A 115,343-nucleotide genomic window follows, 5' to 3' on the forward strand; every position below is an offset into this window, starting at 1 on the left:
TGAAGACATTAACTTGTCGTTAGTAATAGTGAGAGATACCAAAAACTATCAGTCACCACTCTATTTATTAACCTCATTGCCTGTAGAATCAGCTAAGGATGCTTGGGAAATATGTCATAGCTACATGCACCGATGGAATATCGAACAGGCGTTTAGATTCGCCAAAACTGAGCTAGCTATTGAATCTCCTAGGTTATGGTTCTTCGAAAATACCCTCAAACTATTAGCCATCGTCTCACTTATTTACGACTTCTTGATGAAACTCATCAGGAATTGGCCATCTATTATCAAGATAATCATCAATCAATTTGCTCATAGAACAGGAAATCGGTGCCAAAATGCTTTGACACCGATTTATCGATTGAGAACGGCCATCCAAAACATGCTATGGTGCTACTTCGCACAACAAAATTCGGGATGACTCATGTTTCTTTCTTCTATGGCTATAGACAAGTTAAGAATTAATGCAAAACTAATTTTAGATATTTATGAAAATGAAATATTGATAACTAAAATTTACATTCACAACTCATTAATTCAGCATTAAGCTATATCAAAGCTCTATCCAAATGAACATATCCTCCATCCACGTGGATGAGTTGTCCAGTCGTATGACTTGAGCGTTTTGATAATAAAAATGCTACCATGTCCGCAATTTCTTGCGAACTTGTCATTCTTTTTCCTAATGGAATTTTATCAGTAATTTTTGATAAAGTTTCTTCTGGATTTGGCAATGATTTGATCCATCTGTCATACAATGGCGTATAACACTCTGCCACCACCAAAGCATTGACACGGATACCAAATGGCAATAACTCTACCGCCCATTCACGAGTCAAAGCATTACGCCCACCGTTAGAAGCTGCATAAGCTGAAGTTCCTCCCTGACCAGTTTCGGCAGTTTTTGAAGTGACATTAACGATAGACCCTTTTGATTCCTTCAAATATGGCAACGCATGATGTGCCATCAAGTAATAGTGAATCAAGTTGGAATGTAATGACTTGATAAAGCGCTCATAATTACCACTTTCCAAGCCAACACCATCATTTACACCAGCATTATTTACTAATCCGTCGATACGACCAAAAGTAGTAGCAATTTCCTTAATCGCTTTCTCACACTCGGTAGGCTCGCTCAATTCGGCTACAAATGACCATGCCTGACCACCAGCAGCTTGAATCGCCTCTACTGTACGGAGGTTATCTTGCTCGTTGCGACCTACAATCGCTACAAAAGCTCCCTCAGCAGCCAAAGACGTTGAGATGCCTTCGCCTATACCTTTTGCACCACCAGTTACAATGATGACTTTTTCTTTAAGTCCTAAGTTCATTTGGAAATTTAGAGATTATAGAATTTTTGAGCCGTACCACCCATAATTTTCTTCTGCTCTAATGGAGTCAAATTACCAATAAAATCTGTTACAATGCCCAATACTTCTTCGTATTGACCTGCAACTAAACATACTGGCCAATCCGAGCCGAACATAAGGCGTTCGGGTCCAAAAGCTTTGAGTACGGTTTCTAAATACACTTTAAAATCAGCAGGTTTCCAACTCTCCCATTCACCTTCGGTAATGATTCCTGAAAGTTTACAGTACACATTTTGGTGTAAAGCCAACTTTTTGATTTCGGTTTGCCATGTTCCATACTCACCACTTTTAATATCTGGTTTGGCGATATGGTCCAGTACAAATTTTTGTTCAGGAAATAACTTTACAAAACGAATAGCTTGATCGAGTTGGTAATGATAAATCAGAATATCGTAGGTAAAATCATACGCACCAAGCTCGGTGATTCCTGCCTTAAATTTAGGGCGAAGCATAAATTCAGGATCAGTCTCACCTTGAACCACATGACGAAAACCTTTTACGATTTTAAATTCTGAATAATATTCCAAGCGGTCGTACACATCATCGGCCATCAAATCTACCCAACCGACTACACCTTTGATAAAATCATTTTTTGAAGCAAGCTCAATCAAAAAATCGGTTTCAGCCTCAGATTGGTCAGCTTGCACAGCCACACAGCCATCGATACCGTTTTGTTGAAGGATTGGAGCTAAATCTTCTGGAAGAAAATCCTTACGAATCTTCTTCATTTCATCATTTATCCATTCGTGTTTAGAAGGGTCGTATTGCCAAAAATGTTGATGCGAATCAATTTTCATAATGTTGTTAGCTAATTGAAGGATGATTATAGTTCATTTTCACTAAAAGATTTCCTAGTTATTCTAAGAGACCATATTTTGTTTTGAAATGTTTCGAGAAGTAAGCTGAAGTTATTTGTTAATAGTATATCTGTTACTGGAATAACCTCACAATCAGAGGTGTATTATCATTTTTTATTACAGATATACTATTAATTTTGTTTGCAATTGGCATTAGGCTGAAAATATCTATTGCCTAATACCTAAGGCTAATAGCCTAAAGCCTTTTCTAAAGAAACATTTCAAAACTCAATATACAAGCGTATGTGAATTTGGACAAACCTTTTAGCGAAATACCATCGCCTACTCGGTCAAAGCCTTCAATTATACTCTAAGCAGATTAATTTCTAGACCAGTTTTTAGCAACTTGTTTTGAAGAACCTAAGTTTTCGATACCTAGTTCTACCACGTCGCCTTCTTTCAAGTAAATTGGTGGGTTGAAGCCCAAACCAACACCTGGAGGTGTTCCTGTTGAAATAATATCACCTGGCAATAAGGTCATAAATTGACTTAAATAAGAAACTAAAGTTGGGATTTTGAAAATCAATTGGTCGGTGTTACTGTTTTGGAAAGTCTTTCCATTCACCGTCAACCACATTTTCAAATTATTGATATCCTCAATTTCGTCTTGCGTTGCAAGGAATGGTCCCATTGGTGCGAAAGTATCACATCCTTTACCTTTAGACCAGTTACCTCCTCTTTCGATTTGAAATTCTCTTTCAGAAACATCGTTGTGTAAGCAATATCCTGCTACATAATCTAATGCCTCTGATTCGTCAACATATTGTGCTTTTTTACCAATGACAAAGGCCAATTCAACTTCCCAGTCAGTCTTTACTGAATTGCGAGGAATAATAATATCGTCGTTCGGACCAGAAAGCGCTGTCGTTGATTTGAAGAAAATAATTGGTTCTTGAGGAATGGCAGCACCAGTTTCACGAGCATGATCCGCAAAGTTCAAACCAATACAAACGATTTTTGAAGGACGAGCCACACATGAACCCAAACGTACATCTTCAGCAACTTCTGCCAAAGTACCTTGATTAGACTCTAACCAAGCTGCCAAGCGAGTTAGACCATCATTTTCAAAAAACTGTTCGTTATAATCTTCTCCAAAACCAGAAGCATCATAACGTTTTCCTTCGATAATTACGCCTGGTTTTTCTTTACCAAATTCACCAAATCTTATTAGTTTCATGATTTTACTTTTTCAACTAATCATTAGTTGAAATATTTAATTAAAAGTTTTGATTACAATTTTAACAATTCAGCTAGCATAAGTTCAGCTACTGTATTGTTGCCAAGATCGTTCAAGTGAACTCTATCAGTAGTTAGAATTCCTGAATCCTTGTTAGTAGCGTTATTGGCCAAGTCATAGGCTAAAAATGCTTTTCTTAAGTCAACCAAGGGTAAGCTATTTTTTTCAGCCAGTTTGCGAATAAGGTTTGAATAATGATTCATATCGCCATCTTGTGGGTTACTAAAATCATTTTTCTCTCCAATAACCGCAGGTGTACACAATACCACTTTAGCACCGCTTGCCTTAATCTTGTCGATAAGTGCTTGATAAAATCTTACGAATTTATCTGGATCCGTACCAGTCCCTGAGGTGGTTTTATGCCAAACATCGTTTACTCCAACATAGATAAAAACGGCATCGGGCTTTTTTTCTAAAACGTCGGATTCGAGTCTCAGATATAAATCGTATACTTTGTTTCCTCCAATCCCTGCTCCAATTAATTCATATTTTGAACCAAGGTTTTTACCAGTTAATAATTCACCAATACGAGTGATGTAACCGTTGGGTTTCACACCAGCTTGTGTGATAGAGTCGCCAAAGAAAATAACTTTTTTAGGTTTGTCAGCAACAAAAGAGGCTAAAGCTAATACCGTAAGAAGGGCAAAAATTGTTTTACGCATCTGTTTTGAGATAATTAATGAATAATTGATTTATAGTGTTGGGTGAAAATACTCACGCCATTTAATTACTCTTATCCTTTCTTGACAGGAAAACAAACTCTTAGTTGTTCAAACGGATAAATCCACCATCAATTGGGTAGTCTGTACCAGTGATAAATGATGCTTCATCAGAGCATAAATACAAGGCAAGCGCAGCTACTTCCTCAGGTTTTGCCATACGACCAATAGGCTGAGTGGCAGAAAGTTTCTCGAACATTTCCTCCTCACGACCCGGATAATTTTTTGCAATAAAACCATCCACAAATGGCGTATGTACACGCGCTGGCGAAATACAGTTACAACGAATATTATTTTTGATATAATCTTTCGCCACCGAAAGTGTCATGGTTAATACCGCACCTTTTGACATAGAATAAGCAAAACGATCTGGTAAACCAATAGATGATGCGATAGAAGCCATGTTTAAAATTACACCGCCTCCATTAGCTTTCATAACTGGAACAACCGCATAAAGTGTATTGTAAACACCCTTTACATTTACGTTGTAAACTCTTTCAAAGGCATCAGCATCGCAGTTTTCCAACGAACCCACGTGAGCAATACCAGCGTTGTTGACCAATACATCTACTTTTCCGATGCTGTTAATCACTTCGCTAACTTGAGCTTGATTACTTACGTCACACGCATGAACTTGCGCTTGTCCGCCAGCCTCAATTATTTCAGACACTGACGATTCTCCAGCAGAAGCATTCAGTTCTAAGATATGAACTGTGGCACCTTGCTTTCCAAATAATACTGAGATAGCCTTACCAATACCGCTACCTCCACCTGTGACTACTGCTACTTTTCCTGATAAACTAAACATAAGATGTATATTTATTTGGCTGTTTGAAATCGCCAATGGATTGTTTTATTTTTAAAGATTGCTTTAGGCAATAAGCTATATGCATTAGGCAAATAAGCTTCCTTAAGTTTATGTTTTTTTGCCAAAAGCCATAGCCCAAACTTGAATTTCATTTTGCCCACCTACTTATTCTGAGATATTTCCGAAATCCAAAATCTGAAATAATTAATCAATAAGACTTAAAGGCTTACCCCTCTTCTCCAGAACATAAAATCATCTTGTCCTAGCTCCATTGCTTTGGTTTGGTACTCACCAGAAGCCAAGCCGATAATATATTCTAAAACCATCTCGCCCATTTCTTCTACTGATTTTTCTCCTTCGATAATTGGTCCGCAGTCAATATCTATGATTTCTGGTAATTTTTGAGCCAATTTTGTATTCGTCGAAAGCTTTACCATAGGACAAATTGGGTTACCTGTTGGCGTACCCAAACCTGTAGTAAACAATTGAATCGTAGCACCAGCACCAGCCATTCCTGAGGTCGCCAATACATCGTTACCCGGTGTACAAACCAAATTCAAGCCTGCTTTTTTCGAGTATTGACCATATCCCAAAGCATCTACTACAGGTGATGAACCCGCTTTCTTGGCAGCCCCCGCCGACTTGATTGCATCGGTAATCAAGCCATCTTTAATATTTCCAGGGGAAGGGTTCATATCAAAACCTGCACCAACGGCCTCGGCACGACGGGCATATTCCTTCATCAAATACCCAAAATTATCGGCCACTTCCGCAGTTACCGCACGGTTTTGCAATTCTTGTTCAACTCCACACAATTCAGGAAACTCCGCAATCATCACATTGGCTCCAAGGGCTACCAACAAATCTGCAGTATGACCAATAGCAGGATTGGCAGAAATACCTGAAAAACCATCCGAACCACCACATTTTACACCAACTCTCAACTTGCTCAAAGGGGCGGGCTTTCTTTCGATTTCATTGATTTGAATCATGCCTACAAATGTTTGACGAATAGCCTCCGCCAACATTTGTGACTCACCCGAACCTAAATCTTGTTGTTGTTCGAGGATATATAGTGGTTTTTCGAAATTTGGAGAAATTTTATGGATAGCCTCTTGTAAAATACTCACTTGAGAGTGTTGGCATCCTAAGCTTAGCACGGTAATACCCGCTACATTGGGATTGACACAATAGCCCGCAAGAAGGTTACAAAGGTTTTCTGAATCTTCACGATTTTCGCCACAACCACTTTCATGCGTTAAGAACTTAATACCATCAACGTTCTTGAATACACGATTCTGACGATAGTCGGATTTCTTTTGTTGGAAAGTAAAAGTTTTCAATGAATCGATGTCGGCACCAGACTGATACGCATCTAATAAGGTACTAACTTGATCGAGGTACAAATCTGGTTGTGCATATCCTAAAGCCTTCAAAAACGCTTGCTTCATGATATTTACATTACGATTTTCACAAAAAACTAAAGGAATCACTAACCAATAATTTTGCGTACCTACCTGACCATCAGCACGATGATACCCCATAAAAGTACGATTTTGCCATGCAGAAACATCAGGTGCTTGCCAAGTGTAGTCCTTCAATTTTCCTTGAAAAGGCTCTGAAGCATGTTTTAAGTTAAAAGTATGAATCAGCCCTCCAGCAGGAATAGGCATTTGTGCTTTTCCCACTAAAACACCATACATGGTAACCTCTTCACCTTGTTTTAAATCATCGATAGTAAACTTATGTTTGGCAGCGATATCATCTTGTAAAATGATTGTTTTTCCTTTAAAAACAACCTCTTCGCCCTTTTTCAAATCACATAGAGCCACCAACACATTGTCAGTTGGATTTATTTGTAAAAATGTTCTTTTCACAGTGTATCTTTCTTTTGTTATCTGCTAGAAGAAGGGACAAGTTTGAAAAAATACTCTTTCAGCTTTTCAAAATTTGCAAAAAAATCCTCCGAAAATTCCTGTATTAATAAAAAAGAGGAACTCTGATGAATTCCTCTTAAAAATTGCTTTATCCGAATGTGTTTGTGGAATTTATTATATTTTAGTACATACCACCGCCGATGGTAATGGCAGCTTTTAGACCTAGGTATGACATATTTTTAGGGGCTAAATTGTATTCGGCAGCCAAACGGAAATGGCTCAATTGAACCCCCACGCGAGGAACTAATCCAAAGCCTGAACCACCTGCTGCCTCAACAGGAGTCGTCCCAGTGTTATATATCGCGGCTGTAGCTCCAGAAAAAAGACCTACCCCAAGACCGCCGAAAAATCTACTTTTGCCTTCACCAAGGTAATAATCGCCCGTCAAGATATAAGAGCCAACTGCACCGATAGAAGAAGATGTTTCTGTTCCAGCTCCGAATAGGGCTGCCTCTAATTTTAATCCTGCAACAAAGTTATCGTTTATGGCATAGGCTGGTTCAATGGAAATACCTGCACCTGCACCGTAACCTTTAGTATAATTTGGAATCACATAGGTGAATGGAGAAATATGAACTCTGAATGGTACATAAGATTCTGATTGTGCATTTGAAGAAAATGCGAAGCTAATAGCAATAGCTAGTGTTAATAAAATTTTGTTCATGAACTTTTGTAGATGATTAATAAATTTTGATAAAGCAATTATTCAATAATCTACAAATTTAGCTTATTTACACTAATAATCTTCGATAAAATACAATTTTATATACTTATTAGCATAAAAGTAAATATTTTTAGAATCAACTTAATATAGAATAATATTGATTATATGAGACTGTAAAATAAGATTTAAGTTATATGCTTAGGCACTAGGTGGCAGGCATTAGGCAAAGAGTTTTAATGTGTTTTTTAGTAACTACAGCCATGCTTTTTTCCAAAACCCACAGCCGAAGGCCGTTACCTGAAAGCCCCAAACATAAACTTGAATTTTATTTTGCCCACTAACTTCGAATGCATTAAAAAACTAGTAACGACCTCTTGGAATAGTTAAACCCAGAGAAGTTGTAGAACTCTGGGTGTTTTCTTTCCTGAAAATAACACTAGTACTTTTGTACTTTAAGCATAACTTTCTTCGTGGATGATTCCACCGAAAAGAAATAAATACCAGACGCCTGTCCGCCCATATCAATTAAATTATCTCCTTGGCTTAAGACTTTTTCTAGCACTACTTTTCCCATTGCATCATAAACATTTAGTCTTGCATCTTGTACAACATTCATCAAAGTGAGCACTCCATCAGTTGGGTTTGGTGCTACTCGTATTCCCCAATCTGATAACTCTTCAATTCCTGTGACAATCAATAATTGAGCTTGAGATTTTGAGCCAACTTTTCCAGCACATAGATTATTACTCACTGAACTGATAAGAAATTTTGTTCCCATCGTGGCAATTACAGGAATACTGAATTGGGAAGTTGTGGTGGTATAATTATAAAAAACAGCATTATCGTCTTTAAGCAATAATTTGATGGGTAATGCTCCTGTAGTTGAAATGCTCAAAGCGGGAGTTTGTCCTGACATTACATAAATATTTGTGGAGTCAAACTGCGCCGTTGGAATTTTATGAATCGTTATTGGATATGGACTTGTTGTACTCGTACTGTTGGAGGTATTTGCGATAGCCTTAAACCGATAACCGAAACCAGTTGAAGCTACTTCTGGCAAGGTCGCCGATAGCGTATTTGAACTTTGTGCAATAACGGGAATTTTCACAAAGTTATTCCCAACACTATCAGACATATATAAGTCATACGTAGTGCCTGTATCGTAGGTTCCCGTAAGTTTGAAATTGACTTTTATGGTCTGGTTTCCACAAGCGTAGTTGTAGTATTGAATAGTTTCTTGATTCTCAAGGGATGTAATCTCAACAGATTTTGCCGAAACTGGATTAACAGTAATTTGAGCCGCACCCGTAACAGTACCTGCACCACACAAGTTGGAGACAGAAGAAAGAGTAAAAGACGTTGAAGCCTTTGGACTTACTGGGAGAAATACATAATTATTATTACCTCCCAAAGTCAACGTGTTTGACGAACCATCGCTCAGGGTATAGTTTACCAAGTCTGAACTAAAATCTCTACCAAAATACTTTCCCAGTGAATTTGAAACAATCTTCAGATAAGTGGTTTGTCCAGCGTTGATTGTTGCACTACCTACCACAGAAATAAGTGGTTTTTCCTTCAAACTTAAAAACTGCGTACTGGCGTCTGCCTCCCTTGAGGCTGATCTCAACTCAATATAGTGGTCGCCAGTGGTGAGGTCTTTTGGAATAGTAAACGAGTACTGTCCGTTATCAGTAACTGAAAGTACATTGTACTCTTTTGCAGTATATCCATCCTTGATGACAAGGTTAAATCCTTTATTGGCAAATACTCCTTGAGTATTGATATTGACGGACACCTTCTCATCACGGCAATAGGTAGACCCTTTCAGGTAATTCCATCCAAGAATAGGCTTTACTACTACACTCAAATTAACTGGAATTTCTGTGAGCCCACATTGGTTAACCGCCTTTACCGAGGTAAAAGTTGCCGACTGTGAGGGATACAAATCATAGCTGGAAGTTCCCGTGTATAAAAAACCATTATAGACCGTATTTCCTCCATTTAGCTGTAAATTTAGGCTTTCGCCTGTCGTATTGGTGTAAATAAATGTTACTCTCTCTCCTACTTTTATGGGAGAAGTATTCGATATAGAAAGCTTTAGGTTAGAAGGTGATGGCGCCTCAACATAATTAAAATAAATCTTCAGACTCTCATTAGCTGGATTTTCAACATCTGACAATTCAATGGCATAAGAACCTAATGGTAAGTCGGTTGGAATAGAAAAGTTGATAATGTCGGTACTGATATTGTCCAATAAATTTCGTCTAATTGATTCACTTCCATAGATTGAAATAACATCTAATTTCAATTTAAAATGTGTCTCATAAGGGTTTAAGAGATTCAATACCTGAATCGGTAATTTGATGGTACTACCTTTACAAAAGGTTTGAGTTTGATAATAACTAATCGAACTCAAGGTTTTATCCTTTACATAAACGGTATAGTCCTGCTCAGATATACTCGATGCTCCACATTGATTACTAATCTCAGTCAAAGAAATTGTATTCGATTTTGTCAGATAGGCTGGAAGTGTAGAATAACCTTCCGTAGAAACGAAATACTGAGCACCTTCCTTAGATTTGATCAGATAGGGTGCGCCACCCGTTGCATAAAAATTGATAGGGTTTTCGTATGAGCCTTGTGATAGTACAACTCCTCCTTTCTTGCTAGAATTGAAGGTGGGCATAGCCTTTACTGTAATCGGAATAAGATTACTGTTAATCGTTGAACTTGAATTGCGCACTCTCAAGTACCCACCTCTTATATCAGATAAATCTGGAACTTTCCAAGTTGCTTTTCCATCAACGAGTTCTGCAAGATTTTCTTTAAATATGGTTGAATTGTCGTAATTAACTAAGTCGACCATAAATTTAGTTCCTGGCTCAAAGTTGCCACTTTTCTGCAAAGTCATATTGACAGTTGTACCAGCACAAATCACTTGATCGTCTGGAACGTCAAGCTTAAGTATGATAGATTTTTCTTCATTTTGTACCGTAAAATCAATTTTAGTATCCAAATTGGCATTTAGTCCACAGGAGTTTTCTGCTGAAAGTATTGACAAGGTTTGTGATTTAGCCACATAATATTGCTTGGTATAATATCCTCCAGGCAACGATGAAAGTACATCTCCGTTACTGAGTTTTAGGGTCATCGGGTCTCCACCATTAAGCAAAAACCCTAAATTCACATTTTGTGGTAGTGCGGATATTGGAGTGCCAGAAAACAAGATTTTGGGGCTCGGCATTCTTTTAAATTTTATCATATTTGGGCTCATGTTATTACTACTGGGAGTACTCTCTGTCCAGAGTTGTAGATAATAACTTGAATACTCAAGCATGGTAAAATTCGAGGGTAAAACAAATCTTGCTCTGTTGTTTGCCAAAACAACGCCTTCGATACTAAAATTGTCGCTTCCGCTATAGCCATCTTTTCTACCCGCATAAATCTTTTCTCCAATCTTGAGATTGATATTTGACTTGAATTTTACTTCAAAACTACCCCCAGCACAAACCTCCGAAACAGATATTGAATCGGTGATAATTGATGGAGCTATAGTTATTTTGATAGAATCTAAACCTGCTTTATGATTACCACAAACCGTGGTAAATGAGTCTATTTTGCAATACCCACCAGATTTTGGTTTGAAATAAATCCAATTAGTGTTATTGTAAAAACTAAAATTGAAGGATTCGCCCGTGTTGAGTTTAAGCTTGCTTGGCAGTGCTCCATTACTAGCATACTCCAAACTTACATCGTTGCCATAGAGAATAGTTGGGTCTTTGGACTTGAACGTCAGCATTGGACTAGGATAAAGTTTCAAAATCTCAGAATAGACATTGGATACAACCGCAGGACTCGTTGTGACAATTTGGACACTGTATGATTTTGCAGGAATATTTGTTGGTAAAACAGCCTCTAAATAACCGTCCTTTTCAATAGCCAAAACATCATAGGATTTAGGGTTAATGGAGGGATATATCTGTTCGACAAGTCGGATATAGAATTGATTACCAGCATTCCACGTACCACTTTTTTGGATTTTAATTCTAAAAGTATGATTCGTACACGCCACATTCAAGGCGCTCAATATCCTTACATACTGATCTGAGACATTCAAGTAGAATTTTCCTGTAGAGCTTCCGACTCCGCATCCACTATAGACTTGTTTGATATAAATTGAGTCTGATTTTAAGGCATTTATGGTAATTTTTTTGGGCGTATTCTCAAAAATATACGAGCCATTGATATTAAAGATTTGACCGTTATTTAACGTTAGGTTCAAATTATTGTATCCAAAATGATTCAAATCCAAGGAGATAGGTTCGGTAGGATAAGCTTGATTTTTGGAAATACCCGATAGTTCCACCTTCGCGTCGCCAGCCAACACAGCATAAGTTTGATTGGAGATGGAGGAAGGACTTGTGCTCTTTATTCTAAAATTGATACTTGACGACTCTCCAAGAATTTTTAAGCTCTCATAATTTGGTAAGTCAGCCAACATGATATTCGAGGAATCTTTAAAAGCAATAACTTTCCAGTTCAAATCAGAATTCCCTACCCTGTATTCAAGTTGGAATTTGTTATCCGCATTAAAGTTACCAGCGGTTTCGTACCTCAAATAAAGCCTCTTCCCACTACAAAGAAAGGAATTATCGTCGATGCCTTGCGAGCGAACATTTGTGATTCGGATACTTTGTGAAAAAAGTGAAAAACAAGAAAAGAGTAGCAAGATTGATAAGTAGATTGTTTTCATAGCTAGAAATTTTAGATGCAATTGTATTTTTTGAGGATACAAACTGACAGCAAAACTTCGAGTTGAATAGAGGTAAAATTCAATGATATTTTAATTCTATAGTTCAAAAAGAGAATCGCAAGAAAGGTGTATCCTATTCAGTATTGATTCTTAAAATTACTATAATTTATAATCGCTAAAAATATGACATGAAAAATTTTCAACTTTTTATTGGTTTATTCTAAAAAGATAAATAATTACAACAAATCACCCATAGTTGAAAAATTTCGATTAAATATAATTTCCATCAATCATATACACATTTCAACTTTTATTCAAATTTTTAATAATAATCTATAAAGTTTATAGGATATATAGTTTATAGTATATACCTTTGTAATATCAAACAAGCAAGAATAACTCATCACGCTTTAAAGACCTAGATAGAATATGTTAGCTACGCAAAATAGATATGGATTGAATTGGGATGCTACGCTTCCTGTATATGTAGGCAAAAGAACTCCTAGACCTACCGCTAAAATTGAATTGGGAAAAAGAATCAATCAAATAGAGTTTGATTATAAGAATTTAGTCGCTCAAAATTTACCCTATACCTTCATCCATCAAAACCCTGTACAACTTAAAAAGTTGGTGGGTCGTAAGCCATTGGTAATAAGCTTTTTGTCGGCTGGTTGGAATGAATATGGTAGTAACCATTTGGAAAAACTACAACAAGTATATCAGGAGATTTTGGCAATTGGCGGTAATCTATTAGTGATTATAAATGCCGAAGCGGAAGAAGTTAGAGATTTTCAAAGACATTTTAATATTGGATTCAATCTTCTAGCAGATCCTGAACAAAAAATAGCCAAAAGCCTAGGACTATTCCAAGAAGAGTATCCTGTGTGGGATTATGTTTCAGGTATTTCAGAAGATGTTCCTGTGCCTGCCACGATTGTCATCAATACCCAAGAAAAGGTGGTTTATTCATCTGTTGATGATAATTTTGATAAACCTTTTCAACCTACTGAAATGTTGGCAGCCGTTTTTGGCGCGAATAAAAATATTCCTGTTGTGATTCGCCAAGAATTAGCGGCATAAGCCTTTTTATTCTATTGATTGAAGGTTTTTTTAGTCAACACTTTTGAGTCAATAATATTCAAAAGGTATGATTGAGAACAACTAATTATTAACAAACTAAAATTCATTTTTTTGATCTATTAGTATATAAAATCTATAGATTATAATGAATAAATCAACAGAATCCATAACTGATGATTTTTTAGACAAATCTGAATTAGGCGTACGATTCTTATTATCTGTAGTGGTAATCATCATTATTGTATTAATTGGATTTAGCGTATATTATGGGGGGTTACCTGATTGTTAGATAGTATTATTAAGTGAAAAAATTGGTTGGTGATCCAAGACATTCAACATGTTTAAAGAATTGCTGGTGGCATTTCAAGCAAAGAATGGGTGGTTTCATACTTCTTGAGTGCCACCACCTAACAATAGTGAAATCATTGAGATTGTTTTTGGAGAATTGTACTCGGCATTGGGCATTGCCCTCGTCGGCAGCCCAATGGAAGAGTCTTTTCAGCCAATATTCATAATGATTTTTAATTATATAGTACCTCACTGTTGAGAAAGATACCTCTATTTCAACAAAATTAATTATCACTCCAAACTCAAAACTCATTTATAAAATCCTATGCACACTAAATATTTGGCATTTGCTATTCCACTGTTTTTAGTTTTCATGGGGCTTGAATATTTTCTTTCTAAAGTACAAGGAAAGAAATTTTATAAATTCAAGGATACCATAGCAAACTTAAATGTAGGTATTGCCGAACGTCTGATTGACTGCTTTAGCATCGGTATATTCTACTTTTACTATGACTACTTGCAAAAGAATCTTGGTTTTTTTGATATCAAATCAGGCGTCTTTTCTTGGATTGCCCTACTCCTGCTTACTGATTTACTGTGGTATTGGTATCACAGATTGGGTCATGAAGTAAATATTTTGTGGAGTGTGCACATCGTACATCATCAAAGTGAAGAATTCAATTTTACGGTTTCGGCTCGTATTACAATTTTTCAAGCTATTGCTAGAACCTTTTTCTGGTCGATATTACCAATTATTGGTTTCAATGCCGATATGATTAGCATTGTGCTTTTGATTCATGGCATATATCCATTCTTTACGCACACACGCACTGTTGGAAAGTTAGGTTTTTTGGAATACATTTTCGTAACGCCTTCACACCATCGCGTGCATCATGCTAGTAATGAGCAATATTTAGATAAAAACTATAGCGATATGTTTATCTTTTGGGATAAGCTATTTGGGACTTTTGCTGAAGAAATAGAAGAGCCTGTTTATGGCTTGACAAAACCTATTAAAAGTTATAGTTTTCTTTGGCAACATTTTCATTACATGATTGAATTGGCCTATGCATTTAAGCATGCCCAAACTATCAAAGAGCGATTCAGGATTTTATTCGGCAAACCTGAGTCACTTGACCCAAGGATTCGGGAAGAGTTAGAAAAGAGATTTATCATTCAGTTTAACGAAGATCAGAACAGCAAACGTGTTTATACTTATGTGGTCGTTCAAATGATTTCGTTGCTCATTGGGCTGTTTGTCATCATTTATTTTTTAGATAGTATTAGTCTTACCTCACAAATACTCTGGGCTTTTTCATCTTAATATCGTTAATTAACTGCGGGGCACTATTAGAGCAAAAACGTTGGATTATCTATTTGGAAGCTATTCGTCTTTTCATTGTTGGATTGCTTATTCAATTGAACTATCCGAGTACCGAGATATTCTATGCTATAGCTATCATTGGATTGGTTATCATTGCTTTTGCCAAAACCCTTAAAAACCAATACTTCAAGCTTATCTTCGGGTAAGCTTGAGTGACAAATCTATTTTTCTCACATTATAAACTTCATTATTGTCATGGAATATATTTTATCATTACGCAAAGAATTCTCTTTTGGCAAAACACTTCGTTTTTTGGAATCTTCATTAATGTGGGCAATTGTCACTGTCGTATATGCAGGTTTGATCATTATCCTTGGAAATCATTATTTTGGTGGGTAGTAATTGAGTAAATGAGTGATTTTTACGCTAGGTCTTATCAATGGAAACGCATTGTCTTACCTTTAAAGATATATTATGTTTGAATTTGTCATCAAGAAATGCGGTCGAAATTAGCTTTCGACCGCATTTCTTGATTTTAATATACTGGATGACACATATTTAGATGCAAAGCATTGCATCTCTACAAGTAAAATTCATATTAAAAAATCACTCATTCTCTCAATCACAATTCACTCAATCTAGTTCTTACAACCCTTACAAACTAGCTGTAGTCAGTTGTCCAGAAATGGTCACCGAACCTCTCGAAATCCCTCCATTGAAAGTTCCACCATTGTAAAAGCCTCCAATATTAGTACCTCCATTTTCGCCACCAGAGAAAACATTATAAGTTGTTCCATTTTTGAGGGTTGGAGAAGAATACACAAAATAGTAGGCCGCACGAGTTGGAATAAAGGTAAACAATGGGTTGCCAGCTACATCAATTAACGAAAATGGATTTCCACCAGCGTAACCGACTGTAAATTTCAAAAATACGGTTGGTTGTGTCGAACCAGCAGATGTTGCTTTGGCTACCGAAGTATTATTAGGCCCACCTGCAATAAACACCCCACCTGTAATATTAAACGTACCATTGTAATCAAAAGCAACCGTCGTAGACAAAGTTGTACCATGCACGATAACCGTACCGCCTGATTGAGCGATGCTACCATTACTATCAATACACTCTCCTCCCGATGAACTAACTATGACTGTTCCGCCAGTAATGGTTAACAAACTACCGTCATTGGTTGTACCATCGGTTGTCGTACTTGTATAGATACTGTCGTCCGAAGAAATTACCGAAATGTATCCAGCATTAATAGTTATTTTTGGCGCAGAAAGACCATCAATAGAAGTGGTAACATAAACAGAACCACCATTTACAGTAATCGAAGCTCCAGATTTAATGGCATCATTGGTAGAAGAAATGGTTAAATAACCCCCATTGATTGCAATAGAACCCGTCCCAACAAATGTACTAGCTTCTGAGGTCTCGGTCGTGCTGTACGTGTAGGTACCTCCAGAAGTTGTAAGAGTAATTGTTCCTCCTGTAACGGTCGACACACCATCAACGATAATTCCTTTACCACCTACTCCTGTATTGCTAATTGAAATTGTTCCATCCTGAATGGCCAAATTACCTCCACAACTAATACCCGAAGACTGAACAGTAACCTTATCTGTAGTGTTGTAATAAGATGCCCCACCTGTCAAAATAGTAAGTTTACCAGCTGTTAGCTTCACGTCGCCACTGGTTTTTATACCTTTACAACCATTTCCAGAAGTATACAAAGCGACCGTTGCGTCGGATGAATTGAGACTTAGATAGCTATTACTATTGATAGCTTTTACCTTTTCGCCAGAGGCATTAATCGTAAGTGTTCCTCCAGTGATTTGAACGTACGGAAGTATTGTTGTATCTGTTCCTGTATAACTCGTGGTAATCCCGTCGCTACTAGCGGTGATACCCATTGCGCCTCCCGAAATAGAAACAAATCCAGCTTCGGATTCAACGCCACTTTCGGTAGCTACAAGAGTAAAATTCCCTCCTGACATTTGGAAATTATGATAAGCATGAATCGCATCCGCTGCCGCTTGTGTAACAGAAATTGTTCCACCTAGCATATTGATGTTGTCGTCACTAACGATGGCATGTTTGTTACTGGCATAAATCAAAAGACTACCTGCACCAGTAAAATCTAATGTTCCTTCACTAAAAAATGTTCCCTTTTGTTCTTCGGTAGTTGTAGCATAATTAGCACCATCAATCAGGCGGTTTACAGTACCTCCAACCAAGGTAACAATGGCTTTTTTACTAGACTGAATATTGATAGCTGGGCCATCGGTATTGACCAAACTTGTACCATTGAGAACCAAATTAAAGTCGGCATCGCTGTAAATCTTTAAACTCGCATTTGTACTTTGCCCAGAAATTACATAGCTAATGGGGGTACTATTATTTGTTGATTTTACTACTACATCACCATTTGTTACAGTGACCGCTACCCCACTCGAAATATTGTTAGTAATAGTTGGTGTAGTACCATCGTAATCAATCAAAACCGCATTGGCGATGGTAGTATCCTTGGTATTGGTAGTGATATCTGCTACATCGACGGTAGCATCTGTAACATCGTCAGTAGTATTACAAGCTACCAATGAAAGGCTAAGAAATAAGGCAGAAAATAGTCTTACTGCAATTTTTAAGTGTTTGTTATTCATAATCTCCTCGTATTGGTGTTTCGTTTCGGACAGTGATTTGTTTAGATTTGATAATTTTCAGACCGATTTTTAAAAATAAAAACCTCTACACCCTCAGAGACCCTTTTCTTTAACTGAACGTTACTTCATTTTTTCATTTTTTTAGAATCAGTCTAAGAAAAGGCATTTTTTGTCGACTAAACCCCTAATTATTTCAATTTCCCCCCATAATTGGCGAATCTCTCCCCTGTCTCTAGAAATTGTACTTTTTACTTTTGTTATTGTAAAACCTTTAATAAATATGAAAAAAACGATTTGTTTAGTTGGGGCACTTGTAGCAATTGGTTTGCAGGCTTGTAAAAGTGTTCAACAAAAAAACATAGACCTTACTGTTAAGCCTGGCGCTATTTGGCAAGACACCAATCAAGAAGTAATAAACGCGCATGGTGGTGGGCTTTTGAAAAGAGGTAAAAACTACTACTGGTACGGCGAAATTCGTGGAAAATCAGCCTCAGAAGGCGTGTCAGTTTATAGCTCTAAAGACTTGGTTCATTGGGAAAATAAGGGAATCGCTTTATCCAAATCCAAAGATTCGACCAGTGAGATTGCCATAGGTGGCTTGATGGAAAGACCCAAAGTAATTTTTAATGAAAAGACGAAAAAGTATGTGATGTGGTTTCATTTGGAATTGCCCCGACAGGGATACAAAGCAGCTCGCGCGGGTATCGCGGTGAGCGACAATCCTTTGGGTCCATTTACATATCTGAAAAGCTTTAGACCCAACGGCAATATGTCGAGAGATATGACGCTATTTGTCGACGACGATGGCTCGGCGTATCATATTTACTCTTCTCGTGAAAATTATGATTTAAGAGTCGTAAAGCTGACGGCAGACTATTTAAACGTTACCAAAGAAGATACCTTGTTATTTAGCAAACACCGTGAAGCGCCTGCGATATTCAAAAAAGAAGGGAAATATTTCCTTATCACGAGTGGCTGTACAGGTTGGGAACCCAATGCGGCAACACTTCACTCGGCCAGTTCTATTTTTGGTCCATGGAAATTAGAAGGCGACCCGATGCGTGGTCCAATGGCCGAAAAAACATTTGATGGGCAATCAACTTATATTTTGACAGTGGATTCAAAGAAAAATCAGTATATCTTTATGGCCGATCGCTGGAAACCCAAAGACTTGAAAGACAGTCGCTATTTATGGCTTCCTATTTCTTTCGAAAATGGGATTCCTGTCGTTCAATGGCAAAACGAATGGAAAATAGAGTAAGGTAGTTTATGGACAAAATTAAATTATTGAGCTTTCGGCTGTCAGCTATGGGCGCTCGGCAAAATGTTTCTATGGTTTCCTAAGAATCATAATCAAGCTTTTAGCCTCAAGCCAAATAATGCAATTTTATTTTGCATTATTACTTAAGAACCGGTTTTCACTGAAATCATATATAAAACGTGTTAAAATGTCATTTTTAAAAAAATCATTCTTCTGCTTACTACTTACAAACTTTCTGATTGTTGGTAGTTTACAAGCTCAAAAAGTAAAAACAATTCCCGTTGGAAAAGCTTGGGCCAACAATTCGGTTAACGCAGTTATTTTTCGTAAAAACTCTTTGGTCAGTTACAAAGACTACCAATTCATTGCCTATTACAACGAAACAGGCAATGTGGTTTTGGGAAAAAGAAAATTAACCAGTAAAAATTGGGAACTCAAAACGACCGACCTAAAAGGGAATGTATCAGATGCACACAACTGTATCAGTATTATGGTCGATGGCAAGGGCTATTTGCATATAGCTTGGGACCATCATAATCACCCTTTGCACTATGCAAAAAGTAAAAATCCTTTATCCTTAGAATTGGACGCACCAACCTCAATGACTGGTGAAACCGAAAAGAGTGTGAGCTATCCTGAATTTTACAGAATGCCCAACGGAAATCTGCTTTTCTTCTACAGAAATGGCGCTTCTGGAAAAGGAAATTTAGTGGTCAAAAGTTATGATATTGCCACCAGCAAATGGTCGATGGTACATGAAAACCTAATTGATGGCGAAGGTAAAAGAAGTGCTTATTGGCAGGCTTTTGTCGATGCCAAAAGCAATATTCATATCTCTTGGGTATGGCGTGAAAGTGCCGACGTAGCCAGTAATCACGATATGGCTTATGCTTGTTCAAAAGATGGCGGGAAAACTTGGCAAAAGACTTCAGGTGAAAAATACCAACTTCCTATCAATGCCTCTAATGCTGAATATGCCTGCAAAATCCCGCAAAATAGCGAGCTCATCAATCAGACTTCGATGGTCGCTGACCAAGCGGGTAATCCCTACATCGCAACTTACTTCAGACCAGAAGGAAGTAAAGTACCACAATATCATCTTATTCATTTTGATGGAAAATGGCATACACAATCGCTCGGATTCAGAACACAGGCCTTTAGTTTGAGCGGTATGGGTACCAAAAAAATTCCGATTGCGCGTCCACAATTGATAGCATGGTCAAACAACGGAAAATTATCGGCAATGGTGGTTTTCAGAGATGAAGAAAGAGGAAGTAAGGCTTCTGTAGCATTAAACACAGATTTGAATCATACCAAATGGCAAGTGAAAGATTTGACTGATACTTATGTTGGTTCGTGGGAACCGTCTTTTGATACTGAGCTTTGGAAGAGTAAACAACAATTACACTTGTTTGTCCAGCCTGTAGAACAAGCCGACGGAGAGGGCAAAACCAATACGCCTCCACAATTGGTACAAGTATTTGAGGTGAAGTTGTAAAATAAAAATCGGTTGTTTTCTCTGAAAGAAAGCAACCGATTTGATTATTACCACAAAATCTCTAAAAAACACCTTGTTTACCTACCTTTCTTTGGTAATTTTGTAGAATAACAAAAATACTTTTATGAAGTACTTGGGAATTAATATCGACAAAATAACCCCACTACAGGCTCGTTACGCTCGTAACGCAGTGCTCGTGGCGATTGTCTGTATTATGGCAGCCCAAGGGTTGGTAATTCATTTATTGGCTTTCTCCTTATCTGCCAATGAAGAATTTAATCAAGGGGTAATTCATACCGAAAGTACGATTGCTAAGACTCAACAAACTTGGAAACAAGAGCTTCAATTGATACTAGATTATAGCAATGAAAAATCCAATTCAGAGCAAAAATCTTCCAGACCTACCAGCATTACGATTGCATTTAATCTTTTTGTAGAAAAAGTTGGGATAGAACTTCCTAAGCCTAAATATCAATATTTATCTATCGAAAACCACTTTTCCTATAATAATCTCTACCATCACCTTCATCATCAGCGGATTATCCATCCTCCGTGTTTTGTCTAATTTTTTATCTTTGGGGTTTCTTTCAGCTTCACAAACCATCAACATGGCTTGTTGAATAGTTGTATTCTTTTTTTCAAAAATATACGCTAGAAACCTCCTCCATTTATTGGCTAATTCTAAGGCTTGTGCCTGCAATCTTGCAAAACTACTGCTTCATTAACGCCATGAAGCGATAGAATAGCACGTCCCTAGAGAGCCTATCTATTCATTTAAAAAAGACAAACAGATGGATTTTCCCATATTTCATTTAGACTTCATGGGCGACAGGCTACTTATTGCCATTATCGCCGTATTGCACGTATTAATCAATCATGGACTTGCCGTTGGATTTATTCCATTGGTGACTTGGATAGAATATCTTGGTTTTAAAAAAGGAGGACAAAACGACATTGTAAGCAACGAATGGGATCGATTGGCATATCGTCTCATGACGGTTGCTTTTATCATTACCACTACCATTGGTGCCATGACAGGCGTTGGTATCTGGTTTGCCTCTTCGTTGGTCAATCCTGCCTCTATTGGCTCACTCATTAGGGTTTTCTATGGTGCATGGTTTGTAGAATGGATTGTATTCGTAACTGAGGTAGTCTTGATTTTGTTGTATTACCTTTCTTGGAAACGTTCATTAGTGAGTATTGAGGCCAAAGCCAAGCATATCAAATTGGGCGTAGCACTTAGTATATTCTCATGGATTACCATGTCTATTATTGTATCTATATTAGGGTTTATGATGGACACTGGAAGCTGGGTCGAAAATAAAACCTTTATTGCTGGTTTTACTAATCCGATTTATATTCCACAGCTATCATTTAGAACACCACTTGCCGCTTTAATGGCAGGAGCATTGGGATTATTTTTAACAAAGTTATTCACTAAAAATGGTTCAGATTTCCAAAAAGCATCTACTAAAAAAATTGCACAGTGGATGTTGCTAACGCTACCATTTATGCTGATAGGTGCATTGGCCTATTACTTCAAAATTCCAGAACTGATGATTGGCAACTTGCCAGTAGCTGTAGGGACAATGGATTTTCAATCATGGTATGATTTATTGGTAAAATTCATTATTGGTGCGCTAACCACTGTCCTATTGGTCGCAGGAGTAATCTTTTTCAAACCAAATTTCAAAATCCCAACAGCAGTTTATATCCTACCAGTCATTGGAATGCTCGGTTTCGCAGGGATTTTTGAACGTATTCGTGAGTTTATTCGCAAACCTTATGTGATAGGCAACTATATGTACTCTAATACTTTGCGAAAAGACGAGTACCCGCTTTTCAAAAGGGACGGTGTATTAGCTCATGCTACTTATTCACCTGTCAAAGAAGTTACTGATGAAAATAAACTGGTGGCAGGCGAACAGGTATTTATGATTTCATGTAGCCGTTGTCATACCACACACGGTATCAACTCGGTGGTGGACAAATTTGAAAACATGTATAGTTTGAAAGCAGGTGAAAAATTGAATGGAGATTTGATGAAAAACTATATCAAGCATATCGAGAATGCGAGATATTTTATGCCTCCTTTTCCTGGCAACGAGGCGGAGCTTGGCGCTTTGGTCGAGTATATCAAACATCTTCAGGAAGACGGGACGCCTATCGACAATCAGGCAACGTCGATGAGATAATTCGCTCATTCATAAAACTTATTCATTTTTTCATTCACTTAGCTTTTAACAATCATGTTTAATCATATTTTGCTTCAAACCCCAGTTCCTCGTGATTTACCTTTGGATTTACCCCTTCCCAAAGAAGTCTTGATTGTACTTTTGGTATTCTCGTTTTTGTTACATATTCTCTTTGTCAATCTGATGGTGGGTGGCAGTATTCTTACTCTATGGAGTCAGATAAAAGGCTTAAAAGACAAAGAATATGATACATTGGCGCATGAAATTGCTGAGACTATTACCGTAAATAAAAGCTTGGCAGTAGTCTTAGGCGTAGCGCCATTGCTGAGTATCAACACTTTATATACCGTCTATTTTTACTCAGCCAATGCGCTGACAGGCATCTTTTGGATTTCAATAATTCCATTAGTAACTGTAGCTTTCTTGTTGACTTACGCACACAAATACAGTTGGAAAATCTTAGAAAATAACAAAGCCCTGCATATCTCGATGATGGGATTATCAGTAGCCATTTTTCTTTTTATTCCGCTTATCTTTTTGGTAAATATCAATTTGATGCTTTTCCCAGAAAAATGGAATACCATTGAAGGCTTTGCTCATGCCTTGACATTACCCAATGTATTCCCAAGATATTTTCACTTCTTGTTGGCTTCTTTGGGTACTACTGGTCTCTTTATTTTCTGGTATTTTGGTCGAAAAAGCTATGATTTCGAAAGTAACTTTACGACACTTACTCGCTATGAGATTCGTAAGAAAGCTTACTCACTTACCTTTGGCGCTTCGGCAGCACAGTTTATTATTGGTCCTGTGGTCTTGTTGACCTTGCCGACCAAAGGGTTTAGTTGGCATCTAATTTTCACGATTGGGACAGGCGTCATCTTTGCTATGCCTGCTATGTATTGGATTTGGAAAGGTATTACTGGAAAAGCCGAAGATATTGCCAACAATTTCTGGAAAGTAGCCCTTACACTTGGTTTGACGATTACGTTCATGGGCTCAGGACGCCATATTTACCGTGCAACGGCTTTAGCACCGCATCAAAAATTAGTGGAGGCAAAAACTATTGCTTATCAGAAAGAGGTAAAAAAAGCGACGGAAGAAATGAAAAATGCTCCTGCCGAAAAACCCTCTTCTGACAATGCTGGAGAAGCCATTTTCCAAGCAAAATGTAGCGCTTGTCATGCCATGGATGTCAAAGTGGTAGGTCCACCTATTAAGGAGATGGTGAGTATTTACAAAAACGATGCGAAAGGATTACACGATTGGATTTTAAAGCCTGGCAAAAAACGCCCTGATTATCCGCAAATGCCAGCTTTGGGATTAAGTGAGCAGGAAATCAACGATGTTTCTAAATACATTTTGGAACAAAAGTAGTCTGTTTTCTTAGAGAAATTTCCCTAAAAATGCGGGCAAATATCTGATAAGTTTTGCCCGCACACTTACTCAAAATCATTTTTCACATAATCATTTTACCCATATGATACTCGTATTATCTATAGGAATAGCGGTGGTAACACTTGCCATTTTATATACCATGTTTGAGATACAAATCAATATTACTTCTCTCGAAAAAATGGATCATATTATTTCGAAAAAGTTAAAGGCTTTTGCGCATGAAAAAGAAAAAGCCTAATTCAAAGCATCTTAAAAGGTCATTCGGAGCATTGGTTTTATTATTGATACTACTAGCGTCAATGATTTTCGTCCTTATTGTCGCTTTGAAAGCTACATAAAAGTGCTCTTCCTGATAGGGTGCGACTTAAGTCGCACTCTATCAGGAAAAAAGGGGTTCGAAAATAGTTTTTCGAACCCCTTTCTTGATACTATATTTCAGCATGACAACTCTTTAGACGCAAAGCATTGCGTCTCTACTAGTAAAATACCTATTAAAAATAATCACCCAATCACCTCACCATTCAATCAACTAAACCTATATTTAAAATCCATAAGTCACTAACAATGAAGGCGTTTGTGTTTTTTAATGAAATCCTACTGTTTGAGCCGCAGGCGAGGTGGGTCGCCACTCCGATTAGGATTTCTTGACTTTCTTTTGCGGCCGCCGCGCGGTTACTTTTCTTGTGTTAGACGGGCACGCCTAGTGAAGAAAAGTAAGCAGTGGCAAATGGAAATTTTATTTTTCTACAAATACCAAATAATTTTTTTAAATATCTTCTAAAATAAAGAAAGCCTCTACTCTAAAATCAATTTCTGTGAAATTCGGTCTTTACTGGATTGAAACCAGACCAAATATACCCCTCGATTCAAATCAGCCGTTGAGACTTTGGTTGACTCCTTAAATGAACTTTCAAAAACAATATTGCCTAGCATATCTACCAGCTTCACCTCTACTTCACCTTGCAATGTGCTTTTTAAGGTAACAAAATCTTTAGCTGGGTTCGGAAAGGCTGACAAACTTTGACTTATTCCTCCATCAAAACCTAAAGGCATGGCTAAGGCAACTTTTAGCTGGGCATAATTGGTACAGCTATTGCTCCCCCAAGCTCGAACGGTATATGTGCCATTGTAGGCGGCAGTCACATTCTCAATGATGGGTTTTGCATTGGTTGAGATAAATTGATTGGGACCTTGCCAGAGATAATTTACCCCGCCCGAAGCCGTTAATGTCAGGGTATGATTGACAAGATCTTCATTAAAATTCGCTTCAATTTTTGGTGCAGGTTTTACTAATAAAACTGTTTTGGCAGTATTGGTACAGCCATTATCATCAGTTACCTTGATAACGTAAGTTCCCGAATTTTCAGTTTGGGATTTACTAAATACAATCGAGCTATTGGAAGAAGAAAAACCGTTTGGTCCTGACCACTGGTAAGTACTTCCGCCACGAACACTTATCTGAGCAGGCTCACCAGCACAGGTGGTATCACCCATGGCAGATACCGCTGGCAGAGTAGCAATTTTCCCTGTCAGGGTATCTTTTGACAACAAGCCCGTGTTTATTCCTCGTAAACTTACTTGAAAAACACCTGTCCCAAATCTCTGTGATAAATCTGTGATACGATAGGTTTGAGTACCGATTAACTCCTGTTTTAGCGGTTTGATGGTTTGGGAAGCGCCATTTGCTAATTTTACCTGCATCACAAAACTTTCTGAATTGGCAATTTCCCCAAAAACTTTAGCTTCCAATTTAATCGAGTCGCTTGCGCATACCGTCTGAATACCTGTAGATTGGAATTTTACAATAGGTATTACATTGACGGTAGTATTTGAAGGCAAACTCGAACAACCGCTATTTTCACAAATAGCAACATAAGTCGTCGTCACCGTTGGATTTACCATCAAAGTAGCAGAACTAGACGTTTTTTGTTGAGAACCTTCTACCTTGTTTGACCAACTCCAAGTGACCTGCGAACAACCTTGAGCGGTTAGCTGTACTTGCTGACCATATTCAATAGAAGGACTTTGAGCGGTTAATTTGGGTTGATTTGGTGCACCAGAACAAGCATTATATCTTATCAAAAAATTAGGATATTGAAACCAAATATTACCTTTTACATCAGCCAACATCTTACTTAGCCCTGTGGTACTCAAAACAATATTGCCTGTTTTCGACCATGTTTGATCAGCATATTTAAAGATATTGCCACTATCATAAACATAAATATTGTTTTGAGCATCTTCGGCGATATAGCTCGGTTTCAGAAAAGAAGCATAATTCTGTACTTCCCAAGCACCTTCCGAATATCGGAGGACTCTCCCATTTTGTAATAGCCACAAAACACCTTTGCTATCCATAAAGGTCTGATTGATAGCACTTGAAAGTTGTGGTACATCTGACTTCGTAAAGGTTTTTACTTGCTTGGTAGTCATATCATATTGCCAAAGCTCTCTACTTTGCGAGTTGTATTTATAAACCTCTACCCACATCGTATTCTGATTCCAAACTGGTGTTTGAAAATAGACATTTGACTCGGTGCTTTTGTAGGTAAAAAGCGTTTTTAAACTATCTTTTTCTATTTTACCAAAAACTACAGCACCTTTCACATCCGAATATCCATAAAACAACTGATTAGCATAGTCGAACTTCGATGGGGAAATATTGTCGGGATTTGACAACTCTACAGACGAAAGCATTTTTCCCGTAACAGGATCTAACTTTCTAAGCGCATACACCAACGAACTACTTGGTAAAAGTCTTTTTCCTAATAGTTGAATCGTTTTGATGGTTGGGTCACCTCCTGAAAGTGACAAACCGTAATTTTGATTCCCAATGGCACCTGTTGTATTGGCATGATCAAAGGTTTTGACCTGAAGATTATTGACTTGAATGGTAAAAATTCCGCGCGCGTTTTGTGCCACGATTTCGTTTTCTCGCATCTCAACTGCATTGATAGAATTCGCCAAATCAGGGTTCTTATCTTTACCAAAATATGCCACCTGCGCTCCTTGAGAAACGCCTTTGTACACAAAACTCGTTTGGGTCGTCGACACCACTCCTTTCGGGATATTCAACAAATATTCTGGCTCATTATATATCTCCTCAACCTTTACAAAATAGGTTTGGTTACTTTGGAGTGAATCCAACCAAAACGAATAAGTATAGCTAGATTTGGCTGCTATATTTTGAGCATTTTTAACACATAAAATCTTTTTAAAACTTGAATCACTCGCAACAGTCAATTTTATTATTGACTGATTATTAATATAGTTACCTGAATATTCTAATACTTTCAGCGCCGAATTCTCTGTCAAATAATTGGTAGAAATGTAATTATTTGGATTGCTAACTACCACATACTGCACTTCCGACCAAGCACTTTTGGTAGTACCAACGACAGAACGAACACGCCATTTGAGCTGATTGGCATAATAATTCATTTTGGTCAACACCGAAGTACTTGAAGAACTGGTCTGAAAGATAGGGTTTTTAAAATCTGCATCTGAAAGTGCTGCTACCTGCACTTCGTAGGCAGAAGCATTGGGTACTGATGTATAAGTGAGCGTAAAATTGGTCGATAAATTAGCGGTTGAAGTTAAAGGATATTGTGCAAAGGGTGGTAAAGTCGCATCGCTTGGAACATTCCAAACAGCATTGCTCCAATCTGAACAGCCGATACTATTGCAAGCTTTGATACGTAAGAAATTTTGACCCGTTCTTAAAAGCGAGGAACTCCATACACTTTTGTTGACGGTATCAATTTTTTGCACTGTTGAAAAATTCGCAGAATTTGCCGACTGAACAATGTAATAATCAGCGGTAACTACAGGTTTCCAGTCGATTACAGCATGGTTTTGGAAATTATAATTAGCTGATAACAAAGGACTTTCTGGCTTAGAAGTTGCCGAGGGCAAGTTATCCTTGGCATACTGCTGAATTACCGAGCGACAAAGTTCATGAAAAGTAGAAAGTCTTGGACCACAGTAACTCATAATCGTACCAGCGGTAGTGTTGAGTGCGCCGTCATAGCATGAACCTTCTGACGGTGTACAATAATCCAGCGGACCTTCGGGCCATTCGCAACTTTGCGTGTGCGGCACCCCAAAAGTATGCGCCAGTTCATGCGCCACCGTGCCCAAACCTGCCTGTCCCCACGGCACTACGCCTTCGGTGCCACCCAAATAGGCAATACCAGCGGCTCCCTGCAAGCTTTTGGAAGTCATAAACAGCGCCTTGTCAAACTGATTTGCGATGGCTCTAAAATCATTTTGGTAGTTCCAAGTAGAATTAAACAGCGCCAACAAATCATAAATATTGCGATTGCCTCGATAGGGATCTTTTTGAGCGTCTTTCCAGATATGAATTACGGTAGGAACTAGCCGAACATTCATCTCTTTTTCATAGACCTTTGATATCTGCGAGATGGCATTTATCACCTCCCTTTTGATGTAGACAGAATCCGAATCAAACTTTTCAAAAGTTTCGGAATCAATTTCTATCGCAAGGCGACAAATCCAAGGACCACTTTGCGTAGTTCGGGAAGCTTTGGAAGCTAGTATAAATTTTTGGGCATTTCTTACTCTACTTAGGGCATCAGCAGACATTTGAGAGTCATTTACTCCACAAGTTGGAGTCTCCTGAGTTTGTTGGGCAAATAAGAAAGGCGCAAACAATAGCAAATAAACAATGAGCGGTAGTTTATTCATAATTGTATTACCTCGACGGATTAAGTTAATTCTGACTATGCCATTGCGTTATGGCATTGTAATTCTAGTATTGGCGGATGCTGGAATGTCCAGATTTCGTCAAACTAACTTAAAGGGGTGTAGAATGGGAAAGACAAACTTAGTCCCAAGCAAATCGAGGTATTTTAGATATAGATAGAAATTTTGTTGCAGAAAATTTCTAGCACTTATATCCAGTCATGACCAGAACCTGTACTTGGCGAACTAAAGGTTTGGATTCCTGTTGACAATACAATTTGGGTAAATTTTCCTATGCGGGGAGAAATTATCCAAACTTGTAATGTTGTTTTCAAATAGAAAAAAGCCGTTTGCGTTACGTATATTTTCTAGAGTAAAAATCCCGCATTTTTTATGCCAAAAATCCAAGTATCAACCAAATACATCCATTATTCTTGGATTTCTCCAAAATAAATAAATCATTAGAACCATTTTTAGCATATCAAAATAACTCGTCTCTGTAAAATATTCTTCATTTAGCTGAATTGGCTTTGTTATCAAGTTTTTGGACATAAAAAAAGTCGGTATTTTTAGCAATACCGACTGAGTGTTTTTTAGTATAAAGCTGTTTAAGCTTTTGTAAAATTACTGGCGTAAGCAATGAATTTATACTGTTTGAGCGAAGCGAGGTGGTACGCCACTCCGATTATAAATTCTTGATTTTTTGCGGCCGCCGCTGCGGTTACTTTTTGTATCAAGGCGGGAACACCTAGTTAAAAAGTAAGGCGAAGAATTAAGCAATAAAATATGTCATTTGAAAAATTCAAATAGCTTTATTTTCTTACTTCATCAATTTCCAAAGTTTTTTGGCTATTATTTCGTAGCCTTTGTCTGAAGGATGTAGGCCATCATAAGTCATCGCAATAGACTCGACTGGATATGGATATTCGTCTTTTTCAGGATTAAAAGGCACATCGATAAAATCTGGGAATGGATAATTTTTGTATTCCCCCGTTTGAGGATCTTTGAGTCTTTTGAAATTTACTAGGGTTTTATGAGCTAGTTTTTTCTCATGATACAAATCCAGAGACTTGTATCCCTCCTTTTTCGCAATCATTTTAACTGCCTCCGCAAAAGCCTCCAACTGCTGGTTATTCTTGGCACGATATGAGCCAAAAGCATTATTTTTAGGATTAGCGATATACACAAAATCAACCCTTTGCATAGGCGTTATCAAGACTACTTTTGCCTCAGGATTTAGTTTTTTCAAGTAATCTACAATAATTCGGTAAGCCCCAAAGAAAGTATTATAACCTGTGTTGTTTTCATAGTCTTGTATAGAGCCAAGAGGCTTCCCTTGCCACCAGTCGTTGGTACCCAAAAAACGGTGTAAACATCCGCTTTTACGATGTTTAAGGTTTCTATTTTTTCGGCGATTTTGACAGCCGTCCAACCATTATGACCTTGATTGATAAAGTTGAGTTCAGGATGTTCCTGTGTAATAAGGGTCATATATCCCTTTGTTATGCGATTGCCTGTCTGCTCGGGATGATCGTTCAGATAAGTAATAGAATCACCAATAGCCACCCACTGACGTTTTTCGGGAGCAAAGGACATTAAAATAACAATGAGCAATAAGAGAGGTAAGAATTTGTTTTTCATAATGATCGTTTTTGTCTAAAAGCGAAAAGTCTTATTTATCTAACCAAAAATATCAGACGTATATCTGATAACGAAAGGACTTCAGAGAGGATAAGGCTTATTGACTTTGGTTAATAAATTTTAAGCATGCTCCATTTCTTATTTTTCGGTAGTTAGAGGTTATTAAATTCCTTTAAATTGCAGGCTATCTTGTCCTTAAGTACTAGGACAGGATTTGCAGTGCTAAAAGTACGATAGAGAGTACTACATTACTTTCGTGTATTTGGGAGTTAGCGGCATTTTAGAAAGACACGACAACGACAAAACAAATGAACTAAGGAATCAAACCAATAAGCATGAAAGGAAACCAAAAAAATATCACTTAGACAATTTTAAAACCGCATTACTGAGTGTTGCTCCAGAATATTTTGGAATCCCAGCAATTAAAGGACAGATTCATTTGAATGAAAGAGCTTTTGCATTTGAATTATATCACCAACTAAGATTGATTTATACTGGTCATAACTGGTATGTAAATGGAGAACTACGAAAAGGATTGACCTTTCTTCCCAATTATCAACTTGAAAATACCCTAGTACCTGATTTAGTTGTACATCATCACGAGACAACTGACAATGATATAATTGCAATTGAAATAAAATCAGACCTAGACGTAACTGGCCCAGAACTGATAGAAGACCTAGAAAAATTAGAAATATATACTCGACCTGGTGATGGACATCTTAATTATCACATGGGTATTTTACTGGTGACCAATTGTGACTTTCGAAATAAGTTGTTAAAAATGAGAGTTAAAAACAGGAATAGAATAATTGAACTTCTGAACTTTAACAGAATTGCCATTTGGAATATCAATATTCCTATACCATATGACAACCATGGCGACAGAATGAGATTGAGAGAAGATTGCTTAGAAATAATTAGAATCCATAACATTGAAAGATAAAACGGCACATCCCACGGGTTTTGCATTAAGCGGTCTGAGGTGTAAACTTGGAGCTTTGTGCTTTTCGAGAATTTTAGAAATAAATTGGGCATTTGTACTTTGAAAATCAGCTCGTCACAAAGCCCTATTCATTAGGCAAGATCTTGAAATAAATACTATAATTTTTTCGTAAAAACACCTCACCCAACATGTTTGGAGGATATTGTAAAAGAACACTGCACACAATAAAAATTGAATACAATATGGCAAAAGAATCTTGGTATATTAACGAATCAGAACTTGACGACTATCAAGTAAGAATCGTAAGACGAAATCTAAATAGTTCATTCATTGTTAAAGGATGTGCAGGAAGTGGAAAAACCGTTCTAGCACTATGGAGAGCAAAAGAACTTGCTGAGCAAGGGAATAACGACTACCTAATCATCGTCTTTACTAAAGCACTAAAACAATTCATTGAAGACGGTATTCACACCATTGGGGTTGACGAATCAAAGGTTCTTTATCATTGGGAATGGATAAATAGACGAGACAAACCATCGGCAGAATATATCATCGTTGATGAAGTTCAAGACTTCGATACTGATGAATTGAGAGAATTACAACAAGCAGCCAAAAAGCATTTTATTTTATTTGGAGACTCTGCACAACAGTTATACAAAAATGTGCCTAATAAGGGAAAACTATTGACAATGGAAGAAATTCAAATTCAAACAGGAATCCCAATGGAGAATTTGGTTATTAACCATAGACTACCAAAGAAAGTTGCTAGAGTTGCAGAAAAAGTAAGTTTATCTAACGACCCACTTGTTGACAGGTGTAATAAAGAAGGAGTAAATAAGCCACGTCTTGTAGAGTGCTCATCGTTTAATGACCAACTTGATTACATAATTGATGTAGTTAAAGCCCAAAATTATACAGACGTTGGCATTTTATTTCCGACCAACAATGATGTTCAAACCGCAAAAAAATATTTCGACAGTAAAAAATGGGGAGTTGAAGCTAAGATTGGGTATGGTGCAGGTTCTATGGACTTGGACTTCAAAACAGACAACCCAAAACTAATGACATACCATAGTGCAAAAGGATTGCAATTTGAAGCAGTTTTCATTCCTATGTGTATTTCCGGTGACGAGAAAGATAGAAATCCACTTTATGTAGCTTTAACAAGGAGCTATAGAGATTTATTCATCCTGTATTCAAACCACCTTTCTACTTTCATTGCAAACATTGACAGAAACTTGTTTGAATATCACAACGAAAAAAACAAATCATCTGCAAGCAGCGATTTACCCTTCTAAAGAAATGACAAAATGAGAGTATATATTCCGTTTAATTCAAACGATTTCAATAGTGTTTTTACAACACTATCAATTTCGCCCTGTTCCTTTTACCCTAATAGAAAATACAGTTTCAAAAGAGCAACAACGACCTTTTTAAATGAAAGTGAAGACTTTTTGGTTGGTTACGAAAAACCAATATTCCACAATCGAGAACTTGACAAGGACTATGGCTTTCCAGTTTTAATTGAAATTGATATTGAAAAAACCGAGGGCAATTGGCAAACTACAGAAAACGGTCTCAATTATGTGATAATTGATAATACTGTATTTCTGCTTAACAACTTTAAATTATTGTTCAGGAGAGAAAAAGAACTCAATGAAACCTTTGCCAAGTCATTAAAGAGTATAGAAACAAAGTATTCTGCCTTGGCGAAACAAAATTCTGAAGTTATAAAAGTAGATTGCTTCGTCAATGAAATACCATTAATTGTATTTCCAACCGTTAATAACAATTTCAATTCCTTGACTTTCTTTAAGGAACGAAAACTAAACAGAATACTTGGTGCTATTCTAGGTAGTTCAATTGCTTATACAAATTTAACCACAAAAGAATGGCAAGAAATTTCAATTCTGCTAAGGTTTTTGAATAACAACCTTTCATTGTTTCTGAACAAAGTTTCGGACAATAATGAATTTGAAAAAAACAGGTTTTAGAGATAATTGATAAAATACTTAAGACTTACGAAACAGTTGAAAAATTAGATGAAGCTATAATGTTAGGCTCTAATTTTTCATTCACATCTGAGTTAATGAACACCCTAAAACAATCTAAAGTATTCGGTATATCTGCATTTAATCTTCTTATTGAAGGTTTACTTATGACATCAAAGGCAGAACTTCCACTTTCACTAAAGTTAGAAAAACTAAAAAGAGCAATTAATTCAAAGTTCAATTCAAAGTATCCAAGTAATTATATTGAAAGAGTCAACAACGCATTTTCAGATGTTAGAAACAAAATTGATGATGAAATTTATCTATCAAGAAAAAATAACAAACTGACATCTGATTCACTTGTAATACCACATTTTGTAAATGACAAAATGGAACTTATTATTCCAGAAGGGCTTTTAGAAAATGAAAAGAAATATTTACTTCAATGCTTGAAATTCTTCATTGAAACAGACAACATTCCTGACCTTGAAACTTTTTTCACTAACAGAAAAAATATTTTGATTGACCTTGCCAAACACTTTAAGGACACAATCGACAATTTTGATGGTTCAAAAGAGCGAGAATATCTTGTTGATTTACTAAAATCATTCGACAGTCTTAGGGGCGGTTTTGACATTTCAAGAACATCAAACGAAGTTTTAAAATCCATTGCGGTTCTATTTACTTCAGGCAGAGATTTGTTAAGGTTCATTGAAAACAATGAAAGAGAAGAAATTCAAAACTCATTAATTTACTATACTCTTTGGGGTAGTATTTATGGGGCAGCAATTCTTCCAAAGACCTTAACAGAATCCATCACAGAAGACAAATCGAATGTTAAGACATTGATTTCAGCATACTCTAAAACTTTTGGAGAATATCAAAACAATAAAACAGAAAGACGAATAGAAACTGAAAGCTCTATAATCACGATAGAGCCAGAAAAAAAGGAACAAGTTCAAGAAGATTTAAAAGTTTCATCAACCGAATCAAATACAGTAAATGAACCAACTGAAAAATACATTCCATCAATTTCGATTTTAGGTAGTCAAATTCTTGAACAAGTAGAGATGAAGAAGAAAATAAAACTTGCGGACTTAAAAAGCTTTTCAAAAAGTTTCAAGACAAATGGAGACGTTGAAAACCTAATAAATAGCCAGTTACAGGACAGAATAAAAGTAACTAAAAAAGGATCAACAATGTATGCAGAACTCATTAACAATGATCAACTTAAATTTTACTAAGAAAGAATAATAAATGTAAACATAGGAAGCCATCACACAACTCATTTTTCCTTAAAACCCTCCTACAGAACAAACTTCCAGACCTCTTTTAAAGCCATTTAAAGGAGGTCTATTTTTCCCATCGGAGAATAATCTCAAACTTGAAGTACCTCGCATCCTTAAAACACACATTTTCAGGTAGTTTTTCAAAGTGTAATTAAAGGTTCTCAGTAAGGTGGAAGTCTATGATTATTTCGATATATTTGAGTTGTGCAAGAGGCACAGGCGTTTGACTTAATAGCAGGTAACGTGGTTAATTGAAGATTCTACATCGCATCAACTTTTGTCGTGTATTGACAGTTTTGTGCTCCGAAATCCTCCACTGCGCCAATCGCCAAAACATTGTCTACAATCATAAATAATCTACCATGAAATATTTCTTTTCAATCATGATTTTTGTCATCATAATTAGCTGTAATAATGAAAGGAATGAACCTACTACCTTTTATAAAAATCTTCATACAGGAGAAATATTGAATAAAACTGAATTTGAAAAATTTGAAAATTCTTTATATTTAAAAAACACAGATTCAACTAAAAAAACTATTGTGACTTTTATGTTTTTTGAAATAGAAAAGTCTTCAGATTCTATTATTCAAAATTTTAAATACGACCTGAGAATTGGAGATAAATACATTGTTAGAGCGAATGCCTATGAAAAAATAGGAATGAAGATTCCTCAACGAAATTTTACTTCAATTAACGATGAAAAAACAATTATTGGTGGAAAGAAAAATAAGCCAACATTGATTAATCTTTGGTTTATTAATTGTCCTGGGTGTATTGCCGAAATGCCAGCTTTAAATAGACTAAAAGAAAAATACGCTGAAAAAGTTGATTTTGTTTCGTTAACATTTGAGCAAAAAGAAGACGTTTTAGTTTTTTAAAAAAACGAAAGTTTGAATTTCCTCATATTGTAAATGCTGAGAATTTTATAAACGAAATAGGTTCGTACCCTTATCCTGAAAATATTTTTATCGACAAGGAAGGTTTTATAAGAAATATAGAAGGTCCAATACCAAGTAATAAGGAGAATGATATAAATCATTCAATTGAATATTTTGAGGAGATAATTAAAAAATTACTGTAGCCGACAGCAGTTTGGCAAAATGGCAGGTTCAGTGCTAAATTGAAAGTAAGTACTTCAAATCCGCCACTGAGCCAAGCGTCAAAACGTTTTACGACCAGACGCTTTATTTATCTTGAAAACGGTAGTATTCAAGCTCTAACGTATTCTGAATTCAAAAACCATACTGGCTTTAAGTCAATAGATATACAGGGAAATTCAAGGACTTCTATTGGAGTTAAAACAGACGGTTATATTGCTGAGTTTGGCCTAAGAAAAAAAGACGGGCAAATTGTTTACTGGAAAATTCCGACTGGAAAAAGTGGATTTGCATTTTGGAATGTTACAAAAAAGTTCGAATTAATCGGTCGTCAATATATCATACGCGAAGTAGAATAACGATGGGATTATACGAGTTTCTGTCAAGTAGAAACGGACATAATAATACTCAACTTTGGAAGGCAATCCATACATTAGCTTCGGCTGACGGGAGCCTTTTGGATATTTTCAAACAACTTAAAATCAGGGAATTATTTTGAATACCATAACGCTCATTTGCTAAATTTGCCAAAGATGAAAAGTAAATCAACCATAAAACTTCCGCTGACAGACATTGAAAAAGCAAATTTGAGAAAGAACAAAATCAAAATTGCCAATGTGCTCGACTTTGCACCCGACGAATTGGCAATACTGTTAAATGCTACTGCCGAACGAGCAAAAGAAATATATGCCTTAGCAGAATTTCAAACTGTTCCTTCTATCGGAATAAAATTTGCCGAAGACCTTGTGTTTTTAGGTTACTATTCGCTAAACGAACTAAAAAACAAAGACGGAGCAAAACTGACCGATGAATACGAACTAAAAAAAGGTTATTGGATTGATCCCTGCGTTGAAGACCAATTCAGATTAGTGGTAAATTTTGCCAATACAAACGACCCGAAAAAAATGTGGTGGGACTTTACCGTAGAAAGAAAAAAGTTTCGCGCCGAAAATGGTTATCCAACAAGCAGACCTCAAAAAGCGTGGTTCGAAACAATTGGATATGAACGAAACGACAGCCACTAACATATAAACCATAAGACAATGATAACTAAATAATTATAATCAAAATTCATCACTCACAATTCAGTAGTCATACCTACAATACGTCCTTTTAAATATAATGGTAATAAGGTACTTTTTGAAAAACCTCCTTATATTGGGATTCTTAAACTAAACTATGTATTCAAATTATTCGCATGACTACCAACTGTAAAAACTGCCACAAGTCATTTATTGGAAAATATTGTAACTACTGTGGACAACAAGCAAGTGTAGATGAATTGACTTTCAAGGATATCTTACTTGAAAGTTGGTATTCTATTACGAATACTGATAGTGGTGTGGTAAGATTAATAAAAGATTTATTTCTTAGCCCCCAAAGCGTATATCTAAACTACTTTGCAGGTCAAAGAAAAAAGTATTTTAGCCCTGTTACTTTCTTTTTCCTAACGGTAGGGCTTTTGCTTTTTTAGGTATTCAGGTATTTGACTATGAGGATTTCAAATTTGCAACACAGAACGAGTTTGGACGTTATGCCTTACTTGAAACAAAATTTAAGTCCTTATTCTTACTTCCATTTGAAATACTTCTTACTTGGTTGCTTTTTCACAAACAATATAATCTTGCAAAGAATATTGTATTTTGGCTCTTTTTAAATGGTTTTTTGTTCACTATAAAAATACTTCTGACTCCAATTTATTTTCTTTTTATTTCCAGTAAATCATTTATTGATATTTCTATACAAATCCTTCAGTATCTGGTTCTTTTCTTTCATTTAATTCTTATTTTTGGTAAAAGCAAATGGATAAACTTTATTTTATTGTTTGTTCTCGCAAATATCATTTTCATTTCAGACGAGTTGCTTACTGGATATTTACTTTTTGAACAGGCAATTTTTAAGCAAACAAATACAAAGGATATTTGGGGATTAATCTTGAAAGCATACCAACGCTAACAGACCTCAAAAAACGTGGTTCGAAACAATTGGATATAAACGAAACGACAGCCACTAACCTCCATACATTTTCCAAAACTCAATTCCGCTACGAATCCTCTTACGAAAAAAAAATCTAAAACTTGAAGCACATAAAATTCAGTGCTTTATGTAGAGACATACCTACCGATCCAAACTGACTTGGGTATACATTTTTGGTCGGAAATTATCACCTCCTTGTGTATCTTTAGAACACACATTTCTAGACATTTTTTCAAGGTAAAATTAAAGGTTCTCTACAAGATAGAAGTCTATGTTTATTTCTATATATTTGAGTTTTGCAGCTGAGAACAACAAAGCATAGTCCTAAACCCAAGCTTTGTGCACCTAATGAATTTTAGTGGTAAATTCTCCGTCTTCACAGAATTAAAATATATAAACATCTATTATAAAATCATACGCTTAGAAAATGACAGAAGAAGATATATTAAATACGCTTGACCATTCCAATGATGGATATTATTGCTCTTTTGTTGAACTTGGACACCCCTACTCATACCTCCTAGACACAAGATTAAATGTCTTTCGTGGCGACAACGACCACTGGGCAATTGCAGTCGAAAGGCTTGGCTATAATCCACGAGCTGGAGCAATTGTACTTGACATCAATTATTATGGCAATTGCTTAAAAAATCTTGAATTTTACAATGAAAGACCTACAAACTGTTACAGCATTGACCCAATTGACTTCGATAACTTCAATGATACAATTGATGGTGAAACCTTAAAATCAGATGCGATTTTTTGGTTGGTTCGTGGACAAGAAGTTTCATTAAGTCACAATCAAGAAGACTATTTGAACGCGGGTATTGAACTAAAAGAATATGAAGCAGATGAAATAAGTGCTGAGGAAGTTGGAAGGCTGGTCGTTTCACAAAACCCTGACCTCTTTCGTGCAACTGACAATGAACTATATAAGTCTATTCCGAAAGATTTGAAAAAAATTTTGGTGCTGGACGAATGGTTTCATAAAGACTTTCAATTACAAATTTCACCTACCATGACAGACGAGCATTTACGCCAAACTTTTGAGCTCAATAAAAACTTAACTGGACTGGGTGGAATGACCTTTGAGAATTTCGTACAAGCAGTAAGATATCAAGAAATGATAAACAACGGTGGGAATAGAAAAATTTGGAAAAACAACAGACCTAGTTCATACGAAACCTGGCAACTAATTGCTAAAGTTATTGTAGCAAATGACCCTATGCAATATAATCCAACCTTAGCACCAAATACACATTGGACAAATTGGACAGACTCAGGAAGTATGTAATAGACAAACATAAGATAAGTTAGTACGCAAAATAAAGTTTAAGATTGTGCTTTGAGCTTTCAGGTATCGGCTTTCGGCGGTGGGCTATGGAAAAAATGCATGTCCGTGGTCGTTAAAACATTATAACACTCTTTGCCTTGTGTCTGTTGACTTGTCCCTAAAACACAAAACCTAAATATAATTCTGCACGATTACTTAGTTTTATAAATTTCAGACCTTGAGGTTTTACATCTACCAAGGAAATTTCAAACTTGGAGCTTAGTGCTTCTACTCAAGTTCAGTATAAGTTCATAGTTTTGCCCCGTAATCCTTCTTTCAAAGTTCTAACAAAGCCCCTAAATTTAACACCGAGCCTATGATAACGCTACGAAACTTATTACTATCAATATTCTTCATTGGGCTAATCGCCTGTAATACAAAGACTAGCAACTTAAAAACAGAAGTTAAAAAGGTTACGCTAATTAAGAATTTAGCGGGAAAAGTGTACTTTTTTGCTCCTGATTTAGACACTACTACTTGTGAGGTATTTGGCGCTTGTGATTGTTGTACATCTAACATATTGTTTCTCAACCACAAAGACTTTGTCACAATCTCTTATTGTGTTACCGATCAACAAATAGCCAAAGGAACGTATCATATCGACAATGACAAAGTCTATTTACAATACGACGCTTTAAAGGTTGACATAGAATATAATATGGAAACTGAAACCGACACCACAGGAAAAGTTGAACCTGAGTATTTCATTAGGACACAAAAGAGAAAGGCCAACAAGGTAGTTTTGACGGCATTGACTTGTAAAGGACAGGTTAATTTTAAAGTTGGTGACAAAGAGATATCTTACGGTTCATTGGACAAGAAAACACCAATTGAAGAACATATACAGCAACTAAAGAACCAAGGGATTTGGTACAAATTGAAATAACAACTTGTGCCTATAAGGATTCTGAATCAGGCTGGTCGACGTGTGAAATTTCAGCTTTGTATTGCTAAGTTTGTAGGTAAAATAAAATTTATTTTTTGAGTTTTCGACTTTCAGCAATATGCTTTCGGCAAAAATATATCTGTAGTTACAAAAAAACATGTTAAAACTATTTGCCCAGTGCCTAAGCCCAACAGCCTAAATCAAATTTTCTGATTACTGGACAAAATGAGAAAGTGCGATTCAGGTGTTTGGACTTTTTCACTGAATTTTATGAAAACAGTTTCAAACTGTTTAGAAATTAAGTCCAAGACTAAGTCTTGAACTAGGAACTTCAATTTTGTCCAGCAATCAGAATGTCTAACCAATTAAGATCATAAGATATTGATAGTTAAAACTTTACATTCCCAATCCATAACTAGGCTTGTACGAAGGATTTCCTATCTTTCAAAAGCGTTCTTATCGTTAGCTTTTTTTCTTAGAGACAAAACTAATACTTCGTACACTACTAATTCATAATTCAGCACTCAGACTTACTTCTTCAAAATCATATATGAGTACGGTTCAAGAGTGATAGCTGTATTTAGGTTTACGCTTTCATTGGTCATAGCATTTTTCCAAGAGGTATTGGTCAAGCCAGATGGTAAATCTTGTAAAACCTTACTATTACGAACATTCACCAAAACGAGTACTTCTTCTGAACCTAATTTCTTTTTAAAAATTACCACATCTTTGGCATTAAAGGCTTCTACAGTACCTTTTTTCACCGCATTACTACCATTTCTGAAAGCCATCGATTTTTTATAAGCTGCCCAGATTGTAGGATTTATCGTCCAGTCTATTTTAGTGGTATTATTGCTAAAAAATGGAAGTTTGCCTGTAAAACCAACTTCTTGTCCATTGTAAATTAACGGCACTCCGCCCATGTACGAAGTAAGTGTAAAAGCGGCTAATGCGCCTTGTTGCCCTTTGAAAATATTAATTGGCGAATCATCCCAAGCTCCATCGTCGTGGTTGGTAATCCATCTCAAAATATGTTTTCCTTCGGCAATGTTGTTGTAATTAGTGGCATTAAAAGCTAATAATTCAGACGCTGGTTTATTATTATTCATAACGTCTTTGAGTTTGGTGTAAAAATCCCAGCCAAAAATCATATCAAAACCTGCCGTGAGTAATTCTTTTTTACCTGTTTCGGCAAACATAATTAGTTTACGATTAGGAATCGCTCTGAGTGCGTCGATGGCTTCTTTCCAAAAATCAGTAGGAACGCCCTCGGCGTGGTCGCAACGAAAACCGTCAATGTTTGCTTCTAATACCCAGTAATTCATGGCTTTAATCATTTCCTTACGCATAGCAGTACTTGTAAAATTTAGTTCGGCTACGTCGTTCCAGCCCATGCCGGGCGGGCTGATAATTGCCCCTGAAGCGTCTTTGGCGTACCATGATGAGTTTTGAATCCAAGGATTATCCCATGAAGTATGATTGGCAACCCAGTCTAAAATAACAGCCATATTACGTTTGTGGGCTTCTTTGACTAATAGTCTTAAATCTTCTAAATTTCCAAATGCTGAGTTTACCTGAGTATAGTTTTTCACAGCATAAGGCGAACCAATACCTTTTAAATCACCGATTGGATAAATCGGCATGAGCCAGAGTACATTTACGCCTAAATTCTTTACAGAGTCTAATCTACTTTGTACACCTTTCAAATTTCCAGTAGCACTAAAAGCACTTAGGTTTACTTCGTACATTAGAATATCTGCTGTTTCGGGCACATTGGTGAAAGGAGTATCGTATTGTTTTGCACCTGTTGGTTCGGTTACTACTGGGGGCGTGATGGGCGCTGGCTCTGTTCCTTTGCAACCAAAACCCACTAAAACAAATGATAATACGACCGTAATTTTGGAAAATTGGATTCCAAAATTACTGAATCGTGCTTTTTTGATGGAGAATCTCGACATGATGTTTTCTTTATAAATGATAGTTTGTTTATGCTAAGTAGGAAAACGTTATTAGTTAACAGTATATTAGTTATCTGAAGAAAATTATAATCAAAAGGTTATAGTCAAATTTTGCCTCTGATATACTATTAATTTAATCTTTCCTTTTACTGAAATACTTAATTTTAACAAAATTCGTTGCGGGTTTTTCCCGCAACGAATGAAGTACTTTAGTTCTTTTTAATCTTATAAGTATAATTTCCTGCTTCGTGCAAATCTAAAGTAATGGTATAATTTCCATCTTGTGGCACTGTAAATTGTGGTTGGTCGATATAAGGGAGCCACGGATGATTAGCGTAGCCTAACGTTCCGTTGGCACTGAGTCCAAAATCTAATTGCCAAGCATTATTGGCTCTGAATTTAAACGAACCACTGGCTTTCATATCAGCAGTTACTGACCAGCTCTGAGTACTTGGGTTATAGTTTAAAGGAGTATCTTTATCCCAACCGCCTGGCGTTGCTGCACCAATCATTCCCCAAGTAGTTTTCACAAGAAGATACTTCATGGTTTTTAGATTCACCGAAAATAAGTAATAGCCGTCTGAAGGTGCTTTGAAATTTCCACCTGCATAATTAGCAACAATGACATTGCCATTACCACCGTCGCCATAAGAAGTTGGCCCCCAATCTGCTTGAGCATACAATTTAAACTCATTCGTTCCACCTGCTGGAATATAAATGTAGCCTTCATAAATATCATCACTTTTAACCGAAACCAGTTTTGGTGCAACGCTTACGTTCCAACCTTGATAGTCGCCCGCAACCCATAAAGATGGATAACCAGTGAACACTTTGTAAGGTGTAATTTTTACAGGAATAGCCTGAGAAAATGCTGCTCTATCAAGGTATGCTTGTACACGTACTACCAAAGAACCCTGTTCGTCAGGTAGTAAGCCGAGGTCGGTAGCCATTTTATTCAAATCTTTTCCTAAGATAGATTTATTCAAAACGTCTTCACCTGCTTCAATATTGATGGCATTTGCCCACGCTTTTGCCCCAACGGTATCAGAAGCAACATCAAATTGTAAGGTATAAGTAACAGGGGCTTGTACAGGATAATCTACTTTTGCCCAAGAAAAAGTAACAACCGTTTCATTGTCTTTTGCCTGCGTTAGTTGTATCGTATTTGCCGAGGCAGTTGGTAAATTAGTAAAATTTACCGCTTTGAGAATGGTTAATTCTGCTTCTTCTTGGCAAGAAACCAAGAAGAAAACAAGTAAAAAAGCCAAGTATTGTTGAATAAATTTTTTCATGATTATGCGGTATTAATAGCCAGAATTTTGTTTTAAACTTGTGTTGGCATTCAACGCTGAAGTAGGAATTGGGAAGAGTGTTCTATGATTTTGAGAAGCTCCTCTGAATTCGTTCGCCAATAAAAACGTATTAAAACGAATCATGTCTTGGCGTCTGTGTCCTTCCCAGTTTAATTCTAAAGTACGCTCATTGTACACATCCGTTAAAGTTGGATTGCTGGCAAGTACTGCCAAACCTGCACGTCTTCTCACAGCATCTACAAATGGTTTTGCAGCAGCGGCATCGCCCAAGCGTAGATTACATTCAGCTTTCATTAATAAAATATCGGCATAACGGTAAATCGGAAAATCGTTTGAAGCTCCGCCGCCATCCATCGGTAAAGCTGGGTAAAACTTCAAGTTTCGTACACCCGCATTTCTATCAGCTCCAGGATTATCTAACGAAGTAACTTCCAATGAATAATTTACGCCTCCAGGTTGCTGTCCTATCAGAAATTGCTTTTTGCGAATATCAGCATCACTATATTTTTGGTAATAATTTTTAGGTACAATGGTACCATTCCATCCGCTAAAACCAAGTACTTCGAGTGCGTGTGGCCCGTTTAAGCTTCTGATACCATAAATATTTCTTGAAACAACATTTACTCTGGCAAAAATTGCTAAAATGGTTTCGTCTTCAGGAAGTACATCGCCAAAAAGCTCATAATATTGATTACCCAACGGACTTGAAGCGTTGGCAGCACCGCCATGTAAAGTAAATCCGCCTGCTGTTACTTGTTCACAAGCACTTAAGCACTCTTTCCATTTGGGCGTTCCTGTGTACACTTCTGCATTCAAATATACTTTTGCCAAAAGTGCATAACCCGCCCAACGGTTGAATCTACCATAAAATTCTCCGCCTTTGGTAGTGGGTAATTTGTCCAGATTCTCTGTCAATTCTTTTACCACAAAATCATACAATTCTTTACGGCTGATTTGTGGAATTTTATCGACCGTAACATTATTCTGGGTGAAAAAAGGAACATTTCCAAAATCATCCATCAATAAATAATAGAAAAATGCTCTTAGTACTTTGGCTTCGGCAATTTTGGCAGGAGCCGCTTTTGCATTTTCTAGTTGTTCAATCGCCAAGTTTGCCGAAAAAATTGCGTTATACAGCCAGTTCCAAGTATTGCCGACAATTCCATCGGTAGGCAACCATTGATGTAGATGCAAACGAGCAAAATCTAATTGCCAGTCGCCCGTATTTCGGTGTGGAATTACTTGTTCGTCGGATGACATTGTGTTTAAATCGTACCAACCATTATCCGCACCAGCGTAACCCACACCACCCCAGTTTCCACCAATTTTTGAATAGACGCCTGCTAAAGCCACATCTGCTCCTTCAAGTGAGTTATAAAATTCACTTGCGGCGTATTTGTCATATACTTTTTCTTCTACATCTGTACAGCTTGGCAAAAGGAATAAGCTAAGACAGCTAAATATGATTATTTTTTTCATTGTTTTCTTTATTTAAAAATTACATTCAAACCTACAGCGAAGCTTCTTGTACGTGGATAAATTCCATTATCACCCCCAAATCCGTTACCGCCACTTACATTCAATTCTGGGTCAATACCAGAGTATTTTGTAAATACTGCAAGGTTTGAACCTGTTACGGAAACCCTAAGTGCTTCAATAGATTTAAGTTTTAAAGGATGAAAACTGTAACCAATAGAAAGATTTTCAAATCTTAGAAAAGCACCATTTTCTAACCAAAGGTTTGAACCATACTGTGTAGTGTATAAATCTAAAGGAACAGCACTTTTTAGTAAATTGGCTTTTCCAGTATTTTCCATCATACTGAGTGTTTGGCGTAAACCATTGTAAATTTTGTTTCCACCCGAACCACGCCAAACCATCGAAACATCCAAATTTTTATGTTTCAAAGTCGGTGTAAAAGCATACGTATGCGTTGGTAAAGCATTGCCAGCTAATACTCTGTCGGGGCTTCTATTTCCTTGATCTATTACGCCATCACCATTTACATCTACTACTGTTTCAGCCCTGTTTTCATTTTTTCCTGAATGTTGTAAAATTGAAAAAGTACCAATTGGCTTACCTGCAATGAGGTATGAATTTGGCCCCCAAGGAATATAATCAGTATTCAAAGGCACGCCGTTGATACTACCGTTGAGGTTCATTACTTTATTGGCTAAAAGCGAAACATTTCCTGCCAAAGTAAGGCTTGTATTTTTACTTTTGATGACTTGGTACGCCAAACTAGCCTCTATCCCTTGGTTTCTGATACTTCCCACATTTGCCATGATTGTTCCGAAAGGGAACGGAGGTTGCGGAACGGTATAATTAAATAATAAATTATCAGTAGTGGCCGTAAAAGCATCTAATGAACCCGATAAACGGCTATCTAAAACCGCAAAGTCAAGCCCTACGTTATACTGTTTACGGGTTTCCCATCTTAAATCTTTGTTGACATTTTGCGTAATATTGAAATTGGTAATTGGGTTTCCTCCAAAATAAGTAACACCAGCCGCACCTACTAACGACAGTGAATTTTGAGGGAATAATCCTTGTTGATTACCCGTTACACCGTATCCACCACGTAATTTCAACTGATTAAACGTTTTTTGATTTTGCATAAATGGCTCTTGGTCAATCTGCCAAGCCAATGCCACTGATGGGAAACTTCCCCATTTATTATTATCACCAAAAACCGACGAACCATCTTTTCTGAAACTTACCGTTAATAAGTAGCGACTCAAGTACGAATAATTGATTCTTCCCAAGAACGAAACCAAAGTACGGTCATTCTTATACGATGAAAAATCTCCTGGTTGTACTCTTGATAAATCACCCAATTGAAGGGCATTATAAGTAGCAATATCATTGATGAATCCTTTCACTTGTGTGAAATTTCCCTGATACGTTTGGTTTTGCCATTCGTAAAGTGCTAGTGCATTGATAGAGTGGTCGCCAAATACTTTTTTGTAATTCAGGCTAATATTCATCAATTTTTCATCTTGTCGGTTGTTGCTGATATTCGCCACACCTTTATTATTGATAGCATAAGCTACCGTAGAAACCGCAGGCAAATAGTATCCCCAGTTATTATCCGTTTTTCGCCAACTACCAAACCATCCAAGTGTCAGATTATCAATAACTTCCAAGTCTGCTTTTAAACTTCCAAACAGGCTATTATTTCGCCCTTCGTTTACTACCGTTTGTGAAATCGCATAAGGGTTGAAGTATTCAAATACGTTCGGGTCGGTGTAATATTTCCCATCTGTATTAAAAACAGGGTCAGTCGGACGCATTAAATAGGAGTTCGTAATCAAATTAGAAGTAAAAGCGGCACGTCCAATACTTCCTGGACTTCCAAGAGTATTATTGATACCACTGTTTAAATTCATCGTAAGCGTTAGGCGGTCGTTTAAGGCTTTTTGGGTTGCTTGGATTCTACCAATGTATTTTTGGTTGTTAGAATTTACCACAATTCCATTTTGTAAAATAGCCGTTAACGAAGCACGATAATTAAAATTTTGCGTACCACCACCAAACGAAAGCGTATGATTTTGCGTAGAACCTGTACGAGATAAAATATTGAACCAATCAGTATTTGAACCATGATTTGCTGCCGCAGGCACGCCGTTGGCTTGGGCTTGTTGCCACCATTCATCTGCACTGAGTACTTCTAATTGTTTGGCTACTCTATCCACCGAAAAAGTAGCACTGTATTCAACTGAAGATTTTCCTGATTTATTCTTTTTGGTACTAACAATAATTACACCTGGCGCACCTCTTGAGCCATAAATTGCTGTTGCCGAAGCATCTTTGAGAACATCAATCGAAGCGATTTCGCTTGGTGGTACTTGGTTCAATAAATCCATATTTCCTTGAATCCCATCAACCACAACCAGTGGGTCGTTACCACCCACCAATGAAGTAATCCCTCTGATTCTAACACTTGGCCCTGAGCCTGGCTCACTACCAATTTGCGTTACGTTAACGCCAGCCGCTCTACCTGCAATTTGTTGTAAAGGGTTAGTAATTGCACCTTGGTTGAAGTTTTCGCTAGAAATTGTCGCTACCGCTCCAGTTACATCTTTTCGGTTTTGACTACCATAACCCACTACCACTACTTCATCTAAAGCTTTGCTATCTGTTTTTAAAATTACATCAAGTTTTGTTTGATCACTCACTCGAATTTCTTGTGAAATAAAGCCAACGTGTGAGAAAACCAATATGCTCGTTTTTCCTGAAATTGATAGCTTATAGTTTCCCGAAATATCTGTTGTTGCACCAACTTTTGAGTCCTTTAACAGTACCGTCACACCAGCTAAAGGAATACCTGTTTCTGATTCAACCTTACCTTGAACAATACGATTACTTTGAGCTTCGGCAGGTAACTCAAGCATCAGTAAAGCTACCAAACAAGCCAAGGACAGATAGCCTTGTTGATTAATTGATTGCTTGATGAAAGCAATACCCGTCCAAGCCTCTAATTGCTTTAACCAATAAAATAGAGATTTTTGCATAATTAACTAATTGTTATTTTTTCGATAACAAATGTAAATTATCAAATACGAAGCAGACAAATGAGTGAATCAACAGGTAAAAAAATATATCTTTTGAAAATACAAATAGCTTTAAAACAGCGAGTTATCTCATAAAAAGTAAGCGTGTCAGGTAAATGCTAGGTAATCGTATTTTTTCTCTTTTCCATGTTTTTTTTATGAATAAACAAAGGTTTATTTTCTCTTTCACAAGAAATCCTGCTTGAAAGGAGGTGATTTTGAAAAAATAAACTTCTTCAACGATGTCTATCTAATCGATATTTTATTAGATTTTTGTAGCTATATCTCAAAAACTACCTCAGCCATTTTCTACTGGAAAATGATGAATGAACAATAAAATGAAAAATATAATTACCAACATCCTAGCAAAAAATATCGTACACCGTCGCTATCTACTGGTGGCTTGCCTTGTATTCATACAAGCCCTGAATACAGACGTATTTGCTAAATCAGATAAAGAAAATCTTCTTGAAGAATTACATAAAACGGTGCTTCAAAAAAAAACTTATGAGCAAAAAAAATTGCAACAAATAAATGTTTTAAAAAGTAAGTTAGCCAACCAATCTCTACCTCTAACCGAACAGTTTGAGCTATGCAATAAGCTATTTGAAGAATACAAAACATTTCAGTATGATGCTGCCTTCTCGTATGCATTAAAACTCCGAGACATAGCAAAAAAGCTTCAAGATCCTGTTAAAGTTAATTATGCCAAGCTACAATTAAGTTTTACGCTTTTGTCTTCTGGCATGTATAAAGAGTCTTTAGATTCTTTGAATTCGGTAGCATTACAAAAAATGCCCGATTATATCTTGATTGAATACTATGTTTTAATGTCTCGTTGCAACTATGAATTAGCGGCTTACAATGATACCCCCTATTATGCCGAGCAATATAACAAAAGAGGTAATGTTTATTCTGACTCAGCAACTGCCCTCATGAGCAAAAACGATTTGCAATATTATTTTGTAAAAGGAATCAGAGAGTTAAAAGAAAGAAAATACCAAGAGGCAGAGCATGATTTTAAGTTGATTCTTGACAAGTTTAATCCCAATTTCCACGACTATGCTATGGTCGCATCCTCCTTGGCTAGTGTATATCTTGAGGGTGATGGAAACAGAGAAACAGCCACAAACTTAATGATTCAAGCGGCCATTGCAGATATTAAATCGTCGACCAAGGAAGGGGTTGCTTTAGCCTATGTGGCAGATTTATTATATCAACAAAAGCATGATGACAAAGCCTATCATTTAATCAAGGAAGCCTTAAATGATGCTTCGTTCTATGGAGCTAAACTACGTTTAAAGCACGTTTCTGGCATTTTACCAGTCATAGAAGGAAATAGATTATCAACAGTAGAAGATCAAAAAAATCGCCTATTTATCTTCACTTCCATAGTATCTATTTTATCGCTAATCGTAATTATTTTTGCTTTTATCATCTTCAAACAATTAAAAAAATTGAAAGTAGTAGGTACTGAAATAAATGAAACTAACCTAAAATTGCAAACCGCCAATCATTTATTACAAACCACCAATCAAGTACTTCAAGTCAAGAATAACGAATTACAAGAAGCTAATAAAATTAAAGAAGAATATATCGGTTACTCTTTTAATATGTATGCCGACTACCTAGATAAGCTAGAGAAAATAAAAAGAAGTATCGAGAAAAAACTCGTAACTAAGAGTTTAGAAGGCATTGGGCAGGTTCTTGATTCGATTAATATGAAAAAAGAAAGAGAAGCGCTTTATATCAGTTTTGATAAAATTTTTATCAAATTGTTCCCCAATTTTGTTCCTGCTTTTAACTCGTTTTTCAAAGATCAAGACAAATATGTATTTCAGGCAGACCAGCCCTTAGATCTTGATGTAAGAATTTTTGCTCTTATTCGTATTGGGATTAGTGATCATGAACAAATTGCCAAAATTCTAGAGTATTCTGTGAGAACGATTTATAACCATAAAACAAAGGTAAAAAGTAAGTCTATACTCTCAAATGATGAATTTGAAAAGAAAATCATGGAAATAAAAGCCTTTGAGCTTTCAAGCGATACATCTTTAACGTAAAGGCTATTTCTACGCGCTCGAATGCCGATAATAATTGGTGTTTTTTCCAAAAGCACATAGGTCGAACGACGGAAGGGAGATGCTAAACGAAGTAGATTCCTTCCTATTTCATAAATCAAAAAAGTGTTTTTGAATAGTATAAAAATAGAAATAGCTTTTTGAACGAATTAAAGGATAAAGGGTTAAATCATAACGTAGTGGCATTTATCAACGAATGCGTTGACGACTTAAACACATCTACTTTCGAGGGAAATAAACTTATCCAATTTGCCATACAGAAGCAATCTGATATTTTAAAACAGATTGAAAAAGAGCATAAAATTGTACCGAAAAATCACTACGGAAATATTTGGGGATTAGCAGGAATGACAATTTGGGGTTTTGTACAAGTTGGGCATACTTTGCCCAAACATTTGTATTATGTTTCACCATGACGGAACTGTATTTGGTAAATAAATAGTAACCATCAACTTTGATTACGGGCAGAGAGTTTGCTATCTGTAAACCAGCACTAAGTCCTGCTCGTTAGGCAAAACGAAAATTTTATTTCGCAAATATACTTCGCCTAATATGTATTGACGCCATAAACTGCGGTGCAAATTACTGCGCCAATACTATCATTATGCGAAAACCAATTCACTCAAATCAACAAAAAACATAGATGAATTTATCCGATTATATTATGAAAAGAAACGGAGTTCCGATTGGACAACCAAACTCTCTTCGAAATAACTTACAAAAATCAATAGGTGCGAAAAACTTTCATACATTTTGGAACTATTGGAATCCCATCTTTAGCTATTATTTAGGAACAAAAATATTCCGTCCATTAAAACGAGTATTTCCCTTATTACTTTCTTTAATTCTAACATTTGTTTTCTGCGGCTTCATCCACGATTTAGTAACAACATTATTAAGAGGAAAACTCTCCTTGTTCTTTACTGTTTGGTTTTTGTTAATGTCAGTATTTGTTGTTATTTCAAAACAACTGAATTACAATTTATCTGACAAAAAGTGGCTTTTCAGAGCATTTATAAATTTGTTAATTATTGGATTTTGTTTTTGTATCACAAAATATTTGAACACTATATTGAATTTCTATTAATATCTATTGAACAATCTACTTTCAAATAGAATCAACGAAGATAAGCGAATTGAAAAAACACACACTACAGTGAACATCAGTAGCTGTCACACAACTCTTTCCCCTAAAATACTCTTACAAAATATACATCCAGACCGAATTCTATTGGGCTTTTAGATGTTAACTTTCGCATCAGTTTTTAAATCGACATCAGTTGCCGAGCAGACATAGCAACAATACAAGCCCTGTGGCAAGCCTTTAACTTTACCTGTAATTTTATGAAGACCTTAGTTTCTCAAAGACATTTTATTAAGTTCTATCTCTCGATTATTTTGTTGACATTACTGTTATCAGGAATAGCAACAGTTTCTCTTTTTGCTTACAACAAGCAGCTTGACATAGGAGATTTAAAGCCGATAGACAAACTTATTCCTATATTTAGTATAGCCTGTTATGCCTTTGCAGGTTTTTGTTTGTATAGCTACATAAAAAATGTACCAACAATTATCCTAGACAAAGACTTTATCCGTTTCAATAATCAGACTTTTGCACTTGCTGACATTAACAAAATTGAACTAACAGGAAAAAGACCCTTGAAGTATGCAGTTAGTTCTCCAATGGAAGCTGCAACATTGACTTTCAATAATGGTGTTACAAAATACATTTTTGACGATATGTATTCAAATTCTTGGGAAATGAAATCGTTTCTCAAACAAGTGGTGATTGACAAAAAAGACTTTTTTGAGGTAACTGAAAATGTAATTGACACAAGCACTTTGGACAATGATTACTATGAAACTTACAAAGGAACTGTCATCACTTCTTTGAGAGGAATTTCATTTTGGGTGATAATTGGTATCTCTGCTTTTCTCATTTTATCCCATAGTAAACCAATAACGACAGAATTTGTGGTTAGCTTTTTTTGCTTTTTATCATTTTGGATTTTTTTTCACAGTTATCTGATGAATTATTTCCAAGTTTCAGACAATTACTTTGTAATTAGAAACCACAATTTCTTTTGGACAAAAAAGGCTTATCGAATAGCTGACATAAGAGAAGTTGTCTTTGAGTCTCGAGGTAAAATGCCAAATTGCTTGCGAATTATTACGAAGGATTTTAGAAACAAGCTTTATCCAGCAGGCACCTTGCGAGACCAAACTTGGTTAGACCTAAAGGAAAAATTAGAAACGTATAAAATTAAAGTAAGAAACGAGTGCATATAAGAAAAAAACACGTAACAAGAGCTATTGATAAATTGCATTTAACGCAATCTGCTTAGAGTCATCAATTGAAAGAGGAAGAGTATCAATTGGGTTCTCAAATATTTTTACGACAAAATTAAATATTAGTCTTAACCAAGGCAGGTGAGAAATTATATGAGACTGCAAACGAGGTTATAGAAAAATTACTAGGCTCAGAAGAAATAAAGCAAATGATTTTTGGCTAATTTGGTACAATCAAAATAAGTACTATATGTTATTCAAATTACCATTTAATACCTTCTTTTTAAAAGTAATTTCATCCACTATACCCAAATAAAGATTTATAAATAATAGTGGAAGCAACACATTATCCACTGGTTCAAGTCTGTGACTTGGACCTATTTTTTCATCAAGTTTTCAAACTTGAATACACAAAACCATAACCTTTTGAAACACTTTATTCCTCCAGCAAAGTTTTAAACTTTGGATAAAAATGAGTCCAAGTCATAGACTTGAACTAGTGCAATCTATTCATAAACTTGCACCTCCAATCCAAGCATAAAGGTGCCCAATGATGATGGGAATTCCGACCATTTTGAGGATTTATACCTCCAAATCCAGTTATGCAGGTTTTTGTACACATTTTTGGAAAAAGATACTTTTGGTGAAATTACCTTTTTAATAGAAACACGCCGCTGCTCAAGAACCGAATAGGTCGAAATATACCTTTCTTGATAATTATACTCTTCTTGGGTTAATAAACTAATTGATACAAAAATCCCATTCGATGGTATTTGGATGCCATACTGCGATAAATCAAACTCATTCCATTTGTTACTTTTGCTGGCTCTTAGTAACAATGCCTCTTTTAATAATGGTTTGTGAGGGTTACTATGAATGGAATCTACCGAGTATAATTGAATCAAAAAAGGTTCGTTAAAGTGGTCTTCCAAACCAAAAACGGTTTTAGCAAAGTATCGAAACTTAGAGATATAACCATGTTCTATTCCCAAATTTGGAATAAATAATGCCACTTTGTCTCCGAAAGATAAATTCAAAGAGTTACCTCCCTTTTTGTCGACATTTCCTATTATAATGTCAAACGTTTCACTCCCATGTACTTTCACTTCTTCTAATTCAGTGACTGATTCTCTTAGATACACGTGAGGATTGTGCAACATATCTGCAATAGCAATAGTTCTGGATTGAAAACCGATACAAGTGATTTGGAGACTGTCTTTTTTATGAATAATAGCTTGATCAAGCTCAAAAAACCTTCTTCATTACTCAACATAAAATACTTTTTTCCGATAATCTGAACTGTAGCACCAACAATAGGCTCATTGGTTTTTTGGGCATTATTCACCTGTATTTTTACAATGTTTTGTGCCAAAGAATTATGGTATGTGAGGAAAAGTAGAAAGACCAAAAGCAACGGTTTTAGAAATGGCATAGAATGATTTTTTATCGGGAAACGTATAGCCTTTCAAAAATAGTATTTCGACCTCGAAGAAAATCACGACCACTGGTTCAAGTCTGTGACTTGGACCTATTTTTCATCAAGTTTTCAAACTTGAATACACAAAATCATAACCTATTGAAACACTTTATTCCTCCAGCAAAGTTTAAAACTTCAGAAAAAATAAATCCAAGTCTGAAGACTTGAACTAGTTCGATACTTGAACTAGCTCGATGTAACAAAAAATGGCGCAAGCTTTCGCTTGCGCCATCTAGAAATTTGGGATGCAGAGAGCTAAAGTTGAATTATTGCCCATGAAGTATTCGCTCTCTTAATACTATAGGTTTTGCCATAATTCAGAATTAAGGCTTAATAAGTTTTGATCAATTTTGAGCGTAAAATATCGGTAATTCAAAATTCACAACTCATACTTCAACATTAATCCTTAATAGCCAGGGTTTTGCTGAAGTACAGCATCCTTGTTTAATTGGATTTCATTTAATGGAATAGGTAATAACAAATGTTTGTCTGCGATACCTTGAACTGGGTTTACAGCACTACTTGCATTTAAACGTCTTACACGATCCACCAATTTTTTGGTACGCATCAAAGTCATACGACGATTTTCTTCTCCGATTAATTCACGCGCTCTTTCGTCCAAGATAAAATCCAATGTCATATCACTTGCCGAAACTTGTCCTTGTGCTGGATAGTTCGGGAATGCTCTTGCACGCAATACATTGATGGTATTGGCTGCATCTTGCAACTTACCTTGTTGTACCTGAGCTTCAGCCAATAATAAGTATGTTTCGCCCAAACGCATCAACACAAAGTCTTTGATCATCGCAAAACCAAAAGTATCATTAGGGTCAAATTGATACCATTTTGTAGTATGTGGTGCCAAATTGAACAAGGTATCAGTTCCTGCATAAGGTACTTGCTTGCCATAAGTAGCAGTCTGTGCAGGGTCATTATACACATAGCGACGACGGATATTGTTTGATGAGTTACGGATATCGCCATCTTTGTACAAGTTGTAAATAACCCAGTTACTCAATCTCAAACGACCTAAAGCACGACCTCCAGTTGAATCAGAAAGTGACATACCTCTTACGTTGTGATAGGCTGCGCCCCAAACACGTCTTTGCTGTGCACTACCTGTATTTCCACCTACTACGCTACTTGGGTTTTCTTGTTCCAATACCCAAAGTGCCTCGGTATTACCTTGGCTACGACGTTGGTTACCATACACAAACATATCTGAGTAATAATCGCCTTTCAAACTAGTTTTGATACCATATCTGTTTTTCACTAATTTGAATTTACCACTGTCAATAATTGCTTTCAACTGTGTTTCTGCTAACTCAGGTTTGCCCATTCTCAAGTACACTTCACCCAACAATTGCATCGCCATAAATTTATTGGCACGACCATACAACTTACCTTTTGTATTACTTTTTACATCTTCAATATCTGGCAAATTTGTTGCTGCAAAAGTCAAGTCCGCTACGATTTGATTGTTCACCTCATCGATAGAAGCACGGGTAAAATCTGTCTTAGGAGCAGTTAAAGCTTGTGTCAATAACGGAACTCCTCCGAAACATGTCGCCAAGTTATTGTAAGCATATGCTCTAAAAAATTTCGCTTCAGCACTCATTTTATTTTTACCGACTGAAGTAATATTCTTCAAGTTTGGAGAATCTAATGAGTTGATAATGATATTAGATAAGTTAATCAAGATAAAATTTCTATCCCAAGTACGAGCTGCTGCACCGTCGGTTGGTGTCAACAAATTGTAGTTGTAATAGGGAATTTCAATACCTTCTTGGTTGGCTGTAGCATTGGCTACGTCAGTTCCAACTTGCCAAACGCTTACCCATCCCTGACGGTCAGACCAAGTAAAAATGGTACTAGTGTGGTTATACAAACCTACCAAAGAAGCCTCTACACCGAGCGAGTCATTGAGTGTTGCTGGAGTATATGATGAAAAAGGCTTTTCTGCTAAAAAGGAATCTTTACAAGCGGCCGTACCAAGTGCTAACGCCAATAAAGCTATATTTTTTAGTTTTTTCATGGAAATCAAATTTTAATTAGTATTTAGACAAAGAGCATAAATGTTCCATTTTGTCTTCAAAAAGCTACAGGCAAACTTTACGTTTATTTCAAACTAACATTCAAGCCCAATACCAATTGACGAGTTAATGGGTAGTTGTTTGTCCAGTCGCCCGAACCTCTCTGCGATTGTGCAGATTCTGGGTCCCAACCAATCCAGTTGGTAAAAGTGTAAAGGTTACGTCCACTTGCATATACCGTCAAGCCACCCAAACCTAGTTTATCCAAAATGGTTGGCGTAAACACATAACTCAAGGTTACATCTTTGATTCTAGTGAAACTTGCATCAGAAGCGTATCCATATCCTCTTGGGTTTTTATATGCCAATGAAGGACGTGTTTGGCTCATGTTTTCAGCAGTCCAATATCCTACATCGATTGGCGTATTTCTCTTACCTGTTTCATCAGCATATGTCAAATCGTTGTTGTTACGAGTAATGCCTTGAACCGTTTGGATAAATACATTCAAGTGGAAGTTTTTGTAGTGGAATGTATTTGTCAAACCTCCTGTCCATTTTGGAGCAGTTTGTCCTAAAATAACGCGGTCTTCAGCAGTGATTTTACCATCGCCATTTACATCCGTAAATTTCAAATCACCCGCAACCGCACCTGGGTCTTGCTTAGACGCATCCTCTCCTTTTTGCCAAACACCAGCCAATTTGTAGTCATAAATAACACTGATTGGCTGACCGATAAACCAACGGTTTCCTAAGTCATCTTTCTTATCACCGTATAAGTCTACAATTTTGTTTTGGTTAGAAGCAAAAACCACTGTTGTTTCCCATTTGAAATCTCCTTTGGTTACATTACGAGTATTCAAAGTCAATTCGATACCTGTGTTTGAAGTTTCGCCAAGGTTATCAAATACGTTGTAATATCCTGTTACAATTGGTAAACTTCTTTGCAATAAGATACCTGTAGTATTGTTTTTGTACAATTCCAAACTACCGTTGATTCTATTGTTAAAGATTCCAAAGTCAACACCGATGTTGCGGCTCAAGGTTGTTTCCCACTGAAGATTACCGTTACCAAGGTTACCTGCAACAGCACCGATAGTACTCAAACCATTGAATGGACCACGAACGATGTTGTTAGTAGTAATGGTTCGATAAACCGAAATAGCTTCGTTACCAGATTGACCTACCGACAAACGTAATTTCAGGTTATTGATAGTACAATTGTTTTTCATGAAATTTTCATTCATTACATTCCAACCTAAGGCTACTGATGGGAACAATCCGTATTTTGAAGTATTCGCACCAAATACCGACGAACCATCACGACGTGCAGTTACCGTAAACAAATAACGACTGTCGTAAGAGTAGTTTACACGCAACATTTGAGAATTCAAACCATAACGGTCTGCATACGAAGCACTTGACTGAGTAGCGCCAGCACCGATTGAATTAAAACCTAATTCATCATTCACAAAACCTGTTGCTCTTGCTGAGGCTTCGTTATACTCTCTTTGTTGAGCAGAATATAGTGCTGTTAAGTCTAAATGGTGTTTATCCCAGTCTTTGGTATATGAGAGGATATTTTCCAAAGTAAAACTGTTAGTTTGCGAATAGAAAGAGTTAGCTGTACCTAACAAATCATTCGCTTGGCGACCAGTATATGAACCTGTGTGGCGAGGAATGAATGAATATCCTAGGTTCATTCTATACTTCAATCCTGTCAACTTTCCACCAAACTTAATTTCACCATATGCATTACCATTCAAGTTTGTATTGCCATCCACACGACTAGTTGTTAAGCCCAACATTGGGTTGGTATACAACTGCTCTGGGAACATCGGATAAATCGTATAAGTACCGTCGTTGTTATAAATCTGACCATACGGACTCATCGCAGAAGCATTCAACAAGTTGGTGCGACCGCCATCATAATTGTTATTATTGATAAATAACGAAGTACCTACTGTCAAGAAATCCGTTACGTTGATATCTAAGTTCGAACGGAAACTAATTCTTTTATACTGGTATCCTTTGATTACCCCTTTCTGATTCAAGTAATCACCACCGATAAAGTATTTGATATTTGGCGTACCTCCCGAAATACTTAAGTTGTGGTTTTGCATGATACCAGTCTGACTTGCCAATCCTAACCAATCTGTTTCGATACCTTTATTATAGTTCGTCAACTCATTGTAGTTTGGCACAGGACTCGTTTGAGTTTGACCAGTTTGGATTAAATAATCCTTGTATTTCTGTAAATACTCAGCGCCATTGCGAGGGCGAAGTACATGAGAGAATTCTTCGATACCTGTGTAGTTGCTATAGCGGATTGATGGTTTACCAGTTTTACCACGTTTGGTCGTAATCAAAATGACCCCATTCGCACCGTTTGTACCATAGATTGCTACCGCAGAAGCATCTTTCAAAATCTCCATCGACTCGATGTCATTCGGGTTAATGTCGTTTAATGAACCTCCTGTTTTGCTCAAAGGAATACCATCAACCACTACAAAAGGACCTGAACTTGCATTGATAGAGTTTTGTCCACGTACAATCGTTGAAGGCTCCGAACCTGGAATTGAAGAAGACTGCGAAACGTTTACCCCTGCCACAGAACCTTGAACAGCCTGCATTACATTGGTAACAGGTAGTTGAGATAATCTGTTTTTAGGAACCGATGCAACCGAACCCGTAATATCCGAACGCTTTTGAGTACCATATCCCACAACCACTACTTCATCCAAAGATTTAGTATCAGCTTTCAACTGAACATTTACGACTGAGCGACCACCTACCGTAGTTTCTTGAGTAGTAAATCCTACGTACGTCACCACTAGCACAGCCTCTTTCGAGTCATCAATTTTTAGGGTAAAATTTCCTTTCGAATCTGTATTAGTACCAATACTTGTACCTTTTACAGCCACACTTGCCCCTGGTAAGCCTTCGCCTTTTTCATCGGTAATCTGACCAGTAATTGTTTTTTCTTTTAGCGTAGTAGCGCCGAGAGTAGACTTGACATTAGTAGAGCTAGCTACAAGGTTGTTAGCCTGTAGATTTTCCATACTAAGCACTAGACTACATAATAGTAACCATTTGATTTTCATAGGCTCCTAATGTTTGATTGGGATTTTATTATTTAGAAGAATTTGAGGAAATACTTGCTATCTATCTAAGAATGGGTAAATCCTACATTTGAATAATACAAAACTACAGGGTGGCACTGGGCTTGACGGGGGCTTTTTTCGTCAAAAACGGGGGAGAAAATCACAGAAGCCATATTTGTGTTATTTTTACACAATTTTATTAGATAATCAGTTTTTTTATCTAAAACTACAGTAGTCCTTCTGCATCTTGTTCTTATTAATATGATTCTGTGTAGACGATTGAATGTTAATAGTATGAAAGTAGTAAAATTATTAATGGTGCTTTTGCTGATGGCAATAGTACAGAAAGAGCTGTGCGCTCAAACAAGCTCAAACAAGTTTCAGTTTGAACACCTCACCATCAATGAGGGCTTGCCGCATAGCGATGCCATGTGCGTAGTAGAGGATAATTTGGGGTTTATCTGGGTAGGTACCAACGACGGAATTGCCCGATATGATGGCTTTGAGTTAAAGAAATATAAGTTACCTGTAAATCCTTTGAATGGACTAACCTCTAATCGAATTCAAGTTTTCCATAAACAAAACAACGGTACTTTATGGTATGGCGCTGAGCGCGCTGGGCTTGGCTATTATGAGGTCAATAAAGATAAGTTTGTCAATATTTCAGAAAACCTTAGTGCTACCGTTGATAGATCGACAGTACAATTACTTCGCAAAGCCAGCATTTTGTCGATTGCCACCGACCAGTCTAATCACCTTTATGCCTGTTCACGTGATGGGGTATTTGTGCTAACCCTTGGCAATAATCAGGTATTAGAAAAAATTACTAGGGTTGCTATTTTAGGAAATCAATTACAATATACGGCCAATGAGGTTATACTAGATTCCAAACAACAAGTGTGGATTGCTACGGTAAACCAAGGGTTGTTTCTCCTATCATCTTCCCAACAAACACAGGCTCAAAAAGCACCTTTCCCAAGCGAAACAGTTCGCGCGATCCAGTTTGATAGCAAAGGTAATTTATGGCTTGGCGCAGATACAAAATTGTACTTTATCAGTCCAGCTGAACAAAAGGAGTTTAAGAATTTTACCTTACACCAAGCCTCCACTTCCATCGAGGATATGGAATGTATTAGCATCGATTCGTTTAATCGTTTGTGGGTGGGCACCAACTTTGGACTTTATTGCTGGGAGGACATCAGTGAGCCTATTCGCGTGCTTGAGAACAAACCTCAACTCTTTTTACCTAAAGACGACAACCCAAATAGCATCAATTCTGGACGAGTCCACCAGGTATATGAAGATGCAAACCATATTTTGTGGTTAGCAGCTTCGGCAGGAGGTTTGAATAAGGTCGATTTGAAAAGAAAGCCTTTCGAAAATCTTCAACGTCGTTTTTTCCAAACTCCTACCCTACCCAACAACTATGTCAATGCGGTATTAAAAGACCCTCAGCATAATTGGCTGTGGATAGGTACCAGAAATGGATTTTCGAAATACGATTTTGACACCAAATCTTATACCAACTATGCCAATCGTGAGCTCAACGGCGACGCCACGGGCACGGATGTTTCAACACTCTTGATGGATACCAAGCGGACACTCTGGGTGGGTACTCGCTATAATGGGTTGTATGTGTTACAAAATGGTGCCTTAAAAAAAATTAATTTACCGACTCCTTCGACCAGTATTGAAAGTATTATCGAAACGTCAGACGGCTTTATCTGGATTGCTACTTTCGAATATGGAATTTTAAAACTTGACAAAGCAGGAAAAGTCCTCAATATATACTCGACTAACAACCATAATCTGCTGGCTCGTCAGTTCACCCATCTTTTGTATGACAAAACCAAAGAGCAAATCTGGGCAAGTACAAGGGATATGGGCGTTTTGTTATTTCAGATTCAAACCACTGGGCTAAAGCTATTACAAAAATTTAGCTTTGAAGAAAACAATCCCAATTCCTTAAGCGTCAACTTTGCTTGGCAAAAAGTCCAAGATCTTTCTGGAGCCATATGGGTTGGGACTATTGGTGGTGGCTTAAACAAAATCGAGCCCCTAAAAAATGGCAAATACCTAGTTAGACGCATCAATATTCCTGAATCTAATGTAGAAGGTATTTTGCAGGATAAACAAGGAAATATCTGGATTGGAGGCTCTGGACTGGGAAGATATAGCCCAAAGTCAGGACAATGGATACATTATGACGTAGCTGATGGGATTCAGAGTAATTCGTTCAAAGTCGGTGCTGCCTATCAAGATGCCTCAGGTATTCTCTACTTGGGCGGAATCAAAGGCGTTACGTATTTTAATCCCGAAAAAATCCAACCAAGTTTACAGGCGCCAACGGTTCGTTTTACTAATCTAAAAATCTTTAACCAAACGGTACAAATTGGTGAAGAAATCAACCATCGAGTGATACTGCCAGCGCCATTCAACCAACTCGATGAACTTGAAATTCATGCCAATGAAAATGACTTTTCGATTGAATTTGTAGGATTAAACTTTGCCAACCCTGCCAAGACAAGCTATGCTTACAAGCTTCAAGGGTATAACCCACATTGGGTGTATGTAGGCTCAAATGCCCGTATTGCGAATTTTGCCAATTTACCCTCTGGGTATTACAAACTCTACGTAAAAGCGTACAACGGCGAAGGGCAATGGTCTAAAATTGAAACCGTTACGATTCATATCTTACCGCCTTGGTATCAAACTTGGTGGGCGTATCTCCTATATCTAGGATTGATTATCGCTGGTTTGTATTTGTATCGTAAAATCACCTTGCGCCATCAAAAACTACAGAATGAGCTTTCGTTAGAAACCTACAAAACTGAAAAAGAAAAGGAATTAACAGACTTAAAACTTCGTTTTTTCACGAATGTTTCGCATGAATTAAGAACACCATTAACCTTAATATTAGGACCTTTGGAGGAAATGATTACGATGCCAAGTCCATTTAGGAGCAAATTGCTATTAGTTCATCAACAAAGTAAAAAGTTGTATGATTTGGTCAATCAGTTATTGGAATTCAGAAAAGTAGAATCGGGACATATCTCTATTTCGGCAAGTAAAGACAACATTATTCCAATGTTGAGTGAAATTTTGTTGATTTTTCAGTTAAAATCTGAAGAACAACAAATTGAATATACCATTGACTTGCCTCAAGAAGAAGTCGAGCTGTTTTTTGATTCTTCAAAAATTGAAATCATTCTTACGAATTTACTTTCTAACGCTTTTAAATATACTGCATCGGGTGGAAAAATACAGGTGAGAGTCCGAACAGTAGGGAATTCGAGGGAGAAAGCACTTTTTGAGCATAATCAATTATCCAATCATTATTTGGAAATTTCTATTCAAGATAATGGCGTTGGAATGGAAGCCTCAGCGCTTTCTCAGATATTTGACCCTTATTTTCAGGCATCTCATACCGAAACCATGAAATTGGTTGGAACAGGTATTGGATTGTCCTTGGTCAAGCAATTTGTTGAAGCGCATCATGGTGAAATCTTGGTTCAAAGTGAAATCGGAAAAGGAACAACTTTTACCATAAAGCTCCCATACGGTTCTGCGCATTTGAAACCCGAAGAAATCACGCAAAATACACCTAAAGAGCTTACTTGGTTGCAAAATCCTCCTCAAACGCTCCAAAATATTGACACAAACCATGATGCCAGCCATGCACAAAAAGTACTGATCGTAGAAGACCATCCTGAAGTACGACAATACATCCAAAAACTTTTTGAATCTCATTATCAAACTTTTACCGCCATTGATGGTCAAGATGGTTTGGAAAAAGCCAACCATTTGATGCCAGACCTCATTATTAGCGATGTCATGATGCCTCATGTCGATGGTTTGGAACTTTGTCGAAAACTAAAACAAAATCCAAAAACTTCCCATATTCCTGTGGTGCTACTGACGGCTCGGTCGGCGGCAGCACATCAAATTGAAGGCTTGGAAAATGGGGCTGATGAATATTTGTCAAAACCTTTTCATCCACAGTTACTACAAACCAAAGTCCAAAATCTCTTACACAATCGCCTGTTGATTCGGGATTATTATCAACGACAAATATTGCTTCAACCAAGTGCTGTTTCAATTCCTGATGATACCAAAACCTTCTTGGAAAAAGCGATGAAAATCGTGGAAGAAAATTTGAGCAATCAGGATTTTAATGTGCAAGAGTTGGTAAAAGCAATGGCTATGAGTCAATCAGGTTTTTATCGCCAAATAAAATCAATTACGGGCCAGTCTGTGGTAGAATTTATTCGAGATATTCGTTTAAAACGAGCTGCGCAACTTTTATCCAGCACCGATTTGAGGGTGCAAGAAGTGGCAACCATTGTAGGAATAGAGGATGCCAAATATTTCAGAAAAATGTTCCAGCAAATTTATCAATACGCACCATCGGAATATGCTAAAATTCACAAGAATGCAAAGTAGAATTTAGATATGAATGTACATTTTATGCGTGGTAGGCTGTGGGCATAATGCCCTGAGTTAGTAGGCAAAATAGAATTTAATTTTTTGCCTAAGGCATTCAGGTATCGGCCTTCGGCGATGGGCTATGGGAAAATGCATGTCCGTGGTCGTTAAAAACATTTTAACACTCTTTGTCTTGTGCCTAAAACACAAAACTTAGATCTTTTTTTGCATGATTACTTAAGCTTAAATTTTAATAATTTGTCTTTGAAAATAATATAAACATGTGCTTAATGCCAACCGCTTACAGCCTAAAGCCTATTTATTAATTTTTTTAAAAAATACGCTCTTAACGAAATCCAAATTATATCCAATTTCGTAAGTATGTTATTGGACAATTCCAATAACAACCCATAAAACTTTATAAATGAAAGTATTAATTGCTGAAGACGAACCACTTCTTCGAAGATTGCTCATTGACAAATTTTCTAGAAACGATTGTACCGTTATTAGTGCCGAAAATGGATTAGATGCCATTGAAAGCTTTGATAATTTACAGCCTGATGTTGTCATTACTGATTTGAACATGCCGTATGCAGGAGGACAAGAATTGATTCTTCATATTCGAGAATCTAAGTTTGCAGACACTCCTATTCTGGTGTTATCAGGTACTAGTAATGAGCATACCATCAATGATGTTTTTAGATTAGGCGCCAATGATTTTGTAGAAAAACCATTCAGAATGAATGAGTTACTACTCCGAGCACAAAGATTGATTCATCTTAACTAATGAGTCTCAACAATCTAAGTTAAAACCGTCCTTACATATTACTGCATTAAATAGGAACCCAAGCCGAAATCAATCGGCTTGGGTTTCGCTTTTTAGTATAACTTTATTTTATGAGAGATCCTTTAAAGTTCACAGTTTGAAGACTCACTGTACAGTGATTCCATTTAACGGGTGAATTTATTCATCTGTAACGAATATATTGAAACAGCCTCTATATTTGTAGCCATTTAAGCATGAGTATGTAGTAATATTGCTAATTATATTTCTAGCTAAATACTCTTATCTGTACCAAAATCAATTCCCCTTCAACCAATTTTTTATGAAAAAAATTACCCTATTCATTCTATTCTTGTGGACTATTGGCAATTACTCTGTTTCTGCAAAAATCACTAAAATTGAAATTCTCAAACAAGAATCGTATCAAAACGGTCGCGTATTTGGCAACGTAGGTGCTTTTGTGAGAATTACAGGTTTGGCTTATGGTGAAGTAAATCCTTTTGAGGCGCACAACAAAATCATTCAAGACATCACGCTTGCCCCTCGCAACAGCCGTGGAATGGTGGAATATGTCACTGAGTTTGTAATGTTGAAACCCGTAGACATGAGCAAATCTAATGGTTTACTCTTTTACAATGTTCCTAACCGAGGCAATGCGTATGGACCCGACACCACTCTTATGAAGCGCGGCTATGTGTTCCTTTGGGGAGGCTGGCAAGGAGATTTGTATGGCGACAATAAGCTCAAAATTAAAGTTCCCGTGGCAACTCAAAACGGCAAAACAATTATGGGCAGACTTCATACTGAATTTGTGGTGAATGATCCTACGCCAACTGTTCCTTTGAGTGGCACAACTTTTACAGGACAATTCCATCAGCCTTATGAAACTGCCAGTTTAGATCCTAAGACAGCAAGATTAACCAGAAAATTTAACCCATTAGATGAGCCAATCGAAATTCCATCGACAGAATGGTCATTTAGTGATTGTAGCAAAGGCGACTGTGTGCCCAGCACAACCCAACTTTCTTTGAAGGGAGGCTTTGACCCAAATTATATTTACGAATTTCAATATACTGCTAAAAATCCCTTAGTATTAGGCTTGGGATTAGCAGCTACGAGAGATATTGTCGATTTTTGTCGATACGATAAAAGTGTACAAAACCCATTGGCAGGATATGTCAAAAAATCTGTTGCCATTGGAGTTTCACAATGTGGTAACTTTTTGAGAACATTTCTTCATTTGGGATTTAATGCCAGCGAAAAAAACCAGATTATTTTTGATGGACTCAACGTTCATGTGGCTACTCGTAAAACTTCGGTAAACATCCGTTTTGGTCGCCCAGGAGGTGCAGGTTTACAACATGAAGAAATCCTATTTGCTGGCAATGAAGCCCCATTTACATGGAATATCACGACCGACCCGCTTTCGGGCACCACGGGCGGAATCCTTGAAAACTGTGCAAAACAAGGCTTTTTACCCAAAATTATGCACACCCTGAGTTCCACAGAATATTGGCAAATGCGTATGTCTTTACGTACCACAGATGTATATGGTAAAACAGATTTGGAAATTCCTAAAAATGTAAGAATCTATCATTTTGCCAGCACACAGCATGGCCCTGCCCCGAACGAAAACATCAATAAGATCACTGGGCAGTCTAACAATACTAACTCTTTCAATGATTCATGGAGAGCATTGCATGTGGCACTCGAACAATGGGTGATGGAAGGCAAAAACCCACCAGCAAGCCAATATCCAAAAGTGGCAGACAAGACGCTTGCTAAAAGTACCGAAATCGGTTGGCAAACGCTACCCAATATCCCATTCAAAGGATTGGTAGATGGTTATACAGTGAGAGATTTTGGTAAAGAATTTCAAGCAAAATGGATGACAGGCATTGTACACGAACCAGCCAAACTCATCAAAGATAAGGTTTATACGGTTTTGGTACCTGCGGTAGATCAAGACAACAATGAAATTGGTGGCTTACATACCCTAACAAGACGTGTTCCACTTGGCACTTACACAGGCTGGGCACTCAGAATCAAAGGCTATGGAGAAGGGAATTTAGCTCCATTAGACGGCTATTTTCTGCCATTTGCCAAAACTAAAGCTGAAAGATTGGTCAAAAATGACCCTCGTCTATCACTAGAAGAAAGATATGGTAACTTGGAACACTATGTTTCATTAGTCAAAAAAGCAGCCGAAGAAATGGTAAAAGAAGGTCTAATTCTCCCAGAAGACGCAGAGCGAGAAATTAAGAAGGCAGAGAATAATAGTTTGTTTGATTAATCAAATAAAAAACCACAACCCTTGGTTAAACTTTTGGGTTGTGGGTTAATTTAGGTTATCTCAGCCAAAAACTTGTCTCCTATTACGTTTTCTCAACTTCTATCTTCTCTTCCACATCTTTTAAATACAAGTCCTTTAGTTGGTCGTAAAACGAGTGTGACGAAACGAAATTCGCAATTACGTTGGCGATAAAGCCTCCTATCAATAAAAAGAAAATGATAGAATGTCGATCTGTCATTTCAAAAATAATGATTGCACTGGTGAATGGCGCACGCGTTACACCTGTCAAAAATGCCGTCATCCCAATCAGAATGAGTAAATTGGCATTGCCACCTGTAAGATGCAATAGCTGTGAAACATACGCACCGACGGTAGCTCCTGCACTTAAGGACGGTGCAAAAACGCCTCCTGCTCCTCCAAATCCGAAAGAAGTCATCAGTCCTACAATTCGTACTAAAGGTAAATACCATTCCACAGATTTATAGTTGGTAAATAATACCCGCTCCATGATTTCTTTGCCAGAGCCCATTGCCTCGAAGCCTAGAAAGTAAATCGTTGTCGCAACCCATAATCCACACAAAACAATGGCAAAAACTTTTTTAGGAATGGAAGAAATTCTACCAAAAAACTGCATGAACTTCAAGAGCAAAACACACATTTTACTCCCTAAATAACCTGCAACAATTCCTACTGCTATTATTCCCACTATTACTGTCAAACCATCAAATCCTGTTTTGGGAGTACCTAAGTACAAATATGAACCTCCTAATCCTTGAGCTGTGAGACCCGCAGTAATTACTGTAATAAAAAGAGGCGTTTTATAATATCTGATATGAAATTTTGAGAGTTCTTCTATCGCAAAAATCACTCCGCCTAAGGGTGTATTAAATGCCGAAGCAAGCCCTGAAGCAGCGCCAGCAATCAACATGTTTTTCTCCGAAATATTAATCCACCATTTGGGTAAGGCTCTTTTTATTTCTAGAAATATTGAACTCCCTATTTGGATAGTTGGTCCTTCTCGCCCAACAATTCCTCCTCCAAGCACCTTGATTGCACTTGAAAATATTTTCACCAAATCACCTTAAACCCTAGAAAATAGCGAATCATTGACTTTTCTTCTGGCTTTTCTAATTCCAATGCAGCCATCACTTGCGGAATTCCACTGCCTTTGGTATAGGGCGCAAAATGCTGAGCAATCCACCAAGAAAGAACAAATGAAAGCGGTGTAACCAAAAATACACTGAGCGGCGAATACTCAAAAAGTTGAATAGACCAATGTTCAGCGATACTAAAAATACGGCTATACAGAAAAGCTACCGCACCCGTAATTAGCGCTCCAATCAGATAAGGAATAATTTGGAAAGTTTGTTTTCTAAGGGATTTATTGGTAGATAAAGTGCGCAGATATAGTTCCTTAACATAATTCCAAAACACCTTCCCAAGGGGATGTCTTTTGATTTTTACAATATTTCTTTTCCTTGAAAAATTCAATTTTACAATTGTTTTAATGAGTATCTTTTTGATAGGTTAGATACAAAAATAGGATATTGATTTGTCGGAATTTATTAGAATTTCATTAGTAATCAGCTTACATAAAAATAAAGTGCTTTAAAAACCTCATACCATGTTATTGTATCAGGATTTTTAAAGCACTTTATTTTTATTAGAAAATTACAAGTCTTATCTTTTCCAAATACCATCTGTATCTGGCTGGATTACCTCCACCTGAGTCACTGCACTCATATTTAATTTACCATAAAGATGCGGAAATACACCATGATCACCAGCTGATTCAAATTTTAATTCAGCTTCTAATAAATCTTGGTTGATATGTAGTAAAATCAAGCGAGGAACTCCCACAAAAAAGCGATTTAGCGTACCTTCTACCTGTTCAGGGGTAGAAAAATGAATAAAAGTTTCTTGCGCTAATGTTTCGGATTCGTAATGGGATAATCCCTCAAACTTAGCCCACCATTCTGGCGTAACAATATGATGAAGTAACATAATTGGTTGTTTTAAGATTTGGGTGCAAAGTTAAATCATTACTTCAATAAAAATTGCTTACTTATTTCATCATACGTAGCCAAATGGTAATTGGCTTTTCCATCTTTTTCAAAGATAGCCTCCCAAGTATTGAGCGGTTCCCAAATACAAGTTCCTTTGCCTTTGCCATTCGGTAAATTAAAAGCCACTTGATTGACTTCATTTTTCATTTGTGAGTATTCTACCACGATAACATCTTTGTTGTATCGCTCAATCAGGTTACTGAGATTGTCTCGCAAATCCTCAATGGTACCATGCCATTTTGGATAATAAGATTCCCCAATCACATCAAAATGAACGCCACGTGCCAGCATATTATCAATAAACTGAACCGATTCATGATTTTGTCCGCCCAAAGCTACATGTAACATCATGATAGTTTGTGGAGCCACCGCCTTCACCGCCGCAGTACCTGCATTGATGAGTTGTGCCAATTGGTCAGTATTCGAAAAACTACCTTCTGGCCAAACTAATCCATGATTGATTTCATTGCCTACTTGTACCATATCGGGCAAAGTTCCCTGTGCCTTCAAGGCTTGCATCACCTCATACGTGTAATCATATAAAGATTTTTTGAGGTCTGAAAATTTCTTCCCTTCCCACGCCAAAGGCTTAAACTGCTTGCCAGGGTCAGCCCAATAATCTGAATAATGAAAATCCAATAATACTTTCATCCCAAGTGCTTTGGCACGTTTGACCATTTCTTTGGTATGAGCCAAATCACAAAACCCTGTTGTTGGTGAATAGCCTTTTGGCTGGGCAGGATTATGGAAAATTCTCAAACGAACATAATTAAAACCATGATCTTTCAAGATTTGGATGGCATCTTTCTCAACACCCTTGTCGGAAAATTTGATATTTTTTGCTTCTAATTCTGGTAAAAAAGAAATATCCGCTCCGAGCATTTTATCAATCGCTGCTGATTTTTTGGCTTCTGGTTTAAGTTGGTACGTTGGGTCGATACTTACTTGTGCTATTTTTTCGGGAGAAACGGTCAAAATATCTGTTCCACCAGCATATAAGCCTGTTGCCGATGCCTCAAACTGAATCATACTTGGATTTTCACCCATTTGGACAATTACCTGACATTTTCCATTAAATAAACTACGTTGCCACATTCCCTCAGAACATTGGTCTGGCTCATGACTACTTGGGTCGCCATTACCCACACCGATGATTTTTGCATCGCCTTTGAGCTTAAACTTTATCAAATTATCGGCATTAGGCACTTCACGACCTTCTTTGTCTATTACCGAAATATTGATAATGCTTACATCTTTTCCATCAGCAATAGCCGTGGTTTTGTATGGCGTAACCACTACTTCGTAAGGCAAACCTGTAGTTTCTACTTTCGCTGTAATCTTTCTACCTTTTTTCCAACCTACGGCTTCCAATTTCCCAGCAGCATAATTCACAGACCAGTTCAAATGCCCATTGCGTGGCATCACCTTTTTACCTAAAGATTTTTCATTCAAGAATAGTTCTACCTCATCGGCATTGCTATTAACCCAAACATCAATCGGTTGACCTTCTTTTCCTTGCCAGTTCCAATGCGGTGCTATGTGCAACACGTCTTTGTCTGTCCACCAACTTTGATAGTAATAATAGAGATTTTTCGGAAAACCACAGACATCCATCATCCCAAAATGCGAGTTGACATTTGGCCAGCGATATGGCGTTGGCTCGCCACGATAATCAAACCCTGTCCAAATAAAACCGCCTAACCAAAAGTCATTGTTGGCAGCCAACTTCCACCATTCTTCGGCTTTACTAGCCCACCAAGGTGCTGTAATATCTTGGTCGGGAACGTATCCTCTGATGGTATCTTTTTCATAAATCCCTCTTGTGGTAACGGTACTTCCCATTTCAGTACCGATAATCGGCTGAGTTGGATGGTCTTTGTGATAATCTTCCACCGCAAACTGACGGTAGTTGAAACCACGCACAGGAATCACTTCATTTACGCCTGCAAAATGATTGGCTAAGTCTGCGGCATACGTTGAAGTGCGGGTAGGGTCTAGTTGCTTTTGTTTGGCTAATAAAGTCAAAGCAATTCTTTTTCCAACCGTATTTTTCTGAATCCATCCCTCCTCGTTACCAATGCTCCACAAAAATACAGAAGCATGATTTCTATCTCTTTTTATCAGTCTTTCAAACTGATTCATATATTCTGTTCCACTATTCAATAATCGTTGTTCGTCCAACAACAACATTCCCAAACTATCACAAGCCTCTATCAATTCGGGAGTTGGCGCATGGTGACTCGCACGATAGGCATTTGAGCCCATATTTTTCAGTAAACCGATTCGGTAATATTGCAAATAATCTGGCATAGCACTACCTACTCCCGCATGGTCTTGGTGATTGTTGGTTCCCAAGATTTCCACATGTTTCCCATTCACAAATACGCCGTTCGGTTTGATATCAATAGTACGAATACCAAATCTAAACTGTTGTTGGTCAACTACTTTACCTTGTGATTTCAATTCAACTTTAATCTTGTACAAATATGGGTCTTCTAACGACCAAAGACGAGGATTAACGGTACTGATAGCTTGAATAGCGGTCTTTTCTTCTTGAGCTTTTAAGGTAAATGCTTGCTCAGGAGACTTGGCAACCACTTTTCCGTTTCTATCCAACAAATAACTTGTAATAGTCAGGTTGTCAGACTTATAATCTTCATTTTTGAAAGTCGTCTCTACCTTTATATTGGCTTTATTGCCTGTTATCTCAGAGTAAGCAAAAATACCATCTTCCTGAATATGAGCATTTTGATAGCGGTTTAGCCATACATGACGATAAATACCTGCACCTTCATAGAACCAACCTTCGTATTGCGAAGCGTCTACACGGACTACTATAACATTGTCTTTATGAAAATTCAAAAAATCGGTAATGTCATACGAAGCGCCCAAATAACCACTTTTGTTATTTCCTAGATAAAAGCCATTAATCCAAACATTGGCATCACGATAAATGCCATCAAATTGAATAGAATAGCGACTTCCCGAATCGGCTGGCGTCAAACTAAAATGCTTGCGATACCAACCAATGGAAGTTTCAGGGAATTGACCACCAACAGGCTTAAATCCATGTGACTCTACATGCGCATCTTCGGATTTGACAAATGGCAAGGCTACCACCCAGTCATGAGGTAAATTGAGTTTCGTCCATGAAGAATCTACAAACTTCGGGTCGATAGCGGTATTCACAGCCGAACCTGATTTATAAAAAAGGTTGGTTAAACCATAATTAAAATCTTTATCAGGATTAGAAAAATGTCCCAAATGAAAACGCCAATCCTTATCAAAATTGGTTTTTGTTCTTGAGTTTTGGGATAAAGTAGGTTTCTGTATCAAAGTGACAATCGCCAATGCCAAAGTCAGTTTGAATAGATAAGTTTTTAGTTTTTGCATAAAATAGTTTAATAAAAATGAGAAATGCGGATATATATCTATACGCATTTCCAAATTTTCAAATCCTCAAATTTTCAAATCTATTGCATTTAGTCAGCAAACGAATTGAGCGCCACCGTAGGTTTTCCAGTATTATCAAAAGCCCCTAAAGTATAACCCACCCAATTATTATACGCCTGTGGTTCCCAATACAAAACGCCCAAGCCTTTCGAGCCAGAAACAGATTTTGTTTTTGTAATAATATCCTTAATGAACGCCTGACATTCGGTAGCCTGATCCCAAGGCATACCAATTTCCACAATCATCACTTCCTTGCCGTAGCGAGAAACCATATCATTCATGTTATTCAAACAATTTTGATTGGCCACCTGCCAAGTCGAATTGGCCCAAGTTGGGTATAAAGACATACCAATGACATCATACTTCGCTCCGTTTGATTTTAAGCCATCGAACATCCAACGAAATAGGCTGTTATCATAACCATTCGCTAAGTGCACAATCACCTTTGCCTGTGGGAAAACCGCCTTAACGGCATCGTATCCAGCATTAATCATTTGAGCAAAACCACTCATATTCGTCGAGGCACGACCCGTTGGCCAAAGCATTCCATCGTTGGTTTCGTTACCTACCTGCACCCATTCTGGTGTAACATTATTCTTTTTGAGTTCATTTAGTACATCTGTGGTATGATTGGCAATAGCAGTTTTTAGTCCAGCCAAATCCATATTTGCCCAAGCCGCAGGTTTGGTTTGTTTGCCAGGGTCAGCCCAGTTATCGCTATAATGAAAATCAATCATAATACGCATTCCCAAATTTTTGGCACGAATCGCCTTTGCCACCACATCGGCTTTATCGTTATAGGAAGGCGATGGATTTACCCAAACTCTCAAACGAATGGTATTCATTCCCAAGGACTTCATCAAAGCCATTCCTTCCATTTGAGTACCTGAAGCGTTGTAGAATTTGATTCCCTTGGCTTCCATTTCTGTAATCCAACTAATATCTGCACCTTTGGCAAAAGTAGATGTCACTGGCGTAACAGGCGCTGGTTCGGCTGGAGCTGGCGAATTATTGCTACAAGAAATGAGCAATACCGAAGCCATCAAAAAATGAAAATGTCGTTTTAAATTCATCATGAGAGTTTAAGTATTTGTTTTAATAAGTTAGTGCGTAAAAAAAATTCAATTATTTGGCTTTCGGCAATGGGTTTTCGGCAAGAACATATCCATAGTAACTAAAAAACATGTTAAAACTCTGATTACTGGACAAAACGAGAAAGTGTTATTCAGGTGCATAGAATTTTTCACTGAATTTTTTAAAAACAGTTTTAAACTGTTGAAAAAATGAGTCCAAGACTAAGTCTTGAACTATTTTGTCCAATAATCAAGTTAACACTATTTACCTTGTGCCTTTTGCTTAAAACACTATTTCTATTCAATCGTATAAGTATAATTCCCAGCTTTCAAATCAAGGGTAATAGTTCTTGTTCCAGTTAAGTTTGACGGAATTTTAATATCTGTTCCATCATACTCAAGACTCAAGTCGGCACCAGTATCGCCCAAATTGATGGTCCAACCGCTATTGGCTCTAAATTTCAAACTACCGACATTCAATTTTGTAGTTACTTTCCAAACATTTTTGGCCGCATCAAACTGCATCGGAATATCGTTTGACCAATTTGAACCCTCGGGAGCGTCTCCAATAATTGACCAAGTTGTTTTGGTTGCACTCCAAGTATTCGTGTTGGTATTTGCTTTGATTAAGAAATAACCATCTCCTGGCACAAACAGGTTTCCTCCGTTAGAACTCATTGTACCTGATACATCTGTTCCTGACACAGTACTACTGACCCAACCATAAGCAATACCATTCCAATCTGGTTGACTTGTCAGTTTAAATTGACGAGTACCTCCCGATATCCAAACGTATCCTTCGTATATACCATTCGAATTCCTAGAGGAGATTTTTGGTGCTGTTGCTGGATTCCAGCCCTGAAAATCTCCTGCTACCCAAAGCGATGGGTAATTGATTACGACAATGTATGGCGTAACCGAAACGGTTAATGTATTTGAATACAAATCTGCCACAGATTCAGAAATACTTGATTTTACACGAATTTCTAATTGTCCTACAGCATTAGGTTTTAATCCTTGTAAGATTGCCAGTTGATTAAAATCTGCCGTAGTATATTTGAATGAGGTTGCATTTCCCAAACTCACTTCTTTAGGCGCTGCAAAATTGGTTCCTGCTTTGGCAATTTGCAAGGTATATTTTGCGGCAGCACTAAAACCATAATCCGAACGAGCCCACGTCAAAGAAACAGTACTATCGTTGGCTGTATTGGCCGATAACACATAGCTGGTTTGAGTTGAGGTCAATTTAGGTGCTTGCGTCTGAGCACTCATATAGGTTTTTACTTCGTCATTTTCACAAGCCACAAGACTTTGCAAAAACAAGCTCAAACAGAGATATTGTATGATTTTTTTCATTGAATTTCTATTTAGAAATACCAAAATTGATTTTTTGAACAGGTAAATAATTACTAGTTCAAGACTTAGTCTTGGACTTATTTTTTAATTCAGTTTATAAACTGAAACAAAAGCTAGTCCGAGACCAAGTCTCGAACTAGGTCATTATCCATTTCGGATATCGGATGTTGGATTTCGGAAGTGAATCAATTTTTTCGACTCATGTTTTTAAAATTCTAAAATTTCCGAAATCAAAAATCCCAAATCCGCAATTATTGGAAATCCTTCGTACGGTACTAATTTTACATTCTCAATTCATAACTCATCATTCAGCACTACTACTTAGTATCCTTTATTCTGAACCAAATTCGGATTTGAAGAAAGGTCGTTGGCAGGAATAGGGAAGATATTGTATTTATCCTCCACCGAGCGACCGTTGGCAGTACCGCCCTTCCAAGCCCAGAGATAAGCTCCCGTAGTGAATTTTTTATAGCGAATTAAATCCGTTCTTCGGTGTGCCTCATAGTACAATTCACGACCTCTTTCGTCCAAGATAAAATCTAAAGTCAACTGATTGGACACGATATTCCCTGTTGTTTTACCATTGTAGGCACGTGTGCGTAATTGGTTTACCAAAGACAAAGCCGTACTCAAATCGCCACCCGTTCCACCACGCAATACCGCTTCAGCATAGGTCAAATAGATTTCTCCCATACGGAAAAGTGGAAAATCTATATCCACAAAGTTTCCTGCCAAATCTTGATTAGGTGCTTTGGCTCCTGAACGAGTCTTGTTTCTGTATTTTGAAGAAGAATACCCATCTGTTCCAGTGTACAAATCAGTCATATCTCTATTTTGTCCAATCGTGTAAAACTGAGCACGTGTATCAGTATTGCCAGAAGGGTCAACAAACAAACTCACAAAGTTTTGTGAATGGCGCAAGCCTCCCCAGTTGCCATTTGTACCTGATAAATCACCCGGCAAAGCCGCTTGACCATGCGTCAAATAGGTAGTTCCACCCCAGTTTTGGGTATTGGTACCATCGTAGGCAATCATGAAAATATTTTCTTTGGTATTCAAATGGTTGTCGGCTATGGTCAATTCACGGTAATTGGTATGCAAACCATAATTCACGTCTCTCAACTTATTGCAATACGTAATGGCGTCAGTGTATTTTGGCGTACCTGTGTACACTTCTGCATTGAGATACAAGCGAGAAAGTAATGCCCAAGCCGCTGATTTTTCAGCACGTGGATACTCGTTTTGCCCCGGTGCCATCAAATCGTTTTCGATAGCTTTTAACTCAGATTCGATATAATTGAATAAATCCTTACGCTGAATTTGCTTTGGAATAGTTGTCCCTATCGCATCGTTTTCTGTAGCAAAAGGAGGATTTCCGAACATATCCATCAAAACCCAATATTGATAGGCACGAATAAAGCGAGCTTCAGCACGGTATTTTCGGATATTGTCGGCATCAGTTCCAGTAATACCTCTTTTGCTTAAATTGGCATCCGACGATTCACGAATAAAGTCGTTACAAAGTGTTATCTGAAAAAACGAACGATAATACAATCCGTTGACAATAGGGTTAATAGCCGACCAAGACATTTCTTTTAACCCTTTTACACCAGCATCATTTTGCCAAGTCCAAGCAGCTTCGTCAGTCGTGATTTCCTGCAAATTCCAATACAAGCGTAAGAAATCGGAGTTTCCTTCATCTGCAATAATTTGAGAAGGAATATCAGGGCTCCCCGTGCCACCTGTATTACCCGTCAAAGCAAAAGCTGCATATACTTTCGCAAGCCCTTGTTTATATCCTTGTGGTGTTTTATAAACTGTTTCGGAAGTAATGTCATTGGTTGGCAATAAATCCAAATCGCTTGTGCAGGACGTACCAATACTTAGTAAAAACGCTGCGAGAGTTATTTTTATATAGGAAATTTTCATGGAGTTGTCATTAAAAATCAAAGTTCAAACCTAAAGAGAATGTGCGTGGACGAGGATACAGATTGTTATCGATACCCGAGGCCACCTCTGGGTCTAGCCCTGTGTATTTGGTAATTACAAATACATTTTGAACACTGGCATTGAGACGTAAATTGACATTGCTATTTTTCATGATTTTACCTAAATCATAACTCAAATTCGCATTGTCCATTCTCACAAATGAAGCATTTTGGATATAATAATCACTCAACAATTGCTGGCTGTTTCCTTTGAATCCTGTTGTCAGATAGTTCGTTGAAGCATTGTAAAGGACATTATTCCCTAAAATTTGATTCTGTACACCACTTTGACTATAGTTGTTATTGTATACATAATTACCCACCGACGAGCGCATCACAACACCCAAATTCCAACGCTTATAATTGAGTGAGCTACTCAAACCAAAGAAAACTTTTGGCACTGAACTTTTTCCTCTGTACAAATCATCTTGGTTGATAACACCATCACTATTTCTGTCTACGAATACACCTTCTAAGGGTTTTCCGTTAGCATCATACACTTGTTTGTACAAATAGAAAGTATTACGGGAATACCCTACTGAGTTGATGAAAGCAAACTGTCCACCAATTCCGCCAGCAATTCCGCCTGAAGGGAAACCAACATAATTTTGATCGCCAGGTACTACAGTAAGATTGGTAATTTTGTTTTCATTGTAAGTCGCATTAAAATCTAAATTCCAAGTCAACTCACGTTTACGGATAATTTGTGTACTCACACTAAACTCCACCCCTCTGTTTTCCATACTTCCGACATTGGCAACGATAAACGCCGAGAAGTTAGACCCCGCAGGTTGCGGAATATTATTCAACAAATCCTTGGTGTTTTTTACATAAAAATCAACACTACCTTTTACACGACCGTCCCAAAAACCGTAATCAATAGCAAGGTTGGTCGAAGCGGTTTCCTCCCATTTACGATTCGCGTAGAATCCTCCCGGGCGGTAACCCTGATAATAACTATTGCCGAACTGATAAGCAGCATTTGGCGCACTTAAGGCATAATAAGAATAGTAATCATAGTTTCCGATACCATCTTGCTGACCCGTAACCCCATAACTGGCACGAAGTTTTAGGGTAGAAAGTGTTTCATTTTTTGCAAAAATTCCTTCTTCCTTCAAATCCCAAGCCAAGGCAATGGATGGAAAAAGACCCCAACGATTCGCAGGTGCAAACCTCGACGAACCATCACGACGAAGCGTAGCTGTCAAGAAATATCGGTTGTTGACCGAATAGTTAGCACGACCAAAAAATGAAATCAAGGTATTTTCTGGTTTGTCAAAAGGAAAAGCGGGGTCTGTGTTCGGGTACTTTTCGCCACTAGCGGTGTAGCTAGCATAATTATAATTGGTGGTTAGGTAATTATTGTAAGAATAACCAGCCATTACATCTACACGACTTTTGAGGAAGCGTAAATCTTTGACATAGTTGAGATAAAATTCGAGTAAGGTATTTTGCTTGGTTTGTTTGTAAATATTGTTGGTTCCACCCTTGCCACCTACTACATAGCCAATCGCTGAGCTATCGGATACATAGACCGTACCTTCGCCCTTAGACACATCATAACCCAAGTTGAGGTTAGCACGTAGTTCGGGAAGAAAATGGAATTTATAGTCAAACTGAATATTCCCGATACTACGCTGCGGCGTACCTTCATCATAACGTTGCTCCAACATTCCGAGAGGGTTGCGTCCTGCCAAGTTCATCAAACCTGTTGGCGAGTTAGGGTCTAGCCATTCAAAATAGCCTCCAAAACGTTGCGGGTTTACTGTTGCATAAACGGGTTGCGTTGGGTCAAAGCTAACAGCTGCACCAATCGCACCTAAATTTGCGAATCTTGACTTTTGAAGTGAGCCTTTCAAACTTAAATCTACCTTCAAATGATTGTTAAAAAAGGTTGGGTTTAGTGAGAAAGCCAAAGAGGTACGTTGTAACTTATCAGTCTTCAAAACCCCAGTTTGCGTCTGAAATCCTAGTGAAACACGATAAGGCAATTTTGCTACCTCACCACCAATACTCAGGTTGTTATCAGTCATGTGAGCGGTCTGATAAATCACATCTTGCCAGTTCGTATTAGCTGTACCTAATAGAGCTTTTTGAGCGACTGTTCCTTTTTCATTTACGATAGTACGAAACTGATCTGCACTCAAAACACTAACTTGCTTAGCAACAGTAGAGAAGGAGTTTACAGAAGAAAAATTAATGCGTAAAGCTCCACTTTTTCCTTTTTTAGTAGTAATAATAATAACCCCATTCGAAGCACGAGTTCCATAAATTGCCGCTGCTGAGGCATCCTTCAACACCGTAAAAGTTTCGATATCATTAGGGTTGATAAAACTCAAAGGATTGGACGCACCCGCAATGCCTCCTTCGCCCTCTAATGGGACACCATCAATCACAATCAAGGGATTATTACTGGCACTCAAAGACGAACCTCCACGGATACGGATGGTACTACCAGCACCTGGCTGACCACTATTGGAGATAATAGAAACACCAGGGACTTTTCCAGAAATCAACTGTTCAGGTGTGGTAATTGCGCCCGTTTGAAAATCTTTGGAAGTAATAGACGTTACCGAACCTGTCAAATCTTTTTTGCGACTTGTTCCATAACCTACTACAACTACCTCCTCTAACGAAGTGTTGTCTGCTACCAAACTTACATTTAAGGTAGTTGCGGCAGAAACTGTTTTTTCGACTTTTACATAGCCTACCGAACTAAACACTAATATATCTCCAGTACTTGCCTTAATTTTGTATTCACCTTTGGCATCGGAGATAGTGGCAGCCTTTTTGTTTTTGACTGAAATACTCACGCCTGGGAGCGCCTCCTCAGAAGCATCTGTCACGCGACCTGTAATTAATTTGTCTTGCGCATAAGCAAAAATACTGCTTAGCGTACACAGTATTGTCAAGACAGAATACCATAAACATCTTCTCATTTTTGACTTTATTTATCAATATAGTGCTATAAAATATTTTCAAAGTCAAAATTAGAGAGGCTTTCAGGTAATTATTTGTGCTATCGTTCTAAACTTTGTCGCTATCGTTCCAAATATGGGCTCAGTGAATCATTCTAGGTAAAAATGCCTTACTTTAGAATAACTATTTTTATCTTTTGATCTTGAAATCAGTCAGTCTTATATGTCAAAAAGATTCATTTTATTCATTCTTGGAAATATCCTATTATTATGTTTACCCAAGCCAATCGCTTTGGGGCAAAAATGGGATATGTCCTTCAAACATATCAATATCGAGCAAGGGCTTTCCAACAGTACCATCGAATGTATCTATCAGGACAAAAGAGGCTTCATTTGGATTGGTACAAGAGATGGGCTCAACCGTTATGATGGCAAACATATTGTAGTTTATAAAAATGAATCGAACAATCCATTTAGTTTGAGCGACAATTTTGTCACAGCTATTACCGAGGATGCAAAAGGAAATATTTGGATAGGAACGATTGATGGCTTGAATCGTTTGGATGAAAAGAAAAATACATTTGAACGTTTTTTTTACCAAAAACAAAACCCAAATAGCCTTGGAAATAATGCGATTACCTCCTTATTGAAAGACCAAAAAGGACAACTTTGGATAGGCACTCAGGGGGGAGTTTTGAATCTTTGGAATGGAGACCATGCCTTTAAAAAGTATGCCTTAAATACATCTACACAAGGGCAAACTGCCATTACAAGTCTTTATCAAGATACAGAAAACAACTACTGGATTGGCTCAAACAAAGGGCTTTATTTTTTTGAGCCTCACAATGGTCATTTCCAATATACTGAAACAATTGCAAGCTCAAATCCTACCATTAACTGTCTCGCACAAGATGCACAAGGGAATTTGTTGATAGGAACAAATGGTCAAGGATTAATGAGTTTTAATCATCGTTTGGGATTGAAAAAACGTTTTGTGCAGCAAGATTTAAACCCGCATTCGCTGGCTAACAATCTGGTAAAATCCATTTGGGTCGATCATAAAAAACAAATATGGATAGGTTGCATCAACGGAGGTCTCAATCTATTTGAACCACTTACAGGTCATTTTACCAATTATCAACCTCGTCCCGAAAATCCCAAGGGTCTTAGTCAAAGAACTATCTCAGCTTTGTTTGAAGACAACCAAGGAAACTTATGGATAGGCACACATAGAGGCGGAATTAATTTGTATATGTCTCAAGTACAAAAATTCCTATTATTTCGACAGCAACTCAACGAAAATAGCCTGAGCTATAACGATGTTCGGGCTTTTTGTGAAGATTCCTCGGGTGATATTTGGATTGGTACAGACGGCGGAGGATTGAATCTTTTCCATAAAAACACCCAAACTTTTGAGCATTTCAAGCATAATCCTTTTCAGAGTAATAGTATTAGTTCGAACGAAATTTTAGGCTTGACACAAGACCATCAAAAACGACTTTGGATAGCCACTTGGGGAGGTGGATTGAGTGTATTGGAAAAGGGTTCGCGTAGTTTCAAACGATTTTTACAACAAGAAAACAACCCCAATTCTCTTGGCTCAAACTACGTCCAACAGGTATTCGAAGACCGTCAGCAACGTCTTTGGATTGCTACCTATTATGGGGGTTTGTATCAATATTTACCCGATGGAAGATTTGTTAAAATACTTTATGGAAAAAATCGAAAATCCCAGTTGTTGGGCAATAATATCATTTGTCTAAACCAAGATTTAAAAGGAAGAATTTGGATCGGAACAGATGACGGCGGACTCAATTGTCTTGACCCACAGACGGGTATTTTTTCTCACTACTTTCACAAAGATTCCAAAAAACCAGACATCCGAATCATCTTCGTTGACCGACAAGGGCGTATTTGGGTAGGTCATCGAGGACTTTATTTATGGCATGAAAAAGAACAACAGTTCAAGTTATTTACGACCAAAGCTCATTTATCGGAGGATTTCATCAAAGGAATCGTAGAAGATGATGAGGGAAATCTATGGATTTCTAGTTCAAATGGCATTACCAAACTAAACCCACAAAACCTTCAATTTCAACAATATAACTCAGCTGATGGCTTACAGGGATTGGAGTTTGAGCCAAACGCAGCATTGCGTACCAAAGACGGACAGATTTATTTTGGAGGAGTGAAAGGCTTCAATGCTTTTTATCCTCACAAAATTTCAAACAATAACTACATCCCTCCTATTTATTTGACCAGTCTTCAAATTTTCAATAAAAAGGTAGGTGTTGGTAAAGAATCGCCTTTGGAAGAAGATATTAGTTACCTCAAAACGCTGGAACTAAGTCACAGACAAAATACCTTTTCGATTGACTTTGCTGCGCTCAACTTCACCGCTTCCGAAAATAATCAGTATGCCTACAAGCTCGAAGGCTGGGACAAAGATTGGATTATTGCAGGCTCCGAAAACCGTGCATCTTATACCAATGTAAGTCCTTCGAATTATACTTTTATGGTAAAAGCCTCCAACAATGACGGTGTCTGGAACCCAGAAATAACCACTTTAGAAGTCATTATTCACCCTCCATTTTGGGCAACTTGGTGGTTTAGGGCTATTGCTTTTATTCTGATTCTGACGGGTATCCGTACTTTTTATCAGTTTCGGAGACGCATGGCAATTCAGCAATTAAAAGAACAACAAAAGGAAGAACTTCATCAGGATCAATTACAGTTTTTCACCAATATATCACACGAATTACGAACCCCGCTTTCTTTAATATTGGGTCCGTTGGATAAGCTCAAAAAGGATTTTCCAAGTCCTTTGGCGCTTCCCTATTATGATATGATTCAACGAAATGCCAAGAGATTATTGGCATTGACTAATGAGTTAATGGATTTCCGAAAAGTAGAATCTGGCGCTTTGCAATTGCATGTCATGCAGGGAAATATCAATATTTTCCTGACAGAAATAGCAGAAGAGTTTCAAGATTTGGCAACAGAAAAAGGAATCGATTTCAGGATTATTCCTACATTTTCTCAACAAACGCAATGGTTTGATAGACAGATATTAGAAAAAATTGCGATAAATCTTCTTAGCAATGCTTTTAAATATACCTCTAACGGCAAAAAAATTGAGATACAGATATTGGAAAGTTTAGAAAATTTTCAGCCACAATATCAATCACAATTGCGTATTACCAATGGTTTTACGAGTTCTCAAATGCTATATCTCCGTGTGGCGGATCAAGGAATTGGTATTTCTCAGGAATCCATTTCCCAACTTTTTGAACGATATTATCGTACCACAGAGTCACATATTGGCTCTGGCATTGGTTTGGCATTTGTCAAAAGTTTAACCCAATTACATAAAGGTTCGATTTGGGTAAGTAGTGAGCGCGGTGCTGGCACAGAAATGTTGATTGGTATTCCTTCAGGAGAAAAAGACTACCTTGAACATGAAAAATGGCTCACGAATAGAACTCAAATCAGGTTAGAAAGTCTTTCTAATTCACTGGAAAGTCAATTTACCGAACCAGAAGTACCTTCAAAGTCCTCATTGGCGCAGGCTTCCTCCACCAAAATTCTCATAGTAGATGACAATGACGAATTACGAACTTTTTTGAAGGATGCCCTACAACCTGATTATCAAATTTTAGAAGCTGAAAATGGGCAATTGGGATACGAACAAGCCAAGCAACATCAGCCAGATTTGATTATAAGTGATGTAATGATGCCAGTCATGAATGGTGTTGAATTTTGTAAAAAGCTCAAAACTGACCCGCTTCTCAATCATATTCCTTTTTTGATGCTTACGGCCAAATCAGCTTCTGAAGCACAACTAGAGGGAATTGCTTCTGGAGCAGACTATTATTTTGCGAAGCCGCTTAGCATCGATATTCTGACGCTAACGCTCAAGAATATTCTTGGGCAAAGACAAAAATTCAAGGAGAAATACGGTTTTGCCCAACTTTCCGAAAAAATACAACAAATAGACGAAGAGAAAGACCAAGCCTTTTTGCATGATTTTCTACAAATTATTCATGAAAATCTTTCGGATCCAGAAATGAATATCGAGTTGATTTGTAATAAAATAGGCATGAGTCGTACCAAACTTTACTCAAAGGTCAAAGATTTAACAGGTCAACCGATTGGAGATTTTATCAGAAGTATTCGCTTAAAAACAGCGCTTCAACTCATGACCGAGCAACAAATGCCAATTGCCGAAGTGATGTATCAAGTGGGTATTCAAACTCAATCCTATTTTACCAAAGCCTTCAAAAATGAATTTGGCAAAACACCAATGCAGTTTTTGAAGGAGTTGAAAGGGTAACAGGCACAAAGGAGCAAAGGCACAGAGGCACAAAGTGGTTAGGGGTTAGGCAAGGAGGGGATAGGGGTTAGTGTTATGGTTGAGGGATCAGGGGACAGGCACAAAGTGTTTTCACTCCCTTCAAAGTTTTTAGTTTAACTATTTTAAACCCACGTTGTGCCTTTGCCACTAGACGCAAGCATTGCGTCTCTACTGAAAATCTCTTTGTGCCTAACCCTAAACCCTATCCCCTGAACCCTATCCCCTAACCCCACTTTGTGCCTAAACCAAAACCCCTCCCCCCTCATATCAAACTATACAACCACTCAACATATCCTTATTTCCTTTTTCCAAGAAAATACTATATTGCTAGAATTCTCATTTTGGGTTCGATTTTATCCTATTTGGTTAGATACAAACTAAAATTTAAGATTGTTGTTTGGGCTTTCGGGTAATAGCTTCCTGCGGTGGGCTTTGGGTAAAATGCATGTCTGTGGTCGTGAAACATTTTAACACTCTCTGCCTTGTGCCTGTTGCCTTGTCCCTAAAACACAAAACTTAATATTTAAGATTGTTCTTTGGGCTTTTGGGTAATAGCTTCCTGCGGTGGGCTTTGGGTAAAATGCATGTCTGTGGTCGTGAAACATTTTAACACTCTTTGCCTTGTGCCTGTTGCCTTGTGCCTAAAACACAAAACTTAAATAGTATTTTGCACTAATACTTAAATAGTTCATCAAAATGACTAAATCTTATTATAAAAACATCTTTAACAGTATGCCAACTTTCTTTAAAGCACTTCTCACTTCGGCATTGGTGGTATCGAGTTTAGGTTCCATCGCCCAAACTAAGTTTGAGTGGAAATCGGCTAATTCAAGTGGTTTTACCTACAAATACGTAAGTAATGACCCGATGAAAGCTCGTTTTTACCAGCTCAAAAATGGATTAACCGTTATTCTCAGCGAAAATCACAAAGAACCACGCATTCAAGCACTAATCCCTACACGTGCTGGTTCAAACACAGACCCTAAAGACCATACTGGTTTGGCGCACTATCTTGAGCACATGTTGTTTAAGGGTACCGACAAATACGGTTCATTGGATTGGTCAAAAGAAAAACCGCTTTTAGACAAAATTGATGCACTTTATGAGCAGTACAACAAAACAACTGATGCTGCCAAACGTAAAGAAATCTACAAAGAGATTGACAAAACTTCTGGCGAAGCTGCCAAATATGCCATTGCCAATGAGTACGATAAAATGATGGCAGCGATGGGTGGTCAAGGTACCAATGCCTTTACTTCGTACGAACAAACGGTTTATACAGAAGATATCCCAACAAACGCTATTGACCGCTTCTTGGCATTACAAGCTGAACGCTTCAGAAATCCAATTCTTCGTATTTTCCATACTGAATTAGAAGCAGTATATGAAGAAAAAAACCGTAGCTTGGACAATGACCCTTGGAAAGTTGAAGAAATCAAATACGCCGCGTTGTTCCCTACTCACAATTATGGTCAACAAACGACCATTGGTACAATTGAGCACTTGAAAAACCCATCGTTGATCGAAATCAGAAACTATTTCAAGAAATACTATGTGCCAAACAACATGGCCATTATCATGGTAGGGGATTTCAATTCTGATGAGTTGATTAAGAAAATTGACAAGGCTTTTGCTTACATGCAACCAAAGCCTGTACAAGAATATAAGCCTGCTCCAGAAGCTCCAATCACTGCTCCAATTGTGAAGGAAGTGTTCGGTCCAACGCCTGACAATATTACGATTGCGTGGAGATGGCCAGGCGCGGTAAGTCCAAAAGAGCATATCATTGGTACTATTGTAGACGAATTGATGTCTAACTCAAAAGCTGGTTTGATTGATATCAACTTGTCGAAAGCACAAAAAGTACTTCGTGCAGGTTCAAATCCAGATTGGAATAAGGATTATTCCGTGTGGACTTTGAGTGGTACTCCGAAAAATGGACAATCCTTAGAAGAAGTTCGTGATTTACTTTTGGGTCAGCTTGACTTATTGAAAAAGGGTCAGTTTGACGAGTCTATCATCAAAGCAATTGCAGCCAACTACAAACTTAATGCCATTCAGGGTCTGGAGAAAAATGATGCTCGTGCTTATAAATTATTGAATGACTTTGTGGTTTCTAAAGGCGCAGACTGGAACGAAACGTCGGCGATGACCGATGCTTTGAGCAAAGTTACTAAACAACAGGTAATTGATTTTGCAAACAAATATTGCGGAAATGGTTATGTAATTGTTTACAAACGTAAAGGTGAAGATAAAAACATTATTAAGGTTGACAAGCCAGAAATCACACAAGTTGAAACCAACCGTGAAAAACAATCTGAGTTTTTGAAATCGGTTAATGGAATGCCAATGAAGGAGATTCAACCAAAATGGTTGGATTATAACAAAGACCTCCAAAAAGGTAAGGTTGGACCAGCAGAGGTACTTTATGTAAAAAATGAAGACAATGATTTATTCCGTTTGACCTATCGTTTTGATATGGGTAGCTGGAATAGTAAGGTATTACCTATTGCTTTGCAATATTTGAATTTCTTAGGAACGCCAACTATGTCGGCCGAGGAAATCAGTAAGGAATATTACAAATTGGCGAGCAACTTCGGAGCAAACTTTACCGACCACCATATCAACCTTTCGCTCTCGGGCTTGAATGAAAACTTCGACCGTACCGTTTCGATTTTCGAACAACTTATTACACAAGCAAAAGCAGACCCTGCAACGTTTGAATTGCTAAAAGGTCGTTTGATTAAGCAACGCAATGATGCAAAAGCCAACAAAGGCGCAATACTTCAAGGTTTGGCACAGTATGCACAATTTGGGGCGAAAAATCCTCGTACTGCGCTGAACTTTACCAATGATGAATTGAAAGCATTGACAGTTGACGAGGTGGTAAACTTCCTAAAAGATTTATTCAACTTCAAGCATACAGTTATTTACTACGGTCCAAAATCTTTGGAGCAATTCAGTGCTGATATTTCAAAAGTGCATAAATTCCCTGCACATTTCAAAGCAGACTTACCATTGGTTGCCAATTTTGATCGAATTACTCCTTCAAAAACACAAGTCTTGTTTACAAACTTTGACATGGTACAAGCTGAAATCGACTGGATTCGTCCAACTGTGAAGTTTGATCCAGCTCAAACGCCAGTGGTGGAGTTATTTAATAATTATTTCGGTGGAGGTATGTCGTCAATCGTTTTCCAGACTATTCGTGAATCAAAAGCTTTGGCTTACTCGACATATGCCTATTATTTCACGCCAAATACAAAGGATGAAAAATACTATTTAGTTGGCTATGTAGGAACACAGGCCGATAAATTGAATGAGGCTATCCCTAGTATGAATGAGCTTTTCAACGTTTTCCCTGCTTCTGAAAAGAACTTGGAAACCGCGAAAGAAAGTATGTTAAAAAACTATCAAACAGAGCGCATCACGCAAGATGCTATTGCATTTAACTACTTGGCAGCTCAAGAAAAAGGCTTGAATTATGACGAGAGATCTAAAATCTTTGAAGCATTAAGGAAGTTAGGTTTGGAAGACTTGAAAAAATTCCAAGAAGCAAATATTGCAAATAAACCTGTTACCTATTGTATTGTAGGTTCGGACACTAAAATCAAAGTAGATGAACTTAGCAAATACGGAGAAGTGAAAAAATTAACACTTGAAGAGGTGTTTGGGTATTAAAATGACATGACATTTCATCAAACACAAGTCATTTCAAATTAGTGATTTAGTGGTTGAGTGAATGTGTGATTATTTTGAAAAACTAGAAATATAGTATCAAAAAGGCGGTCGAAATTAGTTTTTTGATCGCCTTTTTGATTAAAATAAAATTGATGTAGTGGTAACTCTTGCTTTACCACATGCAAAATGGCAACCGCAAGGGTTGCAACTACACGTTAAAAAACAATGAAAAATAACTCTTTTTAACAAGATAATAACTTTCGTACGGCCCTAACTCTAAAATTGGAATTCCGAAGAATAAATAAGTTTGTATTCCTAAAATTTACAAAATTTAAAACAAGGTATTTTTTACAATAATCACTCATCCACTCAAACACTAAATCGCTCAATTAGAGATGCGTCGTAAACTTTCACCATCTTCCAGAAGTTATTCATAAAATACTATCTCAAATATCAGATGGAAACTAACAATACAGAAATATATCCCATTGCAATAGTTGGCGGAGGTTTGGCAGGATTATGCGCAGCAATCCATCTCCAAAAATCTGGAAAACAGGTAATTTTATTCGAAAAAAAGCATTACCCTTTTCATCGGGTTTGCGGTGAATATATTTCTAATGAGACCAAGAACTACTTAACTAAAATTGGACTTAACCTAGAAAAGTTAGATATACAGAAAATTAGCAAGTTTCAATTAACAGCGCCATCTGGTAAAAGTCTTCACTATCCTCTAGACCTTGGTGGCTTTGGTCTGAGTCGATATACTTTGGATAATGAACTTTACAAAATTGCCCTAAAATGCGGGGTAAACTGCCAAACTGGTACCGAAGTTGAAAGCATTCATTTTGAAGAAAACCAATTTAAAATTCAACTAAGCCATTCTAATCAAATTATTTATGCCAACTATGTATTAGGCGCTTATGGAAAACGAACCAAGCTAGATCAGTATCTACAACGCCCCTTTCTTCAGGCACGAAGCCCCTACATTGGAGTCAAATATCATATACGTTACGACTATCCAAAAGACCTCATCAGTTTGCACAATTTTGAGAATGGATACTGTGGAATTTCGGCTATTGAAGACAACAAATACTGTTTGTGTTACTTGACAACTCGGGAAAATTTAAGAAAATATAAGAGTGTATCTGAGATGGAAAGGAATATTCTCTGGAAAAACCCTCATCTTAAGCAAATATTTTTGGAGGCAGAATTTCTTTATGACAAGCCTGAGGTAATAAATGAAATTTCATTTTCTCCTAAAAAACAAATTGAAAATCATATCATTATGATTGGAGATACAGCAGGACTCATTACACCACTTTGTGGAAATGGTATGGCAATGGCTATTCATGGCGCCAAACTTATTTCGGAAATTATACTAGAAAACTTTGAGCACAGAGAGGTTGTGGAAGCCCAATATCAAAAAACTTGGAAGAATTATTTTGGGTTTCGTTTATGGGCTGGCAGACATATCCAATCATTGTTTGGGCATCCAGTACTAACAGAATTTGTACGCTACTTTTTTAAAATTTGCCGTCCAGCACTAGGTATATTCATACAATCTACGCATGGAAAAGAATTTTAGCGAAAAAAATTTTATTTGGCGATAAAGACTTTCTGCAAAATCAAATTTGCATTTTTTTAATATTACAAAACTTAATTAATCCACAGGAGCTTTCTTTAAATATTTTAATATTAAGCAAAAATACTCATATTTGTTTATGTGAAATATCGGTGTTATGTTTGCATACTAAATTACACTTCAACGATAGACCTGTAAGCGTTTTCGAACTACTTACAGGTCATTTTTTTTTACAGCGATTCTCTTCATTATTATCAATCGTAAAGCCTTAGGATTACCACCCCCAAATAATAGATATTCTATTAAAGAATAACTCCACATTATAACGGAATTACCGTAGTTGTTTTCACTTCAGACATCACAAAGGAACTACTGATATGTGCCACACTCGCTAAGGCAGAAAGTTTTCTTTGGTAAAAATCGTTGTAGGCTTCCATATCTTTTGCAATTACTTTAATTAGATAATCATAATTGCCTGATACAATGCAGCATTCTATCACCTCTGGGTACTGACGAATAGCCTCCTCAAATTCTACAAATTGGTTTTTCTGTTGTTTATCCAAGGTAATACTACAATATACCATCAGGGGATTCCCTAACTTCTTTCGATTCAGAATAGTTACGTATTTTTCAATGATTTCTTCCTGTTCCAATCGTTTGATTCGGTCGTGAGTCGGCGTCATTGACAAATTGATTTGTCGTGCAATCTCCTTGATGGTTAATTGCGCATTTTCTTGAATTAATTGTAATATTTTTACATCTATAGAGTCTAATTGCATGGCGAAAAAGAAATTTTTATTGGTTGAGATTAGAAAACATATCCCAAAACAGGATTTTTTCCTCTATAAAGACAAATTTATTTTAACTATTTCTTATTTTTAATGGAAGCATAAAATATTTTTCTGTTATCACTAATTTTGTCAAACACTTCATCAACACAAACAACAAACACCTAAGAAGTCGGTTGTAAAATTGTCATTTTATGTGTGGCGAATTGGACTAACGAGATTGAATACAAGGGATAGATAGAAAAAATTTCGAATGAGGGATGACCAGTATTGACTGGTACATAACACAATCATCAACCGACTAACTTAGGCTTAAACCCCAACCAAAACTTATGATCATCGGCGTACCTAAAGAAATCAAAAACAACGAAAACCGTGTAGCACTTACACCTGCTGGTGTTGCTGAATTTAAGAAAAACGGTCACACTGTATATATTCAGACTTTGGCTGGTGTAGGAAGTGGATTCACTGATGAAGCTTACGAAAAAGCTGGTGCTACTATTCTTCCAACTATCGAGGCAGTGTATGAAATTGCTGAGATGATTGTGAAAGTAAAAGAGCCAATCGCTTCTGAATACAAATTAATCAAAGAAAACCAATTGTTATTTACGTATTTCCACTTTGCTTCGTCGGAAGAATTGACGCATGCCATGATTGAACGTAAAGCAATTTGTTTGGCATACGAAACAGTAGAGAAAGCAGACAGAAGCTTACCATTATTGGTTCCAATGTCTGAAGTTGCTGGTCGTATGGCGATTCAAGAAGGAGCAAAATACTTAGAGAAACCAATGGGTGGACGTGGTATCTTGTTGGGCGGTGTAGCTGGTGTAAAGCCTGCCAACGTATTGGTATTAGGTGGTGGAATCGTGGGTACACAAGCAGCTAAAATGGCAGCAGGTTTGGGTGCAAACGTAACTATCATGGATATTAGTTTGCCAAGATTACGTTATTTGGAAGACGTAATGCCTGCCAACGTTGACACAGTAATGTCGAATGAATACAATGTACGTGAGGCAATCAAGTTAGCTGATTTAATTATCGGCGCTGTATTGATTCCTGGAGCAAAAGCACCACACTTGATTACTCGTGACATGTTGAAAGAAATGAAGCCTGGAACAGTGCTAGTTGACGTAGCAGTTGACCAAGGTGGTTGTATCGAAACTTGTACACCAACAACGCACGAAAATCCAACGTTTGTAATTGATGAGATTGTACACTACTGCGTAGCTAATATGCCAGGAGCTGTACCATATACATCAACGTTAGCATTAACAAACGCTACTTTACCGTATGCAATCCAATTGGCAAACAAAGGCTGGGAAAAAGCATGTAAAGAAAATGAAGAATTGAAAAAAGGCTTGAATGTAGTGAATGGCAAGATTGTTTACAAAGGTGTTTCTGAAGCCTGGAAATTGCCTTACTGCCATATTTCAGAAGTTTTGGCTTAATTGATTATATATTAGGTGATTTTTAAAAGGCTATCCGATTGGATAGCCTTTTCTATATAAGTCTTGAAATACTTGAGAGTGAAAAATTATTGTCATTTCTGATTATATAACTGCTTAATTTCGTTGTTAAGTTGATTTATAACAAATGCTTGCCCCTGAGGGTTTAGATGACCATGATCTAAAAATGTCTTGTAATCAGAATTTATAGTTTTGTATTTTTCATCATTAAGATTTATCAAAACATCCGAAGATTTAAATAACTTACCAATTGCCCTCTGATAAATCGAGTACTCATTTCTCCCTAATGAGTAAAGTTGATATGGTACAGGAGTGAAATAAGCAATAATCTTTATATTCTTAGCACGTATTTGTTTTAACAGGTGGTCTAATTCATGATATGCTACAGAATCAATGGAAGTATTTTCGAAACTCCTTAAGTTAACTTTATCTGTGATTGCTTTTCGTGCATTGGCATTTGGCGTTTCAAGTCCAAAATTATCCCATCCAACTTCATTATGTAAATTAGGTGCATATCTAGAAGGGATAAGATTATAGTTTCTAATAAAATAGAAAAGATATGTTCTCAATAAGTTAGTTGATCCTAATGCGCCCCAGTACTCTTGTGGTATCATTGTGGAAGTTTTTCTACCATGATCTTTTGTAAGATACGGATCTAAACAAATAAGCACAGTTTTCATCTTTCCTCTTGAAAGAATATTTTCCATCAATAAATTCAACTCCGAAATATTGGCAGACATAATACTAGCATTATAAACATTTAATCCCTCAAAATGCTGAGGATTAATATTTGCAGATAACGAAGGTCCTATTAGTACTGCATTAAAGTTGTCAGGAATATATCGATAAGAAAATAGAAATTTTGAAGTACGTTCGTTGATATAAACCTTTCGGTTGAGGGTACCTCTAAACAGTCCAAATATATCAATATAATAGTTTAGTCCAGCGAATAATGTTGTAGAAACACTTACTAACAGAACAAATCTAGATAAAAAAGTTTTGTAAGTCATTTAGCTTAGAAATCAAAGTATAAAAAATCGCTTGATGTAATGGAGTTTAAGTAAAGTGTACTAATCAGAGCTAGAACAACCATATAAATTAAATGGGGTATATTTGGCTTAAATTCTTTAGTTAGTTCTTGAGGGTTTTTCAAAAAAAGAAGAATCACACCCAACACAACAACAGGTAAAGTAAAAATATCAGTAAAAACAACTGAACCATTACGCACACCTCCAGTTCCACCAAGCATACATTTTAAAACTATTATTGCATCATTAAAGGTTAATGCTCGAAAGAATACCCATGTAAAATTGACAAAGAAAAAGGTAAGTATCCAACTTAAGATATTTGGCAAAAAATATCCTCTCTTAATCCAAACCCTATGTATTACCAATGCCAAGCCATGCAAAGCTCCCCAAATCAAAAAATTCCAGTTCGCACCATGCCAGATTCCTCCAACCAAAAATGTTACGAATAGATTAAATAAAGTTTGATATTCACCTTTTTGATTTCCTCCTAAAGGGATATAAATATATTCTCTTAAGAAATTACCTAACGTAATGTGCCATCTTCTCCAAAAATCTTGAATATTATTAGACTTATATGGAGAGTTGAAGTTGAGAGGGAGATGAATATTAAAAATTAATCCTACCCCAATTGCCATATCTGAATACCCACTAAAGTCAAAATATAATTGTACCGTATAAGAAAGTGAAGTTAACCAGCTATCCAGAAAAGTCAGCTCAGGTACATTCGCGTAGCCAGCATTCGCCATTAATGCAAAAGTATCAGCAATCACAATCTTTTTAAAAAGTCCCATCAAAAACATATAACTACCCTTTGTTACATTCTCAAGATTTAGCTTCAAGTTATTTTTATCTTGAAATTGAGGCATAATAACTTTATGGTGAACAATCGGTCCTGCAATAAGCTGAGGGAAAAATGCAACAAACAGACAAAAATCTAGAAATTTATATCCTTTGGTCTCTCCCCGATAACTATCTGTGATATAAGCAAATTTCTGAAAGGTAAAAAAACTAATAGCTAGGGGTAAGGCTATCTTATCAATAATAATATCATTCGAAATAAATAAATTAACATTATCTACGATGAAATTAGTGTATTTATAATAGAGCAAAACTGATAGGTTTAACAACAGAAAAGTGATGTACAATACCTTTCGTTTCAGTTTATTTTCAACATAATTGAGATATTGTCCAGCAAAGAAATTCAGTATCATGGACACTATTATCAGAATTAAATATTTTGGATTCCACCAACCATAGAAGAAAAACGAGGCAAAAAGTAGCAAAGTTTTTGCATATTGAACTTTATTGAAATGCAAAAACAGAAAGTAGAATGCAAAAGTTAATGGAAGGAAAAAAATAAGAATTCGGTAGAATTAAATAACATAATAGAGCAGTTATATTTTAAATTTTAGTAAAGGTCAAGTTAGAGAAACGCCTTCCAAATTTAGGAAAATAAACGCCTATCTTCAGAAACTACCTAAATCAAATTCCATGCCATATTTATATCAATATGAGCCTACTAATTTGTATTGACTTTAACCAGACAGTAATAAAAACCTTAAACTTGCAATCAAATTTCCTGCATCCATACACAAAATCCTTCTATCAAAACTAACTAACCATCTATAAATTCATCCGCAAATGTTAACCATTCATATGATTTGAATAAACAAAACGGTTCATCAAAATTTTGACAGAAATCCTATGTTAAGACTGTCATTTAGATCTCTCAAATATTATATTTTCATCACCTCCACTACATTCTTCAATCCACTCACCCATATATACTCAAATCCCTCTTGGGTCGTTGGCTTTGCTGATTTCCCATTAACTTTCCAACTGGTGTATTTCCCTTTAGGATATTGTACTTTTATTTTCCAAGCAGCTTGTGTTTGTTGTAAATCGACTTTTATAGAAGATGTTGTTTTGTGATAAGCCATAGTTAGAGTATTATCCCCAATATGTACTTGTTCAATTTTAGCATCGTTCCATGAAGATGGCATTTGAGGTTGCACAACAATCATCTTCTCTCCCGCTTGAGGACGAACACCAAAAAACTGTTTGATAATCGGAGTAGCATAACTGTACAAATTCCAAGCTTGACACATCATACCATAGTCTGGCGAAACTTCATAAATTGCCCCGGGAAGCACATAACTAAATGTTTTAGTCATTTTATTCAAATACCACAAAGCCCCATCAGGATTACCATAATTGTTTTCTCCAATAGCCGCCACACCCGTTGGCAAAGTCATCACCGCACCTGTATAAGTAAAAGATTTTCTTACAAAAGTTGAAGGAGCCTCCTCAGCATTAGAGCTTTCGTCTCGGTCAATACCTGTGACAAATGCACCAAATGGATTAGTATATTTTCTGGCATTAGTCAACGCCAATTTAGCTTTTTCAGGGTCGGCTATCCCCATTTCCATAGGCGTATTGATGACCCAGTTATGGTGTAAGGCAAATCCCTTTTTTGTTCCTTGTGGCAAAGCCTCCACGCTAGACTTTAATTGTTTTAACTCTGCAACTGCCCAAGGTTTTTGTAGGGTATCTGCTCTTACAATTGCGTCGTCTATCAAGTGTAACGTTTGTTCTCTCGTTCCTATAAAGTCGGCAAAAGATTGACTTTCTGGCACCCAAAAATCAGTATTAATTTGATGCTTGATTTGTGTAGCATTGCGTTCGTATTGCAAACCCTGTTCGGTATCTCCAACGATTTTTGCGATCTGAGCAGCATCTGCAAAGGCTTTTTGGGTATAAACTGCCACATCAATCATCTCGCTATTGAGTCCGTGAATTTCCATCATACCGAAGCCATCAGGAAGCAAGTTTTTATCTTTATCATTTTCTTTTAAAAGCCAGTCTAATCCTTTTTTGATAACAGGATAATACTTTTGTAAAAACGATTTGTCGCCTGTCCACTGATAAATCTCCCAAATCATACTGGCAAATTGTGGGGTTTCATTGACATTGCCAGGATTAAAAACTACTCCATTTGAAGATACCTCATGTACGATACGCCCATTTCCATTTTCTTTTTCTGAAAGTTTATTCAAAACCTCTACAGCATCGTAAACTAAATCCTTTTTTCCTGTTGCTACCAATCCCTTTAAAGTATATTCAGCATCTGTTCCAAACCACCAAGGATAATCGGGCATACCTGCCGACATACCTCGTCCCACAGCTGGGACATCGCGCACCAGCCAATCGGTATTGTATTTTACCCAACGAAAGGCTTGCTCTAATTTTTTATCAGGAACAGTCAACGCAGATTGCTTAGCGATAGCCTCATATCTTTTGATTTTTTGTTGCAATAAAACAGAAGCACTTTTCTGCGTTTTTGTAAAAGTACTATTCGCCACAGTTTCCGATTGATAAGAACCTGCAATAACAATAGGCAAAATAAAGGTTGATTTTGGCGCTATTACTATGCTATATACCAAGCTTGCCTTTGTTCCTAAACCTTGAGATTTAAACTGGCATTCTGATGTATTTTGATGATGTGATGTAGGAGAAATATTAGCACCAAACTGCACATACCAAGGATTGTTTTGGTCTTTAATCACCCAAGATTGAGTTTTATTTTGCCAAGTAGCTTTATCCTCGGCATCAATCATATTAGTTCTTTCACCTAACCACACAGGACGTAAATCGCTATGTCCAGTAAATTCAAACTCTATGGTTTGAGGACTTAAGCCATGATTTTCAAAAGTGTATTCTACTACAACTGCTTCTGTTTTATCTGGAACAAACTGAAATCTTTGAATAGAAAGGTTTGGCAATATATCCTGATAAATATGCTTATTTCCATAAGGGAAATTTACGAAAGAAGTAGCTTGGTCGAGACAGTGAGAAGTACCGTTGGCCTGTATTTTAGCCGAAAAGCCATCCATCAATTTGATAGGATGATTCCAAATTCCTCCCATTTCGCCAGTGACGTGCCATCCCAAATCGGGAAATTGCCCATTTTGATGCCCGACCATATAAAGTCGGTCGCCAGCAGTTACATAAGGTGTATTCAGATACGATTTTTTCCCTGAAATACTCTCACTATTTTTGGTTAAATCAAGTAAAGAGGCTTTTTGAGCCTTTGCTTGGATAGAGGCCACAGCCATGCTTCCCAGCAAAAGGGTTTTGAGGATTGATTTCATATTTATTTATAAAAATGGATTTATTCTACATCAAATTTAATGATTTATGGATACTTTCTTATCAGGGTTTATTTTTTAACAAAAATCCGTGACACTCATAGAATGCCACGGATGCAGAACTACGCGGTTTAAAATATTTTTTGAAAAGCTCGGGTTGAAAAGCTCGGGTTGAAAAACTCAGTTTGAAAAACTCAGTTTGAAAAACTCAGTTTGACAACTCAAGCTTCTTTAGGCCATTTTTCACTTCAGGACAAGACATCAACAAATTCCATAAGAGTCCAGAACGATGGTTTTCTATCATTACAATAATGGGTCCTTGGTCGATGGCTAAAAAGCTATCGGCGTACCAAAACTTATTTAGATTGAAAGCATCTACGAAGCCATATTCTTTCCAGATTTTATCACCCAATTTGTAATAGAAAAACTGTAAAGCCTGCATAGATTCTGTTGGTGTATAAGGAAACGAAGATAGCGCTGCCGTAGGCGAAATCACGCCTAAATCATTATCAGGCGCATGCGCAGAATACCCATTTTCATTGTCGCTGGCAGTGAGTCCCCAACAATTTTCTCCATAAAAAGCATATTGTTTAGGATTGGCTTTGCAATAGAGATAATTGATTTGCGCATGTGCTTTATTTTGGTCAAAATAATTGGTGTATTGGTCCGTCAATAATTTGGGATTAAGTCCTAAAAATGAATAGTGGGTGAAAAATAAGGGGCCACCCATATTAATTCCCAGCGGAAGCTTTACACCGAAAAAGCTATTCCCATTTTTGAAAGCGCCATTACGAGTCCAGCCATTTTGATATACGTCTTTGGATATCGCATATTTTTCAGAGGAAGCCGCTAAAACATAAGTAATCAAAGCCTCATTCCAACCTGATATTTTCATATTCATCGCCCAAGCATCGGTTGGCGACCAGTGCCAATAAAGCCCATTGGAAGTATTTTGAGTAAACCAATTCCATTCGACCCCATTCCAAAGGGTATTGATTTTTTGACGAAGTGTAATTTCTTCCTGAGTATTGCCATCAAAATATTGTCGAGCTGTCAATAAGCCTTGCATCAAAAATGAGGTTTCGACCAGATCTGCCCCATTATCTTTAGCACTAAATGGCACCGTTTTACCCGTAGCGCCATTGAGCCAATGTGGAAATGCTCCATGAAACTTCTCAGCTTGATTCGTCAAAAAATCGACTATAGTGGTGAGGCGTTGTAGCCCTTGTTCACGTGTAATAAACCTACGCTCGATTCCAACCACCATCGCCATAATGCCAAAGCCCGAGCCACCAGAGGTGACTATATCTCCAGAGGTATTACGTTCACGAGCCAGCCCCGAAACAGGATGTCCAAAATCCCAGAAATAGCGAAAGGTTTGTTGTTGAACCTTGGTCAGCAATTCCTCATCGCTAATTCTTGGAAATTTGTCTTTTGTGTCTAATTGAGTAGTTAGATTTACGGTGAATTCTGTACGCAAATTGCCTCCTGCTTTTGATTTCAGGAGATTATTGATTGATAAAGTGTATTTGTTAAGGTAATCCAAATCAAGTGCGGGTTTGATTACAATCGCACTGTCATTTTGAATTAAAGAAGTTTGTACAGCAAAGGAATTGCCAGCAGTATTTTTTAACAAAATCGCTGATGCTAGCGAACTAGCATCTAGCGCTGTATTGAAAGTAAGGATTATTTCAGGTTTTGTCGTAACATCTTTATAATCAAAGCCATTGAAGTCTCCGTTCACTCTTAAAGTATTGAGACTAAACGAGCTAGGTATGGGCGTTGGCTTTACCTCCTCTGTTGCTTTTTTGGAACAAGCGCAAAGAAGAGAAAGCAACACACAAAATATTTGATAAGGTAAGACTTTCATAAAATTGGGATGTTTTGCATAGGTGAATAAATTCACCCGCTAAATGGAATCTTTGGTCGAAACTATTCATATTGTAAAACTTCAACCCAAGCATCTTTTTTCCTCAAAAATAAAATCAACGACCTACCCGAAGATAGGTCGTTTGAAACATAAGGCTCTAAGCATTAAGCTTTATGCAGTAGGCTAAAATTTCAGAAAAAATTCTCCTTTCTCGCCTATTACTTACGGCTTATACAATTTGAAGCTTCATAATAATTAAATCAATTCGGGATAGATAGATTTAAGTGATAAGCTGAGAATGAAGATTTATCTTTTCAAAAAACTCTTCACTTGCACTCCCAACCCAGCACTTAAAAAATTATTTTCCTCTACCTTCTAGCTTCACCAAGGCATTTACCTCGTTTTCGGCTAGGGCTTTGTTATAGATGCGTACTTCGTCGAGTTGACCATTCAAGAAACTAGCCCATGACTGTTTGTCACCACCATTTAAGCTAGGACTTGTTTGGAATTGAACTGTTCCAAACACCATTTTAGCAGCATTTTGAAACTTTATTCCTCCGTAGCCTGCAACTACTTGCGTAGCGATTTTATTACCGTTATAATACACCTTGAACGTTGAAGTGGTAGCATCATATGTAACCGCAATATTTGCCCAAGTATTCCAAAGGTTATTTAAGTCATAGTTGCCCAACCAAGCATCTTTTCCAGCGTTGTTGACGTGTACTTTTAACAAACCTTTTGAGTCAGTGGCACCATTTTCCAAGAAAATAGTAAGATTTCCCCAGAAAGATCCAGAATTGGCAATGTCAACCAAGCCCACAATTCCTGCGTCGTTTTTCTTCATGTTCACCCACGTAGTAACGGTGAAGCTAGAAAGGTTTTGGATAGCCGAAGGTACATTGCTCACTACATATTTATCGACACCACCCACCATAGCTTGACCTTTTATACCACCTGCAAAGCTAGTGCCTGTGGCATCGCCCGCAGTTTTGGATACAGCATCAATATAGTTGTTATCGAACGACCAATAACCAACCAAATTACTTGGTGCAATTTCTGTCGTGCTTGTATATCCTCCGATAGAAACAGCTGGCGCATAGGTAGAAGCATCAAACTTCTCGTAGCAAGAACTCAACAACATAGATGAGCCAAGTAAGCCAGCTAATAATGATTTATTTTTAAAAATATTCATAGTTACGAACTCAGATTAAAATGTTAGATATTGGCAAAAACTAGTATCCAGGGTTTTGCTTAAGTACTCCAGCACTTAGGTCAATTTCATTTTGAGGAATTGGGAAAACCTCATGAACACCCGCTTTAAACCCTTTTTTACCTAAAACTTCTGCACCTCTCCCCTGACGAACCACATCAAAGAAACGATCAAACTCCATCGCCATTTCTACACGTCTTTCATGATAAATTGCCTTACGAAGTTGTGCTTGATCGGTTGTAGTTACCTTTGGCAAAATCGCCGAATTACCTTGACGAGCACGAGCGCGAACCATTTCCAAAGATGCCAAAGCATCTGCAGTATTTCCTAGCTCCATATTTGCCTCGGCATTCATCAACAAAATTTCAGCATAGCGCATCACTCTAATATTTTGCTCCGCACCTTCACTATAACCTGACACAAACAACGAGAATGGCACATACGATTTTTGATTGTACATAGGGTTATCTCCAGTAGCAGGAATCGCATCACCTTGTGGAGTCGTTTCTCCACGGAAAATAATTGTTGCATCCAATCTTGGGTCACCAGCTTCAAATTCAGCCACTAGATCCTGTGTTGGCACATTGAAGCCCCAGCCACCTCCTTGCACACCACGAACCCCTTGCACTTGAGAGTATTGAGAACTAGAAGCAGCCGCATTTCCTAGAATCAATTTACATTGAATTTCGAAGATAGATTCTTTAGAGTTTTCGTTTGGAATACGGAAAACTGAATCATAATTAGGGAGTAAGCCATACCCCATTCCCATTACTTGCTTGGTAAGACTAACTACATCACTCCATTTTTTCTGATACAAAGCCACTTTGGCATTCAGTCCCAATGCTGCTCCTTTTGTCACACGACCTATATCAGCGGCGCCATAAGTTTGAGGTAAGACCGTTGCAGCATCTTGTAAATCTTTCTCAATAGCAGCCCATACCTGCGCTTTTGGCGTACGAGCCAAATTGTATTGAGAGGCATCACTAGCCAAAGACAAACGCAAAGGCACATCACCAAAAGCACGCACTAATCTAAAGTAGCAATAAGCACGTACAAATTTTGCTTCAGCGATATAACGAGCCTTCAAACCTTCGTCCATGCTGATAGCAGGGATGTTTGTTAATACCTGATTAGCATAGTTAATAGACTGATATTGACCTGTCCAAAAATCAGCAATTTGACCTTCGGTAGAGGTATGAGTAAATGTATCAAACTTGTTGAAGAAGGTTGCATCACTTGGGCTACTTCCTTTTTCAGCATCATCTGAAGGTACACTTTCGACCGCAATTGGAGCAAAAGCCGTGTTATTCCATGAGCGAAGGTTTGCGTACATGGCATTTACTGCCTTTGTTGCGTCTGCTTCATTTTTCCAGAATTGTTCAGATGGTTGTTGTCCTTGTGGTGGAACTTCCAAAAAGCTATCACTACAGCTTGATAAAGTCAACACTAAGGCAACTGGTAAATATTTCCCCGCTTTGAGGGCTGTTGAAATAATGCTATATTTTTTCATAATTCTTTCTCTTTTCAGTTTCTAAAAATTCTTTTCGCTTAATTGGAATGATTAGAAAGTAACATTTAGACCAAAGTTGTAGGTAGCATACATCGGATACACGTTGGTATCAATACCCGCATTGATTGTTGCGCTTGTACCGCTTGTAGCCGCGCCACTGCTGTTGTAAGCACCTGTAACTTCAGGCGTAAAACCTCTATATTTGAAGAAATTCAGAGCATTTTGTGCGTTAGCAAATACACGCAATTTTTTGATATGTAATTTGTCGGTGATATTGCTAGGAAGCGAGTAGCCCAACTGGATATTACGTACACGGAAGTAAGCACCGCTCTCTACGAAGAAAGAGTTTGGACGATAGTTATCACCACCACCGATATTTACTGAAGGATAGGTATTTGAAGTACCTTCACCATGCCAACGGTTGTTGTAGAAATCTTTAGTAAAGTTTTCGTTACCGTAACGCAAGCCTAGGTTGGCATTATAAATATCTACTCCCGCTACGCCTTGGAAATCTAACATTAAATCAAATTGTTTGTAGTTCCAGTTGGTATTGATACCATAGCTAAATTTAGGGTTTGGATTACCTAGTGGAGCACGGTCAAGGTCTGAAATAACGCCGTCTGGCTTGCCATCTGGACCGCTAATATCACGATATTTGAAATCGCCTGGTTTAGCATTTTTCTGAGCAGAAGCAGCTACCTCAGCTGTATTTTGGAAAATCCCATCTACGATGTAACCAAAGAACTGACCAATAGGCTGACCTTCGATGGTACGAGTTGATAAAGCACCACCCGTTGAAGCTGCACCACCTGAATAGATAGGGTTAGCACCTGTTACTACACGCAAAACCTTGTTATCGTTGATACCAATGTTACCACCGATTGAGAAAGAAAGGTCATTTGAAATCGTATTTTTGTAGTTCAACACAAACTCATATCCTCTGTTTTGAATATCAGCTTGGTTACCTGTGATTGTGCTAGAGCCAGTACCAATAGAAGAAGGAATGGGAATATCAAAAATCGCCATTTCAGTTTTTCTATTGTAATAATCAGCTTCGAATGTCAATTTGTTTTTCAAGAAAGCCATTTCTATACCTACATCTGTACCCACACTTCTTTCCCAGAAAGTAGTCGGAGGAACGACTGAGTTAATACTCGCACCTGTATAGATTTGATCTCCGAAAATTGCCGTTAAATTAGCCGCTTGATTTACACGCAATACTGATACGTTGGCAGGAACAGAAGCGTTTCCTACTTTACCCCAGCTCGCTCTAAATTTCAAGTTGTCAAAGATTTTTTGGTCTTTCATGAAATCTTCTTCAGAAACTACCCAACCCAAACCAACAGATGGGAAATAGCCCCAACGGTTATTACCAGCAAACTTTGAAGAACCATCCGCACGCAATGAAGCATTTACCATATAACGGTTTTTAAAAGCATAGTTCACACGGCCGAAATAAGAAGCAATTGTACTCAAATCGCCGTAATCACTAATCTGACGACCGTCAACATTTCCTAAGGTTAAATACAAATCCCCTTCAGATTTGTTAGGAACATTTTGCGCAGAAGCATTGATGCCATAGGCACGATAGCTCTGTGCCGACTGACCTACCAAAATTCTCACATTGTGATCTTTGTTGAAGGTATTGTCATAGCTCAAAGTATTTTCCAAAATCCAATTACGGTTTTCCGCTCTACTTACATTTAGCGTACTTACGGTAGTACGTTGTCTTAAAGTAGCAGCAAAAACTGGCGTGTAGTTACGCACTTCTGTTTGTCTGAATTCGCCACCAATACTTGTATGAAAAGTGAAATGTTTGGCAAAATTCAAATCAGCAAATACATTACCTGTCAGGCGATAGTTGGTTGTTTTTTGGTTGTAAAAATCCAACGTAGCTTGAGGGTTATAGTTAGCACCATCCCCTAAATTGTAATCACTTGGATCGCCATATGTTCCGTCCGCATAATACACTGGTACTACAGGAGCTGCTGAATATAATTGTCTAAATATTGCTGGAGGAGCATCTTTTGAAGTACTTGCCGCACCTGTTACCGAATAACCAACTTTCAAGTTTTTGAATAATTGGTAATCATTTTGTAAGCGAGCAGTGTAACGGTCAAAGTTATTACCTTCTACCAAACCTGCTTGGTTCAAATAGCCTAATGAGAAATTATAAGTTGACTTCTCAGAACCACCAGCTAATGAAATTTGGTGATTGGTTACTGGTGCACTTCGCAACCCAACACGATACCAGTCAGTACCTTTGCTAAATTTAGAAGGATCAAGCACTTGGCTACCACCGTTGATAATCGACAATTCGTTTACCATTGTCGCAAACTCGTTAGCATTAGCCATTTCTAATTGGTTGCTCACACGTTGAACACCATAAGAAGCATTATAAGTAATAGTTGTTTGCTCAGCTTTTCCTTTTTTAGTAGTAATCAAAATTACACCATTCGCCGCACGAATACCGTAAATAGATTGCGCAGAGGCATCTTTCAATACGTTCATTGACTCGATATCAGCTGGGTTCAAGAAAGAAATATCATCAAACCAAACACCATCTACCACGTATAAGGGGTTAGGATTACCATACACCGTACCCAAACCACGAATACGAATTTGTGGTGAAGCACCAGGCGCACCAGAGTTATTAATCTGTACCCCAGCTACTTTACCTTGTAATGAGCTCACGGCGTTTACAGAAGCTTGTTTTGAAATTTCTTCGCCTTTTACCGATACAACAGCTCCTGTCACATCCATTTTTCGCTGAGTACCATACCCTACAAATACTACCTCAGCCAATTCTTTTGAAGAATTTTGAAGGGTAATATTGATACTACTTCTGCCGTTTACCGACACTTCCTGCGTTTCATATCCCACCGACGAAATCACTAATACAGCATTGTCGGTCGTAGAGAGAGAGAAATTACCGTTTACATCGGTATTAGCGCCCTTGTTGGTTCCTTTAACACGAACCGCCACGCCAGGAATAGGCTCACCTTTAGCGTCGGTTACTTTACCAGTCACTTTGGTATCTGCCACTGACTGCACATATCTTGGCAATACTTTCGCTTCCGAAAATACTGGCCCTGCGACCATCGTCGCCAAGCAAGCATATCTAAAAAATTGGGTTATTGGTTGTACGTACCCTTTTCTAGATAAAAAAGTAAATGGTTTTTGTTTCATACGTTTTGCTAATTAGAAATGTAAGCACTAAGCATTGAGGTAAGGAAAAAGGTGATTAAGTAATGGTTTGGGGTTTTATCAACACTTACCCTACACTCGTTTATTTAAAATATGATGGAGAGTCAGAAACAATTCTTCCCTTCCATAGATGTTTTATTTTAAGTGGATTGTTAAAGAAATCTCAGTGTTATTTTGCAAAATTGTGGCCTTGTACGTTCCATATTTCGCTTTGAAATGTACCTTTTGCATCCCTTTTAGGTTCGATGTGGAAGCTACTAAAACTTGTTTATTACCATTTTTGTCAGTAATAAATACCTCAACGGGTTCTGAACCTTTTACTGCAAAGTCTAGGATAAAGTCATCCGAATCTGGGTGTTTGGTTAGGTTCACATCCTTGGTTTCAGGGTCGGGCTGATACATATAGAACCCAGTTGGATATTCAGGTTTATTGATGCCCATTTTCTTCAAACCTATTTGTAGTTCTTTAATGTTCTCGCCAAGCTTCCAAAGCAAACCTGAACGATAGTTTTCAATCATCACCACCATTGGTCCTTGGTCTATGGCCAAATACTGATTTGAATACCAGTTTTTGGTAGCATTGAAGGCATCATAAAATCCGTACTTTCCGAAAAGAGTAGCTCCTTTTTTCAAATACATAAAACGCATCGCCTGATAGGACTCGAAAGGTGTGTACGGGAAAGATGACACCGCTGCCGTTGGGCTAATTGTCCCGTTGTCGTTGGTTGGTGAGTGAGCATCATAAAAATTATAATCATCACTTGCGGTCAAACCCCAGTTTTCGGTCGAATAGCCAAACTCCTTCGGTGCTTCTTTCACACAATGTTTATAATTGATGAGTGTTTGAGCTTGATTATGTTGCCAGTAGTTAGTCTTTTCATCTTGCATCAAACGTGGGTCAAGACTTAAGTATGAATAATGAGCAAAAAACAAGGAGCCTCCATACGGAAATCCTACTTTTAGTTTATATCCTAAATAGTCTTTACCGTTTTCGTAAAAATCACTTTTCTTCCATGTGTTTTGATATACCTCTGGCTTGATGGCATGTGTTGGCGAACCCAATGCTAACACATAAGTAATCAAACACTCATTATAGCCTCTAATAGGCATATTCATATCCCAATTGTATTGCGGTGACCAGTGCCAGTACAAATGCCCATCGCCTCTTGAAGCATACCAATCCCATTCTACACTTTCCCATAGTTTTGTAATGGTATCTCTTAAATTCTTCTCAGCAGGGTTATTGGCGTCAAAGTATTCACGTGCTACCAACAAACCATTGACCAAATAAGCGGTTTCTACCAAATCTCCTCCGTTGTCTTTTTCTCCAAAAGGCACCATTTTTCCCGTTCTTCCATCCAACCAGTGTGACCATGCACCATGAAATCGCTCTGCTTTCCCTAAGAAGTTTGCCATCTTTTGTAAATGCTTGACAGCCTCTGCTCTCGAAATCCAACCTCTGTGAACTGCAGCTACAATACTTTGTATTCCAAAACCAGTACCTCCCGAGGTAACTATATTAGGTGTGGCAGTCCGCTCGGGAGCCATGCCAGAAATCGGATGTGCAAAATCCCAGAAATATTGAAATGTGGCTTTTTGTACCGTCTCTATATACTCATATTTTTCATTGAGCTTTACCAGTTTTGCAGGTGTTTCTATCTTATGTTGTGCCCATCCAGACTGCATCATTCCCAGTGCAAGTCCCAAAGCTAATGTTGCTTTTTTCATTATTTCAGTCGATTTGGGATAGATTTTTCTAAAATCAAAAACGGTTGTTTTATGGTTTTAGAAATAATACTTCTCTAAAGAATTGTTATTTTTTTTATAAAAACTTTAAATTTGACATGGCAAATGTAGATTTAAAAACAACCTCATTCCTAATTTTGGGGTACATCATTACTACATCAAAACCCTTTTTTTTCACTGTTTAGGCATATTTTAACTACGTCATACACAATTTTAGGATGATTGAAGCGACTTTGGGATTGACAGAATTATTTTACCAGAAAAATATTCGTGTATTTTTCATCTTCTTATTTTTGAGCACCTCTCCCCTGTTTGGTCAGGGTACAGGAACAATCAATTCGATTGGCAGTCCTGAGGTAATAAATTTTAACAAACAGCAATACGGCGCCCATTATCAAAACTGGGATGCAACGCAAGATCCACTGACTGGTTTTATGTATTTTGCGAATTCGAAAGGAATGCTAGAATATGATGGTAGCAACTGGAAAACCTTTGAGTTGCCCCGTAAGCAAATCGTTCGATCGGTGGCTGCAGATGGTACAGGCAGAATTTATGCGGGAGGTATGGGGTGTTTTGGATACTGGGAAGCGAATGATAAAGGAACCCTAACTTTTCACTCTTTGACCCACCTAATCAAAGATCAGGAATTTCCTCGTGAGGAAGTATGGCATATACTACCCTACAAAGACGGCATTTTATTTCAATCTTTTGCTTTCATGTACTTTTACCAAAATGGTAAAGTTACTAAGCTTAAAAACCCCGGTACAATTCTTTTTACCCATGAGGTACATGGGAGGCTTTTTGTAGAAATTATTAATAAAGGACTTTATGAAATCGTCAATTCTACCTTTCAATTATTACCTCAAGGCGAAAAGTTGAGCAAAGAAGCTATTGATGTGATTTTACCTTATGGAAAGAACCAATTATTAATTTGTACCAACAATGGTCTTTTTGTACATGATGGTAAATCCGTAAAACCACTCAATGCCAAAACCAATGAGTTTTTCCAACAATTTCGACTCAATCGTGCCATCCAACTTCATAATGGACAATATCTTTTTGGTACCTTATTAAATGGTATTGTCTTGACCGACCAGCAAGGCAATATCCTTCGTCATATTAATCAGCGTCAAGGTTTACAAAACAATACCGTGCTGACGCTCTTCGAAGACAAAACACATAATGTATGGGTCGGACTAGACAAAGGAATCGATTTGTTGATATTGAGTTCGCCATTGAGATTTTATCGAGACTTAGAAGGCTATCTGGGAACGGTGTATGATATTGAATCTCTCAATGGTTGGCTATATGTCGGAACCAATCAAGGATTGTATTGTAAACCGATCAACTCTGCTGAGTCATTTAAAATTGTTCCTCGTACCCAAGGGCAAGTATGGGACTTGAGTGTTATCGACAATCAATTATTTTGTGGACATAACAATGGAACCTTCATTGTTGACCAAAACCAAGCAACTCAAGTCTCAGAAATCACAGGAGGATGGACTATCAAAAGACTTCGAAGTAATCCTAATTGGCTAGTTCAAGGAACTTACACAAGACTCTGTTTTTACAAAAAACAAGAGAATGGCTCATGGAAATTTGACCATGTTTTAGAAAAGTTTCCCGGCTCATTTACTCAGGTCGAAGAAGACAATATGGGTGATTTATGGATACATGGTCCGTCTACTGGCATCCACCACCTTCATCTTGATAAGAATTTTAAAACTATTCTTTCCAATCAAAAATTTGATGGTGCTGAGTTTCAAAACAACACTTTAAACCTTCGATTTTTCCAAAATAAAATCCTCATTACCACCTCCGAAGGTTTAAAATCTTACAATTCACAATACAAACAATTTAAGGTTGATGAGCAACTTCAGAAGTGGCTATTTGGCGCTGTCATTCAAAAGATTTTCCCAATCTCCAACGATGAGCTCTATGTATTGCGAAAGGATGGCTCTCTTAGCTATGCCAAAGTAGGTCATACCCCCATAGATATCCCTGTTCCTAATAATCGCTGGGTAGACCTTTATGAAAATGTGGTAAAAATGAACAATGGAGAGGTACTGGTTTGTACCGAAGATGGCTTTGTCACCTTACCAGACCCACATACCCTTTCGAATGTCAGCACTGAGAGTGCAAAGCCATTTATTCGAAGTGTATCAGTACTTGAAGATAGCACAGCCTACATTTATCGATTTCCTCCTCAAAATCAAGAAATCACCCTTAATTACGATGAGAACAGTTTGAACATTATTTTCAGTACCACTAGTATAAACCCCAAGATAAAATATAGCTACTGGTTAGAAAATGGAATGAAATCATGGTCTCCATATCAGTTTATTTCCATGAAAGAATTCAGTAATCTTCAATCTGGAACTTATATTTTTCATTTGAAATCTAATCAAGATAATTCTGAAAATACTATCACCATCACGATTTTACCACCTTGGTACTGGAATGCATGGAGTAAGGGACTATATCTGACCATTTTTATCGTCATTAATTTACTTTTTTATAGATACCAAGATCGAAAATTCCGACTAAAACAGTTAAAAGAACGTAGAAAACTCGAACGCAGAATCAGAAGACAGGCTGAGTTGAACGAACAGGAAATTATTCGTTTACGAAATGAACAATTAGAGCAAGATGTAATCAGAAAATCGGAGGAGCTTGCCAACTCTACGATGACGTTGATTAAGAAAAATGAACTGCTTTTGGATATTAAGCAAGAGGTAGACAATCTCAAAAAAGAATCTGGTCGAAATGTTGGCAATCAAGCCTATCGCCAGATTATGAATTTGATTGATAGTAATATCTCATCAGAACAAGATTGGCAGGTTTTTGAATCAAATTTCAATAAAGTACACGAAGAGTTTTTGAAAAAACTGATTGAGCTTTATCCCAATCTCACACCAAGCGATTTGAAATTGGCGGCCTATCTACGCATGAATCTATCAAGTAAGGAAATTGCACAGCTCTTTAACATTACGCACCGAAGTGTCGAACTAAAGCGTTACCGTTTGCGTAAAAAAATGGAATTGGATACCGAAGTAAACCTTGGTGAATTTATGATGAAAATATAAACACGAATCCTCAAAAACACGTAGAGCCGTTGCATGCAACGGCTCTAAACAAAATTCGTATTGAAATACCTAATACTGATCGTTTTATCAAATTATTCCTCCAATTTGTAGGGCAAAAATTCATCAACATTGGTACCATAACGGTGTAAGTCACGAATTATCGTAGAACTGATGGGTGCCAAGTGTGGCGATGTTATCAGAAATACCGTTTCCAGTCCTTTTACCAAATAACGATTTACCTGAGAAATAGAGTTTTCATATTCGAAATCAGTCGTATTTCGTAGACCTCGAAGAAGAAAATTTGCATTCATCTCTTGTGCTACAGTAGCAGTTAAATTGTTATAAGCCACTACCCTCACTGGTTTTCCTACAAAAGTTTGCTCAATCCACTCGGTCATTTTTTCGATAGAGAAATAGCGACTTTTGTTTGTGTTATGACCAATACCAATAATTACCTCATCAAAAATCTCCAAAGCTCGTAGCACGATATCTTCATGCCCTTTGGTGAATGGATCAAATGACCCAGGGAAGAACGCAATTTTTTTATTCACTTTTTCTCAAGTTTTAATCACAGTTAAATGAAATAAGTTTTCATGCAAAACTAAATTGCATTATTTGGCTTTCGGCTATTAGCAATGGACTCTTGGCTAAAAGTATAAAATTATATTACTATTTCAAGACTTTATCTTGGACTTATTTTTTAGACAGTTTGTAAACTGAAGCAAAAGCAAGTCCGAGATTTAGTATCGAACCAGAAAGTTAATTTTTACATTCCATCTTTCATTCCGATATAATTTTTCGGAATTTGTCCCTCCTCCCAGGCTCTCACTGTCTGAAAATCCCCTAATTCTACATTGGTAACATATTCAGAAAGAATGGCCAATAACTGTCCGTCAGCACCTAACTCACCAAACAGCTTCACAAAGGATTTTTCAGGACTGATTGACAATTCACTTAACGTTGCTAAGATATAAAATAATGCATCGTTGGTGGATCTTATTGGAAACCTATTGCACAACTGCAATTTTCCTTGTTTGATCACAACCACATTTATGGCGTCTTCTTTGACATAAACGTACATCACAGGCTCGTTGCGTGCCTCTGCTTTTGCCACTTCTAAAACTATCTGACAAATAGGAGTGTATTGAATCTCAACAAGCGGATACGTTTGAGAAAACCAATTTAATAAAGCAGTTTCAATACTAAAAACATGCACTAATCCGAATGACTCATCTGCCTGAGAAAGAATTTGCTCTGAATTGCTAATCAATTGACCTTTTGCCAATTGAAGATATTTCTGCATAAATTCTTTTCTAAAATATGGCAAAGGTACTTGCACAAAAGACTGAGAATCGCATTGTATATGAATTGAATGCCATTTGATAGACTTCAAAAATTCATGCGAAGAATAAACAAAACTAATATTATCAACCACACTCGAATCGGCATCTAACCAAGAAAGAGAATATTCTTCGACCCAAATAATTTGTGCTGTGACAGAATCTTTTACCCAAAAACAGAAACTCTTCGATGAAATTTCGAAGAATAACTGATAAGTTGGAATTTTCTCAACATCAAAATTTGGGAGAAAAAATTTTCCTTTAGGTTGAATATTTGAAATAATCGCCTCCAATTGTCGTATGGGGTTGAAGAGGGTAAAATCCATCATAAAGTACTACATTGTATTTTCACTACCAGAACCACTATCATTATTTCCTGTTATGAAAACATTAAATCTACATTAACAGGGATGCAAAAATACAATTCTGCTTCAAAATATGTGAAGAATTCTATGAATTGCAAACGATTATTCGTAATTTTTGCTGACAATCAAGCAATTAGCCTTTTCATCAAACAGAATTAGACTTTTTACTTTTGTGATTGTCAAGCTTAAGGCATTTTAGCGCAAAATCCTTTTATGGAGAATAACTCCTCTAGAGAGTTACAGAGCGAGAAAACTCTATGTGCTTGAGCTGTTGGCAGTTGTTTGATTTCTTCAAAACTCATCCATTTAATTTCCTGAATTATTTGGTCTTTCATCTCTGGATCATATCCTTTTTGGGCTTTTCCGTGTGTGATTTCAACCTTAAAAAATAATTCGATAGCATGAAGAGGAGGTTCTAGGAATTCATTTACAAAAAGCATCTCTCCTATGGTAATGTCGGTTTGAGTTTCCTCTAAAAATTCTCTTTTGAGTGCTTCATTCACTGCTTCGCCGTATTGAAGCCCCCCACCTGGCGGACACCAGAAGTCTGCCCCTTGCACTACACCAGCGTGATTAATCATTAATATTTTTTGGTCTTGGACACAAATTCCACATACTCTCAATCGTAACTTTTGAGCATATAAATTCAAGACTTGTTGGTGTGCCACATCTGTAATGGTACTCATTATAGTAGTTTGTTAACCAAGTGATTAAGTAATTTTGTACAAGGATATATCTCCACTATGTTTCGATGGGAATTAAGCTTCAAAAAGAACATTTCCCTAAGATATACCAGATTAAGAGGGTAAAAATACAGCAAAAAATACTAGGATTTCACAAAATATCAGAATCATATTTCCGAATTGGCAAATTTTTAAAAAGTCATGTGTGATACTTTCGTAGTGCCTCCTAAATCGAGTAAAGAGCAATGTTGGATTTTTGGAAAAAATTCCGACCGAGAACCCAATGAGGCTCAGTCGGTTGTGGATATACCCGCTCAAGAACACGCTGCTGGTAGCCTCCTGAATTGCACCTATCGAAGTGTTCCGCAAGCCCGATTTACCAATCGAGTGATTCTTTCAAAACCTTTCTGGATGTGGGGTGCCGAAATGGGAGTTAACGAACAGGGAGTCGCAATAGGGAATGAAGCAGTTTTTACCAAAATACCGCTCAACAAAGAAAACACAGGACTTACAGGCATGGATATGCTTAGAATTGCCTTGGAGAGAAGTAATTCGGCCGAAAACGCCTTGGATTGTATATTGGAACACCTTCACAATTTTGGGCAAGATGCTTGCGGAGGCTATCAAAATCGCAATTTCTTCTATCATAATTCCTTCTTAATCGCCGATGCAGAAAAAGCTTTTGTCCTCGAAACAGCAGGTAAATTATGGGCTATCGAGTACGTAAAAGGTGCCAGAAGTATTTCGAATGGACTTTCTATCGGAAACAGCTACAACGAATTGGCTCCAGATGCGATAGATTTTGCCAAAAAGAAAAAGTGGATTAAACCGCATGAAGATTTTAACTGGGCAAAAGCCTTTTCATCGTCCTTTATGAGTTGGGCTAGCGGCTGTAAAGTCCGACAAATACAAAGTAATACACAGGTACAACAACCTTATTTTGACTTACATCGTGGTATCGATCTTTTGAGTTCGCACCATGACGGAGAAGATTTTCAGGCGCATAAGGCCACGACCAAAGATATTTGTATGCATGCCACAGGTGTGCTTTGTCCTAATCAAACGGTTGGCTCCATGTTAGCTTTCCTCAAACCTCGTACTCATAGTTCGGTTTGGGTGACGAATACCTCAAATCCCTGTTTATCGGTTTTTAAACCATTATATTTTTACGATAAATCAGAACTACCGCTTCAACCAACACAATCGGCTGATCATTCGATATGGTGGCAAGCCGAAAAACTGCATAGATTGCTCCTATCAGGAAAAATAGAAGAACCTCACCTCCAATATATCCTCCAAGACATTGCCAAAACCAGAGATACGATTCATCATCAAGAGATTGGGCATGATGTGTTGGTAAAACAAGGGCTAATGTCGTCTGTTTCGGCCACCCGATTTGCCTTTCAATCGTATCAAAATCACTTAAAAGACTGGTTAAAATGGGCGATTGAGTCTCCACAAAAGCGTTTGGTATATCCTCCAATGTATAATTTTTTCTGGAAAAAACAGGGAAAGAATGCTGGGCTTTAAATTCTTACTCTGAGAGGTCTTTGTTTTAATCATTTAAAAACAAAAATGAAAGCCATGCAAAGAAAACTAATATGTGAATTATTAAGATAGATTTGTCGCTGCTGGGATAAGTCATCAAATTGATAATCGAAACTAAAATCGCACCTAAACTGATAAGTCCAATCAAGAAAAAGAATAACATATCAAAACTTGGCGTACAGACTCCAGATTTAAAACTCTTACTATTGTGAGCTAGAACAGCGAATACGAGTAGACCAATATACATACTCAAACACAGGACAACTTTCTTATTTTTTATCATCTTGTTTATTTTAAGTAATAGGAAAGATTAAATTGATAATATATCTGCGGTATATAGTGACAGTATCCTTCTGATTATGAGTTTATTCTGATAGATGATATACTGTTAACTAATAACTCCCTTCTACTTATTAAGTATAAACAAATAATTTCCAACCACAACCACCTACATTCAAATTTACATAGTAAGCTTTGATGATAGAATCTTTCTGAAATGACCTCTTTCAAGGTCACGATTTACAAAACTCAATCATTAGATTGTAAAAAATGTAAAACGTAAGTTTGAATCTCTTTTCTTTGGCGTTCGTCAGCGTGGTTGTCCATGTCGTTATGGGGAGTATTAGGAAGCATAATTATCTGAATTGACCATTTTTTTTGCTCGAACTCATTTGGCAAAACGCCCTCATCTGCTGGTTGATCGCTGGATCTCAGCGTATAAATTTTGGGTAATTTTGTCCTAGGAAGAGACATCCGTCGATTATCGAGGGTAATTAATTTATGGACAAGATTGGGATATTTTTGACCAAACAGTGCGGTTATATCTCCTCCATTAGAATGCCCAATCAACGACAAATTTTTGAAATCTAATTTCGGATATTGGAGTTTTAATTGGTCTATTGCAAAATGGATATTAACAACCCCTCTTTCCCAGAAAGGTCGGCGCACAATTTGAGGAATTCCCGAGGTAGGAATAAGACTGTCTGTCGTAAGTTCATGCTGAATACTAAGTACAAAAAATCCGTTTTCCGCTAAAAAATTCGTCAAATAGGTGTAATGAAGATAAGCTGTTCCATCATTTTGACCATATCCGTGATTGAAAATAACAACTGGATACTTTTTTGTTTTGGAAAAAGTCTTGGGCTTAAAAATGGCAACAGGTACTTTACGATTTCTCGAAACATCAAACCACGTTAGCGTATCACATGAAACAGTTTTTGACTGCGAAAAAAGAGGAATTGAGATAAGACTCAGAAGCACCCAACAAAGTAATTTATGCATTTGGTTTTAGAGACAAAGATTTCAAAAATCAAAAGTATAAATCCTTCGAAATAATCAGGGTACTTCATGGATTTAATTATTCGATAATTCTCAACTTTTTTATCAATGCTATCTTTTCAGGTGTATCACCACACACCATATTATTGATAAAGTGGTTGAGTTGAGTTCCATCGATTGACAAATCAGACGTAAAAATATACATTTCCGAAATTTCATTTTTACCGAAATAACTCAAAAAAGAATGCTTTTTGACTGTTAATGGCTCACGGAGTTTAATACGAATAAATTGCTGTTTAAAAATCGAAATATTCTCCGATAACCTAATATCGTCCCATCTGATTAGCGAATTTCTTGACCAACGGTAATCACATATTCCTTCCTCAGAAATAGATACTTGGGTTTTATCCGAAAATAGTTTGACCACACCCTGTAACACGCCAGCTCCGAAAAAAAGAATTCCGACAAAAAAAATACAAAACTCTGTGATATCAAGCTGCTTATGGGTGAGTCCCCAAGTACAAAGCAAAACAAAAACGAAAGAAATAGTAAAGGGAGCAATAGTCTTATTGAATTGCGAATGGAAATTGATGGTAGCCATAATTCAGGTGTTTTTATGTGTACATTTCTGCATCTAAGTTACTATCAATTCCGTAAAAGAAAAGATTTTGGTTAATTTTTTTGATGATACAATCGTATTAAAAATCCTAACAAAAAACTTAGTCTTGAACTTAGTTATGAATCCCCAATCGCCGAATTAAATATTTGATTACTAATATATTGCCACCTCAATTTACTAGATTCAATTTTATAAAAGCCAAAAGCACCATAGGTACGACAGACTTCAACATGGTTGGCTTTCTATCGCTCCTACGGCGCAAATGGAATAAATCTTTTTTGAAAATCATATACACTCATTACTCAACAAGAGTCCCATACAAAAGATTTTCGACTATTTCAGATTTGGAATTTCTGATTTCAAGGATGAAGTAGAATAACGCGAGTTTTTACAAAAATAAATTAGGTATCCAATATCTAAGTTAGCGAGCAAAATAAGCTTTAATAAACGAAAATTATCTTGTCTTCCTTTGTACAAGCTCCGTAGGAGCTGATAAAAAGACTGAGTTCTGTAGAAAATCCTAATAAACAGGCTTATCAATGTTATATAATTGATAATTAAAATTTTACATTCACAATTCACAACTCATAATTCAGCAGAAATACTTGACATCTGAAATAAACAGTTTCCATCATCCTACGTAAACTCCTGACTAACAACTCGTCATAACAGGTTGTGGTAGTCGACTTATAGCTCTAAAATCCACAAACTCTGTTTCCGATGAAATATACTGAGGCTGAGATGGCTCCTCTTTTACCAA

Annotated in this window: 74 protein-coding genes and 1 pseudogene (1 of these 75 running past the window's edge); 32 read left to right on the forward strand and 43 right to left on the reverse strand. The window is 37.2% G+C overall.

What is annotated here, in order from left to right; genetic code table 11:
• Positions 1–421: pseudogene (locus BWI92_RS16060) on the forward strand (hypothetical protein); the annotation flags it as partial.
• A 127-nt stretch (positions 422–548) separates the two neighbouring features.
• On the opposite strand, the gene BWI92_RS16065 reads toward BWI92_RS16060, so the two are convergent.
• From BWI92_RS16065 to BWI92_RS16100, 8 genes are all read right to left on the reverse strand, one after another.
• The gene (locus tag BWI92_RS16065; protein ID WP_095164291.1) at positions 549–1,331 is read right to left on the reverse strand and encodes an SDR family oxidoreductase; all 783 of its coding nucleotides are present in this window, start codon (positions 1,329–1,331) and stop codon (positions 549–551) included.
• An 8-nt stretch (positions 1,332–1,339) separates the two neighbouring features.
• Complete coding sequence (locus tag BWI92_RS16070; protein WP_095164292.1) at positions 1,340–2,167, reverse strand: amidohydrolase; 828 nt, start codon at positions 2,165–2,167, stop codon at positions 1,340–1,342.
• 379 nt (positions 2,168–2,546) lie between these two features.
• Positions 2,547–3,404 (reverse strand): fumarylacetoacetate hydrolase family protein, encoded by an 858-nt coding sequence (locus tag BWI92_RS16075; RefSeq protein ID WP_095164294.1) that lies wholly within the window; start codon positions 3,402–3,404, stop codon positions 2,547–2,549.
• 53 nt (positions 3,405–3,457) lie between these two features.
• Positions 3,458–4,126 carry an SGNH/GDSL hydrolase family protein gene (locus BWI92_RS16080; RefSeq protein WP_095164296.1) on the reverse strand — a complete coding sequence of 223 codons (669 nt, stop codon included), beginning with the start codon at positions 4,124–4,126 and terminating at the stop codon, positions 3,458–3,460.
• Positions 4,127–4,226: 100 nt separating this feature from the next.
• Entirely contained in the window at positions 4,227–4,991 is a 765-nt protein-coding gene (locus tag BWI92_RS16085; protein ID WP_095164299.1) for an SDR family NAD(P)-dependent oxidoreductase, read from the reverse strand.
• Between the two features lie 218 nt (positions 4,992–5,209).
• Entirely contained in the window at positions 5,210–6,868 is a 1,659-nt protein-coding gene (locus BWI92_RS16090) for a UxaA family hydrolase (protein ID WP_095164301.1), read from the reverse strand.
• A 181-nt stretch (positions 6,869–7,049) separates the two neighbouring features.
• Positions 7,050–7,592, reverse strand: a complete 543-nt coding sequence (locus BWI92_RS16095) for a hypothetical protein (protein WP_095164303.1) — start codon at positions 7,590–7,592, stop codon at positions 7,050–7,052.
• Between the two features lie 436 nt (positions 7,593–8,028).
• Positions 8,029–11,391, reverse strand: coding sequence for a T9SS type A sorting domain-containing protein (locus tag BWI92_RS16100; RefSeq protein ID WP_409024754.1), 3,363 nt, complete (start codon positions 11,389–11,391; stop codon positions 8,029–8,031).
• A 1,383-nt stretch (positions 11,392–12,774) separates the two neighbouring features.
• Between BWI92_RS16100 and BWI92_RS16105 the strand changes: the two genes are divergently transcribed.
• The 3 genes from BWI92_RS16105 (at position 12,775) to BWI92_RS27345 (ending at position 15,436) form a co-directional block, all read left to right on the forward strand.
• Positions 12,775–13,425, forward strand: a complete 651-nt coding sequence (locus tag BWI92_RS16105; protein ID WP_095164306.1) for a redoxin domain-containing protein — start codon at positions 12,775–12,777, stop codon at positions 13,423–13,425.
• A gap of 613 nt (positions 13,426–14,038) precedes the next feature.
• Positions 14,039–15,037 (forward strand): sterol desaturase family protein, encoded by a 999-nt coding sequence (locus tag BWI92_RS16110; RefSeq protein WP_229363208.1) that lies wholly within the window; start codon positions 14,039–14,041, stop codon positions 15,035–15,037.
• A 255-nt stretch (positions 15,038–15,292) separates the two neighbouring features.
• Positions 15,293–15,436 (forward strand): hypothetical protein, encoded by a 144-nt coding sequence (locus tag BWI92_RS27345; protein WP_176464451.1) that lies wholly within the window; start codon positions 15,293–15,295, stop codon positions 15,434–15,436.
• A 255-nt stretch (positions 15,437–15,691) separates the two neighbouring features.
• On the opposite strand, the gene BWI92_RS16115 is transcribed toward BWI92_RS27345, so the two are convergent.
• Positions 15,692–17,698, reverse strand: coding sequence for a carbohydrate-binding domain-containing protein (locus tag BWI92_RS16115; RefSeq protein WP_095164308.1), 2,007 nt, complete (start codon positions 17,696–17,698; stop codon positions 15,692–15,694).
• A gap of 280 nt (positions 17,699–17,978) precedes the next feature.
• Here BWI92_RS16115 and BWI92_RS16120 point away from each other — a divergent pair, with 280 nt between their 5' ends.
• The 6 genes from BWI92_RS16120 (at position 17,979) to BWI92_RS27350 (ending at position 24,285) form a co-directional block, all read left to right on the forward strand.
• Positions 17,979–18,959, forward strand: coding sequence for a glycoside hydrolase family 43 protein (locus BWI92_RS16120; protein WP_095164310.1), 981 nt, complete (start codon positions 17,979–17,981; stop codon positions 18,957–18,959).
• 187 nt (positions 18,960–19,146) lie between these two features.
• Positions 19,147–20,457 carry a BNR repeat-containing protein gene (locus tag BWI92_RS16125; protein WP_095164312.1) on the forward strand — a complete coding sequence of 437 codons (1,311 nt, stop codon included), beginning with the start codon at positions 19,147–19,149 and terminating at the stop codon, positions 20,455–20,457.
• Positions 20,458–20,581: 124 nt separating this feature from the next.
• Positions 20,582–21,022 carry a hypothetical protein gene (locus BWI92_RS16130; RefSeq protein ID WP_095164328.1) on the forward strand — a complete coding sequence of 147 codons (441 nt, stop codon included), beginning with the start codon at positions 20,582–20,584 and terminating at the stop codon, positions 21,020–21,022.
• Between the two features lie 226 nt (positions 21,023–21,248).
• Positions 21,249–22,652 (forward strand): cytochrome c, encoded by a 1,404-nt coding sequence (locus BWI92_RS16135; protein ID WP_095164330.1) that lies wholly within the window; start codon positions 21,249–21,251, stop codon positions 22,650–22,652.
• A gap of 54 nt (positions 22,653–22,706) precedes the next feature.
• Entirely contained in the window at positions 22,707–24,026 is a 1,320-nt protein-coding gene (locus BWI92_RS16140; RefSeq protein WP_217903426.1) for a c-type cytochrome, read from the forward strand.
• A gap of 103 nt (positions 24,027–24,129) precedes the next feature.
• On the forward strand, positions 24,130–24,285 hold the full coding sequence (locus tag BWI92_RS27350; RefSeq protein WP_176464452.1) for a hypothetical protein: 156 nt from the start codon (positions 24,130–24,132) through the stop codon (positions 24,283–24,285).
• 557 nt (positions 24,286–24,842) lie between these two features.
• On the opposite strand, the gene BWI92_RS16145 is transcribed toward BWI92_RS27350, so the two are convergent.
• The 4 genes from BWI92_RS16145 to BWI92_RS28715 form a co-directional block, all read right to left on the reverse strand.
• The gene (locus BWI92_RS16145) at positions 24,843–28,754 is read right to left on the reverse strand and encodes a M12 family metallo-peptidase (RefSeq protein ID WP_095164332.1); all 3,912 of its coding nucleotides are present in this window, start codon (positions 28,752–28,754) and stop codon (positions 24,843–24,845) included.
• Between the two features lie 206 nt (positions 28,755–28,960).
• The gene (locus BWI92_RS28505; RefSeq protein ID WP_255406755.1) at positions 28,961–29,086 is read right to left on the reverse strand and encodes a hypothetical protein; all 126 of its coding nucleotides are present in this window, start codon (positions 29,084–29,086) and stop codon (positions 28,961–28,963) included.
• Between the two features lie 485 nt (positions 29,087–29,571).
• A complete protein-coding gene (locus tag BWI92_RS16150) occupies positions 29,572–30,111 on the reverse strand; it encodes a GDSL-type esterase/lipase family protein (protein WP_310588916.1) in 540 nt (179 codons plus the stop codon).
• Positions 30,006–30,392 (reverse strand): hypothetical protein, encoded by a 387-nt coding sequence (locus BWI92_RS28715; protein WP_310588917.1) that lies wholly within the window; start codon positions 30,390–30,392, stop codon positions 30,006–30,008. Before BWI92_RS28715 ends, BWI92_RS16150 begins: the two co-directional genes overlap by 106 nt.
• Positions 30,393–30,654: 262 nt before the next feature.
• Here BWI92_RS28715 and BWI92_RS16155 point away from each other — a divergent pair, with 262 nt between their 5' ends.
• The 10 genes from BWI92_RS16155 (at position 30,655) to BWI92_RS16205 (ending at position 39,914) form a co-directional block, all read left to right on the forward strand.
• Positions 30,655–31,338 carry a hypothetical protein gene (locus tag BWI92_RS16155; RefSeq protein WP_095164334.1) on the forward strand — a complete coding sequence of 228 codons (684 nt, stop codon included), beginning with the start codon at positions 30,655–30,657 and terminating at the stop codon, positions 31,336–31,338.
• Positions 31,339–31,580: 242 nt separating this feature from the next.
• Positions 31,581–32,636, forward strand: coding sequence for a 3'-5' exonuclease (locus BWI92_RS16160; protein WP_095164336.1), 1,056 nt, complete (start codon positions 31,581–31,583; stop codon positions 32,634–32,636).
• Positions 32,637–32,648: 12 nt separating this feature from the next.
• Positions 32,649–33,332: a hypothetical protein gene (locus BWI92_RS16165; protein WP_095164339.1), complete on the forward strand. Its 684-nt coding sequence runs from the start codon at positions 32,649–32,651 to the stop codon at positions 33,330–33,332.
• A gap of 95 nt (positions 33,333–33,427) precedes the next feature.
• Entirely contained in the window at positions 33,428–34,573 is a 1,146-nt protein-coding gene (locus BWI92_RS16170; RefSeq protein WP_141234809.1) for a hypothetical protein, read from the forward strand.
• Between the two features lie 407 nt (positions 34,574–34,980).
• Positions 34,981–35,499 (forward strand): redoxin family protein, encoded by a 519-nt coding sequence (locus BWI92_RS16175; protein ID WP_095164343.1) that lies wholly within the window; start codon positions 34,981–34,983, stop codon positions 35,497–35,499.
• A gap of 242 nt (positions 35,500–35,741) precedes the next feature.
• Positions 35,742–36,077: a hypothetical protein gene (locus BWI92_RS16180; RefSeq protein WP_095164346.1), complete on the forward strand. Its 336-nt coding sequence runs from the start codon at positions 35,742–35,744 to the stop codon at positions 36,075–36,077.
• Positions 36,078–36,251: 174 nt separating this feature from the next.
• Positions 36,252–36,743: a helix-hairpin-helix domain-containing protein gene (locus tag BWI92_RS16185; RefSeq protein WP_095164348.1), complete on the forward strand. Its 492-nt coding sequence runs from the start codon at positions 36,252–36,254 to the stop codon at positions 36,741–36,743.
• A 173-nt stretch (positions 36,744–36,916) separates the two neighbouring features.
• Positions 36,917–37,192, forward strand: a complete 276-nt coding sequence (locus BWI92_RS16190) for a DUF3667 domain-containing protein (protein ID WP_095164350.1) — start codon at positions 36,917–36,919, stop codon at positions 37,190–37,192.
• Positions 37,193–38,122: 930 nt separating this feature from the next.
• Entirely contained in the window at positions 38,123–38,989 is an 867-nt protein-coding gene (locus tag BWI92_RS16200; RefSeq protein ID WP_095164352.1) for a DUF7003 family protein, read from the forward strand.
• A 355-nt stretch (positions 38,990–39,344) separates the two neighbouring features.
• Positions 39,345–39,914 (forward strand): hypothetical protein, encoded by a 570-nt coding sequence (locus tag BWI92_RS16205; protein WP_095164353.1) that lies wholly within the window; start codon positions 39,345–39,347, stop codon positions 39,912–39,914.
• Between the two features lie 530 nt (positions 39,915–40,444).
• Here BWI92_RS16205 and BWI92_RS16210 read toward each other — a convergent pair.
• The 4 genes from BWI92_RS16210 to BWI92_RS16225 form a co-directional block, all read right to left on the reverse strand.
• Complete coding sequence (locus BWI92_RS16210; protein ID WP_095164354.1) at positions 40,445–41,872, reverse strand: alpha-amylase family glycosyl hydrolase; 1,428 nt, start codon at positions 41,870–41,872, stop codon at positions 40,445–40,447.
• A gap of 209 nt (positions 41,873–42,081) precedes the next feature.
• Complete coding sequence (locus BWI92_RS16215; protein WP_095164356.1) at positions 42,082–43,164, reverse strand: SusE domain-containing protein; 1,083 nt, start codon at positions 43,162–43,164, stop codon at positions 42,082–42,084.
• Between the two features lie 12 nt (positions 43,165–43,176).
• Positions 43,177–44,664 (reverse strand): RagB/SusD family nutrient uptake outer membrane protein, encoded by a 1,488-nt coding sequence (locus BWI92_RS16220; RefSeq protein WP_095164357.1) that lies wholly within the window; start codon positions 44,662–44,664, stop codon positions 43,177–43,179.
• Between the two features lie 8 nt (positions 44,665–44,672).
• Positions 44,673–47,699, reverse strand: a complete 3,027-nt coding sequence (locus tag BWI92_RS16225) for a TonB-dependent receptor (RefSeq protein WP_095164358.1) — start codon at positions 47,697–47,699, stop codon at positions 44,673–44,675.
• Between the two features lie 377 nt (positions 47,700–48,076).
• On the opposite strand from BWI92_RS16225, the gene BWI92_RS16230 reads away from it, so the two are divergent.
• The 3 genes from BWI92_RS16230 to BWI92_RS16245 all read left to right on the forward strand — a co-directional run bounded on the left by BWI92_RS16230 (position 48,077) and on the right by BWI92_RS16245 (position 52,108).
• The gene (locus tag BWI92_RS16230; RefSeq protein WP_141234810.1) at positions 48,077–49,801 is read left to right on the forward strand and encodes a DUF6377 domain-containing protein; all 1,725 of its coding nucleotides are present in this window, start codon (positions 48,077–48,079) and stop codon (positions 49,799–49,801) included.
• Positions 49,802–49,959: 158 nt separating this feature from the next.
• The gene (locus tag BWI92_RS16235; protein WP_095164362.1) at positions 49,960–50,235 is read left to right on the forward strand and encodes a hypothetical protein; all 276 of its coding nucleotides are present in this window, start codon (positions 49,960–49,962) and stop codon (positions 50,233–50,235) included.
• A 928-nt stretch (positions 50,236–51,163) separates the two neighbouring features.
• The gene (locus tag BWI92_RS16245) at positions 51,164–52,108 is read left to right on the forward strand and encodes a hypothetical protein (RefSeq protein ID WP_095164366.1); all 945 of its coding nucleotides are present in this window, start codon (positions 51,164–51,166) and stop codon (positions 52,106–52,108) included.
• A 506-nt stretch (positions 52,109–52,614) separates the two neighbouring features.
• On the opposite strand, the gene BWI92_RS16250 is transcribed toward BWI92_RS16245, so the two are convergent.
• The 3 genes from BWI92_RS16250 to BWI92_RS16265 all read right to left on the reverse strand — a co-directional run bounded on the left by BWI92_RS16250 (position 52,615) and on the right by BWI92_RS16265 (position 58,676).
• Positions 52,615–53,268 (reverse strand): hypothetical protein, encoded by a 654-nt coding sequence (locus BWI92_RS16250; protein ID WP_095164368.1) that lies wholly within the window; start codon positions 53,266–53,268, stop codon positions 52,615–52,617.
• A 723-nt stretch (positions 53,269–53,991) separates the two neighbouring features.
• A complete protein-coding gene (locus BWI92_RS16260; RefSeq protein WP_095164373.1) occupies positions 53,992–55,620 on the reverse strand; it encodes a RagB/SusD family nutrient uptake outer membrane protein in 1,629 nt (542 codons plus the stop codon).
• A gap of 83 nt (positions 55,621–55,703) precedes the next feature.
• Positions 55,704–58,676 (reverse strand): TonB-dependent receptor, encoded by a 2,973-nt coding sequence (locus tag BWI92_RS16265; RefSeq protein ID WP_229363211.1) that lies wholly within the window; start codon positions 58,674–58,676, stop codon positions 55,704–55,706.
• Positions 58,677–59,012: 336 nt separating this feature from the next.
• On the opposite strand from BWI92_RS16265, the gene BWI92_RS16270 reads away from it, so the two are divergent.
• From BWI92_RS16270 to BWI92_RS16280, 3 genes are all read left to right on the forward strand, one after another.
• Positions 59,013–63,161: a two-component regulator propeller domain-containing protein gene (locus tag BWI92_RS16270; protein ID WP_176464453.1), complete on the forward strand. Its 4,149-nt coding sequence runs from the start codon at positions 59,013–59,015 to the stop codon at positions 63,159–63,161.
• A gap of 406 nt (positions 63,162–63,567) precedes the next feature.
• Positions 63,568–63,930, forward strand: coding sequence for a PleD family two-component system response regulator (locus BWI92_RS16275; RefSeq protein WP_095164379.1), 363 nt, complete (start codon positions 63,568–63,570; stop codon positions 63,928–63,930).
• Positions 63,931–64,249: 319 nt separating this feature from the next.
• Positions 64,250–66,220 carry an alpha/beta hydrolase domain-containing protein gene (locus BWI92_RS16280; RefSeq protein ID WP_095164381.1) on the forward strand — a complete coding sequence of 657 codons (1,971 nt, stop codon included), beginning with the start codon at positions 64,250–64,252 and terminating at the stop codon, positions 66,218–66,220.
• An 82-nt stretch (positions 66,221–66,302) separates the two neighbouring features.
• On the opposite strand, the gene BWI92_RS16285 is transcribed toward BWI92_RS16280, so the two are convergent.
• The 8 genes from BWI92_RS16285 to BWI92_RS16320 form a co-directional block, all read right to left on the reverse strand.
• On the reverse strand, positions 66,303–67,292 hold the full coding sequence (locus tag BWI92_RS16285) for a chloride channel protein (protein WP_176464454.1): 990 nt from the start codon (positions 67,290–67,292) through the stop codon (positions 66,303–66,305).
• Positions 67,289–67,711 (reverse strand): hypothetical protein, encoded by a 423-nt coding sequence (locus BWI92_RS16290; protein ID WP_095164385.1) that lies wholly within the window; start codon positions 67,709–67,711, stop codon positions 67,289–67,291. The genes BWI92_RS16285 and BWI92_RS16290 overlap by 4 nt, the downstream gene beginning before the upstream one ends.
• 189 nt (positions 67,712–67,900) lie before the next feature.
• Positions 67,901–68,224 carry a DUF952 domain-containing protein gene (locus BWI92_RS16295; protein WP_229363213.1) on the reverse strand — a complete coding sequence of 108 codons (324 nt, stop codon included), beginning with the start codon at positions 68,222–68,224 and terminating at the stop codon, positions 67,901–67,903.
• Between the two features lie 38 nt (positions 68,225–68,262).
• A complete protein-coding gene (gene galA / locus BWI92_RS16300) occupies positions 68,263–71,679 on the reverse strand; it encodes a beta-galactosidase GalA (RefSeq protein WP_095164389.1) in 3,417 nt (1,138 codons plus the stop codon).
• An 89-nt stretch (positions 71,680–71,768) separates the two neighbouring features.
• Positions 71,769–72,815 (reverse strand): glycosyl hydrolase 53 family protein, encoded by a 1,047-nt coding sequence (locus tag BWI92_RS16305; protein ID WP_095164391.1) that lies wholly within the window; start codon positions 72,813–72,815, stop codon positions 71,769–71,771.
• Between the two features lie 294 nt (positions 72,816–73,109).
• Positions 73,110–74,168 (reverse strand): SusE domain-containing protein, encoded by a 1,059-nt coding sequence (locus BWI92_RS16310; RefSeq protein WP_095164393.1) that lies wholly within the window; start codon positions 74,166–74,168, stop codon positions 73,110–73,112.
• 321 nt (positions 74,169–74,489) lie between these two features.
• Positions 74,490–76,097 (reverse strand): RagB/SusD family nutrient uptake outer membrane protein, encoded by a 1,608-nt coding sequence (locus BWI92_RS16315; protein WP_095164395.1) that lies wholly within the window; start codon positions 76,095–76,097, stop codon positions 74,490–74,492.
• 10 nt (positions 76,098–76,107) lie between these two features.
• Positions 76,108–79,095, reverse strand: coding sequence for a TonB-dependent receptor (locus BWI92_RS16320; RefSeq protein ID WP_095164397.1), 2,988 nt, complete (start codon positions 79,093–79,095; stop codon positions 76,108–76,110).
• A gap of 202 nt (positions 79,096–79,297) precedes the next feature.
• Here BWI92_RS16320 and BWI92_RS16325 point away from each other — a divergent pair, with 202 nt between their 5' ends.
• The 3 genes from BWI92_RS16325 (at position 79,298) to BWI92_RS16335 (ending at position 88,694) form a co-directional block, all read left to right on the forward strand.
• Entirely contained in the window at positions 79,298–83,407 is a 4,110-nt protein-coding gene (locus tag BWI92_RS16325; protein WP_095164399.1) for a two-component regulator propeller domain-containing protein, read from the forward strand.
• A gap of 753 nt (positions 83,408–84,160) precedes the next feature.
• Positions 84,161–87,109, forward strand: a complete 2,949-nt coding sequence (locus BWI92_RS16330; protein WP_095164401.1) for a pitrilysin family protein — start codon at positions 84,161–84,163, stop codon at positions 87,107–87,109.
• 457 nt (positions 87,110–87,566) lie between these two features.
• On the forward strand, positions 87,567–88,694 hold the full coding sequence (locus BWI92_RS16335) for an NAD(P)/FAD-dependent oxidoreductase (RefSeq protein ID WP_229363215.1): 1,128 nt from the start codon (positions 87,567–87,569) through the stop codon (positions 88,692–88,694).
• Positions 88,695–89,011: 317 nt separating this feature from the next.
• Here BWI92_RS16335 and BWI92_RS16340 read toward each other — a convergent pair whose 3' ends face one another.
• Entirely contained in the window at positions 89,012–89,470 is a 459-nt protein-coding gene (locus tag BWI92_RS16340) for an Lrp/AsnC family transcriptional regulator (RefSeq protein ID WP_095164403.1), read from the reverse strand.
• A 341-nt stretch (positions 89,471–89,811) separates the two neighbouring features.
• On the opposite strand from BWI92_RS16340, the gene ald reads away from it, so the two are divergent.
• Positions 89,812–90,927, forward strand: coding sequence for an alanine dehydrogenase (gene ald / locus BWI92_RS16345; RefSeq protein WP_095164405.1), 1,116 nt, complete (start codon positions 89,812–89,814; stop codon positions 90,925–90,927).
• A gap of 92 nt (positions 90,928–91,019) precedes the next feature.
• On the opposite strand, the gene BWI92_RS16350 is transcribed toward ald, so the two are convergent.
• The 8 genes from BWI92_RS16350 to BWI92_RS16385 all read right to left on the reverse strand — a co-directional run bounded on the left by BWI92_RS16350 (position 91,020) and on the right by BWI92_RS16385 (position 105,646).
• A complete protein-coding gene (locus tag BWI92_RS16350) occupies positions 91,020–91,955 on the reverse strand; it encodes a hypothetical protein (protein ID WP_095164408.1) in 936 nt (311 codons plus the stop codon).
• A gap of 5 nt (positions 91,956–91,960) precedes the next feature.
• Positions 91,961–93,184 (reverse strand): MBOAT family protein, encoded by a 1,224-nt coding sequence (locus tag BWI92_RS16355; protein ID WP_229363234.1) that lies wholly within the window; start codon positions 93,182–93,184, stop codon positions 91,961–91,963.
• Between the two features lie 525 nt (positions 93,185–93,709).
• On the reverse strand, positions 93,710–96,124 hold the full coding sequence (locus BWI92_RS16360) for a family 78 glycoside hydrolase catalytic domain (RefSeq protein WP_141234811.1): 2,415 nt from the start codon (positions 96,122–96,124) through the stop codon (positions 93,710–93,712).
• A 205-nt stretch (positions 96,125–96,329) separates the two neighbouring features.
• Positions 96,330–97,991, reverse strand: coding sequence for a glucoamylase family protein (locus BWI92_RS16365; protein ID WP_095164413.1), 1,662 nt, complete (start codon positions 97,989–97,991; stop codon positions 96,330–96,332).
• A 358-nt stretch (positions 97,992–98,349) separates the two neighbouring features.
• The gene (locus BWI92_RS16370) at positions 98,350–99,183 is read right to left on the reverse strand and encodes a LamG domain-containing protein (protein WP_095164415.1); all 834 of its coding nucleotides are present in this window, start codon (positions 99,181–99,183) and stop codon (positions 98,350–98,352) included.
• A gap of 40 nt (positions 99,184–99,223) precedes the next feature.
• Entirely contained in the window at positions 99,224–100,711 is a 1,488-nt protein-coding gene (locus tag BWI92_RS16375) for a RagB/SusD family nutrient uptake outer membrane protein (RefSeq protein WP_095164417.1), read from the reverse strand.
• Between the two features lie 51 nt (positions 100,712–100,762).
• Entirely contained in the window at positions 100,763–103,900 is a 3,138-nt protein-coding gene (locus BWI92_RS16380) for a TonB-dependent receptor (RefSeq protein ID WP_229363218.1), read from the reverse strand.
• 153 nt (positions 103,901–104,053) lie between these two features.
• Positions 104,054–105,646 carry a glucoamylase family protein gene (locus BWI92_RS16385; RefSeq protein WP_217903427.1) on the reverse strand — a complete coding sequence of 531 codons (1,593 nt, stop codon included), beginning with the start codon at positions 105,644–105,646 and terminating at the stop codon, positions 104,054–104,056.
• Between the two features lie 236 nt (positions 105,647–105,882).
• On the opposite strand from BWI92_RS16385, the gene BWI92_RS16390 reads away from it, so the two are divergent.
• On the forward strand, positions 105,883–108,750 hold the full coding sequence (locus BWI92_RS16390; protein ID WP_095164419.1) for a hypothetical protein: 2,868 nt from the start codon (positions 105,883–105,885) through the stop codon (positions 108,748–108,750).
• Positions 108,751–108,842: 92 nt separating this feature from the next.
• Here BWI92_RS16390 and coaD read toward each other — a convergent pair whose 3' ends face one another.
• From coaD to BWI92_RS16405, 3 genes are all read right to left on the reverse strand, one after another.
• Positions 108,843–109,301 (reverse strand): pantetheine-phosphate adenylyltransferase, encoded by a 459-nt coding sequence (coaD, locus tag BWI92_RS16395; protein ID WP_095164421.1) that lies wholly within the window; start codon positions 109,299–109,301, stop codon positions 108,843–108,845.
• A gap of 215 nt (positions 109,302–109,516) precedes the next feature.
• Positions 109,517–110,419 carry a DUF3822 family protein gene (locus BWI92_RS16400; RefSeq protein WP_095164423.1) on the reverse strand — a complete coding sequence of 301 codons (903 nt, stop codon included), beginning with the start codon at positions 110,417–110,419 and terminating at the stop codon, positions 109,517–109,519.
• 221 nt (positions 110,420–110,640) lie between these two features.
• Positions 110,641–111,141, reverse strand: coding sequence for an NUDIX hydrolase (locus tag BWI92_RS16405; RefSeq protein WP_095164425.1), 501 nt, complete (start codon positions 111,139–111,141; stop codon positions 110,641–110,643).
• Positions 111,142–111,339: 198 nt separating this feature from the next.
• On the opposite strand from BWI92_RS16405, the gene BWI92_RS16410 reads away from it, so the two are divergent.
• Positions 111,340–112,668 (forward strand): hypothetical protein, encoded by a 1,329-nt coding sequence (locus BWI92_RS16410; protein ID WP_095164427.1) that lies wholly within the window; start codon positions 111,340–111,342, stop codon positions 112,666–112,668.
• A 546-nt stretch (positions 112,669–113,214) separates the two neighbouring features.
• Here the strand turns inward: BWI92_RS16410 and BWI92_RS16420 are convergent.
• The 3 genes from BWI92_RS16420 to BWI92_RS16430 form a co-directional block, all read right to left on the reverse strand.
• A complete protein-coding gene (locus BWI92_RS16420) occupies positions 113,215–113,967 on the reverse strand; it encodes an alpha/beta hydrolase (protein WP_095164431.1) in 753 nt (250 codons plus the stop codon).
• 76 nt (positions 113,968–114,043) lie between these two features.
• The gene (locus tag BWI92_RS16425; RefSeq protein ID WP_095164433.1) at positions 114,044–114,565 is read right to left on the reverse strand and encodes an STM3941 family protein; all 522 of its coding nucleotides are present in this window, start codon (positions 114,563–114,565) and stop codon (positions 114,044–114,046) included.
• A 670-nt stretch (positions 114,566–115,235) separates the two neighbouring features.
• On the reverse strand, positions 115,236–115,343 hold the final stretch of the coding sequence (locus BWI92_RS16430) for a PLP-dependent cysteine synthase family protein (RefSeq protein WP_095164434.1). Its footprint extends 954 nt past the window's final position; the window shows 108 of its 1,062 coding nt (coding positions 955–1,062); the start codon falls outside the window, past its right edge; it ends in the stop codon at positions 115,236–115,238.

This window comes from Flectobacillus sp. BAB-3569 (genome assembly GCF_002270355.1).
Classification (GTDB): domain Bacteria; phylum Bacteroidota; class Bacteroidia; order Cytophagales; family Spirosomataceae; genus Flectobacillus; species Flectobacillus roseus.

Excerpts from the sequence above, each read along its gene's own strand:
- BWI92_RS16065 (WP_095164291.1), bottom strand. The coding sequence starts at position 1,331 with ATGAACTTAGGACTTAAAGAAAAAGTCATCATTGTAACTGGTGGTGCA.
- BWI92_RS16070 (WP_095164292.1), bottom strand. The coding sequence starts at position 2,167 with ATGAAAATTGATTCGCATCAACATTTTTGGCAATACGACCCTTCTAAA.
- BWI92_RS16075 (WP_095164294.1), bottom strand. The coding sequence starts at position 3,404 with ATGAAACTAATAAGATTTGGTGAATTTGGTAAAGAAAAACCAGGCGTA.
- BWI92_RS16080 (WP_095164296.1), bottom strand. The coding sequence starts at position 4,126 with ATGCGTAAAACAATTTTTGCCCTTCTTACGGTATTAGCTTTAGCCTCT.
- BWI92_RS16085 (WP_095164299.1), bottom strand. The coding sequence starts at position 4,991 with ATGTTTAGTTTATCAGGAAAAGTAGCAGTAGTCACAGGTGGAGGTAGC.
- BWI92_RS16095 (WP_095164303.1), bottom strand. The coding sequence starts at position 7,592 with ATGAACAAAATTTTATTAACACTAGCTATTGCTATTAGCTTCGCATTT.
- BWI92_RS16100 (WP_409024754.1), bottom strand. The coding sequence starts at position 11,391 with ATGCTGACGTTCAAGTCCAAAGACCCAACTATTCTCTATGGCAACGAT.
- BWI92_RS16105 (WP_095164306.1), top strand. The coding sequence starts at position 12,775 with ATGTTAGCTACGCAAAATAGATATGGATTGAATTGGGATGCTACGCTT.
- BWI92_RS16110 (WP_229363208.1), top strand. The coding sequence starts at position 14,039 with ATGCACACTAAATATTTGGCATTTGCTATTCCACTGTTTTTAGTTTTC.
- BWI92_RS27345 (WP_176464451.1), top strand. The coding sequence starts at position 15,293 with ATGGAATATATTTTATCATTACGCAAAGAATTCTCTTTTGGCAAAACA.
- BWI92_RS16115 (WP_095164308.1), bottom strand. The coding sequence starts at position 17,698 with ATGAATAACAAACACTTAAAAATTGCAGTAAGACTATTTTCTGCCTTA.
- BWI92_RS16120 (WP_095164310.1), top strand. The coding sequence starts at position 17,979 with ATGAAAAAAACGATTTGTTTAGTTGGGGCACTTGTAGCAATTGGTTTG.
- BWI92_RS16125 (WP_095164312.1), top strand. The coding sequence starts at position 19,147 with ATGTCATTTTTAAAAAAATCATTCTTCTGCTTACTACTTACAAACTTT.
- BWI92_RS16130 (WP_095164328.1), top strand. The coding sequence starts at position 20,582 with ATGAAGTACTTGGGAATTAATATCGACAAAATAACCCCACTACAGGCT.
- BWI92_RS16135 (WP_095164330.1), top strand. The coding sequence starts at position 21,249 with ATGGATTTTCCCATATTTCATTTAGACTTCATGGGCGACAGGCTACTT.
- BWI92_RS16140 (WP_217903426.1), top strand. The coding sequence starts at position 22,707 with ATGTTTAATCATATTTTGCTTCAAACCCCAGTTCCTCGTGATTTACCT.
- BWI92_RS27350 (WP_176464452.1), top strand. The coding sequence starts at position 24,130 with ATGATACTCGTATTATCTATAGGAATAGCGGTGGTAACACTTGCCATT.
- BWI92_RS16145 (WP_095164332.1), bottom strand. The coding sequence starts at position 28,754 with ATGAATAAACTACCGCTCATTGTTTATTTGCTATTGTTTGCGCCTTTC.
- BWI92_RS28715 (WP_310588917.1), bottom strand. The coding sequence starts at position 30,392 with ATGAAAAACAAATTCTTACCTCTCTTATTGCTCATTGTTATTTTAATG.
- BWI92_RS16160 (WP_095164336.1), top strand. The coding sequence starts at position 31,581 with ATGGCAAAAGAATCTTGGTATATTAACGAATCAGAACTTGACGACTAT.
- BWI92_RS16165 (WP_095164339.1), top strand. The coding sequence starts at position 32,649 with ATGAGAGTATATATTCCGTTTAATTCAAACGATTTCAATAGTGTTTTT.
- BWI92_RS16170 (WP_141234809.1), top strand. The coding sequence starts at position 33,428 with ATGAACACCCTAAAACAATCTAAAGTATTCGGTATATCTGCATTTAAT.
- BWI92_RS16175 (WP_095164343.1), top strand. The coding sequence starts at position 34,981 with ATGAAATATTTCTTTTCAATCATGATTTTTGTCATCATAATTAGCTGT.
- BWI92_RS16185 (WP_095164348.1), top strand. The coding sequence starts at position 36,252 with ATGAAAAGTAAATCAACCATAAAACTTCCGCTGACAGACATTGAAAAA.
- BWI92_RS16190 (WP_095164350.1), top strand. The coding sequence starts at position 36,917 with ATGACTACCAACTGTAAAAACTGCCACAAGTCATTTATTGGAAAATAT.
- BWI92_RS16200 (WP_095164352.1), top strand. The coding sequence starts at position 38,123 with ATGACAGAAGAAGATATATTAAATACGCTTGACCATTCCAATGATGGA.
- BWI92_RS16205 (WP_095164353.1), top strand. The coding sequence starts at position 39,345 with ATGATAACGCTACGAAACTTATTACTATCAATATTCTTCATTGGGCTA.
- BWI92_RS16210 (WP_095164354.1), bottom strand. The coding sequence starts at position 41,872 with ATGTCGAGATTCTCCATCAAAAAAGCACGATTCAGTAATTTTGGAATC.
- BWI92_RS16215 (WP_095164356.1), bottom strand. The coding sequence starts at position 43,164 with ATGAAAAAATTTATTCAACAATACTTGGCTTTTTTACTTGTTTTCTTC.
- BWI92_RS16220 (WP_095164357.1), bottom strand. The coding sequence starts at position 44,664 with ATGAAAAAAATAATCATATTTAGCTGTCTTAGCTTATTCCTTTTGCCA.
- BWI92_RS16225 (WP_095164358.1), bottom strand. The coding sequence starts at position 47,699 with ATGCAAAAATCTCTATTTTATTGGTTAAAGCAATTAGAGGCTTGGACG.
- BWI92_RS16230 (WP_141234810.1), top strand. The coding sequence starts at position 48,077 with ATGAAAAATATAATTACCAACATCCTAGCAAAAAATATCGTACACCGT.
- BWI92_RS16245 (WP_095164366.1), top strand. The coding sequence starts at position 51,164 with ATGAAGACCTTAGTTTCTCAAAGACATTTTATTAAGTTCTATCTCTCG.
- BWI92_RS16250 (WP_095164368.1), bottom strand. The coding sequence starts at position 53,268 with ATGTTGCACAATCCTCACGTGTATCTAAGAGAATCAGTCACTGAATTA.
- BWI92_RS16260 (WP_095164373.1), bottom strand. The coding sequence starts at position 55,620 with ATGAAAAAACTAAAAAATATAGCTTTATTGGCGTTAGCACTTGGTACG.
- BWI92_RS16265 (WP_229363211.1), bottom strand. The coding sequence starts at position 58,676 with ATGGAAAATCTACAGGCTAACAACCTTGTAGCTAGCTCTACTAATGTC.
- BWI92_RS16270 (WP_176464453.1), top strand. The coding sequence starts at position 59,013 with ATGAAAGTAGTAAAATTATTAATGGTGCTTTTGCTGATGGCAATAGTA.
- BWI92_RS16275 (WP_095164379.1), top strand. The coding sequence starts at position 63,568 with ATGAAAGTATTAATTGCTGAAGACGAACCACTTCTTCGAAGATTGCTC.
- BWI92_RS16280 (WP_095164381.1), top strand. The coding sequence starts at position 64,250 with ATGAAAAAAATTACCCTATTCATTCTATTCTTGTGGACTATTGGCAAT.
- BWI92_RS16295 (WP_229363213.1), bottom strand. The coding sequence starts at position 68,224 with ATGTTACTTCATCATATTGTTACGCCAGAATGGTGGGCTAAGTTTGAG.
- galA (WP_095164389.1), bottom strand. The coding sequence starts at position 71,679 with ATGCAAAAACTAAAAACTTATCTATTCAAACTGACTTTGGCATTGGCG.
- BWI92_RS16305 (WP_095164391.1), bottom strand. The coding sequence starts at position 72,815 with ATGATGAATTTAAAACGACATTTTCATTTTTTGATGGCTTCGGTATTG.
- BWI92_RS16310 (WP_095164393.1), bottom strand. The coding sequence starts at position 74,168 with ATGAAAAAAATCATACAATATCTCTGTTTGAGCTTGTTTTTGCAAAGT.
- BWI92_RS16315 (WP_095164395.1), bottom strand. The coding sequence starts at position 76,097 with ATGAAAATTTCCTATATAAAAATAACTCTCGCAGCGTTTTTACTAAGT.
- BWI92_RS16320 (WP_095164397.1), bottom strand. The coding sequence starts at position 79,095 with ATGAGAAGATGTTTATGGTATTCTGTCTTGACAATACTGTGTACGCTA.
- BWI92_RS16325 (WP_095164399.1), top strand. The coding sequence starts at position 79,298 with ATGTCAAAAAGATTCATTTTATTCATTCTTGGAAATATCCTATTATTA.
- BWI92_RS16330 (WP_095164401.1), top strand. The coding sequence starts at position 84,161 with ATGCCAACTTTCTTTAAAGCACTTCTCACTTCGGCATTGGTGGTATCG.
- BWI92_RS16335 (WP_229363215.1), top strand. The coding sequence starts at position 87,567 with ATGGAAACTAACAATACAGAAATATATCCCATTGCAATAGTTGGCGGA.
- BWI92_RS16340 (WP_095164403.1), bottom strand. The coding sequence starts at position 89,470 with ATGCAATTAGACTCTATAGATGTAAAAATATTACAATTAATTCAAGAA.
- ald (WP_095164405.1), top strand. The coding sequence starts at position 89,812 with ATGATCATCGGCGTACCTAAAGAAATCAAAAACAACGAAAACCGTGTA.
- BWI92_RS16350 (WP_095164408.1), bottom strand. The coding sequence starts at position 91,955 with ATGACTTACAAAACTTTTTTATCTAGATTTGTTCTGTTAGTAAGTGTT.
- BWI92_RS16355 (WP_229363234.1), bottom strand. The coding sequence starts at position 93,184 with ATGATACTGAATTTCTTTGCTGGACAATATCTCAATTATGTTGAAAAT.
- BWI92_RS16360 (WP_141234811.1), bottom strand. The coding sequence starts at position 96,124 with ATGAAATCAATCCTCAAAACCCTTTTGCTGGGAAGCATGGCTGTGGCC.
- BWI92_RS16365 (WP_095164413.1), bottom strand. The coding sequence starts at position 97,991 with ATGAAAGTCTTACCTTATCAAATATTTTGTGTGTTGCTTTCTCTTCTT.
- BWI92_RS16370 (WP_095164415.1), bottom strand. The coding sequence starts at position 99,183 with ATGAATATTTTTAAAAATAAATCATTATTAGCTGGCTTACTTGGCTCA.
- BWI92_RS16375 (WP_095164417.1), bottom strand. The coding sequence starts at position 100,711 with ATGAAAAAATATAGCATTATTTCAACAGCCCTCAAAGCGGGGAAATAT.
- BWI92_RS16380 (WP_229363218.1), bottom strand. The coding sequence starts at position 103,900 with ATGAAACAAAAACCATTTACTTTTTTATCTAGAAAAGGGTACGTACAA.
- BWI92_RS16385 (WP_217903427.1), bottom strand. The coding sequence starts at position 105,646 with ATGAAAAAAGCAACATTAGCTTTGGGACTTGCACTGGGAATGATGCAG.
- BWI92_RS16390 (WP_095164419.1), top strand. The coding sequence starts at position 105,883 with ATGATTGAAGCGACTTTGGGATTGACAGAATTATTTTACCAGAAAAAT.
- BWI92_RS16400 (WP_095164423.1), bottom strand. The coding sequence starts at position 110,419 with ATGATGGATTTTACCCTCTTCAACCCCATACGACAATTGGAGGCGATT.
- BWI92_RS16405 (WP_095164425.1), bottom strand. The coding sequence starts at position 111,141 with ATGAGTACCATTACAGATGTGGCACACCAACAAGTCTTGAATTTATAT.
- BWI92_RS16410 (WP_095164427.1), top strand. The coding sequence starts at position 111,340 with ATGTGTGATACTTTCGTAGTGCCTCCTAAATCGAGTAAAGAGCAATGT.
- BWI92_RS16420 (WP_095164431.1), bottom strand. The coding sequence starts at position 113,967 with ATGCATAAATTACTTTGTTGGGTGCTTCTGAGTCTTATCTCAATTCCT.
- BWI92_RS16425 (WP_095164433.1), bottom strand. The coding sequence starts at position 114,565 with ATGGCTACCATCAATTTCCATTCGCAATTCAATAAGACTATTGCTCCC.